The 115,343-nt window shown below is 70.8% G+C and carries 92 protein-coding genes, 3 tRNA genes, 1 other RNA gene, 2 pseudogenes and 3 riboswitches (2 of these 101 cut by a window edge); of the genes and pseudogenes, 57 read left to right on the top strand and 41 right to left on the bottom strand.

Annotation, left to right across the window (positions count from 1 at the left end):
* Positions 1–55, bottom strand: the 5' portion of a protein-coding gene (locus QSJ40_RS01310) for a phosphoenolpyruvate carboxykinase (GTP) (RefSeq protein WP_024289741.1). 1,805 nt of this gene lie to the left of the window's left edge; the window shows 55 of its 1,860 coding nt (coding positions 1–55); the start codon lies at positions 53–55; its stop codon lies beyond the left edge, outside the window.
* 320 nt (positions 56–375) lie between these two features.
* On the opposite strand from QSJ40_RS01310, the gene QSJ40_RS01305 reads away from it, so the two are divergent.
* The 6 genes from QSJ40_RS01305 (at position 376) to QSJ40_RS01280 (ending at position 5,599) form a co-directional block, all read left to right on the top strand.
* Positions 376–1,482, top strand: coding sequence for an iron-siderophore ABC transporter substrate-binding protein (locus tag QSJ40_RS01305; protein ID WP_061712125.1), 1,107 nt, complete (start codon positions 376–378; stop codon positions 1,480–1,482).
* A complete protein-coding gene (locus QSJ40_RS01300; protein WP_006213927.1) occupies positions 1,479–2,534 on the top strand; it encodes a FecCD family ABC transporter permease in 1,056 nt (351 codons plus the stop codon). Before QSJ40_RS01305 ends, QSJ40_RS01300 begins: the two co-directional genes overlap by 4 nt.
* Positions 2,531–3,580 carry a FecCD family ABC transporter permease gene (locus QSJ40_RS01295; protein ID WP_024289738.1) on the top strand — a complete coding sequence of 350 codons (1,050 nt, stop codon included), beginning with the start codon at positions 2,531–2,533 and terminating at the stop codon, positions 3,578–3,580. Before QSJ40_RS01300 ends, QSJ40_RS01295 begins: the two co-directional genes overlap by 4 nt.
* A complete protein-coding gene (locus QSJ40_RS01290) occupies positions 3,577–4,377 on the top strand; it encodes an ABC transporter ATP-binding protein (RefSeq protein ID WP_006213929.1) in 801 nt (266 codons plus the stop codon). The genes QSJ40_RS01295 and QSJ40_RS01290 overlap by 4 nt, the downstream gene beginning before the upstream one ends.
* 49 nt (positions 4,378–4,426) lie before the next feature.
* Complete coding sequence (locus QSJ40_RS01285) at positions 4,427–5,425, top strand: siderophore-interacting protein (RefSeq protein ID WP_006213930.1); 999 nt, start codon at positions 4,427–4,429, stop codon at positions 5,423–5,425.
* Positions 5,426–5,526: 101 nt separating this feature from the next.
* Positions 5,527–5,599: transfer RNA gene (locus tag QSJ40_RS01280), tRNA-Arg, on the top strand.
* Positions 5,600–5,752: 153 nt separating this feature from the next.
* On the opposite strand, the gene QSJ40_RS01275 is transcribed toward QSJ40_RS01280, so the two are convergent.
* Positions 5,753–6,751 carry an aldo/keto reductase gene (locus QSJ40_RS01275; RefSeq protein ID WP_006213931.1) on the bottom strand — a complete coding sequence of 333 codons (999 nt, stop codon included), beginning with the start codon at positions 6,749–6,751 and terminating at the stop codon, positions 5,753–5,755.
* A 127-nt stretch (positions 6,752–6,878) separates the two neighbouring features.
* On the opposite strand from QSJ40_RS01275, the gene QSJ40_RS01270 reads away from it, so the two are divergent.
* Complete coding sequence (locus QSJ40_RS01270; RefSeq protein WP_040560502.1) at positions 6,879–7,439, top strand: DUF488 domain-containing protein; 561 nt, start codon at positions 6,879–6,881, stop codon at positions 7,437–7,439.
* Between the two features lie 6 nt (positions 7,440–7,445).
* Here QSJ40_RS01270 and QSJ40_RS01265 read toward each other — a convergent pair whose 3' ends face one another.
* The 3 genes from QSJ40_RS01265 to upp all read right to left on the bottom strand — a co-directional run bounded on the left by QSJ40_RS01265 (position 7,446) and on the right by upp (position 10,034).
* On the bottom strand, positions 7,446–7,988 hold the full coding sequence (locus QSJ40_RS01265; protein ID WP_006213933.1) for a SixA phosphatase family protein: 543 nt from the start codon (positions 7,986–7,988) through the stop codon (positions 7,446–7,448).
* Positions 7,989–8,104: 116 nt separating this feature from the next.
* Entirely contained in the window at positions 8,105–8,908 is an 804-nt protein-coding gene (locus tag QSJ40_RS01260) for a winged helix-turn-helix domain-containing protein (RefSeq protein WP_006213934.1), read from the bottom strand.
* Between the two features lie 490 nt (positions 8,909–9,398).
* A complete protein-coding gene (gene upp, locus QSJ40_RS01255; protein WP_006213935.1) occupies positions 9,399–10,034 on the bottom strand; it encodes a uracil phosphoribosyltransferase in 636 nt (211 codons plus the stop codon).
* 94 nt (positions 10,035–10,128) lie between these two features.
* On the opposite strand from upp, the gene tadA reads away from it, so the two are divergent.
* The 7 genes from tadA (at position 10,129) to QSJ40_RS01220 (ending at position 21,139) form a co-directional block, all read left to right on the top strand.
* Complete coding sequence (tadA, locus tag QSJ40_RS01250; protein WP_040560504.1) at positions 10,129–10,593, top strand: tRNA adenosine(34) deaminase TadA; 465 nt, start codon at positions 10,129–10,131, stop codon at positions 10,591–10,593.
* A gap of 63 nt (positions 10,594–10,656) precedes the next feature.
* A tRNA-Ser gene (locus QSJ40_RS01245) sits at positions 10,657–10,743 on the top strand.
* A gap of 188 nt (positions 10,744–10,931) precedes the next feature.
* On the top strand, positions 10,932–11,264 hold the full coding sequence (locus tag QSJ40_RS01240; RefSeq protein WP_006213939.1) for a 2Fe-2S iron-sulfur cluster-binding protein: 333 nt from the start codon (positions 10,932–10,934) through the stop codon (positions 11,262–11,264).
* Positions 11,265–11,280: 16 nt separating this feature from the next.
* Positions 11,281–14,169 (top strand): FAD-binding and (Fe-S)-binding domain-containing protein, encoded by a 2,889-nt coding sequence (locus QSJ40_RS01235; RefSeq protein WP_006213940.1) that lies wholly within the window; start codon positions 11,281–11,283, stop codon positions 14,167–14,169.
* 155 nt (positions 14,170–14,324) lie between these two features.
* Entirely contained in the window at positions 14,325–15,203 is an 879-nt protein-coding gene (locus tag QSJ40_RS01230; RefSeq protein ID WP_006213941.1) for a DUF4232 domain-containing protein, read from the top strand.
* Positions 15,196–20,235 carry an Lhr family helicase gene (locus QSJ40_RS01225; protein WP_058872035.1) on the top strand — a complete coding sequence of 1,680 codons (5,040 nt, stop codon included), beginning with the start codon at positions 15,196–15,198 and terminating at the stop codon, positions 20,233–20,235. The genes QSJ40_RS01230 and QSJ40_RS01225 overlap by 8 nt, the downstream gene beginning before the upstream one ends.
* Positions 20,228–21,139 carry a DNA-formamidopyrimidine glycosylase family protein gene (locus QSJ40_RS01220; RefSeq protein ID WP_058872034.1) on the top strand — a complete coding sequence of 304 codons (912 nt, stop codon included), beginning with the start codon at positions 20,228–20,230 and terminating at the stop codon, positions 21,137–21,139. Before QSJ40_RS01225 ends, QSJ40_RS01220 begins: the two co-directional genes overlap by 8 nt.
* A gap of 37 nt (positions 21,140–21,176) precedes the next feature.
* Here the strand turns inward: QSJ40_RS01220 and idi are convergent, their stop codons facing one another.
* Positions 21,177–21,722, bottom strand: coding sequence for an isopentenyl-diphosphate Delta-isomerase (gene idi / locus QSJ40_RS01215; RefSeq protein WP_058872033.1), 546 nt, complete (start codon positions 21,720–21,722; stop codon positions 21,177–21,179).
* A gap of 53 nt (positions 21,723–21,775) precedes the next feature.
* On the opposite strand from idi, the gene QSJ40_RS01210 reads away from it, so the two are divergent.
* From QSJ40_RS01210 to QSJ40_RS01200, 3 genes are all read left to right on the top strand, one after another.
* A complete protein-coding gene (locus QSJ40_RS01210) occupies positions 21,776–22,705 on the top strand; it encodes a pseudouridine synthase (protein WP_058872032.1) in 930 nt (309 codons plus the stop codon).
* Positions 22,706–22,825: 120 nt separating this feature from the next.
* Positions 22,826–24,052, top strand: coding sequence for a glycoside hydrolase family 76 protein (locus QSJ40_RS01205; protein WP_285728386.1), 1,227 nt, complete (start codon positions 22,826–22,828; stop codon positions 24,050–24,052).
* Positions 24,053–24,111: 59 nt separating this feature from the next.
* Positions 24,112–24,654 carry an NUDIX hydrolase family protein gene (locus QSJ40_RS01200; RefSeq protein ID WP_006213947.1) on the top strand — a complete coding sequence of 181 codons (543 nt, stop codon included), beginning with the start codon at positions 24,112–24,114 and terminating at the stop codon, positions 24,652–24,654.
* A 7-nt stretch (positions 24,655–24,661) separates the two neighbouring features.
* Here the strand turns inward: QSJ40_RS01200 and QSJ40_RS01195 are convergent, their stop codons facing one another.
* On the bottom strand, positions 24,662–25,837 hold the full coding sequence (locus QSJ40_RS01195; protein ID WP_285728385.1) for an FUSC family protein: 1,176 nt from the start codon (positions 25,835–25,837) through the stop codon (positions 24,662–24,664).
* 179 nt (positions 25,838–26,016) lie between these two features.
* Here QSJ40_RS01195 and tgt point away from each other — a divergent pair, with 179 nt between their 5' ends.
* Genes tgt through QSJ40_RS01180 form a run of 3 tightly spaced genes read left to right on the top strand, consistent with a single transcriptional unit; the run spans position 26,017 to position 28,692 of the window.
* Positions 26,017–27,339: a tRNA guanosine(34) transglycosylase Tgt gene (gene tgt / locus QSJ40_RS01190; protein ID WP_285728384.1), complete on the top strand. Its 1,323-nt coding sequence runs from the start codon at positions 26,017–26,019 to the stop codon at positions 27,337–27,339.
* A gap of 49 nt (positions 27,340–27,388) precedes the next feature.
* A complete protein-coding gene (locus QSJ40_RS01185) occupies positions 27,389–27,895 on the top strand; it encodes an SRPBCC family protein (RefSeq protein ID WP_006213951.1) in 507 nt (168 codons plus the stop codon).
* A complete protein-coding gene (locus QSJ40_RS01180) occupies positions 27,895–28,692 on the top strand; it encodes an MBL fold metallo-hydrolase (protein WP_285728383.1) in 798 nt (265 codons plus the stop codon). Before QSJ40_RS01185 ends, QSJ40_RS01180 begins: the two co-directional genes overlap by 1 nt.
* Before the next feature lie 145 nt (positions 28,693–28,837).
* Here QSJ40_RS01180 and QSJ40_RS01175 read toward each other — a convergent pair whose 3' ends face one another.
* The gene (locus QSJ40_RS01175; protein WP_053447953.1) at positions 28,838–29,539 is read right to left on the bottom strand and encodes a queuosine precursor transporter; all 702 of its coding nucleotides are present in this window, start codon (positions 29,537–29,539) and stop codon (positions 28,838–28,840) included.
* A 240-nt stretch (positions 29,540–29,779) separates the two neighbouring features.
* On the opposite strand from QSJ40_RS01175, the gene thiD reads away from it, so the two are divergent.
* The 4 genes from thiD to QSJ40_RS01155 all read left to right on the top strand — a co-directional run bounded on the left by thiD (position 29,780) and on the right by QSJ40_RS01155 (position 32,929).
* The gene (gene thiD / locus QSJ40_RS01170; protein WP_006213954.1) at positions 29,780–30,613 is read left to right on the top strand and encodes a bifunctional hydroxymethylpyrimidine kinase/phosphomethylpyrimidine kinase; all 834 of its coding nucleotides are present in this window, start codon (positions 29,780–29,782) and stop codon (positions 30,611–30,613) included.
* A 293-nt stretch (positions 30,614–30,906) separates the two neighbouring features.
* On the top strand, positions 30,907–31,314 hold the full coding sequence (locus QSJ40_RS01165; protein ID WP_285728382.1) for a hypothetical protein: 408 nt from the start codon (positions 30,907–30,909) through the stop codon (positions 31,312–31,314).
* 272 nt (positions 31,315–31,586) lie between these two features.
* On the top strand, positions 31,587–32,120 hold the full coding sequence (locus QSJ40_RS01160) for a type 1 glutamine amidotransferase domain-containing protein (RefSeq protein ID WP_006213957.1): 534 nt from the start codon (positions 31,587–31,589) through the stop codon (positions 32,118–32,120).
* A 140-nt stretch (positions 32,121–32,260) separates the two neighbouring features.
* The gene (locus QSJ40_RS01155; RefSeq protein WP_006213958.1) at positions 32,261–32,929 is read left to right on the top strand and encodes a TetR/AcrR family transcriptional regulator; all 669 of its coding nucleotides are present in this window, start codon (positions 32,261–32,263) and stop codon (positions 32,927–32,929) included.
* Between the two features lie 28 nt (positions 32,930–32,957).
* On the opposite strand, the gene QSJ40_RS01150 is transcribed toward QSJ40_RS01155, so the two are convergent.
* From QSJ40_RS01150 to QSJ40_RS01135, 4 genes are all read right to left on the bottom strand, one after another.
* A complete protein-coding gene (locus tag QSJ40_RS01150) occupies positions 32,958–33,407 on the bottom strand; it encodes a hypothetical protein (RefSeq protein WP_053447956.1) in 450 nt (149 codons plus the stop codon).
* A gap of 323 nt (positions 33,408–33,730) precedes the next feature.
* A complete protein-coding gene (locus QSJ40_RS01145; protein ID WP_285728381.1) occupies positions 33,731–34,963 on the bottom strand; it encodes a hypothetical protein in 1,233 nt (410 codons plus the stop codon).
* Between the two features lie 313 nt (positions 34,964–35,276).
* Positions 35,277–37,175 carry an LTA synthase family protein gene (locus QSJ40_RS01140; protein WP_285728380.1) on the bottom strand — a complete coding sequence of 633 codons (1,899 nt, stop codon included), beginning with the start codon at positions 37,173–37,175 and terminating at the stop codon, positions 35,277–35,279.
* A gap of 195 nt (positions 37,176–37,370) precedes the next feature.
* A tRNA-Ser gene (locus QSJ40_RS01135) sits at positions 37,371–37,455 on the bottom strand.
* Positions 37,456–37,585: 130 nt separating this feature from the next.
* Between QSJ40_RS01135 and ffs the strand changes: the two genes are divergently transcribed.
* The 6 genes from ffs to QSJ40_RS01105 all read left to right on the top strand — a co-directional run bounded on the left by ffs (position 37,586) and on the right by QSJ40_RS01105 (position 44,840).
* Positions 37,586–37,682: signal recognition particle sRNA small type (gene ffs, locus QSJ40_RS01130), an RNA gene on the top strand.
* An 84-nt stretch (positions 37,683–37,766) separates the two neighbouring features.
* A complete protein-coding gene (locus QSJ40_RS01125) occupies positions 37,767–41,372 on the top strand; it encodes a DNA polymerase III subunit gamma and tau (RefSeq protein ID WP_285728379.1) in 3,606 nt (1,201 codons plus the stop codon).
* A gap of 60 nt (positions 41,373–41,432) precedes the next feature.
* Positions 41,433–42,029, top strand: a complete 597-nt coding sequence (recR, locus tag QSJ40_RS01120) for a recombination mediator RecR (protein ID WP_006213963.1) — start codon at positions 41,433–41,435, stop codon at positions 42,027–42,029.
* An 81-nt stretch (positions 42,030–42,110) separates the two neighbouring features.
* The gene (locus QSJ40_RS01115) at positions 42,111–43,403 is read left to right on the top strand and encodes an aspartate kinase (RefSeq protein ID WP_006213964.1); all 1,293 of its coding nucleotides are present in this window, start codon (positions 42,111–42,113) and stop codon (positions 43,401–43,403) included.
* 52 nt (positions 43,404–43,455) lie between these two features.
* Positions 43,456–44,487: a 3-methyladenine DNA glycosylase gene (locus QSJ40_RS01110; RefSeq protein ID WP_285728378.1), complete on the top strand. Its 1,032-nt coding sequence runs from the start codon at positions 43,456–43,458 to the stop codon at positions 44,485–44,487.
* Entirely contained in the window at positions 44,484–44,840 is a 357-nt protein-coding gene (locus QSJ40_RS01105; protein ID WP_285728377.1) for a Rieske 2Fe-2S domain-containing protein, read from the top strand. Before QSJ40_RS01110 ends, QSJ40_RS01105 begins: the two co-directional genes overlap by 4 nt.
* A gap of 4 nt (positions 44,841–44,844) precedes the next feature.
* On the opposite strand, the gene QSJ40_RS01100 is transcribed toward QSJ40_RS01105, so the two are convergent.
* Both QSJ40_RS01100 and QSJ40_RS01095 read right to left on the bottom strand, forming a co-directional pair.
* Positions 44,845–45,312, bottom strand: a complete 468-nt coding sequence (locus tag QSJ40_RS01100) for a universal stress protein (RefSeq protein WP_053447962.1) — start codon at positions 45,310–45,312, stop codon at positions 44,845–44,847.
* A 124-nt stretch (positions 45,313–45,436) separates the two neighbouring features.
* Positions 45,437–46,846: a CitMHS family transporter gene (locus QSJ40_RS01095; protein ID WP_206390723.1), complete on the bottom strand. Its 1,410-nt coding sequence runs from the start codon at positions 46,844–46,846 to the stop codon at positions 45,437–45,439.
* Positions 46,847–47,040: 194 nt separating this feature from the next.
* On the opposite strand from QSJ40_RS01095, the gene QSJ40_RS01090 reads away from it, so the two are divergent.
* The 10 genes from QSJ40_RS01090 to QSJ40_RS01045 all read left to right on the top strand — a co-directional run bounded on the left by QSJ40_RS01090 (position 47,041) and on the right by QSJ40_RS01045 (position 57,281).
* Entirely contained in the window at positions 47,041–48,816 is a 1,776-nt protein-coding gene (locus tag QSJ40_RS01090; protein WP_285728376.1) for a sensor histidine kinase, read from the top strand.
* A complete protein-coding gene (locus QSJ40_RS01085; protein WP_285728375.1) occupies positions 48,813–49,469 on the top strand; it encodes a response regulator transcription factor in 657 nt (218 codons plus the stop codon). The genes QSJ40_RS01090 and QSJ40_RS01085 overlap by 4 nt, the downstream gene beginning before the upstream one ends.
* 167 nt (positions 49,470–49,636) lie before the next feature.
* Positions 49,637–49,894 (top strand): phosphoribosylformylglycinamidine synthase subunit PurS, encoded by a 258-nt coding sequence (locus QSJ40_RS01080; RefSeq protein ID WP_006213974.1) that lies wholly within the window; start codon positions 49,637–49,639, stop codon positions 49,892–49,894.
* Positions 49,895–49,949: 55 nt separating this feature from the next.
* A complete protein-coding gene (purQ, locus tag QSJ40_RS01075) occupies positions 49,950–50,693 on the top strand; it encodes a phosphoribosylformylglycinamidine synthase subunit PurQ (protein WP_285728868.1) in 744 nt (247 codons plus the stop codon).
* The gene (purL, locus tag QSJ40_RS01070; protein WP_285728374.1) at positions 50,690–52,993 is read left to right on the top strand and encodes a phosphoribosylformylglycinamidine synthase subunit PurL; all 2,304 of its coding nucleotides are present in this window, start codon (positions 50,690–50,692) and stop codon (positions 52,991–52,993) included. Before purQ ends, purL begins: the two co-directional genes overlap by 4 nt.
* Before the next feature lie 176 nt (positions 52,994–53,169).
* Positions 53,170–53,691: a GNAT family N-acetyltransferase gene (locus QSJ40_RS01065; RefSeq protein ID WP_285728373.1), complete on the top strand. Its 522-nt coding sequence runs from the start codon at positions 53,170–53,172 to the stop codon at positions 53,689–53,691.
* 80 nt (positions 53,692–53,771) lie between these two features.
* The gene (locus QSJ40_RS01060; RefSeq protein ID WP_285728372.1) at positions 53,772–54,110 is read left to right on the top strand and encodes a helix-turn-helix domain-containing protein; all 339 of its coding nucleotides are present in this window, start codon (positions 53,772–53,774) and stop codon (positions 54,108–54,110) included.
* Positions 54,111–54,241: 131 nt separating this feature from the next.
* Positions 54,242–55,633, top strand: a complete 1,392-nt coding sequence (locus QSJ40_RS01055) for a glycosyltransferase family 39 protein (RefSeq protein WP_268144505.1) — start codon at positions 54,242–54,244, stop codon at positions 55,631–55,633.
* Between the two features lie 56 nt (positions 55,634–55,689).
* The gene (locus QSJ40_RS01050; RefSeq protein ID WP_251714447.1) at positions 55,690–56,502 is read left to right on the top strand and encodes a succinate dehydrogenase/fumarate reductase transmembrane subunit; all 813 of its coding nucleotides are present in this window, start codon (positions 55,690–55,692) and stop codon (positions 56,500–56,502) included.
* 71 nt (positions 56,503–56,573) lie between these two features.
* On the top strand, positions 56,574–57,281 hold the full coding sequence (locus tag QSJ40_RS01045) for a 2Fe-2S iron-sulfur cluster-binding protein (protein ID WP_206390729.1): 708 nt from the start codon (positions 56,574–56,576) through the stop codon (positions 57,279–57,281).
* Positions 57,282–57,587: 306 nt separating this feature from the next.
* Here the strand turns inward: QSJ40_RS01045 and QSJ40_RS12745 are convergent.
* Positions 57,588–58,190, bottom strand: a pseudogene (locus QSJ40_RS12745) (NAD(P)/FAD-dependent oxidoreductase); the annotation flags it as partial.
* A gap of 244 nt (positions 58,191–58,434) precedes the next feature.
* On the opposite strand from QSJ40_RS12745, the gene QSJ40_RS01035 reads away from it, so the two are divergent.
* The gene (locus tag QSJ40_RS01035) at positions 58,435–58,857 is read left to right on the top strand and encodes a hypothetical protein (RefSeq protein ID WP_285728370.1); all 423 of its coding nucleotides are present in this window, start codon (positions 58,435–58,437) and stop codon (positions 58,855–58,857) included.
* A 62-nt stretch (positions 58,858–58,919) separates the two neighbouring features.
* Positions 58,920–59,033: riboswitch (SAM riboswitch) on the top strand.
* Positions 59,034–59,067: 34 nt separating this feature from the next.
* Positions 59,068–59,550 (top strand): hypothetical protein, encoded by a 483-nt coding sequence (locus tag QSJ40_RS01030; RefSeq protein WP_285728369.1) that lies wholly within the window; start codon positions 59,068–59,070, stop codon positions 59,548–59,550.
* 134 nt (positions 59,551–59,684) lie between these two features.
* Here QSJ40_RS01030 and QSJ40_RS01025 read toward each other — a convergent pair whose 3' ends face one another.
* From QSJ40_RS01025 to ilvD, 3 genes are all read right to left on the bottom strand, one after another.
* Entirely contained in the window at positions 59,685–64,586 is a 4,902-nt protein-coding gene (locus QSJ40_RS01025) for a DEAD/DEAH box helicase (protein ID WP_285728368.1), read from the bottom strand.
* Between the two features lie 158 nt (positions 64,587–64,744).
* Positions 64,745–66,229 (bottom strand): alanine/glycine:cation symporter family protein, encoded by a 1,485-nt coding sequence (locus tag QSJ40_RS01020; RefSeq protein WP_285728367.1) that lies wholly within the window; start codon positions 66,227–66,229, stop codon positions 64,745–64,747.
* A 140-nt stretch (positions 66,230–66,369) separates the two neighbouring features.
* Complete coding sequence (ilvD, locus tag QSJ40_RS01015) at positions 66,370–68,208, bottom strand: dihydroxy-acid dehydratase (protein WP_006213985.1); 1,839 nt, start codon at positions 68,206–68,208, stop codon at positions 66,370–66,372.
* A gap of 215 nt (positions 68,209–68,423) precedes the next feature.
* Between ilvD and QSJ40_RS01010 the strand changes: the two genes are divergently transcribed.
* Together QSJ40_RS01010 and QSJ40_RS01005 are read left to right on the top strand one after the other, a co-directional pair.
* The gene (locus QSJ40_RS01010; protein WP_285728366.1) at positions 68,424–69,266 is read left to right on the top strand and encodes a hypothetical protein; all 843 of its coding nucleotides are present in this window, start codon (positions 68,424–68,426) and stop codon (positions 69,264–69,266) included.
* 287 nt (positions 69,267–69,553) lie between these two features.
* A complete protein-coding gene (locus QSJ40_RS01005) occupies positions 69,554–71,083 on the top strand; it encodes a gluconokinase (protein ID WP_285728365.1) in 1,530 nt (509 codons plus the stop codon).
* On the opposite strand, the gene QSJ40_RS01000 is transcribed toward QSJ40_RS01005, so the two are convergent.
* Positions 71,062–73,068, bottom strand: coding sequence for a glycoside hydrolase family 15 protein (locus QSJ40_RS01000; protein ID WP_285728364.1), 2,007 nt, complete (start codon positions 73,066–73,068; stop codon positions 71,062–71,064). The two genes, QSJ40_RS01005 and QSJ40_RS01000, sit on opposite strands and share 22 nt — an antisense overlap.
* A 55-nt stretch (positions 73,069–73,123) precedes the next feature.
* Here QSJ40_RS01000 and QSJ40_RS00995 point away from each other — a divergent pair, with 55 nt between their 5' ends.
* From QSJ40_RS00995 to QSJ40_RS00980, 4 genes are all read left to right on the top strand, one after another.
* A complete protein-coding gene (locus tag QSJ40_RS00995) occupies positions 73,124–74,476 on the top strand; it encodes a glucose-6-phosphate dehydrogenase (RefSeq protein WP_040560451.1) in 1,353 nt (450 codons plus the stop codon).
* Between the two features lie 230 nt (positions 74,477–74,706).
* Positions 74,707–76,191: an amino acid permease gene (locus QSJ40_RS00990; protein ID WP_352155815.1), complete on the top strand. Its 1,485-nt coding sequence runs from the start codon at positions 74,707–74,709 to the stop codon at positions 76,189–76,191.
* Between the two features lie 136 nt (positions 76,192–76,327).
* A riboswitch (SAM riboswitch) is annotated at positions 76,328–76,430 on the top strand.
* 16 nt (positions 76,431–76,446) lie between these two features.
* Positions 76,447–77,658, top strand: a complete 1,212-nt coding sequence (locus tag QSJ40_RS00985) for a cobalamin-independent methionine synthase II family protein (RefSeq protein WP_259872564.1) — start codon at positions 76,447–76,449, stop codon at positions 77,656–77,658.
* Positions 77,659–77,712: 54 nt separating this feature from the next.
* Complete coding sequence (locus QSJ40_RS00980) at positions 77,713–78,906, top strand: cobalamin-independent methionine synthase II family protein (RefSeq protein WP_053447980.1); 1,194 nt, start codon at positions 77,713–77,715, stop codon at positions 78,904–78,906.
* Positions 78,907–78,994: 88 nt separating this feature from the next.
* On the opposite strand, the gene QSJ40_RS00975 is transcribed toward QSJ40_RS00980, so the two are convergent.
* Positions 78,995–79,567: a PaaI family thioesterase gene (locus QSJ40_RS00975; protein ID WP_082677025.1), complete on the bottom strand. Its 573-nt coding sequence runs from the start codon at positions 79,565–79,567 to the stop codon at positions 78,995–78,997.
* A gap of 186 nt (positions 79,568–79,753) precedes the next feature.
* Between QSJ40_RS00975 and QSJ40_RS00970 the strand changes: the two genes are divergently transcribed.
* On the top strand, positions 79,754–80,290 hold the full coding sequence (locus QSJ40_RS00970; RefSeq protein WP_268144532.1) for an NADPH-dependent FMN reductase: 537 nt from the start codon (positions 79,754–79,756) through the stop codon (positions 80,288–80,290).
* A 105-nt stretch (positions 80,291–80,395) separates the two neighbouring features.
* Positions 80,396–82,474, top strand: a complete 2,079-nt coding sequence (locus QSJ40_RS00965) for a M13 family metallopeptidase (RefSeq protein WP_285728363.1) — start codon at positions 80,396–80,398, stop codon at positions 82,472–82,474.
* An 89-nt stretch (positions 82,475–82,563) separates the two neighbouring features.
* Here the strand turns inward: QSJ40_RS00965 and QSJ40_RS00960 are convergent, their stop codons facing one another.
* Complete coding sequence (locus QSJ40_RS00960; protein WP_058872003.1) at positions 82,564–83,385, bottom strand: carbon-nitrogen hydrolase family protein; 822 nt, start codon at positions 83,383–83,385, stop codon at positions 82,564–82,566.
* A 137-nt stretch (positions 83,386–83,522) separates the two neighbouring features.
* Between QSJ40_RS00960 and QSJ40_RS00955 the strand changes: the two genes are divergently transcribed.
* Together QSJ40_RS00955 and QSJ40_RS00950 are read left to right on the top strand one after the other, a co-directional pair.
* Positions 83,523–83,918, top strand: a complete 396-nt coding sequence (locus QSJ40_RS00955; RefSeq protein WP_285728362.1) for a YidH family protein — start codon at positions 83,523–83,525, stop codon at positions 83,916–83,918.
* A 7-nt stretch (positions 83,919–83,925) separates the two neighbouring features.
* Positions 83,926–84,321 (top strand): DUF202 domain-containing protein, encoded by a 396-nt coding sequence (locus QSJ40_RS00950; protein WP_285728361.1) that lies wholly within the window; start codon positions 83,926–83,928, stop codon positions 84,319–84,321.
* 64 nt (positions 84,322–84,385) lie between these two features.
* On the opposite strand, the gene QSJ40_RS00945 is transcribed toward QSJ40_RS00950, so the two are convergent.
* Positions 84,386–85,780 carry an amino acid permease gene (locus QSJ40_RS00945; protein WP_285728864.1) on the bottom strand — a complete coding sequence of 465 codons (1,395 nt, stop codon included), beginning with the start codon at positions 85,778–85,780 and terminating at the stop codon, positions 84,386–84,388.
* A gap of 332 nt (positions 85,781–86,112) precedes the next feature.
* Positions 86,113–87,399 (bottom strand): adenylosuccinate synthase, encoded by a 1,287-nt coding sequence (locus QSJ40_RS00940; RefSeq protein ID WP_285728360.1) that lies wholly within the window; start codon positions 87,397–87,399, stop codon positions 86,113–86,115.
* Positions 87,400–87,594: 195 nt separating this feature from the next.
* Positions 87,595–87,694: riboswitch (SAM riboswitch) on the top strand.
* 126 nt (positions 87,695–87,820) lie between these two features.
* Here QSJ40_RS00940 and metE point away from each other — a divergent pair.
* Positions 87,821–91,255, top strand: a complete 3,435-nt coding sequence (metE, locus tag QSJ40_RS00930; protein ID WP_352155810.1) for a 5-methyltetrahydropteroyltriglutamate--homocysteine S-methyltransferase — start codon at positions 87,821–87,823, stop codon at positions 91,253–91,255.
* Positions 91,256–91,364: 109 nt separating this feature from the next.
* Here metE and QSJ40_RS00925 read toward each other — a convergent pair whose 3' ends face one another.
* The 15 genes from QSJ40_RS00925 to QSJ40_RS00855 form a co-directional block, all read right to left on the bottom strand.
* Positions 91,365–91,784, bottom strand: coding sequence for a DUF3151 domain-containing protein (locus QSJ40_RS00925; protein ID WP_285728359.1), 420 nt, complete (start codon positions 91,782–91,784; stop codon positions 91,365–91,367).
* Between the two features lie 180 nt (positions 91,785–91,964).
* A complete protein-coding gene (gene glmS, locus QSJ40_RS00920) occupies positions 91,965–93,839 on the bottom strand; it encodes a glutamine--fructose-6-phosphate transaminase (isomerizing) (RefSeq protein ID WP_280614150.1) in 1,875 nt (624 codons plus the stop codon).
* A 199-nt stretch (positions 93,840–94,038) separates the two neighbouring features.
* Positions 94,039–95,184 (bottom strand): mannitol-1-phosphate 5-dehydrogenase, encoded by a 1,146-nt coding sequence (locus tag QSJ40_RS00915; RefSeq protein WP_280614149.1) that lies wholly within the window; start codon positions 95,182–95,184, stop codon positions 94,039–94,041.
* The gene (locus tag QSJ40_RS00910; protein ID WP_285728358.1) at positions 95,181–97,295 is read right to left on the bottom strand and encodes a PTS mannitol transporter subunit IICBA; all 2,115 of its coding nucleotides are present in this window, start codon (positions 97,293–97,295) and stop codon (positions 95,181–95,183) included. Before QSJ40_RS00910 ends, QSJ40_RS00915 begins: the two co-directional genes overlap by 4 nt.
* 433 nt (positions 97,296–97,728) lie before the next feature.
* The gene (gene fbaA, locus QSJ40_RS00905) at positions 97,729–98,751 is read right to left on the bottom strand and encodes a class II fructose-bisphosphate aldolase (RefSeq protein WP_285728357.1); all 1,023 of its coding nucleotides are present in this window, start codon (positions 98,749–98,751) and stop codon (positions 97,729–97,731) included.
* Positions 98,752–98,872: 121 nt separating this feature from the next.
* Positions 98,873–99,964: a putative glycoside hydrolase gene (locus QSJ40_RS00900; RefSeq protein WP_285728356.1), complete on the bottom strand. Its 1,092-nt coding sequence runs from the start codon at positions 99,962–99,964 to the stop codon at positions 98,873–98,875.
* Positions 99,961–101,775 carry a GT4 family glycosyltransferase PelF gene (pelF, locus tag QSJ40_RS00895; RefSeq protein ID WP_285728355.1) on the bottom strand — a complete coding sequence of 605 codons (1,815 nt, stop codon included), beginning with the start codon at positions 101,773–101,775 and terminating at the stop codon, positions 99,961–99,963. Before pelF ends, QSJ40_RS00900 begins: the two co-directional genes overlap by 4 nt.
* Before the next feature lie 118 nt (positions 101,776–101,893).
* Complete coding sequence (locus tag QSJ40_RS00890; RefSeq protein WP_251714394.1) at positions 101,894–103,336, bottom strand: hypothetical protein; 1,443 nt, start codon at positions 103,334–103,336, stop codon at positions 101,894–101,896.
* Positions 103,337–103,709: 373 nt separating this feature from the next.
* Positions 103,710–104,360 carry a TrmH family RNA methyltransferase gene (locus QSJ40_RS00885; RefSeq protein WP_006214141.1) on the bottom strand — a complete coding sequence of 217 codons (651 nt, stop codon included), beginning with the start codon at positions 104,358–104,360 and terminating at the stop codon, positions 103,710–103,712.
* Complete coding sequence (pyrE, locus tag QSJ40_RS00880; protein ID WP_006214140.1) at positions 104,353–104,937, bottom strand: orotate phosphoribosyltransferase; 585 nt, start codon at positions 104,935–104,937, stop codon at positions 104,353–104,355. Before pyrE ends, QSJ40_RS00885 begins: the two co-directional genes overlap by 8 nt.
* A 10-nt stretch (positions 104,938–104,947) precedes the next feature.
* Complete coding sequence (locus tag QSJ40_RS00875) at positions 104,948–105,979, bottom strand: Gfo/Idh/MocA family protein (protein ID WP_024289675.1); 1,032 nt, start codon at positions 105,977–105,979, stop codon at positions 104,948–104,950.
* 28 nt (positions 105,980–106,007) lie between these two features.
* Positions 106,008–106,646, bottom strand: a complete 639-nt coding sequence (locus QSJ40_RS00870) for an ATP-binding cassette domain-containing protein (protein WP_285728354.1) — start codon at positions 106,644–106,646, stop codon at positions 106,008–106,010.
* Entirely contained in the window at positions 106,643–107,527 is an 885-nt protein-coding gene (locus QSJ40_RS00865) for an ABC transporter permease (RefSeq protein WP_285728860.1), read from the bottom strand. The genes QSJ40_RS00870 and QSJ40_RS00865 overlap by 4 nt, the downstream gene beginning before the upstream one ends.
* A 137-nt stretch (positions 107,528–107,664) precedes the next feature.
* A complete protein-coding gene (gene modA / locus QSJ40_RS00860) occupies positions 107,665–108,432 on the bottom strand; it encodes a molybdate ABC transporter substrate-binding protein (protein WP_024289672.1) in 768 nt (255 codons plus the stop codon).
* Positions 108,429–108,833, bottom strand: a complete 405-nt coding sequence (locus QSJ40_RS00855) for a TOBE domain-containing protein (RefSeq protein WP_024289671.1) — start codon at positions 108,831–108,833, stop codon at positions 108,429–108,431. The genes modA and QSJ40_RS00855 overlap by 4 nt, the downstream gene beginning before the upstream one ends.
* 134 nt (positions 108,834–108,967) lie before the next feature.
* On the opposite strand from QSJ40_RS00855, the gene nadE reads away from it, so the two are divergent.
* Entirely contained in the window at positions 108,968–109,789 is an 822-nt protein-coding gene (gene nadE, locus QSJ40_RS00850; protein WP_006214134.1) for an NAD(+) synthase, read from the top strand.
* Positions 109,790–109,834: 45 nt separating this feature from the next.
* On the opposite strand, the gene QSJ40_RS00845 is transcribed toward nadE, so the two are convergent.
* Positions 109,835–111,001 carry a putative glycoside hydrolase gene (locus tag QSJ40_RS00845; RefSeq protein WP_285728353.1) on the bottom strand — a complete coding sequence of 389 codons (1,167 nt, stop codon included), beginning with the start codon at positions 110,999–111,001 and terminating at the stop codon, positions 109,835–109,837.
* A 486-nt stretch (positions 111,002–111,487) separates the two neighbouring features.
* On the opposite strand from QSJ40_RS00845, the gene QSJ40_RS00840 reads away from it, so the two are divergent.
* Positions 111,488–112,291 (top strand): exodeoxyribonuclease III, encoded by an 804-nt coding sequence (locus QSJ40_RS00840; RefSeq protein WP_006214132.1) that lies wholly within the window; start codon positions 111,488–111,490, stop codon positions 112,289–112,291.
* 34 nt (positions 112,292–112,325) lie between these two features.
* On the top strand, positions 112,326–113,189 hold the full coding sequence (locus QSJ40_RS00835) for a DUF8083 family protein (RefSeq protein WP_285728352.1): 864 nt from the start codon (positions 112,326–112,328) through the stop codon (positions 113,187–113,189).
* Positions 113,190–113,253: 64 nt separating this feature from the next.
* Here the strand turns inward: QSJ40_RS00835 and QSJ40_RS00830 are convergent.
* Positions 113,254–113,445: pseudogene (locus tag QSJ40_RS00830) on the bottom strand (helix-turn-helix domain-containing protein); the annotation flags it as partial.
* A 275-nt stretch (positions 113,446–113,720) separates the two neighbouring features.
* Here QSJ40_RS00830 and QSJ40_RS00825 point away from each other — a divergent pair.
* A complete protein-coding gene (locus tag QSJ40_RS00825; RefSeq protein WP_285728351.1) occupies positions 113,721–115,178 on the top strand; it encodes an amino acid permease in 1,458 nt (485 codons plus the stop codon).
* 161 nt (positions 115,179–115,339) lie between these two features.
* Here the strand turns inward: QSJ40_RS00825 and QSJ40_RS00820 are convergent, their stop codons facing one another.
* Positions 115,340–115,343: the 3' portion of a hypothetical protein gene (locus tag QSJ40_RS00820; protein ID WP_285728350.1), read on the bottom strand. 707 nt of this gene lie beyond the right edge of the window; 4 of the gene's 711 nt are visible here — the last part of the coding sequence; its start codon lies off the right edge, out of view — the gene reads right to left on this strand; its stop codon occupies positions 115,340–115,342.

Genomic DNA, 115,343 nt, shown 5'->3' with positions numbered 1-115,343 from the left:
CGGCCCGGGTCTCGGCCGTCAGTCCGGCGGTGTTGTCGGTGGGCTGCTGAGCCATGGACGTGTCTCCTCGTTGAGGCCGGTGCTGCGCGCACTGCCCCCGGGGATCTCATCGTCGAGATGCGCGAGCGCCGTCATTGGCGTCCGCGCGGAAGCAGCCGCTTGCGGGTGTGATCCCAGTCTACGCAACGCACTGCACGACGCGCCGTGTGATAGATCACCGCCGCCTTGCCGCCTCGACCGGCGCGGCATATGCTCGAGCGCCGGTAGCTAAGCCTTACCTTAACTGGACGAGGTCAGCGCCCTGCCGCCGTCGATGCGGCGCTGAACGGGCGGTCGGATTCGCCCTTTCCGCCTTCCACACCACAGGAGCTCCACGTGTCCGATTCGAATCTCTCCGCGCTCTCCCGCCTCAGCTTCAGCCGGCGCTCGGCACTCGCCGGCCTGACCGGCCTCGGCGCCGTCGCCCTCGCCGGCTGCCAGACCGGCGACGGTGGCTCCTCGGACGACTCCTCGTCCGGCGGCTCCGACGAGCGCGGCGAGTTCCCCCGCACCATCAAGCACGCCTTCGGCGAGACCGAGATCGAGTCGGCCCCCGAGCGCGTGGCCACCGTGTCCTGGGCCAACCAGGATGCCGCGCTGGCGCTGGGCGTGGTCCCGGTCGGCATGCCGACCATCGACTTCGGCGGCAACGAGAACGGCTCGACCGACTGGTTCGACGACAAGCTCGAGGAGGTCGGCGGCGAGGCTCCCGAGCAGTACTCCGAGACCGACGGCATCGACTTCGACGCCATCGCGGCGCTGAACCCGGATGTCATCCTCGGCGTCTACTCCGGGCTGACGCAGGAGGACTACGACAAGCTCTCGGAGATCGCCCCCACGGTGGCCTACCCGGAGGGCACCCAGCCCTTCGGCACCTCCTGGCAGGACACCACCCGCGGCGTGGGCGAGGCCCTGGGCCTGGACGATCAGGCCGACGACCTCGTCTCGGACCTCGAGGGGCAGCTGGCCGACGCCGTCGAGGCCAACTCGGTGCTCTCGGGCAAGACCTTCATCTACGGCACCGTCGATCCGGAGGCCGAGGACGAGATCTCGATCTACACCTCGATCGACAACCGCCCCCGCTTCCTGTCCTCGCTCGAGATGGAGCAGGCGCCCGTCGTCGCCGAGGAGGAGGGCGAGGACCCGGAGTCGTTCTTCATCACCTGGTCGCCGGAGCGCGCCGATGAGCTGGACTCCGACATCCTGATCTCGTGGGCCATGTCCGAGGACGTGCGTCAGGCCATCGAGTCCGATGACCTGCTCAACAAGATCCCGGCCGTCGCCGACGGCAAGCTCATGCTGCAGGTCGACGCGCAGGAGACGCTGTCCGTCTCGGCGATCTCCCCGCTGAGCCTCCCCTGGGCCCTGGAGACCGTCCTGCCCCAGATCGTCGCCACCCTCGAGGGCGGCAGCGCGGACGCAGAGGCATCCCCGAGCGCATGAGCCATGCCGGCACGAGCCCCCGGGTCGCCGGGGCGGCTCCCTGGACCGCGCTGGTCGCGGCCCTCGTCCTCGTGGCGGGGGCCGGGCTGGCCTCCCTGTTCCTGGGCAGCCGCTCCGTCGACCCGGCGGTCGTGTCGGAGGTCCTCCTGCGCATTCCGGGAATGGTCATGGACCAGGACTCCGGTGCGACCGCGGACATCGAGACCGCCGTCGTCCTGAGCCGGGTCCCGCGGACGCTGACCGCGATCCTCGTCGGAGCGGCGCTGGCCGTCGCCGGCGCCGGGCTGCAGGGCGTGAGCCGCAACCCGCTGGGCGACCCCGGCCTCCTGGGCCTGAACGCCGGCGCCTCGGCGGGCATCGTGATCGGCCTCGGCTGGTTCGGCGCCGCCACCAGCTGGGAGATGGGCGCCGCCTCCCTGGCGGGCACCCTCGTCGCCGCCGCGCTCGTCTTCGGACTGAGCCAGATCGGCGGCACGTCCCCCACACCGGTGGGCCTGACCCTGTCCGGGGCCGCCGTGAACGCCGGATTCATCGCGCTGACCTCAGCGATCGTCCTGACGCACTCGGACATCCTCGACCGCTTCCGCTACTGGAACATCGGCTCCGTCTCGCGCGCCGATGCCGCCGACCTCTCCGCTGCGCTGCCGCTGATCGCGGTGGGCCTGGCCCTGGTGATCTTCGGCTCCTCCGGGCTCAACGCCATGGCGCTGGGCGACGACCTCGCCCACGGGCTCGGCGTGGACCTGCGCCTGCAGCGCCTGATCGTCTTCCTCGGCGTCGTCCTCCTGGCTGGATCCGCCACCGCAGCCGCCGGCCCCATCTCCTTCGTGGGCCTGCTGATCCCGCATGCGATCCGCCGTCTGGTGGGCGGGGACTACCGCTGGATCGTGGTCCTGTCCCTGCTGCTGGGCCCTGCGCTGCTGCTGCTGGCCGATGTCGTCGGCCGCGTCATCGCACCGCCCCAGGAGGTCTACGTGGGCATCATGACCGTCGTCCTGGGCGTGCCCGTCCTGCTGGTGCTGCTGCGCCGCGGCAAGGGGGTGTCGCTGTGAACGCCTCGGAGATCACCGCTATGCGCCGCCGCGAGTCCCGCCGCACGGGCCGCCTGATCGCGATCATGTACCTCGCGGTGCTCATCATGCTGGCCGTGCGCGTGCTGCTCGGCGGCTACACCGTCACCATCCCGGACTTCTTCCGGATCCTGGGCGGTGAGCGCATCCCCGGCGCCACGTTCATCGTGATGCAGGACAAGCTGCCGCGGGCCCTGCTGGGCGCCGGCGTGGGCATCTGCTTCGGCTTCGCCGGAGCACTGTTCCGCCGCGTGCTGCGCAATCCCCTGGCCAGCCCGGACATCCTCGGCATCTCGCAGGGCGCTGCCGCCGGTGCCGTGATGGGCATGGCGTTCCTGGGCATGCGCGGAGCCAGCATGATCGTGACCGCGCTTCTCGGCGCGTTCGCCGCCGCCGCGCTGATCGCCCTCGTGTCGACCTCTCTGGGCGGTCGCGGAGGCGGCGGGGCCGTGGGCATCGTGGGCGAGCGATTCCTGCTCGCGGGCATCGGCATCGCCGCTCTGGGCGGGGCGGTCGTCTCGTTCGTGATGGCGCGGCTGTCGCTGCAGAGTGCGCAGGACGCCGCCACCTGGACCACGGGCTCGCTGAACCTCGCGACCTGGGACCGCATCCTCGTCGTGGCCATCGTGCTCGCGGTCGGCATCCCGGCCGCGCTGGCCCTCCACCGCGCCATGGAGCCCGCGGAGCTGGGCAGCGAGCTGGCCTCGGCCCTCGGCGCCCGCCCGGCCCTCACGAGCGCCGCCGCACTCGGACTGGGAGTCCTGCTCGCCGCCGTCGCCACCGCGACCAGCGGCCCGCTGGCCTTCGTGGCCCTGCTGTCCACCCCGATCGCCGCGGCCCTGCATCGCGGGCGGGTCTCGCTGCTCGTCAGCGGGGCCGTCGGCGCGCTGATCGTGGTCGCAGCGGACATGATCGGCGCCGAGGCCTTCGGCGACGCCCGGCTCCCCGCCGGTGTCATCACGGGCGCCGTGGGCGCCCCCGTCATGCTGTGGCTGCTGGTCCAGCAGAGGAGAGGAGCGCGCTCATGAGCGAACCGGTCTTCGACATCCGCGGGCTCAGCCTGGCCTACGGCCAGCGCGTGGCCGTGCAGGACGTGGATCTGCAGATCCGCCCGCACGAGACCACGGTGCTGATCGGCTCGAACGGCTGCGGCAAGTCCACCCTGCTCAAGGGGCTGTCCCGTCAGCTGGCCCCCAGCTCCGGGACGATCTCCTTCCAGGGCACCGAGCTCTCCCAGGTCCGCTCCAAGGGCTACGCCCGCGATGTGGCACTGCTGCCGCAGACGCCCGTGGTGCCCGAGGGCCTGACCGTGGCCGAGCTGGTGGCCCGCGGCCGCCATCCCCACCGGCAGTGGTGGGGCTCCCCGGCAGCCGGCGACGACGAGGCCGTGGCCCGGGCCCTGTCCATGCTCAGCCTGCAGGACTTCGCCGACCGCCGGGTGGACGAGCTGTCGGGAGGTCAGCGCCAGCGCGCCTGGATCGCACTGGTGCTGGCGCAGGACACTCCCGTGGTGCTGCTCGATGAGCCGACCGCCAACCTCGACCTGTCCCATCAGGTCGATCTGCTGGATCTGCTGCACGGCCTGCGCCGACCGGACGGCACCCGCACCACCGTGATCGCCGTGCTGCACGAGCTGAACCTGGCCGCGCGCGTGGCCGACCGCGTCATCGCCATGGCCGGCGGACGGATCGTGGCCGCGGGGACGCCGGAGGAGGTCTTCACCCAGCAGCGGCTGCACGACGTCTTCGGCCTGCATGCCGATGTCATGCCCGATCCTGTGGAGGGCCATCCCGTGATCCTGCCGCGGGCCCAGGTCGTCGTCTGATCGGCCCGCCCGGCACCCGTTCGCACCGCACACCGCCCCAGGAGGCCCCATGACCCGCACGTCCGCACGAGGCCCCCAGACCATCTCCGCGCTGGTGTCCGTGACCTCGGTGGAGGACCTCTCCCCGACCTTCCGCCGCGTCCGGATGGCCGGAGCGGACCTGCTCGGCGCCTCGCCTGCGCTGATCGGCGAGGGTCCCGAGATCACCTGCGCCGATGCCTACCTCAAGCTGCTGATCCCGCCGCCCGGGCGCGAGGCCGAGCACCCCGACCTGAGCCAGGGCCTCCCCGAGTGGTTCGCCCTTCCCGCCGAGCAGCGCGGCTGGCTGCGCACGTACACCGCGCGCAGCTGCCGCTGGATCGACCTGGACGGACAGCGGGTGCCCGAGATCGCGATCGACGTGGCCCTCCATGATCACGACGCCGGCCCCGGTGGCCTGTGGTTCTCGCGCGCCTCGATCGGCTCCACGGCGTGCCTGCTGGTCCCCGGTCCCGAGGAGCCGCTGTGGAGCTCCTGGGCCCCGGGGCAGGCCGAGCGGGTCATCGCGGTCGGTGACGAGACCGCCGCGCCGGCGTTGCTGTCGATCGCCGAGCAGCTCCACCGCGACCGTCCCGACCTGCGCGCCGACGTGATCATCGAGGTCCCGGACGACCACGACGCCTCCTCCTACCCCGACAGGTCCCTCCCCCGCACCCCGCCCGATGGACAGCACGGACTGAGCCTGCACATGCTGACGCGCGATCCCGAGACACGGCTCAGGGAGCCCGGCGCCCGCGCCCTGGGCGAGCTGCTGGGGCTCGAGACGAGCATCGTCGACGAGGCCCTGGCCGGGCAGCGCCCGAGCCGGTCGCAGCACGCCGAGACGCCCGAGCCGGCCGAGCGCGAGTGGTCCCTGGCCGAGGCCTCCTCCGAGGGCACCTATGTGTTCCTGGCGGGGGAGGCTGCCAGCATCAAGGCCTGGCGCCGCATGTGCGTGGACGGCGCCGGGATCGACCGCTCCGCCCTGTCCTTCATGGGCTACTGGCGGCAGGGCCGCGCCGAGTCCTGAGAGCCGCTGCCGATTTGCGCGCGAGCGCAGCGGGCGAGTACAGTCTTACTTCGTTCGCAGGACGGGAGACCGTCCAGCAGGACACGGCTCGCAAGGGCCGGGCGCCACTAGCTCAACGGATAGAGCATCTGACTACGGATCAGAAGGTTGGGGGTTCGAATCCCTCGTGGCGCACTTCACGAGACAGAGGCCCCGCCAGGCAGCACGCCCGGCGGGGCCTTTTCGCATCCCGACCCGCCCGTCGCTGCGCCCTCCCCGCCGAGGGGAGGCGTCCGACGGCTTCTAGGCCTCGAAACGCGTCGGATGCCTCCCCTCGGTGCGCGACGCTCAGTAGCGGGGCTGCGCGGGAGCGGGTATGCCGTTGAGGGCTGCCACGTCCTCGTCGTCGAACTCGATCTCGGCGGCGCGCGCGTTCTCGGCCAGGTGCTCCAGGTTCGTGGTGCCCGGAATGGTGATGACCGAGCCTCCCTGCCGCTCGGGCAGCAGCGACCAGGCGATCGACACCGCGGCCTTCGAGACGCCGTGCTTGCGGGCGATCTCCTCGAGCACCGGCAGGATCAGCTGATCGTTGGCGGCGCGCGCCTCCGGCGTGAACCGGGAGTTGCGGGCGCGGAAGTCGTTGTCCGAGAACGTCCTGCCGGTCAGCGCACCGGAGAAGTAGCCGCGCCCCACCGGCGAGAACGGCACGAAGGCGGCGTCGTGGTCGCGGCACCAGGAGATGACATCCCCGGCGGGATCGCCGTCGGAGACGACTCCGGAGCCGTCCGGGTCGCGGGTCCACAGCGAGTACTCGGACTGCACGGCGGCCACCGGATGGATCGGCTGGGCTCGCTCGAGCTGCTCGACGGTCACCTCCGACATCCCGATCGAGCGCACCTTGCCGGCCTGGACCATCTCGGCCATCGCGCCCCACGTGTCCTCGAGAGGGACCTCCGGGTCCAGGCGGTGGACGTAGTACAGGTCGAGGACGTCGGTGCGCAGACGTCGCAGGCTGTCGTCGATCGCCTGGCGGAGGTAGTCCGGGCGCCCGCAGCGTCCGGTCCTGGGCGGCTCCAGCTGCTCGGCGAGCAGCACGGCCTTGGAGCACAGGAAGATCTCATCCCGCCGGTCGTGCAGCGCGGCCCCCACGATCTCCTCGTTGGCGCCGCCGCCGTAGAGCGTGGCCGTGTCGATGAAGTCCATGCCGCCGTCCACGGCAGCGCGCAGGGCGTCCCTCTTGGCCGCCTCGGACAGCTCCTGCCGGTCATAGGCCCAGCTCAGGCCCATGGCGCCGAAGCCCACGACCCCCACCTGATCGCCGGTCGCGGGGAAGCTCACCTGTCGCATGCTCATCCTCTTTCTCACCCGTGCAGGAAGCGGCGCCGTCGTCGTGCGCCGCTGCTCGAAGACCCACGCTACGTCCCCGACGACCGAGCCGCCGCTGCAGCGCAGCGGCGGCTCCTACAGTGGGCCCATGAGCGGCGACGAGATCTGGACCATCGGGCACTGGGTCTGCGAGCAGGGGGTCTTCCTGGAGGCACTGGACAGCGCAGGCATCGGCGCGATCGCAGATGTGAGGGCGCAGCCCGGCTCGCGGCGCAGCCCGCAGTTCAGCAGGGACGCGATGCCCGAGTGGCTGGGCGAGGCGGGCATCGAGTACCACCACCTCCAGGACCTGACCGGTCGGCGGCGCAAGCAGCCCGAGATCCCTCAGGAGCTCAATGCCGGCTGGCAGAACCGCAGCTTCAAGAACTACGCGGACTACACGCTCACCGACGACTACGAGGACGGCATCGCCCAGCTCGTGCAGGTCGCGCGCAGGCTCCCCACGGCGATCATGTGCGCAGAGCCGATGCCGTGGCGCTGCCATCGGACCCTGATCGCCAACACGCTCACCGCCCGGGGCTGGACCGTGCGCCATCTGTCCACCACGGCCGGGCCGCGGCTGCACGAGCTGGGGATGTGGGGCGCGCACGCGGAGGTCTCCGACGACGGCGTGGTCACCTACCCGCCGAGCGCCGAGGACTGCGACTGAGGCCGATCAGCCGCGGGGCGAGCGGAAGCCGACCAGGCGGGCATCGGCGCCGTCGAGCTCGGCCCACGGCTTCTGCAGCCGGAAGACGGCCAGCCCCGCGGTGGGGAAGCCCGCCGAGAGGTCCATGACCGAGTCCATGTCCGAATCCGGGGCGGCCAGGCGCATGGCGACCTCCTGCACCGCCGGCTGGTGGCAGATCACCAGGAGGCTGCGGACCCGCTCGGGAGTCGCGCAGATCTCTGCGAGAACCTGCCGATCGGAGGCCTCGTAGAGCCGGTCGGACAGGCTCGCGGTGGGCGCCCGATCGCCCAGCACGCTCGAGACCCAGGTGCAAGTCTGCCTGGTGCGCAGCGCGGACGAGCACAGGACCATCTCCGGCAGCTCGCCGCTGTCGAGCAGCCACTGCCCCGCCGCCGGCGCCTCGGCCTGACCCTGCTTGCCCAGCGGGCGGTCGAAGTCCGCCACGCCCCACCCGGCGTCCGCCTGAGCATGGCGCATGAGAATCAGAGTGCGCTCGTCCGGGCCCGTGGTCTCCGAGGTGCTCGTCATGGGCTCATGGTCTCACGCACCGCGGAAGGAGGCCTCGGGCAGAAGTCGAGCCCCGTCCTGATCCGGCAGGACGGGGCTCGAGGGGGCTCGAGGGGGCCGCGGGATGCGGCCGCGACTCAGATGGAGTACTCGGGCGCGGCCCAGACGATGACCTCGGGGTGGTCGTAGAACCGGTAGCCCTGGCCGCGGACCGTGCGCACCGTGTTGGCCAGGCGACCCAGCTTGGAGCGCAGGCGCCGGATGTGGACGTCGATGGTGCGCTCGTTGGGGGTCTCGTCGGCATCCGACCAGAGGCTCGAGATCAGCTCGGTGCGCCCCACGGTGCGGCTGCCGTTCTCCACGAGGTAGTTCAGCAGCTCGAACTCCTTGTAGGTCAGGTTCAGCACCGCCCCGTCCAGCATGACCTCGCGGCGCGAGAGGTCGATCAGCACGCCGACCGACTGGGTGGTGCGGGTGTCGCGAGCCGAGACCGGGGCCGTGGCAGCCTCCGCGGCGGGCTCGACCGCGGTCGGATCGCCGAGGGCGTTGCGCACGACCTGCAGGTCCCCGCCCGGGGCACCGGCCTGGGCCAGCGCCACGGCCGCGTAGCTCTCCGCCTCCGGGGCGATCTGGGCCACCGACCGACGCAGCTGCTGCACGATCTCCACCAGCGTGGTGCCGTTGGCGGCCGCCTTGGCCTCGCCCAGGCCGACGTACAGGACGAAGCCGCGGGCCTCCGAGCTCACGCCCGGATCCTGGGGGTTCAGTCGTCGATCGGCGCGCACCTGCTGGGGCGCACCGCCCGCCTCCACGGCGCCGGGGCGACGCACTCCGGGGCGACGGCGCCTGGGCGCCGCGCCCCCTGCTCCGGCGGCCATCTGGCTCGCGGCGGCGGTGCGTGCTCGCTGCGAGATGTGGACATACCCGGGTGCTCCGGCCATGACTGCTCCTCATGCTGTGAAACGACCCTGCCACGGGCCGCTGCCGGGCCGAGTCTCGACCGGGCCTGCACGCCCGACGCCGCACCGAGAGGCTCTCTCCCCTGACCCGGCTGACCTGCCGGAGAGACCGGCAGGCGGCGTCGCGCGCTCCTGCAATGGCTCCATACTCAGCCAGCTCCAAGCTTCTGCGCAAGACACATACCGACTTGTGTCTCACTATCCGAGATTAATAACTTGTAAACGCACCTATGTGCGCCCGCAACCCCCGTCTGGCGCATTTCCTGGAGCAACTTCAGCCTTCCGGCGCGACCGGGGGAGACATTCGCGCCAACTTACTCACCGGTATTCGTGTTTTCACCCACCCCTCTCTGTCAAGACCTATTGCCACATCGGCAACCGAGTCTCAGATAATGAGACGCCCCTCGATGCTCGGCATCGAGGGGCGTTCGGGGCATCACCCCAGGTGCCGCCGGGCGGCGGGCGCAGGGAATCAGTCGACGACGCCGTACAGGCGATCGCCGGCATCCCCCAGACCGGGGACGATGTAGGAGTTCTCATCCAGGCGCTCGTCGACGGTCGCGAGGACCACGTGGACGTCGTCGTCGCCCAGCTCCTGCTCCATGGCGGCAAGCCCCTCGGGCGCCGCGAGAAGGCACAGGCAGGTGATGTCCTGAGCCCCGCGCCGGCGCAGGAAGCGGATGGCCTCGATCAGAGTGCCTCCGGTGGCGAGCATGGGATCGAGGACGTAGACCTGTCGGCCGGTGAGATCATCCGGCAGCCGCTCGGCATACGTGACGATGTCCAGGGTCTGCTCATTGCGGGCCATGCCCAGGAAGCCGACCTCCGCCGTGGGCACCAGACGGGTCATGCCCTCGAGCATGCCCAGACCGGCGCGCAGGATCGGGACCACGAGCGGTCGCGGCGTACTCAGCGCCGTGCCGGTCGTGGTGCTCACGGGGGTGCGGACCTCGATGGGCTCCACCCGCACCTCGCGCGTGGCCTCGTAGGCGATCAGCGTGACGAGCTCCTCCACGAGCTGGCGGAACACGGGGGACGAGGTCTCCCGATCGCGCAGAACGGTGAGCTTGTGCGAGACCAGCGGATGGTCGAGAACTGTGAGGCGCATGACGCAAAATTAGCATTCAGCCGCGTCCGCGGCGCAGACGCAGAAGGCGCCGGAGCGCACCCGAGGAGGAGTCCCGCCCGTGGCACTGCCCCCGATGCACAGCACTCGAGTCCACGAGGCCTGGATGCGCCAGGCCCTCGAGCAGGCGCGCCTGGCGCTGTCCACGGGCGACGTCCCCATCGGAGCCGTCGTGCTGGATCCCGACGGCCGCGCCATCGGGCGCGGACGCAATGAGCGCGAGGCCCACCACGACCCCACGGCCCACGCCGAGGTCCTGGCCATGCGCGAGGCCGCCGAGGAGCTGGGGCGCTGGCGACTGGACGACTGCACCCTGGTGGTCACGCTCGAGCCGTGCACCATGTGCGCCGGGGCGGCGGTGCTCGCACGCATCCCGCGGATCGTGCTCGGGGCCTGGGACCCCAAGGCCGGCGCCTGCGGCTCGGTCCTGGATGTGGTGCGCCACCGGCAGCTCAACCACTGGAGCGAGGTCCACGGCGGCGTGCTCGCCCGCGAGTGCTCCGCACTGCTCACCGAGTTCTTCCGGGCGCATCGCGACTGAGCGGCCCCGACCCGGCCCTGCCGATTTTGCGCACCGCCCACCCGCCAGTATGATCTTGGCCCTGGTGGCGTGTCCGAGCGGCCGAAGGTGCATCACTCGAAATGATGTTTGGTGTAAAAGCCAACGAGGGTTCAAATCCCTCCGCCACCGCGCAGAGCTGAAGGGCCCTGCTTCCCCGAGGTCTCGGGGAAGCAGGGCCCTTCAGGCATTTCCGGGCCGCACCTGCGCCCACATCCTGTCCGCACCGGCCCGCGGCCTCCGAGGTGTCGGCCCCGGGCCTAGACTGGAGGGCAGTCCCAGAGATCGACGCGGCCCGTCGTGCCGCCAGGAGAAGAGCCTTGAGCAGCATCACCGTGAACGTGACCGACCGCGAGGGCGCCCGCACCGAGGGTGTCGAGTGGAAGTCCCACGAGTCCCTGATGGAGGCGCTCACGCGCCACAAGTTCCCCATCCTCGCCACCTGCGGCGGCAATGCCTCGTGCTCCACGTGCCACTGCTACCTGGACGGCGCGTTCGAGACCACGCAGGAGAACTCCCCCATCGGAGATGAGGAGGAGGACCTGCTGGACATGCTCGACGACACCCGCCACGACGACTCCCGCCTGACCTGCCAGGTCGAGTGGTCCGAGTCGCTCGAGGGTGCCGAGATCACCATCGCCCCGGAGTGGTGAGCGGGAGGGCCTCACTATGACCACTGCCCCGGAGGATCAGCTGGCTCGCGCGGAGAGCCTGCTGCGCGAGGACCTCACGACCCGCGCCGCCTACGTCTCGGACGCCTCGATCTACCGTCGCCTCCCCGCCGCCGTGGCGGAGCCGCGCACGGTCGAGCAGATCCGCGATCTGCTGGCGCTGGCCCATGAGCGCGGCTGGTCCGTGATCAGCCGCGGCGGCGGCACCTCCGTGGCCGGCAACTCGATCGGCGACGGCCTGGTCATCGACACCTCGCGGCATTTCAACCGGGTCCTGTCGATCGATCCGCAGGCCGAGACCGCGGACATCGAGCCCGGTGTGATCTGCGACGACCTCCGCGCCGCGGCTGCCGAGCACGGGCTGACCTACGGGCCGGACCCCTCCACGCACGCGCGCTGCACCGTGGGCGGGATGGTCGGTAACAACGCCTGCGGATCGCATTCGGTGGCATGGGGCACGGCGGCCGAGAACCTCGTGGCGGTGACCGTCATGCTGGCCGACGGCCGAGAGGTCGAGCTGCGCGCCGGCGGGACCTCAGGGCCCGCCCTGACCCGTACCCTGAGCGCGCTGCGCGATGAGCACCGCGCCATGCTGCGCACCGAGCTGGGCCAGTTCCCCCGCCAGGTCTCGGGCTACGGCCTGCACTACCTGCTCGAGGAGAACGGCTTCGACGTCGCCAAGGCCTTCGCCGGCACCGAGGGCACGTGCGGGATCATCACGCGGATGACCGTGAAGCTCGTGCGCAGGCCGGCGGCCACCGCCCTGGCGGTGCTCAGCTTCGCGGACGCGATCGCCGCGGCCCACGCAGCCCCGGCGCTGCGCGTGCGCGGGGTGACCACGATCGAGGGCATGGGCGGGGACCTGCTGGACGCCCTGCGCTCGCGCCCCGGCAACGAGACCGCCGGGTCCGAGCTGCCCCCGGGCGGGGGCTGGCTGTACTGCGAGGTCGGCGGCGAGACCGTGGAGGCGGCCCAGGCCCGAGCCCAGCAGCTCGAGGGGATCGTGGAGTCCTCGGGCCGCGCCGAGGTTCAGGGGGCCGTCGTCGTGGTGGATCCTGCGCGCACCCGCAGCCTGTGGCGGATCCGCGAGGCCTCGGCAGGGATCGTCACCCGCCTGCCGGACGGCGGCGAGGCCTGGCCCGGCTGGGAGGACTCCGCCGTGCCGCCCGAGAACCTCGGCGACTACCTGCGCGATCTCTATGCGCTGCTCGACGAGCTCGAGCTGCGCGGCATCCCGTTCGGGCACTTCGGCGAGGGCTGCGTGCACCTCCGCATCTCGTTCGACTTCGGCACCGAGGCCGGGGTGGCCCGCTACCGCGAGTTCATCGAGCGGGCCTCGCAGCTCGTGCGGCACTACGGCGGCTCGGTCTCCGGCGAGCACGGCGACGGCCGGGCCCGCTCCGAGCTGCTGGGCATCATCTACTCCCCCGAGGCCCTGCGGGCCTTCGCCGCCTTCAAGCGCGCGTTCGATCCCGCAGGATTCTTCAACCCCGGCGTGCTCGTGGACCCCGAGCCGATCGACCAGGGCATCCGCCCCGGCCCCGGGGCGCGCACCTTCGACCTGAAGCCCGTGCACGCCTTCAGCCACGACAACGGCTCGTTCGCAGGCGCGGTCAATCGATGCGTGGGCGTGGGCGCCTGCCGCTCGGATGTCGGCGCCATGTGCCCGTCGTTCCAGGCCACCCGGGACGAGGTCCACTCGACCCGCGGGCGCATGCGCTCCCTGGCGGAGATGCTGCGCGGGGAGCACCTCAAGGACGGCTGGAAGGCCGAGGAGACCCTCGAGGCCCTCGACGGCTGCCTGTCCTGCAAGGCCTGCGTGGCCGAGTGCCCGGTCAACGTGGACGTGGCCACCTACAAGTCCGAGTTCCTGCACCACCACTACGGCGAGGGCATCCGCAGCTTCGTGGGCCGCAGGCGACGCCCCATGGCCCATCTGACCATGGGCTGGCTGCCCGTGCTCGTGCGCCTGATGAACCTGGTGCCCGGCGCTCCGTCGCTGGTCAACACGGCCATGCGGGTGCGGCCGCTGCAGAAGACTGTCATGCGCCTGGGCGGCGTGGAGGCGCAGCGGGACATGATCCGCTTCGCCGACCAGCCGCTGACCAAGTGGTTCTCGACCCGGCCCGGCGACGCGCCGGACGGGCGGCCGTCGGTGGTGCTGTGGCCGGACTCCTGGACCAACTTCATGGACGACGGGCCCGGCAAGGCCGCCGTGGAGGTCCTCGAGGCCATGGGCTACCGCGTGCTCATGCCCGGCGGCAACGTCTGCTGCGGCATGACCTGGCACTCGACCGGCCAGCTCGAGGCCCTCAAGCGAGAGGTCACCCGCACCCTGGGTGTCATGGAGCCGCTGCTGGAGGCCGGATACCCCGTGATCGGGCTCGAGCCCTCCTGCACGGTGATGCTTCAGGACGAGATCACGGAGCTGCTGCCCGACGACCCCCGCGCCGCCCTGCTCGCCCAGCGCACGCTCACCCTGGGGCAGTTCACCGCGCGCCACCTCGCCGAGGGAGGGGACTGGCCGTTCGGGACCCTCGACGACGACGGCCCCCGCGACGCCGTGTGCCAGGTGCACTGCCACCAGAAGTCGATGATCGGCTACGACGCCGAGCTCGAGGTCCTGCAGCGCCTGGGCGTGGACGTGGACATGGTCGGCGGCGGCTGCTGCGGTCTGGCCGGGAACTACGGCTTCGAACCCGGCCACTTGGAGGTCTCCCGAACCCTGGGCGAGCGCGAGCTGTTCCCCAAGATCCGCGCGGCGGGGCCCGACCCCCTGGTGGTGGCCGACGGCTTCTCCTGCCGAACCCAGATCCGCGAGGGGACCGACGCCTCCGGCCGGACCCTGGCCGAGGTCATGCGCTCGGCGCTGCCCGAGGCGCGCTGACGCCCCTGCGGCGCACCTGCGCCTCGGGAGCCGCACCGGCATGGTCGCGGTTGCCGGGGCCGCCCGCTGTGCTGTCGGGGCCCGGCCTACGATTGCTCTATAGAGGCCCGGACCACGTCGGCTCGGACCCGTGACACCTCAGCAGGAGGCTCCTCATGTCGACTCGCACCCGCCCCCTCGCCCTCAGCGCGCTCTCCCTGGCCGCGCTGCTCGCCCTGAGCGCCTGCGGCGGCTCGGGCGAGGACCAGGACAGCACCGACAGCTCGTCCGGGTCGGCCTCGCAGAGCGCTTCGGCGCAGCCCTCTGCCTCCTCCTCCGCCTCGCAGTCCACGTCCTCCGAGTCCGCCGCGGACCCCTCGGCCTCCCCCTCGACGGAGCCCTCCGAGCCGTCAGCAGACGATTCGGCCGCAGCCAGCGACTCCGCCGAGCAGACCGCTGCCGGGGAGGAGACCGCGCAGGAGGCCCCGGCCGCGGAGGACTCGGCAGAGGCCGACGGATCCTCGGCGCAGCAGGGCTCCGCACAGACGGAGGGGCAGCAGGGCGCCGAGCAGGCGACCGGGCAGCAGGACACCGGACAGGGCGCCCAGGCCGAGCAGGGCAGCGCCGCCGCGCAGCCCGCTGCCGCCGGTGCGTGCGACGCCTCCTCCCTGTCGGGATCGCTGCAGCCGGTGGATGCCGGGATGGGCGCCGTGCATTACCAGCTTGTGCTCACCAACACCGGCTCGCAGCCGTGCGTCCTGTCCGGCTACCCGGGCGTCTCCTACGCGGACGCCGCGGGACAGCCCATCGGCATCCCGGCCTCGCGCGCACCGGAGGCGGGCGCTGCGGTGACCGTGGCACCGGGCCAGTCGGCCTCGGCGGGTCTGCAGGAGACCGGAGCCGGCTCCTACGGCCAGGTCTGCAACCCGCACGAGACCTCCGCGCTGATCGTCTACCCGCCGGGCAGCACGGAGGCGCTGAGCATCGCCCATTCGACCCAGGCCTGCGGCAACCCCAAGATCGGGCAGCTGCAGGTGAAGGGCTTCGGTGCCTGAGCCCGCCGAGCGCGCAGCACCTGCCCAGGTCCGAGGGCTCCCCGCAGACGAGGAGCCCTCGGACGGACGCCCCGCGCCGGGCTCGTCGCTCGAGGCGTTCTCGCCGGCTGCCCGCGACTGGTTCACGGGCGCCTTCTCCACGCCCACCGCCGCCCAGGAAGGCGCGTGGAAGGCGATCGCCGGAGGCGAGCACGCCCTCGTGGTCGCTCCCACCGGTTCCGGCAAGACCCTGGCCGCCTTCCTCTGGGCGATCGACCGGCTGATCACGCAAGCGGCCGTGCCGCAGCCCGCTGGGCCCCGCTCCGGCTCAGCCGCCCCAGGTGCGCCGGCTGCCTCAGCCGCCTCAGCCGAAGCGTCCTCCGAAGCTGCTGCTGCGAACGATCGTTCCGGATCCGACCTGCGCAGGAAGGCCTCGAGCGCCTCGTCCAAGCGAAGGGCCACCACGCGCGTCCTGTACATCTCCCCGCTCAAGGCGCTCGGCGTGGACGTGGAGCGCAACCTGCGCTCGCCCCTGATCGGGATCACGCAGACCGCCCGCCGGATGGGGCTGGAGCCGCCCGAGATCTCCACCGGCGTGCGCTCCGGGGACACCCCTCAGGCCGTGCGGCGCGCGCTGCTGGCCTCCCCGCCGGATATCCTGATCACCACGCCCGAATCGCTGTACCTGATGCTCACCTCCAAGGCCCGCGAGTCCCTGCGCGGTGTGGAGACCGTGATCCTGGATGAGGTCCACGCCGTGGCAGGCACCAAGCGCGGCGCGCATCTGTCGGTGTCGCTCGAGCGCCTGGACGACCTTCTCGAGCGCCCGGCCCAGCGCATCGGGCTCTCGGCCACCGTCGACCCGGTCGAGACGGTCACGCGCTTCCTGGGCGGGCGGGAGCCGGTGGCCGTCGTGCGCCCGGAGTCGACCAAGCGCTGGGACCTGGAGATCAGCGTGCCCATCCCGGACATGACGGTGCTGGGCGGTCCCGCCGCATCGAGCTCGCTGCTGGAGTCCGACTACGACGCCGACGAGCCGGCGAACGTCGCCTCCATCTGGCCGCACGTGGAGGAGCGGGTGGTCGATCTGGTCGAGGCGCATCGCTCCACGATCGTCTTCGCCAACTCCCGAGGCCTGGCCGAGAAGCTCACCGCCCGCCTCAACGAGATCCACGCGTTCCGGCTGGAGCACGCACCGGATGATGACGGCCAGGCGACCCAGCTCAGCGGGATCGAGCGGCAGCACAACCGCTACGAAGGCGCAGCGCCCCTGCTGGCCCGAGCCCACCACGGCTCGGTCTCCAAGGATCAGCGCGCCCTGATCGAGGAGGACCTCAAGTCCGGTGTCCTGCGCTGCGTGGTGGCCACCAGCTCGCTCGAGCTCGGCATCGACATGGGGCTCGTGGACCTGGTGGTGCAGATCGAGTCCCCGCCGTCCGCGGCCTCGGGGCTGCAGCGCGTGGGCCGCGCCGGCCACCAGGTCGGCGAGATCTCGATCGGGCGGATGTTCCCCAAGCACCGCGGCGATCTGCTGGACGCGGCCGTGACCGTGGAGCAGATGCTGGCCGGGCGGGTCGAGCCGCTGCACATCCCGTCGAATCCGCTGGACATTCTGGCTCAGCAGACGATCGCGGTGTGCGCCACCGAGACCGTGCCCGTCGAGGACTGGTGGGACACCGTGCGCCGGGCCGCGCCGTTCCTGGGACTGCCGCGCAGCGCGTTCGACTCGGTGCTGGACCTGGTCTCCGGGCGCTACCCGTCGGACGAGTTCGCGGAGCTGCGCCCGCGCGTGGTCTGGGACCGGGACGAGGGCACGCTCACCGGCCGCCCCGGGGCCCAGCGCCTGGCCGTGACCTCCGGTGGCACGATCCCCGACCGCGGGCTGTTCCCCGTGCACCTGGCCGGGCAGGACGATTCCTCGCCCAAGCGGGTGGGCGAGCTCGACGAGGAGATGGTCTACGAGTCCCGCACCGGCGATGTGATCGCCCTGGGCGCCTCGTCGTGGCGGATCGCGGAGATCACCCATGACCGAGTGCTCGTCACCCCGGCACCGGGGCAGGCGGGCAAGCTGCCGTTCTGGCACGGCGACGGCATCGGGCGGCCCGTCGAGCTCGGTCGAGCGCAGGGCCGCTTCCTGCGCGAGGCCTCGGGTGCTGCGGAGGCCGCGCTGCGCGAGCGGCTGGCCGCCGACGGCTTGGACACCTGGGCGCAGGACAACCTTCATCGCTACCTCACGGAGATGCGCGAGGCCGTCGGGCACGTGCCCTCAGACCGCACGCTGGTCATCGAGCGATTCCACGACGAGCTCGGGGACTGGCGCGTGGTCCTGCACTCCCCCTACGGGCTGCCCGTGCACGCGCCGTGGGCGCTGGCCGTCGGGGCGCGGCTCGAGGAGCGCTGGGGCCTGGACAGCTCCGCGCAGGCCTCCGACGACGGCATCGTCCTGCGACTGCCGGCCACCGACGACCAGCCGCCGGGCGCCGAGCTGTTCCTCTTCGACCCGGAGGAGCTCGAGCAGATCGTGACCGAGCGGGTGGGGTCCTCGGCGCTGTTCGCCTCCCGCTTCCGCGAGTGCGCGGCCCGCGCGCTGCTGCTGCCGCGCCGGGATCCCGGACGACGCACGCCCCTGTGGCAGCAGCGCCAGCGCTCGGCCCAGCTGCTCGACGTCGCCCGCAAGCACCCCCAGTTCCCGATCGTGCTGGAGACGGTGCGCGAGTGCCTCCAGGATGTCTACGACGTCCCCGCCCTGCAGGAGCTGCACCGCCAGATCGACCGCCGCGCGCTGCGCATGGTCGAGGTGACCACCGAGACGCCCTCGCCCTTCGCCCGCACCCTGCTCTTCGGCTACCTGGGGCAGTTCATCTACGAGGGCGACTCCCCGCTGGCCGAGCGCAAGGCCGCGATCCTCTCCCTGGACACCGCCCTGCTCTCCGAGCTGCTGGGCCGGGCCCAGCTGCGCGAGCTGCTCGACGCCGAGGTCATCGCCCAGACCGAGGCCCAGCTGCAGCACCTGGCCCCCTCCCGGCGCCTGCTGGGCATGGAGGGGCTGGCCGATCTGCTGCGGCTGCTCGGGCCGCTGGGCCTCGAGGAGGCAGCGGCTCGGCTGCGCCCGGAGTCGGGCGGGCCGGCCGCTGCGACCGGAGCGGACGCCTCCGTCGAGGGCTCGGACGACCCCTCCGAGCCCTCCGTCAGCCCCGAGCAGGCCTCTGCGTGGGCGGAGGAGCTGGTGCGCAGGCGGCGCGCCTTCTGGCTGCTGCGCGAGGGGCAGCAGGTGCTCGCCGCGGTCGAGGATGCCGCCCGGCTGCGCGACGCACTGGGCACGCCGATCCCGCACGGGGTGCCGGTCAGCTTCCTGGAGCCGGTCGAGAATCCGGTCGAGGACCTCGTGGCGCGCTTCGCCCGCACGCACGGGCCGTTCACCGTGGCCGAGGCCTCCCGGGGCACCGGATTGGGCCCGGCCGTCGTCGCCGGGACCCTCGAGCGCCTGGGCGCTGCGCGCCGCGTCCTGGAGGGCGAGTTCCGCCCCGACCGGCAGGAGGAACACCACCGCGGGCCGCGCTCAGAATGGTGCGACAAGGACGTGCTGCACCGGATCCGGCGACGCTCGCTGGCCGCGCTGCGCCAGCAGGTCGAGCCGGTGGCCCCGGAGGTCTACGCCCGCTTCCTGCCCTCGTGGCAGTCGGTCGGGCCGGGGCATCGCCTGCGCGGGGCGGACGGCCTGCTCAGCGTCGTGGATCAGCTCGCGGGGGTGGCGGTGCCGGCCTCGGCGCTGGAGCCGCTCGTGCTCCGTCAGCGCCTCGAGGACTACCGGCCTGAGCTGCTCGACGAGCTGCTGGCCTCCGGGGAGATCGTGTGGTCCGGGGCGGGCTCGCTGGCCGGCGACGACGGCTGGATCAGTCTCCACCTGGCCGAGTCGCAGCAGCTCAGCCTGCCTCCGCGAGCGGATCTGCGCGCCCGCGCCGCCGGGATCGACGACGCCGTCCAGGCCGCGCTGCTGGCCGTCATGGGCGATGGCGGCGCGCGGTTCGGCCACCAGCTGCGCAGCGCTGTGCTCGAGCAGAACGATCGTTCGCAGATCCCCGGGCTGGACATGCCTGCCCTCACCCGCGCCCTGTGGGAGCTCGTGTGGGCCGGGCTGGTCACCAATGACACGTTCGCCCCGGTGCGCTCCCTGGTCGCGGGCGGCTCCGCCGCTCACCGGCAGAAGCCGCGCACCCCACGAGGACGCACCGCAGGCAGACGCGGAGCAGCCCGACTGCGGGCCCGGGACGCGGCGCTGTCGCGGCCGTCATCCGAGCGCACCCCAGGGCCCGCGGAGGCGGGCGATCCCACCGGGCTGTCCGGGCGGTGGTCGCTGCTGGACCCCGAGCCGCTCGAGCCCACGCTGCGCGCGAGCGCCTCGGCCGAGCTGCTGCTGGACCGCTACGGCGTGGTGACCCGCGGGGCGGTGGAGGCCGAGGACATCGCAGGCGGGTTCTCCGCCGTGTACAAGGTCCTGGCTGCCGTCGAGGAGGCCGGTCACGCACGGCGCGGCTACTTCATCGAGGGTCTGGGGGCCGCGCAGTTCGCGCAGTCGGGCACCGTGGATCGGCTGCGCGGCTTCGCAGACGACGAGCAGGCGCGCACCGAGCCTCGTGAGCCCGTCGTGCTGGCGCTGGCCGCGACCGACCCTGCGAACCCGTACGGCGCCACGCTGCCCTGGCCGGAGACGATCGACTCGCACGACAGCACCGAGTCCACCACGGCGGCGCGGCACCGGCCGGGACGCAAGGCGGGGTCGATCCTCGCGCTCGTGGACGGCGATCCGGTGCTCTACCTGGAGCGCGGCGGGCGCACCGCCCTGGTCTTCGACGACGACCCCGAGCGGCTGCGGATGATCGGCCCGCCGGTCGCCGACGTGGTGCGCGCAGGGGCCGCAGAGAAGCTCACGGTCGAGCGCGTCAACGGCATGCCCGCCCTCGGGCACGGCGCGCTGGAGACCGCGGTGCGCGAGTCCCTGGTCGCCGCCGGGTTCTCGACCACACCCAAGGGCCTGCGGATCCGCCGTGCCTGAGGGGGATTCCGTCTGGCGCGCGGCCGCTGCCCTGCATTCCGGGCTGGCGGGGCGGCAGCTGCTGCGCAGCGACCTCCGGGTCCCCGCGCTGGCCACCGTCGATCTGTCCGGGCGCACCGTCCAGGAGGTGGTCTCGCGCGGCAAGCACCTGCTGATCCGCATCGGGCCCGATCCGAGCACCGGTGCCCGCGCGGTCACGCTGCACTCGCATCTGATGATGGAGGGCCGATGGGAGATCGAGGACCTCGACCCTCTCGCGGCGGGATCGGACTCCCCCGGCCGTCGTCGGCCCGGCGCCTCGAGCGCGCGATCGCAGCGCCGCGCCCGGCCGAAGCACACGATCCGTGCCGTGCTCGAGACCGCGGGGACCCGGGCCACCGCGTCCTCCGTCCAGCAGCTCGTGATCGTGGCCCGGGAGCAGGAGGACCGGCTCGTGGGGCACCTGGGCCCGGACCTCCTGGCACCGCAGTGGTCCGCGCAGCACCTGCAGGAGGCGGTGCGCCGTCTGCTGGAGCGCCCCGATCGCCCGATCGCCGCAGCGCTCATGGATCAGTCGAGGCTGGCAGGGATCGGCAGCATCTACCGCTGCGAGCTGCTGTTCCTGCACCGCCTGGCTCCGCAGACGCCCGTGGCCGATGTTCCGGATCTGCAGGCGATCGTCGAGGATGCGCACGAGCTGCTGCTGCGCAACCGCGACAGCGGCCCCCGAGTCACCACGGGCGATCCGCGGCCCGGCAGGCAGCTGTGGGTCTACGGCCGTGAGCGCCGGCCGTGCCGACGCTGCGGGACGCCGATCCTCAAGCGGACCTGGGACGATGCCGCCGGTCAGCGCGATCCCCGCACCGGCCTGCAGGCGCCGGCCCGCGAGCGCCCCTTCTACCTCTGCCCGCGCTGCCAGCGCTGAGACCCGGACAGCCGAGATCCAGCCCGGGCTGGGCTCCTCAGCAGTCGAGGGCGGCGAGCAGCCCGGGCTGGGAGAGCTCCTCGTTGAGCCAGGGGCTCAGCAGCTGCGGCACGGCCCGGCTGGCCCGCAGCAGCTCGGCGGGATCGACCCAGAGGGACTCCGCGACCTCCTCGGGATTCGGCACGGGCGAGGACTCGGCCCGGGCGGTCCACACCGGGCAGAACTCGTTCTCGACCACGCCCGAGGCATCGCGCGCCCAGTAGGCGAACTCCGGCACGACCTCCCGCAGCTCGGTCAGCTTGAGTCCCAGCTCCTGCTCGGCCCGGCGGCGCAGCGCCGCAGCCATGGATTCGCCCGGTCCCGGGTGGCCGCAGAAGCTGTTCGTCCACACGCCCGGCCAGGTCCGCTTGCTCAGGGCACGACGGGTGAGCAGCACCCGCCCGTCGTCGTCCAGGACCCAGCAGGAGAAGGCCAGGTGCAGAGGGGTGTCCGCGGTGTGGACCTCGGATTTCAGCGCCGTGCCGATCGGCAGGCGCGCGGTGTCCAGCAGCACGACCTGCTCGGGCCGCCTGGGGGTGGTCATGGTGATCGCACTTCCTCACGTCGTCGTTGCCCCGAGTCTGCCAGGATGCCCCCATGTCCCGCCGCCGCGCACGTCCCAGACCGCTCTCCCCGCGCGATGGCATCGATCCGGTCTCGGTCCGGCTCCCGGACGACCGCAGCTGCACGGCCGGCGAGCACCTGCTGCTGCGCTTCCCCGCCTCGCGCGCGCAGCTCGAGCGGCTGCTGTCGGGCGGCGAGATCGTCGACGACCGCGGCGCCCCGCTGCCCGCCGACGCCCCGTGCGCCGGTCAGCGGGTCTGGTACCACCGCGAGCTTCCGGTGGAGCCCGAGCTGCCCCATGACATGCCGGTCCTCTACGAGGACGAATGGCTGCTGGCGGTCGACAAGCCGCACGGGCTGCCGTCCACACCGCGGGGAGGGTTCATCGCGCAGACGGCGCTGAGCGTGCTGCGTCGCCGCCGCGGCGAGGACGACCTGGTTCCGGCGCATCGCCTGGACCGGGACACCGCCGGCGTGCTGCTGCTGATCCGCGATCCCCGGGCGCGCGGGGCCGTGCAGCGCCAGTTCCAGGACCGTCGCACCGAGAAGTCGTACGAAGCGGTAGCCCGCCTGGGCGGTCTGGTGCTCGAGGACCTGCCGGATCGGCGCAGCAGCCGGCTGCTCAAGCAGCGCGGGGTCCTGCAGGCCGCCGAGGTCCCCGGCGAGCCCAATGCCGTGACGCACCTCGATCCGCTGAGCGCCTTCGAGGACGACGACGGCCGCTGGGCCCACCTGCGCCTGCACCCCTTGACCGGGCAGACCCACCAGCTGCGGGTCCACCTGGCAGCGCTCGGGACGCCCATCCGCTGGGATCCGCTCTACCCGCAGGTGCTTCCCCGGGAGCCGGGCGACGTCTCGCGTCCGCTCCAGCTGCTCGCGCGCACCCTGCGACTCACCCACCCGGTGACCGGGCAGGCCCTGGAGCTGAGGAGCCGTCGCCGCCTGGAGACCCTCCCCCGCTGATGCCGCCTCGGAGATCGCGGGGGGGGGCGTCGGGGCGGATCGCTAGGCTGAGGGCCAGCCGTCCGCGACAGCCCGCAGCACTTTCGACGGCAGCGCACGACCCCCACGCACAGGAGAGCCATGAGCCACGACCCCGCCGCCTCGATCCTCGCCGATGCCGTCGACGACCGCGCCGTGCGCGCAGCTCTGGCCGCCCGCTCGGTGCAGGAGCTGTTCGGGCAGCGGGCCCTCGGCATCCCCGGGACCTGGCTGGCTGCGATCACCTTCCCGGGGCCGTCGCGGACCAACCTGACCTGGCACTACTGGTGGCAGGCGCACCTGCTCGACGCCCTCGTGGATGCCGCTCTGCGGGAGGCCTCCTCGGGCGGGGACCCGGAGCCGCTGCGCAAGCACGCGCATCAGCTGCTGCGCGGCATCGCCGTGCGCTCGGGCGGGTCTGTCGTGATCAACAGCTTCTTCGACGACATGTCCTGGCTCATGCTGGCGCTGGGCCGCCTGCGCCAGCTCGATCAGGTCTGCGGCGCCTCCTCCGGCGACGTCCTGCGGGCCGGGAGCCTCCTGCTGTCCCAGATCCGCTCGGCGCACACCGACGACCTCGGCGGCGGCATGTTCTGGAGCCGCGAGCGCACCTACAAGAATGCCGCGACCACGGGCCCGGCGGCCCTGATCGCTGCGCGCACCGCCTCCGACGACTCCGCCGAACGGCTGCTCAGCTGGCTGCGTGAGAACCTCTGGGACGCCCAGCGCGGCGTGTTCTGGGACGGGATCAAGCTGCTGGCCGCCGGCTCCGGCCAGGAGACCACGCAGCGCGACGACGCCGTCTACTCCTACAACTCCGGCCCCGTGCTGGCGGCATGCCTGGAGCACGCCGCCGTCGTGCCCCGGGATCGGGCTCGGTCCTGGCTGGAGTGGGCGGGACAGATCATCGCCGGCGCCGAATCGCACTTCGGGCGCGACTCCACCAGTGCTTCCGGTCGGCGGCGTCGGAGCCTGTCCACGCACGGCACCGGCGACGGCGGGCTGTTCACCGGCATCCTCGTGCGGAACCTGGCGGAGGCCGCCGAGGACCCCCAGCTGCCCGAGGCCTCACGCCTCACCGCACGGCGCCTGGTCCTCGACACCGCCGACGCCCTCTGGGACGGCCGTCGCGAGTTCGATCCCGGCATGGACCCCCACGACCCCAGCGCCCGCCCGGAGCCCCGGCGCGTGCGCGCGATCTTCTCCTCCGACCCCCTCAAGGACGCGGATCAGACCCAGCGCGTGGGCGCCCCGGTGGATCTGTCCACGCAGATCCAGTCCTGGATGATCCTGGAGGCCGCGGCCCGCCTGGAGCGCAGCCTCCGCTGATCGCGGAAACCCCGGCACCGACCCACCACGAGACCCGACGGCTGAGGTAGACAGATCCCATGAGCTCCATACGCACACCGGACCCGAATCCCGGCTGGCTGTCCGAGGAAGACCTCCGCGAGGCCCGTGCCCGCCTGCCGATCGTCTACGTCCAGGCGATCCCCGTGCAGCTGGATCCCGTGGGCTGCGTCTCGGAGGTGGGCCTGCTGCTGCAGCCCAATGACGTCGGCGAGCTGGAGCGCGCCGTGGTCTCGGGGCGCGTCCTGTACCGCGAGACGATCCGCGGGGCGCTGCTGCGGCACCTGGAGAAGGATCTCGGGCCGCTGGTCATGCCCATGGTCCCGCCCTCGACCGTCCCCTTCGCGGTCACCGAGTACTTCCCGCATCCGTCGGAGACGGGCTTCACGGACAACCGCCAGCACGCGGTCGCGCTGAACTACGTGGTACCCGTGCGCGGCGAGTGCCAGCCGCGCGAGGACGCGCTGCAGCTGTCCTGGGTCACCCCCGAGGAGGCGCTCAGCGCCGACATCCAGGCGGAGTTCGCCGGCGGCCGGGGCCGGCTGATCGAGCAGGCCCTGGCGCACGTCGGCTGGGGCCGCTGAGCGGCCTTCAGCGCGAGCGGTCCTGCGAGGGAGCGCTGTGCCCGTCGTCGTCCTCACCCGCAGCCGCGCCGTCGAGGTCCGCGTCCGCCGGGCCCCCGCGGCGGTCCGCCTGCGAGGCGGCGATGATCCGCGGCATGGCCTGCGTGTCTGCTCGGCGCTCCTCGCTGTTGCGCCAGAAGTAGATCACGACCATGCCGCACAGCGCGCCCAGCACGGTCTCCACCGCGCGGGCCTGCAGCAGCGGCGCGGCCGGGACCGCATGCGCCAGCTGCGTCATCAGCAGCGCCAGCGGCGTGATGAACAGCAGTGCCAGCGAGTAGTTGCGGCCCACGAACAGCTCGGCGAGCAGCTGGAAGAGGATCACCAGGACCAGCATCTGCCACGGGCCCAGATCGAAGGCCAGCACGAACGCGGTCACGCCCACGCCGCCCAGCGTGCCGACCATGCGGTGGACGCCGCGCTGCAGCCGCGCCAGGTGCGTGGGCGCCGCGATCGGAGCGGCGGCGGCCACCTGCGCCCAGTAGACGTGGCTGAGCCCGGCGGCCTGGGAGACGATCAGCGCCACCACGGCGGCCAGTCCCGTGGCCACCAGGAAGCGCCCGCCGTGCGCGGCCAGCTGGCCGCGGGTCAGGCGCACCATCGACGCCGGGGGCGGTGACTTCCCCTCGCGCCCCTCGCCCACCAGGGACCAGATCCACGCCAGCAGGACGGAGAAGGCGGCGGAGCCGGCTGCGATCGCGATCGCCAGCAGAGGGTGCGCCACGGCATCGGGCCCCAGGGAGCCGATCGCGCCGGTGGCGAAGATGAAGAACACCGACCCGGCGGGCTTGAGGTTCCAGGCCGCGGCCAGCACCGCGCCGATCGCGGCGACCACGGAGGTGATGCCCAGGACCAGGGGCTCCGGCGCGCCGAACCAGGACAGCAGCGCGCCGATGGCCACCGAGACCGTGACCAGCGCGCCCGCCTGCAGCTCATGGCCCAGGCGCTGGCGCAGCGGCTCGTGCCGGGCGTAGATCGAGGTAAAGGCGCCGAAGGCCGCGTAGATCGTCAGGTCCGGGCGCCCCAGGAGCATCAGCAGCACGAGAGGGATCCCCACGGCCAGGGCGATGCGGACCGCAGGCACGTGGTCCCGGCGGGAGGGGCCCACCTCGAACAGCTGGCGGACGGTGGACGATCCGGACACGCGGGCTCCTTCCTGCGGAAGAGTCGGGGCTGCCCTGGGCGGGAAGCGCTCCGATGAGGGACTGGGGCATCCGCGCTCGAGCGGCGGGAGGGGATGCGATGAGGCTCGAGGGCCGCAGTCGATGCTATCCCCGCCCCGGGCGGACCGGCTCGGGCCGCTGCATCGGGGACAATGGACGGATGGACTCCGAGCAGACCCCCGCGCCCAAGCCCCACCCGCTCTCCGGGCGGGACAGCTTCTCCTTCCGGGTGCGCACTCGGCTGACCGAGACCGTCGCCCAGCCCCCGCGGACCGATCCGCACGGCGACCCCGAGCCCCCGTGGCTGGGCCGCACCGGGGAGATCACCACACCGCACGGCACCATCCGCACGCCCGCCTTCATCCCCGTGGCCACCGCCGCGACCGTCAAGGCCGTGCTGCCGGAGGCCATGAAGGAGCTCGGCGCGCAGGCGCTGCTGGCCAATGCCTACCACCTGTACCTGCGCCCCGGTCACGATCTGCTCGACGAGGCCGGCGGGCTCGGCCGCTTCATGAACTGGGACGGCCCCACCTTCACCGACTCCGGCGGCTTCCAGGTCATGTCCCTGGGCTCCGGATTCAAGAAGGTGATCGACATGGATGGCCCCTCCCCCAAGGGCCCCGTGGGCGATGACGACGTGGCCGAGGGCAAGGAGCGCCTGGCGAACGTGGACGACGACGGCGTCACGTTCATCTCGCACCTCAACGGCGACAAGCACCGGTTCACCCCTGAGGTCTCCATGCAGGTCCAGCACGGGATCGGCGCGGACATCATGTTCGCCTTCGACGAGCTGACCACCCTGCACAATTCCCGCGGCTACCAGGAGCGCGCCCTCGAGCGGACCCGGCTGTGGGCGCTGCGCTGCCTCGAGGAGCACGAACGGCTCACGCGGGCTCGGCAGCACCGGCCCTATCAGGCGCTGTTCGGCGTGATCCAGGGCGCCCAGTACGAGGACCTGCGCCGGCAGGCCAGCCGCGACCTGGGTGCCATGGACTTCGACGGCTACGGCATCGGCGGGGCCCTGGAGAAGAAGAACCTCGGCACGATCGTGGGCTGGTGCGCCGAGGAGCTGCCCGAGGACCGACCGCGGCACCTGCTGGGCATCTCCGAGCCGGACGACATCTTCGTGGCGCTGGAGGCAGGGGCGGACACGTTCGACTGCGTCTCCCCCACCCGCGTGGCCCGCACCGGGGCCTGCTACCACCCCAAGGGCCGGTTCAACCTCCCGGCGGCGCGCTTCAAGCGGGACTTCCGCCCCATCGACGAGGACTGCGACTGCTACACCTGCGCGCACTACACCCGCGCCTACGTGCACCACCTGTTCAAGGCCAAGGAGCGGGTGGCGGCCACGCTGGCCTCGATCCACAATGAGCGCTTCACCGTCCGGCTGGTGGACCGCGCCCGCGAGGCGATGGAGGACGGGTCGTACCTGGCCTACCGGGACGCGACCCTGGCCGACTACTACAGCGGCGGCCACCCGTGAGCCGCGCCCACGCCTGCGACCCGAGCACGTGAGCCACAAGGAGGCACAGATGACCGAGAACCCCAGCGACCGCCCCAGCTCCGACCTGGATCGCGTCCCCGCCGAGCAGCGCTGGCGCCTGCATAGGGTCCTGCCGCACCCGTCGTCGCGGATCTACCAGGCCCTCATGGACCCCGAGCTGCTGCCGCACTGGTACGGGCCGCAGGGCTGGAGCGTCCACCCCGAGTCCCTCGAGCTGGATCCGCGGCCGGGCGGCATCCGCCGCTTCGCCATGGTCATGGACGACGACCCCCAGATGGGCGCCCCCTCCCACGGCCGGCACGCGGCGATCGTGCCGGAGGAGATGCTCGAGATCCAGGAGGCGCTGCCGGGGCCCGATGGCGAGCCCACCGAGCATCTGATCCTGCTGCGCATCGAGCTCGTGCCCGTCGACGGCGGGACCCGGATCGAGCTGCTGCAGGGGCCGCTGCCGAAGGAGGTCCACGCGACCGCCAAGGGCGCCTGGGACTCCTCGCTCGATCGACTGCGCGCGCTGCTGGATTCCCGGGAGTCCTGATGAGCCCTCAGATCCGTCGGCTGACCCGCCTGGTCTCCGTGCTGCGCGCCGAGAACCCCGGGCCCATGACGCTCGAGGGCACGAACAGCCTGCTGCTGCGCGCGCCGGGCTCCGACGGCGTCGTCGTGGTGGATCCCGGCCCCGACCTGCCGGAGCACGTGCAGGCTCTCGCCGCGGCGGGGCCCGTGGAGCTGGTGCTGATCACGCACCGCCACGATGATCACACCGAGGCGATCGATTCCCTGCGCAAGCTGACCGCAGCGCCCGTGCGGGCCGCGCTGCCGGAGCACTGCCGCCATGGGCAGCCGCTGCGCGACGGCGAGCGTCTCACCGCCGCCGGGGTCTCGATCGAGGTGCTGGCCACGCCGGGGCACACCTCCGACTCCCTGAGCTTCCGGATCCTCGACGACGCCGCGCTGACCGATGGTGCCGCGATCGCCCCCATCCTCACGGGCGACACCGTCCTGGGCCGCGGCACCACCATGCTCGATCATCCGGACGGGACGCTGGGCGACTACCTGGCCTCGCTCGATCGGCTCGAGGCCGCCGGTGGCATGGGTCTTCCCGCCCATGGTGAGCCGCTGCCGGATCTGGCCAAGACCTGCCGGGAGCTGCGCGACCATCGGCTGGAGCGCCTGGACGAGGTCCGCGCAGCCCTCGAGTCCATGAGCGCGACAACCCAGGGGGTCTCCGCCGACGAGCTCGCCGAGCGCATCTACCCGGAGGTCCCCGCCCAGGTCCGCCCCGCGGCCCGCCGCTCGATCGAGGCTCAGCTGGCGCATCTGCAGCGGGACTGAACCCCGCCGTCGTCGTCGAGCGGCCTCTGCGTGCGATGGCGAGCCGCCGTGGCCATCGAGTGGCGTCTGCGTGTGCGCTCAGCGCGCCGGACGCACCCGCAGAGGCCACTCGATTCCGGAAGGCACAGCGAGGAGCCAGCAGGCCTCAGGCGGTCACGGCGCCGTAGTCCTCGATCTTCTTGACGCGCGCCACCACGGCGTAGGTGACCGGGAGCATGACGACCTCGATCAGGCACTTCCAGACGTAGCCGACGAGCACGTAGTTCAGGAACTGCCCCGGTGTCTCGATGCCGATCACGGGGGCGGCGATCGCGCAGAAGATGATCGTGTCCATGAGCTCGCCGACCAGCGTGGAGGCCATCAGCCGCGCCCACAGGTGCCGCTCCCGGGTGCGCTGCTTGACCTTGACCAGCACGTACGCGTTGAGCAGCTGCCCCACCAGGAAGCCCAGCAGGGAGGCCAGGACGATCAGCGGCACCGGGCCCAGGGTCTGCGCGAAGGCCTCCTGGCCCTCGTAGAACGGTGCGGCCGGCAGCGCGATGATGATCCAGAAGCACAGGCTCGCGAAGGCGCCGGCGGCGAAGGCCATCAGCGTGGAGCGCCGCGCTGCGCGGAAGCCCCAGACCTCGGAGACCACATCGCCCACCACGTAGGCCAGCGGGAAGAGGAAGAAGCCGCCGTCGGTGATGATGGGGCCGATCTGCACGCCCTTGGTGGCGCCGATGTTGGACAGCACCAGGATCACGGCGGTCGCGGCCACGAACAGGTCGAACAGGCTGCGGGGGCGGCGGGCGTACTGGGCCGCGGTCATCGGGGACGACGACGGCGTGCGGGGGTCGCTGGTCATGCGGCAGGGCTCCTGGGGAGGGGTTGTCAGCGCCGAGCGGAGCGGGCTGATGCCGTCTCCGTCGCGCGTGGATCCGAGCGCGGCACGACCTGCAGGAGCCTGGGGCTGCGCAGGGCCGACGGACGCGCTGCCTGCCACCCAGCGCGTCGAACCGTCTCGACCGCGCCAGGATACAGGCCGCGATGACCGCCCACGACGGCCATGTTGGTGCCACCCGCCCAGCAGGAGCAGAATCGAGCCATGACTTCTGCACCCGCTGCTCAGACTCCCCCGTTCGCGCTCACGATCGCCGGCAACGAGGCCACCGGCGGCGCCGGCGCCCAGGCGGATCTCAAGACCTTCCAGGAGCTCGGCGTCTTCGGCTCGCTGGCGCTGACCTGCATCGTGTCCTTCGACCCCCGCAACGACTGGGGCCACCGCTTCTCCCCGGTGGATCCGCAGGTGATCGCCGATCAGCTCGACGCCGCCTCCTCGGCCTACGACCTCAGCGCCGTCAAGATCGGCATGCTCGGCTCGCCGCAGACCATCGACGTCGTCGCCCAGGCCCTCGAGTCCCTGAAGACCCCGCACCTGGTCCTGGACCCGGTGCTGATCTGCAAGGGCCAGGAGCCCGGTGCCGCACTCGACACGGACAAGGCGCTGACCGCCCAGATCCTGCCGAAGGCCACGTTCGTGACGCCCAACCACTTCGAGTCGATCTCGCTGTCCGGAATGGACGACATCACGACCGTCGAGCAGCTGGAGGAGGCCGCCAAGCGCATCCACGAGCGTTCCGGGGCCGCCGTGCTCGCCAAGGGCGGCGTGCGCCTGGAGGGTCCGGACGCCGTGGACGTGTTCTACGACGGCACCACGACCGAGGTCCTGTCCTCGCCGAAGGTCGGCGAGGTCGCCGTCGCCGGAGCCGGCTGCACCCTGGCCGCGGCGATCACCGCCGAGCTGGCCAAGGGCGTGTCCCCGCTGGAGGCGGCCCAGGCCGCCAAGGAGTTCGTCTCGGCCGGCATCCGCCAGCGCGTGAGCTCCCACGCTCCGTTCGACTCCCTGTGGCAGGGCGGGCTGGCCGCCGAGCGCGCCTGAGCAGCAGCGCCCCACACATTCCATTCAGGGCATATGACGATCGCGGCCCCGCACTGCAGTCGATGCAGTGCGGGGCCGGCTTTCGCCTCCGAGCAGCTCCCGGACACTTCCGCGGGGTCATGAGCTCCGGAATCCCGATGCGAACCCGACTGAGGATCAGAAGGTCCTGGACGGCGGACGCAGATCGAGGCGAGGAGGCGCAATGGATCCGACAACAGGCCCCGCGCCTCGCGAGTCGATCGACGACGTCGTCCGCCCGAGTCGCGCGCACGACCGCGTACGACGCCTTCCGCATGGGCCGCGCCCGGCTGGACGCGTCGCTGGTCGGAGAGATCGCCGCGGCCCTGGAAGAGGATGAGCACCAGGGTGCCGCGTGGGCTCGTCGGGCCCGGGGGGCACGACCCCGCCAGGAGCCCGAGCTGCCGCCGAGCAGCGAGACCCAGCAGCCGGCCCCGCCGCCAGAGGCCCCTGCCGCCGATTCAGGCCCAGAGCAGGCCACCTCCCCGCTGTCGTCCGACGAGAACTCGGAGCAGGCCTCCGCTGCGCAGACTCCGCCTGCTGCGGCACCCCGCGGCACGCAGGTGCGCCGCCGATGGGTCGTACCGATCATGCTCGTGGGCCCGGAGACGTCACTGGCCCTCATGCCGGTGAACATCGCGGGCGCACTGGTCTGGGGATACGGCGCCCGCCGCTGGGGATGACGCGCTCCCCGGCCCGAGGCCTGCCGACCCTCGGTGCAGCGCTGACGGGCAACCCCTTCACCTCCGTGGCGGACAAGCTGATCTCCGGGGTGATCGCACTGGCGGCCGTGAGCCTCCTGCCCGCAGCCCGGCCCGAACAGCCGCCCACTGCCGAGACGATGCAGCCCGGCACTTCTCACAAGGAATACGCTCCGCAGACTGCGGGTTATGGGAGATGACGCGGCACGGAAGAATCCGTCGCCGCACACGAACCTGAATGAGAGGAGCACGACATGGCAGTCTCCGATAAGAAGGTGGCCTTCCTGCTGACTCGCGGCGTGGAGCAGGTCGAGCTGACCAGCCCCCGCCAGGCCCTCGACGAGGCCGGTGCGACCACCACGCTCATCTCGCCCTCGGAGGGCACCCTCCAGGCCATGCAGGGCGACTGGGACCACGCCGACACCTTCGACGTCGACCTCCCGGTCGGCCAGGCGCGGGTCGAGGACTTCGACATGCTGGTGCTGCCCGGCGGCACCCTCAACGCCGACGCCCTCCGTCTGGACGAGGACTCGGTGGAGCTGGTCAAGGCGTTCTTCGCCGCGGACAAGCCCGTGGCCGCGATCTGCCACGCCCCGTGGATCCTGGCCCAGGCGGGCCTGGCCAAGGGCCGCCGCTTGACCTCGTTCGCATCCACCGAGGTGGACCTCAAGAACGCCGGGGCCGACTGGGTCGACGAGGAGGTCGTCGTCGACGGCAACCTGATCACCTCGCGCGATCCCGGCGACCTGGAGGCCTTCAACCGCGAGATCGCCCAGGCCCTGTCCTGAGCCTTCGCGCAGTACTGCGCCCCGCCCGCTCCGGTCGGAGCAGGCGGGGCGCCTCCCTGTCAGCTCATGCCCAGGAGATTCCAAGTAAGTCTCGCCTCACTCAGGGATCTTTTGGCGACATCTGATAGTAAGGTGTCAGCATGCCCAAGATCCAAGCGGCCACCAACGCCGAGCAGCGCGAGCACACCAAGCACGCCATCCTCGAGTCCTTCGGCCAGCTGCTGTACCAACAGGGCCTGACCGGGCTCACCATGACCCATGTGGCCCGCAACGCCGGCATCGGCCGCACCGCCGTCTACAACTACTTCGCGGACATGGGCGAGCTGCTCATCGCCTTCACCATGGACGAGACCGATCGCTTCATGCGCGAGCTGCACGCCGAGCTCGCCCTGGTCGAGAATCCCGTGGACAAGCTCGGCGTGTACGTCCGCGCCCAGCTCGACGACCTCTCGCGCCGTCACATCCCCCCGGGGCCGGCCATGCGCACGGTGCTCTCCCCGGAGGACTTCCAGAAGCTCGGCGCCCACGTGGGCTCGCTGCGACTCGTGCTCATCGACATCCTCCGCGAGGCCGTCGCCGACGGCTGGCTGCCGGACGGCGACCTCCCGGAGATGGGCCGCCTGGTCCACGGCTCCCTGGCCTCCACGGCCGACCGGGAGGCCAACTCGGAGGAGGACCGCGCCGCCCACGAGCGCCACGTCCGCGCCACGGTCACCTTCATCCTGCGCGGGCTGGGTGCCCGCTTTGACGACGAGGGCTCCCCCGTCCGCCTGAGCGAGCCGGCCCCCGCTCTGAGCCTGGCCGGCTGATCAGCTCACCTGGACGGTCTCGACCCGGTTACCACTCGCTCAGGATCCTGACGAAGGGCGCCGCCAGGTCCTCGGCGCGGTCCAGTTCGCGCTTCTGCGAGCGGATGCCCAGGCCCCAGCCATCCGTATAGCCCTTGGCCAGCCACTGCTGGTCATCTGGCAGGAACTTCTCAGCCAGCGGCAGCTTCCGCGCGCCGAGCTCGGTCCTTCCGGGCTGCGGGTGGCTTGTGCTCACCAGCAGGCGCTCCTCATGGCCCTTCAGCACCCCGTGGTAGAGCCGCTTCAGATGCACGACCCACTCCGGGGCGACCTGCGCCTCCGACGGCTCCGGGGAGTTCGCCTCGTCGGCCGCAGCGCAGACCCCCAGGAAGTGCCCGAGCTCCGGAGGATTGACGTCTCCGCGGGCCTCTGCCTGGATGTGCCCCACGAGCTGGCACCCGTCTGCCAGCGCGGGCGAGGCGACCACGACGGAGGGCATGCCAGAAGCGCCCCTCCTCACCACGACATCCCCGTCGTGAGGCAGCCGCAGCTGCAGATCCGGGCTGTCCAGCTTTCCGCTGACCAGTGACTTCCACTCCAAAGCGCTCGCCGTTCCCTCTGCTCGTCTCCCGTCGCCTCGGCTCTTCACGAGGCCCCGACTCACGGGAGGCTGCGAGCGCAGCACCGCCGCTTGGAGGCCTGCGGCGAAGCCCGATCAGTTCCCGAACAGCAGCAGATCCCGGTCCTGGGCACCGAGTTCGATGCCCAGGACCGGGATCTGCCGCCAGAAGGCCGGCTCAGGCCGTGGACGGACGACGCGGCTCAGCGCGTCAGCACACCGGTGCGCGGCGGGATGTAGTGCCCATTGACCGTGACGCCGTAGTTCAGGAAGTTGATCCGCACCCAGCGGCCGTCGTTGAGCTTGCGGGAGTGCACGTGCCGGTCGTAGACAAATTGTGTGTCGCCCACGGCATACAGGCCCTTCCAGTTCACGGCATAGCGCAGATCGGCGGTCTCCGAGCGGTCTTCGTCGAGGGAGTACCAGAAGATGCTCTCCCGGAACTGCTTGCCGGTATCCCGGGTCTCTCGGCAGGTCGTCTGCGCCTCGGCGACGGCCGTCTGCAGCTGGCCGGGGCCCGTGCGCGACATCAGCGTGGTCGCTAGGACCATCGACATGTCGCGAGCCCATCGGGTGTCCACCGCGGCCTGCAGCGCGCCGGCGTTCGGTGTGGAGTCGAGCAGGCAGCTTCCCCCGACGCCCCCGCTGTCTGCAGGAGTCGTCGTGGCGTTGACCGCGAAGTTGTGCATCACCACGGGCGTGCCCAGGGCCGCGACCTGCCCCATCAGGGCGCCGTTCTGCTGGGTCACGTGCCAGGCGCCCATGGACGAGCCGTTCGCGCCGCCGATGGTGGACTCCCGGAAGATCCAGTCCAGATCCCGCGATGAGCCGAGCTGCTTGGCCAGCGCCTGCTGGTTCGGGTAGTCCGCGTAGACCCCGAGGTTGCCTGCGATCTTGGCGCCGCCGTCGCGACGGGCGACCTCGTCGTCGATCGCCGCCACGGTGCGCAGCATCGCCTGGCCGTAGCCGTCGTCGGAGCCCCACGGGCCCCACGTTCCGATGTCGCGCATGTTCTGGCCCTGGGCCGGAGACATCGCCATGTCATCCAGGAAGACCCCGTCGAACTGCGTGGGAGCGGCGCCGGTGGTGCCGCGCACGGAGTCTGTGGTCACGATGTCCGCGGCCCGGTCGGCGCACGAGGCGTTGTAGGAGCTCGAGAGGCTCGCGATGCGCAGGTGGGAGAACCCGGGATAGACCGCGCGGCCATTGGAGTCCACGGCGACCCGCGAGTTGTTGGGCCGCACCGTGTAGTTCGCGCCGTCGCGGTTCAGGGACAGGCAGGTGCTGTGGAACGGATCCCGAGTCCACGACGAGGCGTCTGAGATGCCGCCGATGTCCAGGTAGGCGTAGAACTTCACCCCGGGATTGGCCGCGCGCATGTCGGCCAGGTTGCAGGAGCCGGCAGGGAGGTTGCCGGAGGCGGTGATCGGGTCCACCACGACGGAATCGACCGCGCCTACGAGGGCGCCGCCGCGGCGAGCGCTGCGAGTCTGCGCGCCCCCGGGAGCAGCGGACGGTTTCGAGGTGCGGCCCGATGGCGGGCGCGAGATCGGTTCGCGGGCATGGGAGAGGTCCCCTTCCGCGTCCGGGCAGGGACGCTGGCCAGTGGCTGGGAATGGGCTGGACAGAGCCCCGACGGACCCTACAAGCCTCTGACCAGGGGAAACAGGCCCCTCACTCCACCCGGCTGCGATGTGACCCGAAGTGGCCCCACCCCGATGCCGAATCATCCGCCGCCGGGACGGCCCCTCACTGCCGCTGGACTGCCCCCGGCCACATCTCATCCACCACGTACCTCTCGCCGATCGAGAAGTCGTACTGCACGAGCTTCAGGTCCTGGAGCAGGTCCGCTCGCGTCTCGTCCAGGTTCTCGGGATCCAGCTGCTCGCCCTGCGGGTCCAGCATGCGCTCGCGCTGGATCACCGGCATGGAGCCGTTCACGTCGTCGAGCAGTGCCAGGTAGGGCGTGACGGGAGCGTCGGCGACCTCGTAGATCTTGGGCAGGAACATGGCCGGGGTGGTCACGGTGCCCTCGGAGGTCTGATCCGTCTCGCTGTTCCACACGTAGTACGGGGTCTGCAGGCTGGTCTCCGGGTCGTTCTGCGCGCGCAGCTCATCCGAGTAGACGCCGGGCAGGTGATCGCCGTAGAAGACCACGATCGTCTCCTCGTCACCCTCGCGCAGCTGCTGCAGGAACTCGGCCATTGCGTCGTCGGTGTTGTGCAGGCCGCGGGCGTACTGGCTGAGCTGACCGGTGTCCGAGCCGTCGGCGACCTCGACTCCGATCGGGTCGTCGTAGAAGTCGAAGTACGGACCGTGGTTCTGCATGGTCACCAGGTTCGTGAACACGGGCTCGTCGGTGGTGTCCATCTGGTGGAGCACCTCGTCGAAGGCCGAGGCGTCGCTGATGTACGGGCTGCGCCCCAGGTGGTCGTCTTCCTGGATATTGTCCTCGTTGATCACCCGGTCGAAGCCGAAGTTCTCGTAGACCGCCGGGCGCTTGTACATGTGCAGGTTGTAGGGGTGGATCGCCACGGAGACGTGGCCCATCTCCTCGAAGGCGCCCGCAGCCGACGGGTATCCGTCCAGGTCGCTGACGAAGTTCTGGTACGGCGAGTTCGCCTGCTGGCGGAACAGCCCCACGGGCTCACCGGTCATCGACTCGAACTCCATGGTGGAGGTGCCTCCGCCGTAGGAGTTGGAGTACATGGTCCCGGACAGGGTCTCCTCCATGGTCTCGCGGGTCTGCGGGATCGGGTCCTCGTCGAGCTCGACGCCGTCCATGCGCGTGGGATCGGAGAACGACTCGGAGAGGATGACCACCACGTTGGTGTCCTCGAGCGAGCCGTCGCGGTCGGCGTTGATCTGCTCCGCACGGCCCTCGTAGCGCTCGGCGAGATCGGACATGGCGGCCTCGTCGTAGCCCTCGGGCTCATCCATGGGATCGGTCGGCATGTTGTAGAGGAACCCGCCCACGAAGCCGTGGACGCGGTAGTTGTACAGCTGGCTCGAGTTGCCCCAGTCCTCTCCATTCGTGTCGTAGAGCGCACGCCACATGTTGGATTCGGAATTGAAGCTCACCGTGTGGATCAGCAGGGCACCGGTCACGATCACTCCCAGGATGCGCAGCCCCAAGTAGCGCTTGTGGACTCCGCCTTCCGCGCGGCGCAGGCGCGGGCGCGGGAACCACCGGGACATCAGCTTCCCGATCACGACGATCACCAGGACCAGCACGACGAGCCCGATCACCACCGCCGCGATCATCTGGCCCGTGACCATCGACAGCAGGAAGCCCGCTTGTCCCACGAACTCCATGTCGCTGGGGAACACGGGCTCCTGCCGGATCATCAGCTTCTGCTTGCTGGCCACCGCCAGGATCGCCAGGGCCGCGGTGACGATGCCGACCGACCACCAGAACCGTCCGATCAGCAGCCAGACGAAGGACATCAGCACGAAGATCACCAGGACGTCGAACGGCGACGTCAGCTCCACGAGGTGCCCGAAGGTGTCGTCCTCCACACGCGCCGAGCTCTGCAGCATGAACGCGCAGATCGCCGACAGCACGAGCATCACGACCGCTCCGCCGACGATCCCGGTCCAGCGAGGGCGGGGGGCGGGGGCGTCTTCGGGGGGTGTCGTGCTGTTCATGCAGGACACGGTATCTGTAAAGACTCCGTTCATCTTCACCGGATTCGTCACACCCGATGACGGCGTGGATCACATCTGAGCGTTCGCACATGCTTTCTCGGCAGCTCAGGGCCTGCCGGTCAGCCCAGCTGGAATCGAGCATGAAGAAAGCCCCTTCGATCAGCGCTTGTGCTGATCGAAGGGGCTTCCCGACGGCGGAGGATGGGGGATTTGAACCCCCGAGGGCGTTAACCCAACACGCGTTCCAGGCGTGCGCCATAGGCCGCTAGGCGAATCCTCCTCGGCTGCACGGTCGCACCGCAGGGCGCGAACATGCAGGGACTATCCTAGACCATGCGCACCCGACGGTGGAAATCCTCGGGATGGGAAGCAGGGTTTCACAGCGCCCGCACCGGTCCGATACACTCTTCGACAGCCCCTCGTGCGGCGTCATCTTGAGGAACTCCCCCAGGGCCGGAAGGCAGCAAGGGCACTTGAGCTCTGACGGGTGCACGAGGGGTCTTCTCATGCCCGGATCGCACCCGGAACCCAGTCATCCACCGCACCGACTCCGCCGCTCAGGACGTCGGAGCCCGTCGCTACAGTGTCCGTGTGACGACCGCCCTGTACCGCCGCTACCGCCCTGAGACGTTCGAGGACGTCATCGGTCAGTCCCATGTGACCGAGCCGCTGATGACCGCGCTGCGCAAGAACAAGGTGAACCACGCCTACCTGTTCTCCGGTCCGAGAGGCTGCGGCAAGACCACCTCGGCGCGCATCCTGGCGCGCTGCCTCAACTGCGCTCAGGGCCCCACGCCCACGCCCTGCGGGCAGTGCGAGTCCTGCCGCGATCTGGCCCGCGACGGCGCCGGCTCCCTGGACGTCATCGAGATGGACGCCGCCTCCCACGGCGGCGTGGACGACGCCCGCCAGCTGCGCGAGCGCGCCACGTTCGCCCCGGTCCGGGACCGGTACAAGATCTTCATCATCGACGAGGCCCACATGGTCACGCGCGACGGCTTCAACGCGCTGCTGAAGATCGTCGAGGAGCCGCCGGAGCACATCAAGTTCATCTTCGCCACCACGGAGCCGAACAAGGTCCTGCCGACCATCCGCTCCCGCACGCACCACTACCCGTTCCGCCTGGTCCCGCCCGAGCCGCTCATGGAGTACCTCAGCGCCCTGTGCGAACAGGAGGGCGTGGGCGTGGAGCCCGGCGTGCAGGCCATGGTGGTCCGCGCCGGCGGCGGCTCCGTGCGCGACTCCCTCTCCGTGCTGGATCAGCTCATGGCCGGCACCGACCAGGATCAGATCAGCTACGACCTGGCCAGCTCGCTGCTCGGCTACACCCATGGGGCCCTTCTCGACGACGTCGTCGACGCCTTCGCCTCCGGCGACGCCGCCACGGTGTTCCGCGCCGTCGACCGCGTGATCCAGACAGGACAGGATCCGCGGCGGTTCGTGGAGGATCTGCTCGAGCGCTTCCGCGACCTCGTGATCGTGGACGCCGTGCCGGAGAACGCGGGCAACATCCTCCACGGGACCCCGGAGGACCAGATCGCCCGCCTGCGCAATCAGGCGCATCAGATGGGCGCCTCGGAGCTCTCGCGCTGCGCGGACATCACCAACGAGGCGCTGACCGAGATGGTGGGGGCCACCTCCCCGCAGCTGCACCTGGAGCTGCTGTGCGCCCGGCTGCTGCTGCCCTCGGCGGAGAACACCACCCGCGGAGTCGGCGTGCGCGTGGATCGCCTTGAGCGACGCCTGAACATCGGGCGCACCGGCGCTCCCACCGGGCCCCTGGTGGATGTGCCGCAGGAGCAGGCCTCCTCCGGCGCCCCGCAGCAGGCACCGGCTCCTCAGCCCGAGCCGCCCCGGCCCGTCCAGCCCGCTGCCGAGGACACCGACGCGCACAGCGGCTCCACCCCCGCAGGGGAGTATGACACTGCCTCCGAGGCTCCTGCCCCGGCCCAGCCCGAGGTGCAGGAATCGGATCCGCTCGCTGCGGCCGAAGGCGGCTTCGGGAAGTTCCGCGGTCGCCAGCCGGAGACTCGCGGCGAGTCGTCCGGATCCTCGGGGAACTCTGCGCCCGCGCAGGATGGCCCCCAGTCGGTGTCCCAGCTGTCAGGGTCTCAGCAGTCGGGGCCACGGCGCGCCGAGGCGCAGCCACAGGCTCCCCAGCAGCCTGCCGGCGCCCCGGATCAGACGCCTCAGCGTCCGCCGCACGCGGATGAGTCCGCCTCCCGCGGCCCCGCCAGCGGCGGCGAGATCGACATGATCCGCAGCTCCTGGACCGAGATCATCTCGGCCCTGGCGGAGATCCATCGCGTCTCGTGGATGACCACCATGCGCGGAACCCCCATCGCCTTCGACGGCTCCGTCCTGCAGCTGATGTTCGATGCCGAGGGCGACCGCAAGAACTTCCCGCGCTTCGAGCCGAACCTGGTCCAGGCGATCCAGCAGGTCATCGGCGTGACCTGCCGCGTGGAGGCCGTCGGTCCCGGAGGGGGGACCCGGCATGACTCCGGCGGACCTCGAGGCGCAGCTCCGCAGGGGTCCGGCTCGAGCAGGCCGGGCGGCGTCGGCCCCAGCACTGCCGGTCCGGGCGGATCCGCCCCCGGCGCTCCGGGCTCCGCCGGGCCCCGCGGCGCAGGACCCGGCGGACCGAGCTCGAACGGGCCCGGTGGTCCGGGCCGCCCGAGCGCGAACGCGCAGACCGAGTCCGGGCAGCAGGGCCCCGAGCAGCGCGGCTCGGGACGAAGCACTCCAGCACAGCACGGCGGCGAGCCGCGGGGCAGACCCAGCGATGACCGGGAGGAAGCGCAGCATGACGGGGGCCGGGCGACCGGCCCTCGGCCGTTCCCCGCCCAGGGTCAGCGACCGCCCCAGCGCGAGCAGCCGTCTCAGCGCGCTGAACCCCGACGGCAGCCCGGCAGCCTGACCCCGCAGGACGAGGCCCCTCAGGAGGAGGCCGAGCAGTCGGCCCCTCAGCAGGACGACTCCGCCGAGGTGACGACCTGGGCTGTGGCGTCGATCCCCACCTCGGATCCGGTGGAGGCCGCCCCTGCCGGACCCGATGGTCCCGCCCAGGGCACCGAGCCCGAGGTTCCCGAGGCCCCGGCAGATCCGGCTCCCACGGGAGCTGCCCCGACACCGGCCGGACCGGAGGAGAGCACCCGCCAGGACTCGGCCTCTGAGGCGTCGCAGGAGGCGGCCTCAGCCCCGCCGTCGGCGCAGTCCCCGGAGCAGACTCGGCCGGAGCCCGAGAGCGCACCGCTGTCCACGCAGGACGCCCGCGCCGCGTGGGCGGAATCCGTCGAGCCGTTCTCGCCCTCGCAGGACCCCCAGGAGCCGTCAGCCTCCCAGCCGCCGCCAGCGGCCCGGGAGCAGGCAGCACCGCGCGAACAGGCCCCTCCCCACCAGCCGGCCGAGAACCGGGACCAGGCTGCACCCCGGCGGCAGCCACAGAGGTCGGCTCAGCGTCGGCGCGGCGAGGACCCGTCGCCGGATCCGATCGTGCCCGCCAGCCCGTACGACGACATCCCCTGGCCGGATGAGGCTCCCCCCGAGGAGGAGCCGCCCTTCGAGGACCCCGGCTACCGCGGGGCACCGTCGCGCGCGGCGGCCGGCTCCGGCGCGGGGCACGGCGCGGACACGGATCCGCAGCACACCTCCGGCGGACCGGCAGCGCAGACGCTCGCGCCGTCCGTCGAGCCGGGCGAGCCGACCTCCCAGCAGGACTCCGCCCGCCCCGGGTCCTTCCGCACGCCGGCACAGACCCCGGGCCACTCCGCAGAGCCCGTCTCGGAGCCGCCGCCGCAGGACCTTCCATCGGAGGAGCAGTCCCCGCAGCAGCCGCCCCAGGAGGATGCCCCGCCGGAGCAGTGGCGCCCCTCTGCAGGAGCACGCTCGGCGTCCGCTCCCTCGGGCACCCCAGCAGGCGGAGCCGCAGCGCCTTCATCGGGATCGGCAGCGCCCGCTGCGCCGCGCAAGCAGAGCTTCCGGGAGCGCCACGCGGCACATTTCGCCGCCGCTGAGCGCAGAGCCGAGCCGAGCCGGGCTGCGTCGTCGGCCCCGGACCTAGACTCGGAGGCGACGTTCTCGCCCAGCGAGGACGACGAGGCCGTGGAGAACACGGACCAGAGCACGCGGGCGCTGATCGAGCGCATCCTCGGCGGGCGGCTGCTGGAGGAGATCCCGCATCAGAGCGGCATCTGAGCTTCCGTCGTCCCTCCTGGAGCGCACCCGCCCCATCGAAACCGTCGAAATGAGTGATCCGTGTACGAAGGCGCAGTCCAGGACCTGATCGATGAGCTCGGTCGCCTGCCCGGTGTGGGCCCCAAGTCCGCCCAGCGCATCGCCTTCTTCCTGCTCGATGCCGAGCGCTCGGACGTCCAGTCGCTGGCCGATGCCCTGATCGCGGTCAAGGAGCGGGTCCAGCACTGCGAGACCTGCGGCAACGTCTCCGAGCAGGAGCAGTGCAGCATCTGCCGCGATCCGCGTCGCGACCGCACCGTCATCTGCGTGGTCGAGGAGTCCAAGGACGTCATGGCCATCGAGCGCACCCGAGCGTTCCGCGGGCTGTACCACGTGCTCGGCGGCTCCATCAATCCGATCGGCGGCGTCGGCCCTGATCAGCTGCGGATCCGCGAGCTCATGACCCGGCTCTCGGACGAGACCGTCCAGGAGATCGTCCTGGCCACCGACCCGAACCTCGAGGGCGAGGCGACCGCCACCTACCTGGCGCGCATGCTGCGGACCCTGGGCATCACGGTGACCCGCCTGGCCTCGGGGCTGCCCGTGGGCGGAGACCTGGAGTACGCGGACGAGGTCACGCTGGGCCGGGCGTTCGAGGGCCGTACCGCGGTCAGCTGAGCTGGCCGATAGACTGGGACGAATGCCGCCGAGGAGCCTCGGCAGACAAGCAGCCAGAACCAGCCGGGGGTGCCAGAACATATGAGCCTGATCGTGCAGAAGTTCGGCGGATCGTCGGTCGCAGACGCGGCCAGCATCCGTCGAGTGGCACGTCGCGTGGTGGAGACCCGAGATGCCGGCAACGACGTCGTCGTGGTGGTCTCCGCCATGGGCGACACCACCGACGAGCTGATCGACCTGGCCAACGAGGTGGCGCCCAAGCCGCCCGCCCGTGAGATGGACATGCTCCTGACCTCCGGCGAGCGGATCTCCATGTCCCTGCTGGCCATGGCGGTGAGCGCCTACGGCGCACCGGCCCAGTCCTTCACGGGCTCGCAGGCCGGCATGATCACGGACGGCGACCACGGGGCGGCCTCGCTCGTGGAGGTCAATCCCGAGCGCATCCGCGAGTCCCTGGACCAGGGCAACATCGCGATCGTCGCCGGCTTCCAGGGCGTGCACCGGGCCACCAAGGACATCACCACGCTGGGCCGCGGCGGCTCGGACACCACGGCCGTGGCCCTGGCGGCCGCGCTCGACGCCGACGTCTGCGAGATCTACTCGGACGTGGACGGCGTCTTCACCGCGGATCCGCGCATCGCACCCAAGGCGCACAAGCTCGAGGAGATCTCCTCCGAGGAGATGCTGGAGATGGCGGCCAACGGCGCCAAGATCCTGCACCTGCGCTGCGTCGAGTACGCCCGCCGCTTCGGCGTGAAGCTGCACGTCCGCTCATCCTTCACCCACCACGAGGGCACCTGGGTCATCCCCAGCCCCGATGACACGACCGTCTCTGTGCACACCCAGGAGATCCCCTTGGAACAGCCGCTGATCGCAGGAATCGCCCACGACCGCACCCAGGCCAAGATCACCGTCGTCGGCGTCCCCGACCGCCCCGGGATCGCCTCCGGCATCTTCCGGCTGCTGGCCGATGCCAAGGTCAACGTGGACATGATCGTGCAGAACGTCTCAGTCTCGGACGAGAAGACCACGGACCTGTCCGTGACGATCCCGGAGACCCAGGGCGATCTGGCCATGTCCATGCTGCGCGCGGCCGAGGAGAAGATCGGCTACGCGAGCCTCGAGTACAACGACCAGGTCGGCAAGCTCTCCCTGGTCGGGGCGGGCATGAAGTCCAACCCGGGCGTGTCCTTCACGTTCTTCGACGCCCTGGCCGAGCACGACATCAACATCGACATGATCTCCACCTCTGAGGTGCGGATCTCCGTGGTGACCGCCGCCGACCGCCTGGACGAGGCCGTGCGCGCCGTCCACTCGGCCTTCGGCCTGGACTCCCAGCAGGACGCCGCCGTCTACGGCGGTACCGGGCGCTGAGCCCAGCATCTGCGCAGTGACCGCGACGGGCCCTCGCACCCCGGGGACCAGAATGCCCGCTGATGCCCGTGGCCGGATGCTGGGCGCTGTGGAGGTGCTCGAGCCCCAGCAGTGGCACGCCCGACAGGCCGCTCACCTGCAGCGGGTCAGCCCCTGGACGGAGCCTTTCCGCGAGCGCCGCAGCCAGCAGCTCAAGCACCCGGTGGACGACTTCCTGTTCACCTACTACTCGCACTCCCCCGGCCGCCTGGAGCGCTGGCATCCTGGCCCGGGCGTCGTGCTGCTGGACGCCGCGGAGATGGCCGAGCAGCGCTACTGGCGCACCGTGACCGCGACGGAGGCCGAGGCCCTCGGCCTGAGCGCCGACGACGGTGCTGCGACCGTCGACGTCGCCGCATTCCTGGAATCGCGCGGACGCGCGGTCGAGTTCGTGGACATGCTCGTGCGGCGCACGGCCTCGAGAGCCGGGCAGTTCGGGTGCTTCGGGATGCATGAATGGGCCATGGCCTACAACGCCCGCGTGCACGGAGTGCGCCACGAGCAGCTGCCGCTGCGACTGGGCGCGGAGGGCACCGACGCCGTGGTGCAGGCCGAACGGCTGCGGTGCACCCACATCGACGCCTTCCGCTTCTTCGCCCCGGAGGCCGCCCCGCTCAACGAGTTGCAGCCCACCCGCGAGACCCAGCGGGACCTGGAGCAGCCCGGCTGCCTGCACGCGACCATGGACCTCTACAAGTGGGCGTACAAGCTGGCCCCAGCGGTGGCCTCCGAGCTGATCGCCGACTGCTTCGAGCTCGCGCTGGAGGTCCGGGCCACGGACATGGAGGCCTCCCCGTACGACCTCTCGGAATGGGGCTACGGCGTGGTCGCCGTGGAGACCCCGGAGGGCAAGGCGGAGTACGTGCGCCGTCAGCGCTCCTTCGCCCAGCGCGCGGCCCCGCTGCGGGAGCGCCTCCTGGAGACCACCTCGTGGCTGCTGGCGGCACGCGAGCAGCTGCCGGCTCCGCAGGCGCAGGGCCCCAGCACGCACCGCGCCGACGCACCCGGCGGTCCCGGGCCCGCCGCCCCGGGAGAGCTCGCATGACCACGATCCGCCTGCTCGAGGCCTCCGCCGTGGCGCGGCCCGGGGACTTCGTGACCCTGCGCGCCGGCGGCGCAGCGCTGCTCGTGGCGCGCGACGATCAGGGGCTGCACGTCCTGCACAACGTCTGCCCGCACCAGGGCGCGACCGTCTGCCGCGCCGCCTCGGGCCGGGCCGAGAGCTTCGAGTGCCCCAATCACTACTGGGTCTTCTCCCCCGACGGCACGTTCGAGGGATCCCGCCTGGCCCTGGCTCTCGGGCGGCAGGCCCCTCCGGATCCGACCAAGGACCTGCGGCGGGTGCCGCACCAGCTGGTCGAGGGCTGGATCGAGATCGAGGACCCCTCCGGAGGCTGAGCGCTCAGCGCAGCGTCAGCACCGGGCAGGAGGCCTCGAGCAGGATGCGCTGGGCGCTCGAGCCCAGGAAGAGCTTCATCAGCGGCGAGCGGCGCCGCACCGCCAGCACGATCAGCGCGGCGGCGTGGTCCTCAGCGAGCTCGAGCACCTGATCGGCCACGCCGTCGCCGGCGCGCTGGATCTCGAACTCGATCCCAGCCTCCAGGATCGGGCGGGAGAGCTCCTTGATGCGCTGGATCATCTCCGGCTCGGCAGTCGGCCCCGCCGTCATGTCGTGGGCGTAGTGCACCACTCGCAGCGCGGCCCCCAGATGCTGCGCGGCATCGATGCCCGCCTGCAGGACCGCCGGGGAGGAGTCCGACCGGTGAGCCAGCACGACCGTGCGCTCGGCCCGGTCGATGCCCTCGGAGGAGGACACTCTCAGCGAGGGCTGCGGCGCATCCGGTGCGCTGCGCGAGTAGAGATCTGCCATGGTCCTGCTCCTGTTCGTGCGATGTGTCTGAAGGGCCTGCGAGGACGCTGCGTCCGAGACCCGCACGGGCTCGGGCGCAGCTTGGGACTCGGGCCGGGCGGCGGCCCCGGAGCCATGCTGCGGCTCAGCCGAAGGCGATGACGCCCACGAGGATGCCCACTGCGAGCATCGCCAGCGAGACGCACAGAGCCCGCCACAGCACCTTCTTGTGGTGATCGCCCAGCTCCACGCCTGCCAGGGAGACGAGCAGCAGGATGGCCGGGACGAGCGGGGACTGCAGGTGCACGGGCTGGCCCGTGATGGAGGCCCGCGCCATGTCGGCCGAGGAGATGCCGTAGTGCGAGGCGGTCTCGGTGAGCACCGGGAGGATGCCGTAGTAGAAGGCGTCGTTGCTCATGAAGAACGTCATGGGGATCGACAGCACTCCCGTGATGCCCGCCAGGTACGGCCCCCAGGAGGCGGGGATGACGTCCACGAGCCACTGCGCCATGTCATCGACCATGCCGGTGCCGCTCATGACGCCGGTCAGCACGCCGGCGGCCATGACCATGGCGACCACGGTGATGACCGACGACGCATGCGAGGCCAGCTCCTCGTGCTGCTCGCGCACCGTGCGGAAGTTGACCATCAGGGCCACGACGGTGCCGAGCATGAACAGGTAGGCCAGGGGCAGGATGTCGATCACCAGCAGGACCATGATCACGACGGTCAGCGCCAGGTTGAACCACAGCAGGTGCGGACGCAGCGTGGGGCGGTTCGGGTCCAGGGCGGTCTCCGCCAGCGACGTGCCGGTCGAGCTTGCCTGGGGCTCCTCGCTCGTCTGGTTGATGACGAGGGCGCGGGTGGCCGGACCGCCCGTCGACCCGGCGGAGGCGGCGGCGACCGAGCCGCCGGCCCCGCGGGCCCACTGCACGCCGGCGGCGGTGAGGCGGCGCCGCTCGGAGAGCCCCATGAACCAGGCGAAGCCCAGCGCCAGCAGCAGGCCGACGATCAGCGACGGGACCATGGGCGCGAAGATCTCGTTGGGGTCCAGCTGCAGCGCCGAGGCCGCACGGGCGGTCGGCCCGCCCCACGGCACGATGTTCAGCGTGCCGTTGATCAGGCCGGCCACGCAGGTCAGCACCACCGGCGACATCTCGAGCCGGCGGTAGATCGGCAGCATGGCAGCGGTCACCACGATGAACGTCGTGGAGCCGTCGCCGTCCAGGGAGACCGCGCCGGTGAGCAGGGCCGTGCCCATGACCACGCGCAGCGGGTCATGGCCGGCCAGCCGCAGGATGACGTCCACGAGCCTGTCGAACAGGCCCACGTCGATCATGATGCCGAAGTAGATGATGGCGAACAGCAGCAGCGCCGCCGTGGAGGACATCGAGGCGATGGCCTCCATGACCATGTCGCCGATGCCCAGGCCCGCTCCGGCGAAGAGGCCGAAGATCGTGGGGACCAGGATCAGCGCCAGGATGGGCGAGAGCTTCTTGGTCATGATCAGCGTCATGAAGACGACGATCATGGCGAAGCCGAGGATGACGGTCACCGGGGCTCCTCCTTCTGCTGGCGTGCTGCGCAGCGCTCGGTGCGGCCCGACCCAGTGGGGTCGGATGTGATGCTCGTTGCACCGTAGGGATCGCCGCGGCGACCTGGCGCGGTTGTGCGCACAGACCGCGTTCTTCTCATTGCCCGCCTTCTGCGCATTGTGCTCGCAGGTGTGCCGCGCACTACGCTGGGCCCATGCCGCGACAGCCCCGATCCTTCGCGCGACGGGTGCTCGTCTCGCAGCTGGGCGTGATCGTGCTGGTCCTGGCACTGTCCGCGACCACCTCGGCCTGGCTGGGATCGCGCGCTGTTGCCGAGACCAATGCCACGCATGCGCTGTCCACAGCACGCACCCTGGCCGAGGACCCCCAGCTGCGCCAGGAGGTCACGGAGGCCTCCGCCCAGGACCGTCTGGACGTCGAGGTGCTGCGAGAGGGCCCCGTGCAGGCCCAGGCCGAGCAGGTGCGCCGCCGCGCCCAGGTCGAGTTCGTGGTGGTCGCCGACATCCACGGAACCCGCCTCTCCCATCCGGACCCCGCCGAGATCGGCCAGCACCTGTCCACCTCCCCCGATCGCGCGCTGGCCGGCGAGGAGGACGTGTACCAGCAGACGGGCACGCTCGGCTCCACGGTGCGTGCCAAGGTGCCGGTCTACTCGAGCGAGGACGACGGCAGCGTGGTCGGCCTGGTCTCCGTGGGGATCAGCTCCTCGGTGCAGGGCGCCGACATCCGCCGCGAGATCCTCGCGGCGGGACTCGTGGCCGCTGCGGCCCTGGGCATCGGCGCTGCGGTCTCCCTGGCGCTGGTGCGGCGGCTCGAGCGGGCGACCCTGGGCGTGGGCCCCGAGGAGCTCGCGGACATGGCCCGCCACCAGGAGGCCGTGCTCCAGGGGCTGGACGACGGCGTGCTCGGCTTCTCGCCCTCCGGGGCCGTGACGCTGTCCAATGCGCGCGCTCGCAGCATGCTCGGGTGGGCGGAGCAGGACGGGCCGGTCCCCGAGCCGATCGCCCGGGGCGCGCATCGGGCCATCGACGCCGCCCATGCCGGGGATCTGAGCCCCGTGCGCGGGCGGCACCGCGTGGGCGATCGCATCCTGCTGATCACCACGGTGCCCGTGCGCCGCGGAGCGGTGGAGATGGGGGCCGTGGTGACGCTGCAGGACGAGACGCAGATCCTCACCATGGGCCGGCAGCTGGAGTCGGTCACGGCCATGGCCCAGGCGCTGCGGACCCAGCGCCACGAGTTCGCCAATCGCCTGCACACCGTGCTGGGGCTGGTGGGCACGGGGGCCGGCGAGGAGGCCGGCGACTACCTGCGCCGCATCCTGCGCTCCGGGCCGATCGCCGCCCCGGTCGAGGGCATCGAGGCCCTCGAGGACCCCTATCTGCGAGCGCTGCTGGAGGCCAAGGGGACGCTCAGCGCGGAGGCCGGCGTCCTGCTGCGGGTCTCGCCGGAGTCGCTCGTGCTCAGCCCGCTGGCCGAGCCGGAGGATGTCACGATGATCCTGGGCAACCTCATCGACAACGCCGTGCGGGCCGTGGTGGATGCTCCGCGCTCCACGACCGCCGCCGAGGACCTCCCCGAGCAGCTGCAGGGCATCGTCGAGGTCCACCTGCTCAGCGCGGGGCAGGACCTCCACGCGACCGTCGCCGACTCGGGCCCGGGCCTGGACGCGGCGGCGGACACCGGCATCCTGTTCGCCGAAGGGGTCACCGGCCGCCCGGGGGCACAGGAACCCGCCCCCGCAGCCCCCGGGGCCGGAGCACAGGAGCCGGACGAGGCCCACGGCCACGGCATCGGCCTGGCCCTGTGCCGCCGGGCCGCCCGGCGCCGCGGCGGGGAGCTGTGGGTCGCCGCCGCCCGCGACGCGGAGCTCGGCGGAGCCGCCTTCGGGCTGCTGCTGCCGGGCGTGCTGCGTCCGTCGGCGGGCGAGTCCGAGAGCCGATCGACCAGCACAGGAGAGCAGCCATGATCGATGTCCTGGTCCTCGATGACGACGTCTACGTCGGGCGGCTGCACTGCCGGTACGTCGAGCAGACCCCCGGGTTCCGCGCGCTCGAGCCGGTGCGCGATCTGCGCAGCGCCCGGAAGGTGCTCGCCGCCGGCGGCGTGGACCTGCTGCTGGCGGACGAGGTCCTGCCCGACGGCACCGGGACCCAGCTGATCCGGGAGACCTCGGTGGATGCCGCCCTGCTCACCGCGGTGACGGATGCCCAGGTGGTCCGCGCGGCGCTTTCGGCGGGCGCCCTGACCTGCCTGTTCAAGCCGTTCGATCCCGAGCAGCTCACGAGCCTGCTGCGCCGCTACGCCCGTCTGCGCCGGGTGTGGGAGCAGGAGCGCCTCTCGCAGGCCGGGCTGGACCGGGCCCTGCGCGGGTTCTACGACGCCGGGGGCGCGGGCGCCTCCCCGGAGAGCCGGGCCGGGGGCACGTCCGCCCGCATCCTGGAGGCGCTGCAGCGCGCCCAGGGGCCCCTGTCCGCCGTGCAGGTGGGCGAGGCGATCGGGGTCTCTCGGGCCACGGCTCAGCGCCACCTGGTCAGGCTGGCCGAGCAGGACATGGTCACGGTGTCGCTGCGCTACGGCAGCGCGGGGCGCCCCGAGCACCTCTACGCCGCCCCCGCCTGAGCCGAGAGGCGCCGGTCGCCGCCGTGCGCCCCGTCCGCGCAGCGCGGATAGACTCGGAGGCGTTCCAGCAGCCGTCGCCGCCTCGCCCCATCCGGGTGATCCGGCGCCCTCGCTGCCGCCGCTGCCTGGCAGCACCGCACATCAGCCCCGCATCACGAGGAGTGCCCGTGGCCCGCATCGTTGTCGACGTCATGCCCAAGCCGGAGATCCTGGACCCCCAGGGCAAGGCGATCATCCGGGCGTTCGCCCACCAGGAGATCCAGGGCTTCACCGGGGTCCGCCAGGGCAAGCGCTTCGAGCTCGAGGTCGACGGCGAGGTCACCGAGGACCAGCTCGAGGCAGCCCGCCACGCCGCCGCGACCATGCTCTCCAACCCGGTGATCGAGGACGTCGTGAACGTGGCCGTCATCGACGAGGAGGTCTGAGCCGGTGACCCAGAACTCCTTCGAGACCCCCTTGGTGGCCGATCTCGGCCAGGCCATGCCCGATCAGCGCCTGCGCGATGTCCGCGTGGGCGTCATCACCTTCCCCGGCACGCTCGATGACCGCGACGCCATGCGCGCCGTGGAGATCGCCGGCGGCACCCCGGTGCGCCTGTGGCACGCCGACGACGACCTCCAGGGCGTCGACGCCGTGATCCTGCCGGGCGGCTTCTCCTACGGCGACTACCTGCGCGCCGGAGCGATCTCGCGCTTCGCGCCGCTGATGACCCGTCTGATCGACGCGGCGAACGGCGGTCTGCCGATCCTCGGGATCTGCAACGGCTTCCAGGTCCTCACCGAGGCCCACCTGCTGCCGGGCTCCATGATCCGCAACGACCACCTGAAGTTCGTGTGCCGCGACCAGCGCCTGCGCGTGGAGTCCACCGACACCCCGTGGACCTCGCTGTACCAGCCCCGCGAGGAGATCGTCGTCCCGCTGAAGAACCAGGACGGCCAGTACGTCTGCGACGACGACACCCTGCGCATGCTCGAGGACGAGGACCGCGTGGTCTTCCGCTACCTCGACGGCAATCCCAACGGCTCGCGCCACGACATCGCCGGCGTCCGCAATGCGGCGGGCAATGTCGTGGGCCTCATGCCGCACCCGGAGCACGCGATCGAGCCCGGCTTCGGACCGGACTCCTCGGCCGCAGGCACCGTCCCCATGCGCGGAGGGGCCGATGGCCTGGCCATCTTCGTCTCCGCGCTGACCTCGATCGTGAACGGAGGCTCCCGCGCATGAGCGAGCAGCAGTTCCAGCTCGACACCGTCGAGCACGCAGCATCCACCCCCGACACCGAGCTGCCCTGGGCCGAGCTCGGGCTCAAGCAGGACGAGTTCGACCGCGTCGTCGAGATCCTGGGGCGCCGCCCGACCGCGGCGGAGCTGGCCATGTACTCGGTCATGTGGTCCGAGCACTGCTCCTACAAGTCCTCCAAGGTCCACCTGCGCCAGTTCGGCGAGAAGGTCTCCGAGGAGATGACCAAGGACCTGATGGTCGGCATGGGCGAGAACGCCGGCGTGACCGACATCGGCGACGGCTGGGCCGTGACCTTCAAGATCGAGTCGCACAACCACCCGTCGTACGTGGAGCCCTACCAGGGCGCGGCCACGGGCGTGGGCGGCATCGTGCGCGACATCATCTCCATGGGCGCCCGCCCGGTGGCCGTGATGGATCCGCTGCGCTTCGGCGAGATCGACCACCCGGACACCCAGCGCGTGGTGCACGGGATCGTGGCCGGCGTGGGCGGCTACGGCAACTCGCTGGGCCTGCCGAACATCGGCGGAGAGGTCGAGTTCGACGCCTGCTACCAGGCGAATCCGCTGGTCAACGCCCTGGCCGTGGGCGTCATGCGCCACGAGGACCTGCGTCTGGCCAACGCCTCGGGCGCGGGCAACCGCGTGGTGCTCTTCGGCGCGCGCACCGGCGGCGACGGCATCGGCGGCGCCTCGGTGCTGGCCTCCGAGTCCTTCGACGACACCAAGCCGTCCAAGCGCCCCGCCGTGCAGGTGGGCGACCCGTTCGCGGAGAAGGTGCTCATCGAGTGCTGCCTCGAGCTGTTCCGCGACAGCCTGGTCGAGGGCATCCAGGACCTGGGCGCTGCGGGCATCTCGTGCGCGACCTCCGAGCTGGCCTCCAACGGCGACGGCGGCATGCACGTGGACCTGTCCTCGGTGCTGCTGCGCGATCCGTCGCTGACCCCGGGCGAGATCCTGATGTCGGAGTCGCAGGAGCGCATGATGGCTGTCGTGACCCCGGAGAAGGCTGCGGCCTTCGAGGAGGTGCTCGAGCGCTGGGAGGTCGAGTACTCCTGGATCGGCGAGGTCACCGACACCGGCCGTCTGGTCATCGACTGGCAGGGCGAGGTCATCGTCGACGTCGACCCGCGCACCGTGGCCCACGAGGGCCCCGTGTACGAGCGGCCCATGCAGCGCCCCGCGCGCACGGACGCCGTGCAGGCGGACCGCTTCACGGGCTCCTCGGCCGACACCGGTCGCCCGGAGGGCGAGGCCCTCGGCGAGGCCGTCCTGGAGCTGATGAGCTCCCCGAATATGGCCTCCACGGCATGGATCACGGATCAGTACGACCGCTACGTGCAGGGCAACACCGCCATGGCCATGCCCGACGACGCCGGCGTGGTCCGCGTGGACGAGCAGACCGGGCTGGGCGTGGCCCTGTCCACCGACTGCAACGGCCGCTACGCCTACTTGGACCCGTACCGCGGCGCCCAGCTGGCCCTGGCCGAGGCCTACCGCAACGTCTCCACCTCAGGCGCCCGCCCGGTGGCCGTCTCCGACTGCCTGAACTTCGGCTCCCCCGAGGATCCCGAGGTCATGTGGCAGTTCGCCGAGGCCGTGCGCGGCCTGGCCGACGGCTGCCTGGAGATCGGCGTGCCGGTCACCGGCGGCAACGTCTCGCTGTACAACCAGACCGGCGACGAGGCCATCCACCCCACCCCCGTGGTCGCCATGATGGGCGTGCTCGACGACGTCCGCCGGCGCACCCCGTCGGGCTGGGATGACACCGCAGACGGCCAGGCGATCTACCTGCTCGGTACCACCGCCGATGAGCTCGACGGCTCCGAGTGGGCGCGCGTGCGCGGCCACCTGGGCGGGCAGGCCCCGCAGGTCGACCTCAAGCGCGAGCGCCTTTTGGGCGAGCTGCTGATCAACATGTCCCGCGACGGCATGGTCGACTCCGCCCACGACGTCTCCGAGGGCGGCCTGGCCGCGACCCTGTCCGAGATGTGCCTGCGCTTCGGCACCGGTGCGCGGATCGGGCTCGGCGAGGTCTGCGAGCGCGACGGCCTGGATGCCTTCACGATGCTGTTCTCCGAGTCGCAGGCCCGCGCCGTCGTGTCCGTGCCGCGCTCGGAGGAGGTGCGCTTCAAGGACATGTGCACCATGCGCGGCTACGAGTTCGCGCGCATCGGCGTGGTGGACGCGCAGTCGAAGTCCCTGGACCTCATGGGCCACGCCGAGGTCCCGCTGGAGCGCCTGCGCGAGGCCCACGAGGCCACGCTCCCGCGCCGCTTCGGCTGAGGTCGTGCCCTGCGGCGCCCGGCCGCCCCGGGAAGGGGCGGCCGGGCGCCGCTGCCGTAGACTCATGCCCAGGAAACAGTATTGAGACGGATTCGCTCCGAGTCCGGTCGCAGCGCGTCCGTCCCGGACGCCGGACGACAGATCTCGAGTCCGTCGAGGCAACGGAGGTAGCCGCCGTGACCGTCGAGAGCACCAGCCCCTTGGATGCGCACAGCATCACCACCGAGCGGCTCGAGCTGCGCCCGCTGACCCGCGAGGAGGTCGAGGCGGCCTGCCGATCCGAGCCCCTCCCGCAGTTCCATCCGGAGTTCCCCACTCCGGATGCCCGCGACGTCCTGCAGGCCGTGCAGGACTCCGGGGAGTTCTTCTTCACGGAGTCCCTGTACTCCCCCATGGCATGCGTGCAGCGCAGCACCGGACTGATCATCGGCATCGCCGGGTGGTCCGCACCGCCCATCGACGAGGCCCTGGAGATCGAGGGCTTCCTGGTGCCGTCGCGGACCGGACACGGCTATGCCACCGAGGCCCTGCCGCAGCTGGTGGAGCTGGGCCTGCAGGATCCGCGCGTCACCTCGATCCGCGCCTCCCTCCCGGACAACCGCGCCAGCCTGGGACCGTTCCTGGAGCGCAGCGGGTTCGCAGCAGTCGAATCCGCAGGCACCGAGGCCGAGTACCGCTATGCCCCGTCGCAGCCATGAGCCCGGCCGCTCGGCGCGTCCGCCCGGGATCGTCGTCATCGATATGGCATTCGGACCCCGCCGGGTCCATGATGTGAGGCATGACTCCCCTGTCGCGTGATCTGCATCCCTCCAACGGGAGAAGAGCGCCGAAGGACGAGGTCGTCGTCTCGATCACCTCGGCCCTGAATCACCGCGGCCGGAAGCAGGAGGAGCAGCTCCCGGCCGATCACGACGAGCTGGACGAGACCTTCCCCACCCCGCAGCAGCAGGAGCTGCTGCACCTGCTCGCCGAGGGCGCCGACGACGAGTTCGCGGCCCGTCGCCTGGGCCTGGAGCTGGCGGAGCTGCGGCGGATGCTCATGGAGCTGGGCTCGCAGCTCGGGGCCTGCAACAGGTTCCAGCTCGCGCTGCACGCCCGCGAGGAGGGCTGGATCTGAGCACGTCGGCCCCCAACGCGAAAAGTCGCAGGACCACCCCCCAGATCGCCGCCGAGACCTCCGCAGACCGCTCGCTGCTGCTGCCGCCCGTCCTGGCGACCGTGCTCACCGCCGCCGTCGCCTTCTGGGGCATGACCGTCCCTCAGTTCTGGTTCGACGAGGCCGCGACCATCTCGGCCACGAACAGGCCCTTCGGCTCCCTGCTGCGCCTGCTGCAGGACGTCGACGCCGTCCACGGCCTGTACTACGTCCTCATGCATCCCTGGGTGGCGCTGTTCGGGACCTCCGAGCTGGCCATGCGGACCCCGTCGGCGCTGGCCCTGACGCTCGCCGCCCCCCTGATCACCCAGGTGGCCATGATCTATGCCCACCGCTGGTCCCCGGACCGGGTGCTGCTGAGCGGGCTGATCGCCGGTCTGCTCTTCGCCGTCCTGCCCGGTCTGTCCTGGGCAGGCCAGGAAGCCCGCGGCTATGCCATGGCCGTCCTCGCCTCCGTTGCGGCGCTGTGGTGCTTCGAGCGCTTCCGCGACCGCGGAGGCACGGCGGCGCTGGTGGGCTTCGCGGTGCTGCAGGCCGCCGCCGTCGGATTCTCCATGTACGCCGCCTCCGCGGTGGTGCTCTACCTCGTGCGAGCCTTGACCTGGGGACGTCGTCCGTTCCTGAAGGTCCTGATCGCGACAGGAGGCACCACCGGTCTGGTGCTCCCGCTGGGGCTGAGCGCCCTGTCCCAGAGCAGCCAGATCAGCTGGATCGACCTGACAGTGAGCAGTGTGATCAAGAGGATTCTCCTGCGCACCGTTCCGATCAGTCCTGGGAATCGGGGTGAGCCGTGGAACGACGTCGCCCTCGAGCTGGCTCCGTGGTTCATGGGACTGATCGCGCTGATCCTGGCCGCGGGCCTCCTGCGCGGTCCCGGCCGCCGGCTCGTCCTGTGGTTGCTGAGCTTTCCCCTGTTCCCCATGGCCTGCATTCTGCTGGCCCAGATGATGGGCAAGCAGCTGTTCCAGGAGCGCTACTTCACCTATGCGACCCCGTTCCTGGTCCTGGCCCTGACGGCGTCCCTGGCCACGATCCGCTGGCGACCCGCGGCGGCGGTGCTGAGCGCGGGCCTGCTGGGGCTGTCCGTCCCGTCGCTGCTGGGGCAGAACACATGGGACGCCAAGAGCGGTGACAACTACGCGACGGCCTCTGCTCTGGTCGCCCGGAGCGACACCGTGATCTTCATGGACCGGTCGAACCGCGGCGTCCTGCTCGCCTATCCGCCGGAGCACGAGATCGCCGATCCCATGCTCCAGGAGGACCGGATCAGCGCGGACAACCTCTACGGGCTGAACCGCCCCGGCTACGAGTCCTGGAAGATCGACACCGTCGGCGCCACCTCCGTGGTCTCCAACAAGAAGAACCAGTTCCACGACACCGTGCTGTCCCACCTGCGGGACAACGGCTGCCAGCAGACGCAGGAGGACCGCAGCACCCGCTTCCGGATCACCCTGCTGGAGTGCCCGGCCCCCGCTGCCGGGTAACCCGGCGTCACACCGTCATCATGTTTTGGCCGCCCCTCGCCCTAGGCTGTTGCCCCATGACCGAGAACCTCCGTGCCGAGACCGAGCGAGTCCTCTCCGCGGTCTCACCTGCCACGCGGCGCACCCTCGAGGAGTCCGCCGGTCGTCTTTGGGCCTGGGCCCTGAAGACCTCCGAGCGCTTCCCGCCCACCCCGGACGTCAAGCTCGCCATGGCCTCCAGCGGCGCCGTGCTCTCCGGGTACACCGTGGTCCACATGCTGGGCAATCTGCAGGTGTATCTGGGACGCGGCCGCTTCGACTCCTACGCCCATCACCTGCGCACGCTGGGGGCGCCGGTCCTGCCGCGGCGCACCGTGCTGTGGGCCTTCCGGGTCGTGCTGCTGGCCGATGCGCTGACCCACCTGAGCTGCGCGGCGGTGCTGACCGTGCGCGCCCAGGCCTCCGCGCGCCGTGCTGCCGCTCAGCCCAGGCCGCTGCCGCAGGGTCGCCGGCGCACCCGCTGGCAGAGGCTCAAGCGCTCCATGCGCTCGACCGGCACCGTCCTGGGGCTGTTCACGGCCTTCCACCTGGCGGATCTCACGCTGGGCACCCGGCCGGCCGCCTCTCGCCGTCACGAGCCGGGGGCCGCCTACGACAACCTGGTGGCATCCCTGCGCCGCCCGCCCGTGGCCGGGCTGTACCTGGCCGCCATGCTGGCGCTGGCCGCCCACACCTCCCAGGGCCTGGTCCAGATCGGCAACGACACCGGCCTGTCCGCCCAGCGCGGCGCCCGCGAGCGCTTCGAGCTGGCCGGGCGGCTGGTCGGCACCGGCGTGGCCCTGGGCAACGCCTCCATCCCCGTGGCCGTGCTCCTGCGCCTGGTGCGCTGAGCCGTCCTCCCCCGCACTGCAACACCGCCTTCCGCGACCGGGTCCCGGCGCGAGGGCACCGAAGGAGTCCCATGCGCATCACCGGTACCCTGCAGGTCGAGGTCTGGCGCCAGGCCGACGGCGAGTCCGAGGGCGGCTTCGAGACCCACACCGTCACTGGCGTGAGCCCGGAGACGACCGTGCTGGAGCTGCTCGACCTGCTCAACGAGCAGATGCCTGAGGGCATGGAGCCGATCTCCTACGACGACGGCTGCCGCGAGGGCATCTGCGGCAAGTGCGGCGTCACGGTCGACGGCGTGGCCCACGGCCCCCAGCTCAACCGGGCCTCGTGCCAGCAGCAGGTCGCGGCCTTCACCGATGGCGAGCGCGTGCGGATCGAGCCGCTGCGCGCAGCCGCCTTCCCCGTGAAGAAGGACCTGTCCGTGGACAAGAAGGCCGCGCTGCGCACCGTGGTCAAGGCCGCCGGAGGCCCCGTGGGCATGAAGGCACTGACCGAGGCCGGGTGCATCAGCTGCGGGGCCTGCGTGGCCGCCTGCCCCAACGGCTCCGGGCAGCTGTTCGTGGGCTCGCTGCTCACCGAGCTCCCCCCGCTGGCCAAGGACGACGACGACCGCCGCACCCGCTCCGGCAAGGTGCTCGACGCCGCCGAGGAGAGCTTCGGGCCGTGCTCCACCCTGGGCGACTGCACCGAGGTCTGCCCCGCCGGGCTGCCCCTGGAGAACCTCTCCGCGGTGGCTCGGGAGCATCTGCGCCGCCGTCGAGGGTCCGCGGACGGCTGAGCCCAGCCGGGCAGGCGCGGCTCCGCAGCGCCGCTGCCCGCCGTCCGCGAGCCGTTGCGCCGGCGGTCGTCTCGAGAAGGTCTCAGTCGATCGGCCAGGTCTTCCGGTGATCCGCCAGCTCCAGGATGGCCTGGCGGTCATCGACCGACGGGTAGATCCAGTCCTCGTTGATCTGGCGCTTCTGCTGCTTGGCCTCCGCCCCGCGCAGCTGGACCTCGCGGTCCCAGCCTGCGGTGAGGACACCGGCCTCTGCAGCTGCTCATCGACGACGAGCCTCCCCAGATCGTCGCGCTCGCCCGGGATCTGCTCCGTGAGCACCTGGGCGCGCATGCCCGCCGTCCAGATCACGGTCGCGGCCTCGATGACCGTGCCGTCGGTGAGCCGCGCGGAGTCCTCCGTCAGCGACTCCATCCCGGTGTCCAGCCGGACCTCCACGCCCTCGGCCTCCAGTGCGGCCTCGATCTCTGGGCGCGGTCCGTCGCCCAGGGCGCGGCCCACGACGTCGGCGCGATCCAGCATGACCACCCGCACCGGGTGCTCGCCGGCCACTGCTCGCAGGCGGCTGGGCAGCTCGGTGACGACCTCCAGGCCGGTGAAGCCGCCGCCCACGACGACCGCAGTGAAGGCACCGGGGCGCTGCGGGTCCCGGCTCAGCTGCGCGATGTGCTGGTGCAGGGCATCCGCGGCTTCGATGGTGTCGACGTCGAACAGGTGCTCCGCGCCCGGCAGCTGCGGGCTCACCAGCGTGCTGCCCGTGGCCAGGACCAGCTTGTCGTAGGCGAGCTCCACCGGATTTCCGTCGTGGTCCCGACCCGTGACCCTGTGGGCGTCCACGTCCACACCGGTGATCTCGGCACGGACCCGGCGCACGCCGATCGGGCCCAGGACACGATCCAGCGCCACGCGCATGCGCGACGGGTCGTCCTCGTAGAGCCGGGGGCGGATCTCCATGTCCCGCACTCCTTCTCCGTCGGTCGTCGACGACGACGACTCGCGAGCCACGGAAACTAGCAGCGGACTCCGACTCGCGAAGGCGCTGTCTGGGACCACCCTCGGCTCGCAGCGGCAACGCGTTAACAGTTGCAAACTTTTCAAGGCCGATGTAGATTTGCATCAGCAACTCCTTCTCCCGACCGACCCACAGGAGCCCGCGATGTACCCGTACACCTCCCAGTACCCGCAGACCCATCCGCAGGCCGCCACCTACATCAACCCTCGCTCCGCTCCGGGCAGCGCCGTCTTCACCCTGGTGTGCTCGATCGTCGTGTTCGCCCTGGTGCTGCTGCTCTCCCCGCTGACGATCATCTTCTCGATCGCCGCCGCGTACACGGTCACGGAGCCCGACTTCGGCGGCACCGCCGATCTGGTGGCTGCCATGCTCCTGGCCTTCCTGCCGATCGGCGCTCCCTCGATCCTCGGCGCCGCACTGGCCATGCACCCGCGCATCAGGATGCCGCGCGAGTTCTACCCCTCCTCCGGGGTCCGAGGCGCGGCCACGGTCTTCCTGGTCCTGAACCTGCTCTTCCTCCTCGTGGCCGTCGTGCTCGGGGCGCTGCCGCAGATCCTGGTGCTGTGAGCACGGCACCGCCGCGTCATGCGGCTTGTGCTGTCGGACCAGTCTTGTAATTTCAAGAACACGTTCACGAGCGCGGCCTCATAGGCCTGGCTGGCCGCGCAGCAACCCGAACTCGATTCCCGGGTGCTTCCAGAGCAGAACGGGCCTCAGCGCCCTCGCTGGGGCAAGACTCGACGGGGTCGCGCTGCGCGGCCCGGAAGGCAGGACCTCATGTCCGACGCACTGCACCAAGCACTGGAGTCGAAGCGCTCCGATCTCGAGCATCTGCACCCCTACAACGTGCCGCTGCACCTCGCACCGGAGGCCCCCGTGGTGCCGCCGCGCACGAACCACCGGTGGATCGACTTCGGAGATCGGGAGGCCCGGGAGTGGAGCAGAGTCCTGTTCCTCCTCCCCCGCAAGGGCCACTCAGCGACCGTCATGGCTTGCGCGCACAGCGTGTGGCGCTTCGGCCACCTGCCCAACGTGAACAGTGCCCCGGAGGTGGCTCGGGCCGCCCGCGCTCTCGGACACACCCCGGAGAGCGCCTGGGAGATGCTGGTGACGTTGATCGTCATGCGCCAGGACCAGGAGCACGACCCGAACGTCGAGTACGACCTGCGGGTCTGGGCCCTGTGGATCGAGCGCATGAACCACCTGGCGGACCCGATCACAGCGGCAAGGCACTGCTTGAAGGCCGTCGGTCAGCGCTGATCGGGGTCCTCAGCGACTGGCTCGACACGACACCCTTCTCCCCACCGATTCAGGCGGGGAGAAGGGCTTCCTCATTGCTTAATTAGAAATCAGCCCGACTCCTACCGCGAAAGCTCACGCTCACATCGAAGGCATCAAGCAGCTGATAACGGAGACCCGCCCTCGACATCGAGTCCCGGCAGGGCTTCGATGATCTCGACGGTGCGAACCGACACCGTGATGACCTTCTGGAGCAGATCGAGGATGTAGCGCGGATTGCCGTGTTCGAGGCCCCACTGGTTGGGGTCGTTGACGATGCCGGAGGCCTTGTCCGTGGTCACCTGGTACTGGCGAATGATCCACTCGATCGCGCTGCGAGACCCCAGCTGATAGCGGTACGCAGTCTCGGGAATGCCTTGCACGGTGATCTGCGGGTTCAGGATCAGGGTGTCGGGGGCGTCAGCGGCCTTCTGGCCGGTGGGGAAGCGCATCTTCTGCACGCGGTAGTACTCGGCCGCAGCCTCGGAGCCGCCGAGCGGGGGCTGCTCCCCTCCGACGACATCCAGCGGGTACAGGTCTGCGTCCTCGTAGTCGGCGTGGAGGTGGAACAGCGCCCGGCCTGCCTTGATGAACTCCGCGAACGCGGACGCGGGCACTTTCGGGATGCGCGGGAGCATCTGCTTGAGCTCCCCGGCGTAGCGCTCCCGGTACTCGGGGGAGTGGAGCAGGCCGTAGAGGAAGTGGAAAACGTCGTCCTTCGTGACCCCGCTTCCGTAGCGCTCGCGCATGAGCCGATGGAACTCGTCTGTGATGTTGTCTATGCGGCGGTATCCATCGACCATGTTGCCGTCGAGGCCGAGGTCGAGCTCTCCGTCGGGGAGGGGTTCCCAGCGGTAGCGTGCAAAATACTGGCCGGAATCTAAGGTATGAAGATTTGGTACTAGCCTTGTAGCTAGCACCGAGAATTCGTGGTGAGAAGATATTCCGGTGACATGGAATCCGAAATTTTTATGGCTTTTCGACGGAAAGAGCCTAGTGAGTGGGGCTGGCCTCTCGATTAGTCCTTCGGTGGTGGCGAGGTGCTGCGTGAAAAATGGGCGGTACAGCGCGTTCTGTGTATCGATAGTCGAGCTATCGATCGGCGTGTTGCGGGCCGCGCGTTCCCGTAAACCGCTGGACCATTTAATTAGATGGTCGTCGGCATTCACGATTCCCACGGTGTCTGAGCCTCTCGGGTTCGATATGCCCGCGTTTAAGGCGTGGCGCGAAAACCGGGTTTGCTCTCGAGTAAATGAATCAATCAGTAACTCGATGCTCTCGGTTAGCGCCTTCTGTGACGAGTTGTAAACCCAAGGGTCTCTGGCAGTCGAAACCCCGGGGGATCCTGAGGTAAACACACTGGGAGTGCCGTCATTCACTCCAGATAGAGCAGGGTACTTCATGTAATTGATGTCTCTCGGATTTATCCAGTCACCCTGTTCGTTCGGTTTAATCTGATGCCAGGGCGCGGTGTCGAGCTTGGTGTTGTCGACTATGGCGAGCTTCTCCTTCGTGGTGAGATAGTCGCCGATGTCGCGATAGTGGATCGTCGCCGGGCCGTCGTGCTCCTTCGTGCGGACGAGTAGGAACACTGCAATCGTGGTGCGACCTCCAGAGCCGAAGACGTTCCCCTTCTCTTTCTGACGGAGCGCGCCGGCGGTGCGTGCATTGCCGCGGAGGTTGAAGACGTAGATGGAGCTGAATTCTTCGGCGAGGGTCTTGCGGAGGCCAGCGGTGGAGTTGCCGTCGATCCAGCCGCCGTTGGTGACGAAGCCGATGATGCCTTCGTTGCCGATGCGGTCGCTGGCCCAACGGATGGCGCGGACGTAGGAGTCGTATAGGTTCCGCTTCAGCGTGGCGGCTGTGCGCGCGGCGAAGGTGTCCCGGATTCGTGCATCGAGTGTTGGATAGCTGACGTTGGCATTGTCGTCGTTGCCCGAGGTCTGGCCCACGGAGTAGGGCGGGTTGCCGACGATCACGCGGATGCCGAGCTTCTTCTGCGCTTCGGCGCGAGTGTTGTTGGCGGGGAACACGATCTCGTCGGTGAGGTCGCCGTCCTCGGTGAGCTGGAACGTGTCCGTCAGGACGATGCCGTCGAACGGCTCGTAGTCCTCCACCGACGGTTCCACCCCGTGGGCCTGGGCTTGGAGGTCGTGGAAGGTGGTCTCGATGTTGATCGCCGCGATGTAGTAGGCGAGCAGCAGGATCTCGTTCGCGTGCAGCTCAGAGGCGTACTTGCGTGCCAGATCGGCGGGTTCGATGAGCCCGGACTGGAGCAGGCGCACGATGAAGGTGCCGGTGCCGGTGAAGGGGTCGAGCACGTGGACGCCTTCGTCGCTGATCGAGCGGCCGAACTCCCGCTTCAGGACATCGTCCACTGAGCGGAGGATGAAGTCGACGATCTCGATGGGGGTGTAGACGACGCCCATGGCGTCAGCGGCGCGGGGGAAGGCGTTCTTGAAGAAGCTCTCGTATAGCTCGGTGATGATCTTCTGCTTGCCCTCCGCATTGTCGATCCCCGCCGCCCGCAGACGCACGGACTCGTAGAACTTCTCCAGCGACTCGGCCTCCGCGTCCACATGCATCGCGGTGAGCGTGTTGACCATCCGGTCCATCACCTGGGAGACCGGGTTGTGGTCAGTGAACGCGTAGCCCTCGAAGAGGGCATCGAAGACGGGCTTCGTGATCATGTGCTGCGCGAGCATCTCGATTGCCCCATCACGGGTGATCGACTCGTTAAGGTTCCTCCGCAGTGCATCGAGGAACACCTCGAAATGATCCGACGCTGCGGACTGCGGGTCGTCGACCAGTGAGGTGATCCGGGTGATGTGGTTCTGCGCGATGACCGCGATGTCCTTCGCCCACTGATCCCAATAGGTGCGAGACCCGACCTTCTTCACCATGCGGGCGTAGATCGCGTCTCGCAGCTCATCCATCTGCGTCAGACGCAGAGCCAGCCGGCCCTGGACCTCCGAACCCGAGTCCGAACCAGCATCGGAGCCGGAACCGGTCCCGGTGCCGTCGTCCTCACCGCCGAAGCCGACGCCCACGATGTCGATCTTCTCATCGCGCTTCTTGTTCAGCTCGACCTTGTTCACCATCGCGTCGAAGCGCTCATCATGCGCGCGCAGCGCCTGCAGGACGTCCCACACCACCTGGAAGTTCTTGTTGTCGTCGAGCGCCTTCTCCGGGGCCACGCCGGCCGGCACGACGACGGGCAGGATGATGTAGCCGTATTTCTTGCCCTTGGACAGGCGCATCACTCGGCCGACGGACTGCACGACGTCAACCACGGAGCGCCGCGGGTTCAGGAACATGACGGCGTCCAGCGAGGGAACGTCCACCCCCTCTGAGAGGCAGCGCGCGTTGGAGAGCACCCGACAGGAGTCGCTGCCCGCATCCGCCTTGAGCCAGTCCAGCAGCTCCGTGCGCTCCATCGAGTTCATAGAGCCGTCGACGTGCTTGGCTTCGACTTTCAACAGGTCGTCCGAATCGCCGTCGGTCTGGTTCTCCGTGTATGCGGAGACGACATCCGTGAACTGCGCTGCGACCTTCTTGGAGGACTTGATGTCCCGGGCGAAAGCGACCGCGCGACGCATGGGCTGCGGGTCCACGGCGAAGGAATGCTCGGCATCCCCGCGCTTGGCCAGGCCGTTCCAGCATCCGATCAGGCGCGTGGCGTCATGTAGGGTGAGCTCGCCGTCCTGGGCGAAGGCCTCCTGCATGGCGTCGTTCACGGACTCCTGGTTCACCGTGAGGATGAGGACCTTGTAGTCCGTCAGCATGCCCATCTGCACGGCATCGCCGAATCCCAGCCGGTAGAACTCCGGCCCGTAGACGTCCTCATCGTCCATTGAGGCCAGTACGGCCTGCGATTTGCCGGCCTTGGCCTTCGAAGCGTCGTCGTAGATCCGCGGGGTCGCGGTCATGTAGAGGCGCTTGGAGGCCTTGAGGTAGTTCTCATCGTGGACGCGCACGAACGCCGATTCCTCGGATCCGGTCAGCGTGGCTCCCGTGGTCCGATGCGCCTCATCGCAGATGACGAGGTCGAAGGGCTCCAGGCCGGCGATCTCCTGCGCTTGAGCCACGACGTCGATGGACTGATAGGTGGCGAACACGACCCGCATGCCGTCACCTCCGGCGCGGCTCTGCTTCATGCGCTGCGCCAACCGATGCGGATCCGTGGTCGCAGGGAGAGCCAGGTCCACCACAGAGATCTCCGGGGTGTCCTGGTTCGCCTTGCGGCCCCGAGTGGATTTGGGGTCAGAGCACACCGCCATGGGGGCGACCCCCAGGTCCGTGTTGTTCGTCCACTCGCGCAACGCCTGCGACAGCAGCGCGATCGACGGGACGAGGAAGAGCACACTGCCGCGCGGGCCCACATACTGCTCCGCCAAGCGCAATGAGGTGAAGGTCTTTCCCGTGCCGCAAGCCATGATGAGACGGCCTCGGTCGTGGACGCTGAAGCCCTGGGTGACCTGCTCGATGGCAGTCCGCTGGTACTGACGCAGATCGGCCGATCCGGACAGAGCGAGCACCATGGGAGTCTGCGGGTCGAAGATCTCCCAGTTGATGCGCGAGTTCTCGAAGTCTTCCAATCCGAGCCTGCGCACCGGGATCGACTGCTCGCGGATCGCAGCTTCTGCGTTAGCCCCCCACTGACTCGTGGTCGAGACGATGAGGCGTTCCGTGAATCCATGCCGACCTGAGGCGGACAGGAACGTGTCGATGTCCGCCTTGGACACTCGGGCGCTCGGGTCGTAGAACTTGCACTGGATCGCCGTGCGACCGCCGTCACGACGCTCGCCCACCAGGTCGATTCCCGTGTCATGGCCCCAGCGCTCAGGCCATTGGTCCCACATCCAGACCTTCTCGAACTGCTCCGCCCACAGGGGGTCCGTCTGGAGGAACGACTGCGTGAGGCGCTCGAACTTGGTCCCCTTGTCCGTGGTGCTTGTGGAGGAGTAGTAGAGCTTGTCGAGCAGATCCAGCGCCGTGAGCCCAGTGGAAGAAGTCATGCTGATGATTGTCTCTCAACTGCCCTTTCGTCGGGCGCATCTCCCGTCCCGCGATGAGCAGCGGACCGCAAACCTGCAGACCACGCAACGAGGCAGCCCTCCTCCCCGCCGCTATGGCTGGGAGGAGGGCTTCGTCGTCGTTCAGAGGCGGGAGCGGATCAGACCTTGCCGGTCCGCTTCATCTGCTGGGTCCAGAACGCACCGGTGGTGATCACGTCGGTGCCGTCCCAGGCGTCCAGCCCGGTGAGGCCCGGGATGTCGGAGCCGTTGAAGGTGGGCTCCTCGCCGCGGCGGCGCTGTGCCTCGTAGTTCCTCAGCACCTTGACCGCAATGGGCGCCAGGAAGAGCAGCGCGATCAGGTTGATCGTGGCCATGATCGCCATCATCACGTCGGCCAGGGACCAGACCAGATCAAGTGCTACGACCGCGCCGATCATCACGAAGACCAGCACCAGCAGGCGGTAGACGTTCATGACGATGCGCGACCCGGTGAGGAACAGGATGTTCGACTCGCCGTAGAAGTAGTTGCCGATCACCGAGGTGAAGGCGAACAGGAAGATCGCGACCGTCAGGAAGTGGACCGCCCAGGTGCCCAGCTGCTCACCCAGCGCGGACTGCGTCAGGGACGCGCCCTGCGCCGAATCGCCGAAGGTCGGGTTGGACAGCAGGACGATGAACGCGGTCACCGAGCAGACCAGCCACGTGTCGAAGTAGACGCCCAGGGACTGCACGTAGCCCTGCTTGGCCGGGTGCGAGACAGAGGCGGAGGCACCGGCGTTGGGCGCGGAGCCCATGCCGGCCTCGTTGGAGAACAGGCCGCGCTTGAGGCCCTGGATGAACACGCCCATGAAGCCGCCCACCACGAACTCGCGGATGCCGAACGCGCCGAGCACGATGTCGGCGATCATCCCGGGGACCTGGCCGATGTTCAGGATGACGACCAGCAGGCCGAGCAGCACGTACAGGATGGCCATGAGGGGCACGACCGCCTGAGTCACGGCCGAGATGCGGCGGGCGCCGCCGAAGATGATCGCCGCGGTCAGCACCACGATCAGTGCGCCGACGATCAGCTTGAACGGCATGGCGCCGGCGGCCGTGGAATCGATCTCCAGCGAGCTCGACAGCGCATCCACGATCGCGTTGGACTGCACGGAGTTGAACACGAAGCCGTAGGTGATCGTGATGATCACGGCGAACAGCACACCCATCCAGCGGGCGTTCATGCCGTGGGTCATGTAGTACGCCGGGCCGCCGTAGTAGCCGGTGTGGCCCTTGCGCTTGTACAGCTGGCCCAGCACGGACTCCACGAAGGCGCTGGCGCCGCCGATGGCCGCGATCGACCACATCCAGAACACGGCGCCGGGGCCGCCCAGGCTGATGGCGATCGCCACGCCCGCGATGTTGCCCGTGCCCACGCGCGAAGCCGCGGAGACGGTGAACGCGCGGAACGACGAGATCGACTTCTTGCCGTCCGGATCCTCACCGGGAGGGTCTCCCAGCACCCGGAACATCTCCGGGAGGGACCGCCACTGGACGGCCTTGGTGCGGATCGTCAGGTAGAGGCCCGTGCCGACCAGCAGGACGAACACGACGTTCCAGATCCAGCCGCCGGCTGTTCCGATCGCCTCGGTGAGCTGCTCCATGTGTACTCCGGTTCTCAAGGGAATCTGCCGGAGCGATCACAGGCCGTTCCCAGCAGTTGGAGCAATGTACATCACCCCGGTTTCCGGCGAGTTGCGGCTGGTGCCCCGACTGCGCACGCGAAGCGCCGAGCTCGAGGACCTCAGTCCTCGACGACCCGCACCGCGCCCTTGTCCGCCGAGGTCACCATGGAGGCGTAGGCCTTCAGCGCCTTGGACACCTTGCGCTCGCGCGGCTTGGTCGGCTTCCAGGGGGCCTCGCCCTTCTCGGAGCGACGACGCGCCAGCTCGGCGTCGTCCACGTTCACGCGCAGGATGCGGTTCTCGACGTCGATCTCGATCTCATCGCCCTGCTCGATCAGGCCCACCGCACCGCCGGCGGCGGCCTCCGGGGAGATGTGCCCGATCGACAGCCCCGAGGTGCCGCCGGAGAAGCGGCCGTCGGTGATCAGCGCGCACTCCTTCCCCAGGCCCAGGCCCTTGAGGTAGGAGGTCGGGTAGAGCATCTCCTGCATGCCGGGCCCGCCCTTGGGGCCCTCGTACTGGATGACCACGATGTCGCCGGACTTCACGTTCTTGGACAGGATCTCGAACACGGCCTCGTCCTGGGATTCGACGACGAACGCGGAGCCCTTGAAGTGGAACAGCGACTCGTCGATGCCCGCGGTCTTGATGATCGCGCCGTCCTCGGCGATGTTGCCGAAGAGGACGCACAGCCCGCCCTCCTTGGTGTAGGCGTGGGCGATCGAGCGGATGCAGCCGTCCTGGGCGTCGAGGTCGTGATCCTCGTACTCGTTGGCCTGCGAGAACGCCTGCGTGGTGCGCACCCCACCCGGAGCGGCCAGGAAGTGGTGCTTCGCCTGCTCGGTCGCCTTGCCGGAGCGGATGTCCCACTCGTCGAGCCACTCGCCCATGGTGGCGGCGTGGACGGTGTGGACGTCCTCGTCCAGCAGCCCACCGCGGCGCAGCTCGCCCAGGATCGCGGGGATGCCGCCGGCCCGGTGGACGTGCTCGATGTGGTACTTCGTGGAGTTCGGGGCGACCTTGGCCAGGCAGGGCACGCGCCGGGAGATCTGGTCGATGTCCGACATGGTGAAGTCGACCTCTGCCTCCTGCGCGGCGGCCAGGATGTGCAGCACCGTGTTGGTGGACCCGCCCATGGCCACATCCAGGGTCATGGCGTTGGCGAAGGCCTCCGGGGTGGCGATCGAGCGCGGCAGGACGGAGTCGTCGTCGTCCTCGTAGTAGCGCTTGGCCGAGGCCACGATCCGGGCGCCGGCCTCCTCGAAGAGGCGCTTGCGATTGATGTGCGTGGCAAGAGTGGTGCCGTTGCCCGGAAGGGACAGGCCCAGGGCCTCGGTGAGGCAGTTCATGGAGTTGGCCGTGAACATGCCCGAGCACGAGCCGCACGTGGGGCAGGCGGACTCCTCGATCAGCGCGAGCTGGTCATCGGTCACGGACTCGTCCACGGCCAGGGACATGGCATCCACCAGGTCCACGCGGTGCTCCACCACGCCCTCGACGCCCTCGCCGGACTCCATGGGCCCGCCGGAGACGAAGATCGTGGGGATGTTCAGGCGCATGGCGGCCATGAGCATGCCCGGGGTGATCTTGTCGCAGTTGGAGATGCACACCAAGGCGTCGGCGCAGTGCGCGTTGACCATGTACTCGACCGAGTCCGCGATGATGTCGCGGCTGGGCAGCGAGTAGAGCATGCCGTCGTGGCCCATGGCGATGCCGTCGTCCACGGCGATCGTGTTGAACTCCTTGGCCACGCCGCCGGCCTCCTCGACCGCGCGCGCCACGAGCTGGCCCATGTCCTTGAGGTGGACGTGACCGGGCACGAACTGGGTGAAGGAGTTGGCGATCGCCACGATCGGCTTGCCGAAGTCCTCGCTGCCCATGCCGGTGGCGCGCCACAGCGCGCGGGCGCCCGACATGTTGCGGCCGGTGGTGGAGGTGGCGGAACGAAGCTGCGGCACGGATCTCTCCTCTGGTGCCGCCGCGGCAGGAGACCGCGGCGGACGACGGATGCGAGCGGGCAGGCGGACTGCGGCCTGCACTGCCCCGATTCTCTCTTGAACGCGCCTCGGAGCGGAAATCTTCCGACGCAGGGCTTGCCGTATCGCCCCATCCGGGTATTTTCTATAGTGAACACTCGAGCTCGACCGCCCTTCCTCGCGAAAGGACCCTCCCCATGAGCACTCCCACCAACGGATCCCCTCAGGACTCCGGCAGCAACGGCAGCTCCTCCGACTCCCAGCACTCCGCCCCGAACTTCGGCGGCGGCTGGCAGCAGAACCAGGGCGCGCCGCAGTCCCAGCCCTCGCAGGGAGACTCCGGCTCCTCGCAGCAGGTCCCGTCCTACGACGCACCGTCGTCCTCGCAGCAGGGCCAGAGCTCCGGCGCACCGCAGTACCGCCCCGCAGGCGGCGGCAGCGGAAGCGGCAGCTCGCCCCAGTTCACGCCGTCCGGCGGCTACCAGGGCGGGTCGTACGGCAGCTCGCAGGGCAGCCGCCCCACGGGCAAGGGCAAGCCCCCGCTGTGGATGGGCCTGGTCTCGCTGGGCCTGGGCGTGCTGCTCGGCATCATCGCGATCATCGTGTTCTTCACCAGCATCGTGGGCGGGGCCAACGACATCGCCGACACCCCGTCCGGCACCACCCGCACGCTCGAGGCGGACACCGAGTACTACGTGTTCGCCACCACCACCGACTCCGTGGACGAGTGCTCGATCTACACGCCGGAGTTCGACACCCTCGAGCTCGAGACCTCGGGCGCGGACCAGACCGCCACGACCGACGGGGAGGAGTTCTCCCTGCTCGGCACGTTCGAGACCAAGGAGGCCGGCGAGTACCGCCTCAGCTGCTCGCCCTACGTCTCCAACGACTCGGTCTACATCACCGACGTCGGCGTCGGCGGCATGGTCGGCGGCGCCTTCGCGGGCATCGGCCTGGGCCTGCTCGGCGGCCTGCTGTTCATCGTCGGCATCATCCTGATCATCGTGAACCGGGTCTCGGCCTCCAAGAACGGCCGCTGATTCCGAACGCTCGCCCGCGAGCCTCGGCCCGCCCCGCCCTGCACCGCGCAGGACGGGGCGGGCCTTCTTCTGCCCTGCGTTCGGCGTCGTCGATCTCCCGGGCTCGGAACGTCCGCGGCCCCGGCCGGACCGGCGCGCGGCGCCTTCAGCCGGGATACGATGAGGTGCCGACGTCGACCGCCGGGATCAGCCGCTGCACACAGGGCTCGGATCCCGTCGACTTCGCAGCGGGCACCGCGGCCGAGGGCCGGCCCGCCGCACCGAGACCCTCGTCAAAGGACCCGCACGTGGCCAAGTCCGCACCCCGTCCGCCCAAGACCGACGACGACGTGGATTTCGCCGTCCCGCTCAAGGACGCCGTCGACCCCCTCGTCCTCGCCCTCGACGTCGGCTCCACCGCCACCCGCGGCAGCCTCCACGACGCCACGGGCACGCCGGTGCGCGGCTACCGGGACAAGATCCCGCACCACTTCACCACCGCCGTCGACGGCACCAGCACGATCGATCCGGATCAGGTGGTCGAGGAGCTGTGCCGCCTGATCGATCAGATCATCGGCTCGCGCCAGGAACTCGTCGGCCGGGTGGGCGGCGTCGCGATCGACACCTTCGCCTCCTCCCTGGTGGGCACCGACTCCCGTCGCCGCGCCACCACCACCTGCTACACCTACGCCGACTCCCGCTCCAGCGGGCAACTGGCCGCGCTGCGGCAGGAGGTCGACGAGGCCGAGATCCAGCAGCTGACGGGCACCCGCCTGCACACGTCCTATCTGACGCCGCGCTTCCGCTGGCTGCGCGAGACCGAGCCGGAGGCCTTCGCCGCCACGACCCGGTGGATGTCGCTGGGCGAGTACTTCCACCTGCGCCTGCTCGGCAAGGCGCGCGTGGGGACCTCCACCGCCGCCTGGACCGGTCTGCTGGATCGGCGCACCGGAGACTGGTCGGATCGGATGCTCGAGCTGGCCCAGGTCGAGCGGGAGTCGCTGTCGCTGATCGCCCGCCCCAACCAGCCCATCCGCGAGGTGCCCCCGGCCGTGGCCGAGCGGTGGCCGGCGCTGCGCCAGGCCAAGTGGTTCGCCCCCGTGGCCGACGGCCTCAGCGCCAACGTGGGCTCCGGCGGCCGGGATGCGACCACCATGGTCACCTCCATGGCCACCTCCGGGGCCATGCGCGTGCTGCTGCACGAGCAGCCCGAGACCATCCCGTCGGGACTGTGGTGCTACCGCATCGACGACACCCGCTGCCTGCTCGGCGGGGCCATCAACGACGCCAGCCGCGCCGTCACCTGGGCCGAGGAGACCCTGCGCCTGCCCGAGGACCTCTCCCCCGAGGACGTGGCCCAGCGCCCGATCGATCCCACGACCCCGCTGGTCCTGCCCTTCCTCACCGGCGAGCGCTCCACCGGATGGGTGGGCGACGCCCGCGCCGCCGTGCTCGGGCTCTCGGCAGCCACGAGCCCCGAGGACATCCTGCGCGGAGTGATGGAGGGCGTGGCGGCCGCCTACGGCCGCGTGGCCCAGCAGCTCACCGAGGCCTCCGGCGAGGTCGAGCGCCTCGTGACCGCAGGCGGGATGACCCAGTCCGTCCCGGGCCTGCAGCAGCAGCTCTCTGACCTGCTGGGGCGCAGCGCCGTCCAGGCCACCTTCAAGCGCTCGACCCTGCGCGGCACGGCCGTGCTGGCCTCCGAGGTCCTCTCCCCGGACATCGAGCCCGTGGATCCGCCGTACGCGCACACCTTCGACCCGAACCCGGAGGTCCGTGAGCACTGGGATCGGGTCGCCGAGCGCTTCCAGGAGGCCTACGAGGGGCTGTTCGCCTGAGCCGCCTCCCGCGCTGAGCCCTCGGCCCGCTCGACAGCCTGCGCGGCGCGCAGGTGGCCCAGGTGGCTGAATGCCTGCGGGAAGTTGCCCGCCAGGCGCTGGTGCTCCGGCGAGAACTCCTCGGCCAGCAGCCCGAGGTCGTTGGCGCAGCCCTCCAGCCGATCCAGCGCCCCTCGCCCGTCCTCCACGCGTCCGGAGCGGGCGTACTGCTCGGCCAGCCAGGCCAGGCACAGCAGGAACGGGTACTCGCCGCCCGCCAGCCCGTCCGAGCCCGAGGCGGTGCGGTAGCGAGCCACGAACCCGTGCTCGTCGACCAGGTCCTGCTCGATCCGCGACACCGTGCCCAGCATCCTGGGATCATCGGCCGCGATGAACCCGGTGTGCGGCAGCTGCAGCAGCGAGGCGTCGACCTCCTGGCTGCCGTGGCCGGGTGCGTAGGTCTGGGTGAAGGAGCCCAGCTGCTCGTTCCAGCCTTCGGACATGATCTCCGAGTGGAGGCGGTCCCGCAGCTCCGTCCACCGTCGGATCTCCTCCGGGGTGGCAAGGATCACCGTCTCCGCCTCGGGCATCGCGTCCTCATGGCCCTCGGAAGGCTGCTGGTCCGCGATGTCCGGCCAGCCGTCGGCCTCGGCCACGCCGTCGCGGATCTGGCCGTGCTCGTGCACCGCGCGCAGGCCCTCGTTGAACGCCGCCCACATCATCACGCGGCCGTGGGTGAAGAACGCGGGCTCCCCGCGCATCTCCCACAGGCCGTGGTCGGGCTCGTCGATGCGCTGCTCGCAGTAGCGCAGCAGGGTCTTCTGCAGGCCCCAGGACCAGAGGTCCTCCGGCTCGCCGGCGTCGCGCAGCGCGGCCAGGGCGAGCATGACCTCGCCCATCACGTCGGCCTGGTACTGATCTACCGCGCCGTTGCCGATGCGCACCGGCCGCGACCCCTCATAGCCCGAGAGATGCTCCAGCTCGTGCTCGGGCAGCCTGCGGCGTCCGTCGATCCCGTACATGATCTGGATCCGCTCCGGGTCGCCTGCGACCGCGCGCAGCAGCCAGTCCCGCCAGTGGCGGGCGCCCTCGGTGTGGCCGTGATCCACCACCGCCTCGATGGTCAGCGAGGCGTCGCGCAGCCACGTGTAGCGGTAGTCCCAGTTGCGCACCCCGCCGAAGTCCTCGGGCAGCCCAGCGGTGGGGGCGGCCGCGATGCCGCCCGTCTCCCCGTGCGTGAGCGCGCGCAGCACGAGCAGCGACCGCTCCTGCCCCTCACTGACCGTCTGCTGGGAGCAGGTGGCGTCCCGCCAGTCCCGCCAGTAGCACTCGGTGCGCTCCAGCGCGACGGAAGCGTCCACGGCCTCCGGCAGAGGGCTCCAGGAGGAGCACCAGGTCAGGACCCACGCCTGGGTCTTCCCGGCCTGCAGCTCGAAGGAGCCGCCGAGCCAGCGCCCGACCTCGCCCTCGGCGCTGAGGTCGTGGCGGGAGTCGTCGTCCTCCTGCGCCGACAGCAGCGGGCCGCGCAGCACGAGCATGTCCGGCCCGGCGATGGCTGCGATCCCGCTGCCGCCCTCGGGCAGCTCGCGCAGGTGCACCCAGGGGGAGCTGCGGTTGTAGTCGGGGCGGATGCGCAGATCGTGCTCGACCGTGACGACCCCTTCCGTGCAGGTCACCTCCCGCACCAGGTTCGCCCGGTCGTCGCCGGTGGGCAGGGCGTCCACGACGGTCGCGCACCCGCTCGGCGAGCGCCACTGCGTCTCCAGGACGAAGGTCCCCGGTCGATAGCGCCGCGAGACGACCTCTCCGTCGGCGATCCTCAGCTGCCAGCGTCCGTCGTCCGGGTCCCCGAGCAGAGCGGAGAACACCGCGGCGGAGTCCACCGACGGGAAGCACAGCCAGTCCACGCTGCCCTCGCGGGAGACCAGCGGCGCGGTGCGCAGATCCGAGAGCAGGGCGTAGTCCTCGAGGGGGACGGAGGCGGGGCGCGTGCTGTCGTGGCTCATGGCCCCATCACAGCAGAGGGGGCGGACGTCGCAGGCCCTGCCTACAGTGGGAGCCATGACCGACACGACCCCCACCACCCTGATCGTCCTGGGCGCCTCCGGCGACCTCACCTCCCGTCTGCTGCTGCCAGGGCTCGGCGAGGTCCTGGCCCTGCAGCCCGAGCGGCAGGTGAGGGTGATCGGCAGCGCGCGGACGGACAAGCAGGACTGGAGGGACACGGTCGCCCAGGCCTTCGGCGACTCCGCCGGTCCGGCCGTCGAGCGGACCCTCGAGACCACGGAATGGGTCACCGCCGATGCCTCCTCCCCGCAGGAGCTGGCCCAGCTGCTCGAGCACGCTGACGACGGCCGCGTGGTGCTCTACTTCGCCCTCGCCCCGGCCGTGACCGGCAAGGTGCTCGACGCGCTGAGCGAGATCGAGCTGCCCCAGGACCTCTGGCTGGCGCTCGAGAAGCCGATCGGCACGGACGAGGACTCCGCCCGCGAGCTCAACCGCCTGGCCGATCGCCTGGTCCCGGCCGACCGGATCCTGCGGATCGATCACTTCCTGGGCGAGCCCGCCGTGCTGGATCTGGTGGGCCTGCGCTTCGCGAACCGGATCATCGAGCCGCTGCTGCACCGCGATCTGGTCGAGTCCATCTCCATCACGTTCGACGAGACGCTCGGCCTCGAGGGCCGAGCCGGCTTCTACGACGCCACCGGCGCCATCCGCGACATGCACCAGTCCCACCTGCTGCAGGTCATGGGCGTGCTGATGATGGACCCGCCGTCGTCGATCGCCGATGGCGAGATCCCGGAGCTGATCTCCCAGGTCCTGGCCCGCACCAGCGTGATCGGCCCTATCGAGCAGAACATGGCCGCGGGTCGGTACACGGCCGGCAGCATCGACGGCCGCGAGCTGCCGTCGTACGTCGACGAGGAGGGCGTGGATCCCGCCAACGGCACCGAGACCTGGGCCCGGCTCACGGTCGAGGTCGACAGCTGGCGGTGGCAGGGCGTGCCCGTGCACCTGCGCTCCGGCAAGGCCATCGGCTCGCCGCATCAGGAGGTGCTGGTGCGCTTCCGCCCCGTCCCCGCCGGGGCCCAGGAGTTCGGCGACCCCGCCGGTGACATCCTGCGAGTGGACCTGGCCACCGGCGAGATCAGCCTCGAGCTCAGCGCGGGCGGCCCCTTCGACCCCCGCGGGACCTCGCGGGTGACCCTGTCCTCGGCCACCCCCGAGTCGCCCTTCTCCGCCTACGGCTCCGTGGTGCGCCGCATGCTCGACGCCGACCGCTCCTTCAGCGTCAGCGCCGAGGCCTCGCAGCACTGCTGGCGGATCGTGCAGCCGGCGATCGACGCCGTGGCGGACGGCCTGGTGCCGGTGCAGGACTATCAGGCGGGCTCGGAGGGCCCCGAGACGATCTGATGTCACACACCTGCGCGCAGCGGACGCCCTCGCCCGCTGCGCGCAGGCACGCCGGACGATCCCAGCCGTGAGACGCGGATCACGGGGCGCATCGTCCGACGCTCGCGAAGGCTTCCGCGGAGGCCCGGAACTCGCCCTCGGGGTGGCCTAGTGTGTCGCCATCAGATTGTGACGTGCAGCACAGGCGCCCGAGGCCGATCCCCCGGCGCCCTCACCACCAGGAGGCCCCCATGGGTTCCGGATCCTCGCCCGCGACCAGTCGCGGACGCCATTCGCAGAGCACCACGGCTGCCGCAGCGCCCGGGGCAGACGGCCCCCAGGACTCGAATCTGAAGGCCCACATGAAGGGCCGCCACCTGGTCATGATGAGCCTCGGCTCGGCCATCGGCGCAGGCCTGTTCGTCGGCTCGGGGGCAGGCATCGCCGCCGCCGGGCCGTCGGTGCTCGTGTCCTACGTCGTCGCCGGGTTCCTGATCATCCTGATCATGCGCATGCTCGGCGAGATGGTCGCCGATCACCCCACCTCCGGCGCCTTCTCCGTCTATGCGGGCCGAGCCGTCAGCCCGGCCGCGGGCTTCGCCGTCGGCTGGCTGTGGTGGGTGCAGCTGATCATCGTGATCGCCGCCGAGGCCACCGCGGCCGCCCAGATCCTGGTCTCCGCCTGGCCCATCGCCCCGCAGTGGCTGCTCGCGCTGATCTTCATGATCATCTTCACCGCCATCAACCTCATCGGCGTGGGGCAGTTCGGCGAGTTCGAGTTCTGGTTCTCGCTGCTCAAGGTCGCCGCCGTCGTCGTCTTCCTGGTGATCGGCGGGCTGTTCGTGATCGGCCTGCTGCCCACGGCCGAGGCGCCCGGCCTGGCCAATCTCACCGCCCACGGCGGCTTCATGCCCAACGGCATCGGAGGCGTGGCCGCCGGCCTGCTGATCGTGGCCTTCGCCTTCGGCGGCATCGAGATCGTGGCCGTGGCGGCGGCCGAGACCGAGGACCCCGAGAAGAACGTGGGCCGGGCGATCCGCACCATCGTGTGGCGCATCCTGATCTTCTACATGGGCTCCGTGGCCATCATGGTCCTGGCCATGCCGTGGAACGACGAGAACCTGCTGGCCTCCCCGTTCGTGGCCGTGCTCAACACCGCGGGGCTTCCGGCCGTCGCCTCCATCATGGCGGTCGTGGTGACCGTCGCGCTGCTGTCGTCGCTGAACGCCAACCTGTACGGCGCCTCGCGGATGATCTTCTCGCTGTCCCACCGCAGCCTGGCACCGGTCGCGCTGAGCAGGACCAACCCCCGCGGCGTGCCGGTGGCCGCGGTGCTGGCCTCGGTGGCCTTCGGCTTCGTGACGGTCGGGCTGAACTACCTGTGGGCCGAGGAGATCCTGGGCATCCTGCTCAACATCGTGGGCTCCACCTTGATCGTCATCTGGACCATGACGATCGTCTCCCACCTGGTGCTGCGCCGCCGCGCCGAGCGCGAGGGCCGCGAGCTCGTGCTCAGGGCCTGGGGCTACCCGGTGCTGTCCTACGTGGCGCTGGCGGGCATGGTGGCCGTCGTGATCCTGGGCATGACGGTGCCCGGCGTGCGTCAGCAGATCCTGCTCACGGCGGGCCTGTTCGCTCTCCTGTGGATCATCGGCGCTGTGCTGGCCAAGCGGCGCGGCGTGACCCGCTTCCGCGCCCCGGAGGAGTTCGACGACCCGGCAGCGATGCCCCGCTGACCCTCCGTTCCCCCACCCCCCACCCCGCCGAGTGGATCCCCCGTTGCGCTGTTCGGGCGAACAGCGCAACTGGGGATCCACTCGGCGGCTTTCGTGGGTTGGGTGCGACGCCCGCGGCATGGCAGGATGATCGGCGTCACCATCACGAGCGACCGAGAGACCTTGGCTCGAAGACGTCGCAGCAACCATGCGGGGATCCGTCCCCAGCGCAGAGGTGCTCCCGCCAGGACCGATGGAAAGGACGTGCCTTCGCGCATGCTGAACACCGACCGCATCCAGACCACCCACGTGGGCTCCCTGCCCCGCACCCCCGAGCTGCTGGCCGCGAACGAGGCCTACCAGGCCGGCACGATCTCGTGGGAGGAGCTCGTGGCCACCATGCAGCAGGGCGTACGCGACATCGTCGCCCGGCAGTCCGAGATCGGCATCGACATCGTCAACGACGGCGAGTACGGCCACACCATGTCCAGCTCCGTGGACTACGGCGCCTGGTGGAACTACTCCTTCTCCCGCCTGGGCGGGCTGAGCCCCTCCGACGAGGACCGCTGGGACCCGAACGCCGGCGCCAGGCGCTCCTCGCCCGGCAATATCGTGCTGACGTCGTTCGCCGATCGCCGCGACCGCCAGCGCTTCGCCGAGGCCTACGCCGATCAGTCCTCCGGTATCCTCACCGCCCGCAAGCGGGTGGCCCAGCCCAAGATCACCGGGCCGCTGACCTACACCGGCCACGACGCCGTGCAGGCGGACATCGCGAACCTCCAGTCCGCGCTCGAGGGCTCCGGCGCCGAGAAGGGCTTCATCGCCGCGCTGTCCCCCGGCTCCTGCGCCCGAGTGAGCAACGAGTACTACGCCACCGATGAGGAGCTCGTCTACGCCTGCGCCGATGCCATGCGCGAGGAGTACCAGGCGATCGTCGACGCCGGGCTGATCGTGCAGATCGACGACCCCTCGATCGCCGAGTCGTGGGACCAGATCAACCCGGAGCCCTCGCTCGAGGACTACCGCTCCTTCATCCAGCTGCGGATCGAGGCGCTGAACCACGCGCTGCGCGGGCTGCCGCAGGAGCAGATCCGATTCCACCTGTGCTGGGGCTCCTGGCACGGCCCGCACACGACCGACCTGGAGCTCAAGCACCTGATCGAGCCCCTGCTGCAGATCGACGCCGGCGGCTACTCCTTCGAGGCGGCCTCCGCCCGTCACGGCCATGAGTGGCGCGAGTGGGCGGATGCCGGGCTGCCCGAGGACAAGGTCATCATCCCGGGCGTCGTCTCGCACTCCACCAACGTGGTCGAGCACCCGGAGCTGGTGGCCGAGCGCATCGAGCGCTTCGCCTCCGTCGTGGGCCGCGAGCGCGTCATCGCCTCGACCGACTGCGGGCTGGGCGGCCGTCTGCACCCGCAGATCGCCATGGCCAAGCTCGAGTCGCTGGCCGAGGGCGCGCAGATCGCCTCGAGCCGCCTCTTCTGACCCCTCTCCCCACCTCCGAGTGGATACCCATCTCACACAGAACGGAACCTCTTCATGCACCGCTCCGAGAACCGCATCCTCACCACCCACGCCGGCTCCCTGCCGCGCACCGATCAGCTCATCGAGGCCAACCGCGCCCGCACCGGCGGGCAGGACTACGACCAGCTGCTCACCGAGTCCGTCGTCGACGTCGTCCAGCGCCAGAAGAACCTGGGGATCGACGTCGTCAACGACGGCGAGTACGGCCATGCCATGTCCGAGGACACCGACTACGGCGCCTGGTGGCACTACATCTTCGACCGCCTCGACGGACTGGGCCCCGGCTCGGTCGATCTCTGGAACCAGCCGGCCGTGCGCTCCGAGCCGGGTCATGTGCGGCTCACGAGCTTCGGCGACCGTCGTGACCGGCAGCGCTTCCAGGACGCCTACACCGACCCCTCCAGCGGGATCTCGACAGGCAATCAGCCGCCGTTCCCCGAGTTCGTGGGCCCGATCCGCTATGTCGGCCAGGAGGCCGTCGCCCGGGACATCGCCAACCTCAAGCGCGCGCTGGAGACCACGGGCGCGTCCGAGGGCTACCTGGCTTCGCTCTCGCCGGGGTCGTGCGCGCGCCTGGAGGACAAGCACTACGGCGACGAGGACGAGGTCCTGCAGGCATGTGCCGAGGCCATGCGCGAGGAGTACCGGGCGATCACCGACGCCGGGCTGATCGTGCAGATCGACGACCCCTCGATCGCGGAGAACTGGGATCAGATCAACCCCGAGCCGTCGGTCGAGGACTACCTGGCGTTCACGGCCAAGCGCGTGGAGGCGATCAACTACGCGCTCGAGGGCATCCCCGCCGAGCAGGTCCGCTTCCACCTGTGCTGGGGCTCCTGGCACGGCCCGCACACCACGGATCTGGAGTTCAAGCACCTGGTGCGCACCATGCTGCAGATCGACGCCGGCGCGTTCTCCTTCGAGGCCGCCAACGCCCGCCACGAGCACGAGTGGCGCGTGTGGGAGGACGTCTCCCTGCCCGAGGACAAGCTGATCATCCCGGGCATCGTCTCGCATGCGACCAACGTGGTCGAGCACCCGGAGCTGGTGGCCGAGCGCATCGAGCGCTTCGCCTCGGTCGTGGGTCGCGAGCGCGTGATCGCCTCGACCGACTGCGGTCTGGGCGGGCGCATCCACCCGCAGATCGCCGCCGCCAAGCTGGAGGCACTGGCTCAGGGCGCCGAGATCGCCTCGTCCCGCCTCTTCTGAGCCTCCCCGCACACGCCGAGTGGATGCTCAGTTGCGCTGAGAGGCAGAACAGCGCAACTGGGGATCCACTCGGCGGAAGGAGAGGGGGTCAGAGCTCCTTGAGGAAGCAGGTGATGCGCACGGTCGAGATGCGGCGATTGTCCGCCTCGGCGCGCACCACCACCTCGTAGGTCGCGATCGAGCGCCCGAGCTGCAGCGCCTCCGCCGTGGCGATGACCCAGCCGCTGCGGGCGGAGGCATGGTGGGTGGTGCTGACCTCGAGCCCCACGGCCACGCGCCCGAGCCCCGCACCGTGGATGAAGGCCCCCATGGAGCCCAGCGACTCGGCCAGCGAGATCGTGGCCCCGCCGTGCAGCAGGCCCACGGGCTGGCGGTTGCCCTCGACCGGCATGCGCGCGACCACCCGCTGGGCCGAGGCCTCCAGGTACTCGATGCCGAGCTTCTCGCAGAGCTCGCCGCCGTGCGCGTTGAGCGCGGCCGCCTTGTCCGAGGCCTGCGCCAGATCAGCCAGGGCCTGCGGGATGCCGGACTCCGAGAGCTTCTGCGCCCCCTCCGCGATCCGCTGCGAGGACGGGGTCACGCGGCGCGCATCGGGCGGGGTGGGATCCTCGTGGGCTGCCGGGGACCGATCCTCGGCGGGCTGCTGATGGGGAGCGGTCATGACATCTCCTGGGGCTGTGCGATCGGCGCAGCGGCGCCGCGTGTGATCCGCTCCACACGGTAGCCGAGTTCGCCCTGTGAGCCGACTCACGGCATCGCCCCTGGACAGCGCAGACGCACAAAGCGAATGATGTGTCACGCACTTGCGGTCGCCCCCCGGCCGCGCGAAGACCTCAAGGAGACAGCTGTGAAGATCGGCATCATCGTGGGAAGCGTCCGTGACGGGCAGGTCGGCGCCTCCGTGGGCGAGTGGGTCCTGCGCCACGCCCAGGCCAAGGGCGGCGCCGAGTTCGAGCTCGTGAGCCTCAAGGACTTCGACCTCCCGGTCTTCTCCTCGGCCACCCTGCCCGCCATGGCGGACAAGTCCTACGACTCCGAGCAGGTCCAGGCCTGGTCCCGCGTGGTCGACGACCTCGACGGCTACATCTTCGTCACCCCGGAGTACAACCACGGCGTCCCCGGCGGCTTCAAGAACGCGGTCGACTCGCTGGGCTCCGAGTGGAACGGCAAGGTCCTCGGCCTGGTCGGCTACGGCGCCGTGGGCGGCGTGCGCGCGGTCGAGCAGTGGCGCCTGATCATGGCCAACTTCTCCCAGACCGTCGTGCGCGCCGCCGTGGATCTGAGCATCTTCACCGACTTCGCCGACGGCGCCGTGATCGACTCCGACCCCAAGGTCACGGCCCTGAACGGCGTGCTCGACGAGGTCATCGCCGCCGGCGCCTGATCGCACCCCGGCGGCCCCGAGCACCTGCGCTCGGGGCCGCCGTCGTCGTCACGCGCTCGGCGAAGCGGGCCCACCGGCACCCTCCCGGGCCACTAGCCTGGCGGTATGACCGACAGCACCGCCGCACCCGGACCCGCTCCCGCCGACACGCCGGAGGAGGCCATGACCTCCCTGGACGCCACGACCTTCGATCGCACGGTCCGCCCGCAGGACGACCTCTTCCGCTACGTGAACGGCCCGTGGCTGCGCGAGGCGCAGATCCCGGAGGACAAGGCGCTGATCGGCGCTTTCGTCGTGCTGCGCGACCGCGCGGAGGAGGCGGTGCGCGAGATCGTGACCGAGGAGCCGGGCGAGGACCCGGATCCGATCCGTGCGAAGATCGCGGACCTCTACGCCTCCTACATGGACGAGCAGCGCCTCGAGCAGCTGGGCGCGCAGCCTCTGGCCGAGGACCTCGCGGAGGTCGACGCCGTCCAGGACGTGCAGGGCCTGTCCCGCCTGTTCGGCCGCCTGCTGGCCCGCGGCGTGTCCTCGGTGCTGGGCGTGGACACCGACGCCGATCCGGGCGATCCCGGACGCAGCCTGGTCTTCATCGGCCAGTCGGGGATCGGGCTTCCCGACGAGGAGTACTACCGGGAGGCCCAGCACACCGAGATCCGCCAGAAGTACCGCGAGCACATCGCCCGGATGCTCGAACTCGCCGGGATCGAGCGCGCCCACGATGAGGCCGAGCGGATCTTCGGGCTCGAGACCGAGATCGCCCAGCGGCACTGGGACAAGGTCGAGGTCCGCGACCTCACCAAGATGTACAACCCCAAGTCGCTGGAGGAGCTGCAGCAGCTCAGCCGCAACCTCGATTGGAGCGCCCTGCTGCTCGAGGGCCTCGGGTTGCCGGCCTCGGCTGTGGAGACCGTGGTGGATCAGCAGCCGTCGTTCTTCGCCGAGCTCGATCCCCTGTTCGACGCCTCCCGCCTGGAGGACTGGAAGGCCTGGGCCCGCTGGCAGATCGTGAACTCGCGGGCGGCCTACCTCTCGGCGGCGTTCGTGGAGGCGGACTTCGCCTTCTACGGCACGGTCCTCTCCGGCACCCCGGAGCTCAAGGAGCGCTGGAAGCGCGGAGTCGGGCTGGTCAACGGCGTGCTGGGCGAGGCCGTGGGCCGCGTCTACGTCGAGCGCCACTTCTCCCCCACGGCCAAATCGCGGATGGACGAGCTCGTCCAGAACCTGCTGGCCGCCTACCGGCGCTCGATCGAGACGCTGGACTGGATGACCGATTCCACCCGCGCTGAGGCGCTGCGCAAGCTGGCGTCGTTCACCCCCAAGATCGGCTACCCGGAGAAGTGGCGGGACTACTCGCAGCTGGAGATCCGCGCCGATGATCTGGTGGGCAACATCGTGCGCACCTCGGAGTTCGAGCGCGCCGAGCTGATCCGCAAGGCCGGGAAGCCGGTGGAGAAGCACGAGTGGCTGATGACCCCGCAGACGGTCAACGCCTACTACCACCCGCTGCGCAACGAGATCGTCTTCCCGGCGGCCATCCTGCAGCCCCCGTTCTTCGACGAGGACGCCGAGGACGCCATGAACTACGGCGGCATCGGCTCCGTGATCGGCCACGAGATCGGGCACGGCTTCGACGACAAGGGCTCCACCGCCGACGGCGACGGCCGCCTGCGCAACTGGTGGTCCGACGAGGACCGCGCGGCCTTCGAGGAGCGCACCGAGCGCCTGGTCAGCCAGTACGACGGCCTGGTGCCGGACCAGCTCGCCGATCGCCCGGAGCCGCCGACGGTCAACGGGCGCATGACCCTGGGCGAGAACATCGGCGACCTCGGAGGGCTGTCGATCGCCTACAAGGCGTGGGAGCTCTCCCGCGGCGTGGTCGAGACCGCTGACGACCCGGACGAGGCCCGCGAGCGCGCCGGTGCGGATCCCGCGGCCTTCGGGGAGCAGGACGACGACGGCTTCACCCCGGCGCAGAAGCTGTTCCTGTCCTGGTCCTTCATCTGGCAGCAGAAGGCACGCGACGAGACCACGGCCCAGCGCCTGGCGGTCGACGTCCACTCCCCCAACGAGTTCCGCGCCAATCAGACGGCGCGCAACGTCGATGCCTTCCACGAGGCCTTCGGCACCACGGAGTCCGATCTGATGTGGCTGGACCCCCAGGAGCGCGTGCGCATCTGGTGATCAGCCCGGCTCCTGTCGGATGACTGCGGCCGGTCGCTCCCTGCGCAGGGGGGCGGCCGGCCGTCGTCGTACTCGTGCGGTGCTGGGACTCAGTCCTGCTGCTGCCCCAGAGGCTGCTCGGCCAGGGAGCCGGGGCGGAAGCGCCGGTTCGCCAGCGACGGCACGGTGGAGCGCACCTCGTCCACGCGTCGGGTGTCGATCTGGGTGATCAGCAGCCGCTCGCCCTCCTCGACCCGGGCGGTGAGCCCGCCCAGCGGATCGCGGACCTGGGAGTGCCCGACCGTGTGGTCGTTGAAGGTGTCCGCCGCCGCGATCCACAGGGTGTTCTCGATCGCGCGCGCGGCCAGCAGCGTCTCCCAGTGGCGGACCTTGTCCGGGCCGGAGAACCAGGCCGCGGGCACCAGGACGAGCTGGGCGCCGTCGTCGGCCAGGGCGCGGTAGAGCTCGGGGAAGCGGATGTCGTAGCAGGTGCTCAGCCCGATCCGCACACCGGCGACCTCGATGCTCGCCGTCCCCGCATCCCCGGGGCGGATGCGCTCGGACTCCTGGTAGGAGAAGGCGTCGTAGAGGTGCAGCTTGCGATAGGTGGCCAGCAGCGACCCGTCCGCGCCCACGGCCACCAGGGTGTTGTACGGGCGGTGATCGTCCGAGGGCTCGTAGGCTCCGGCGACGATCGCGATCCGCTCCTGATGCGCCAGCTCCTGCAGCGAGGTCACGAACGTGTCCCACTCGCGCGCCACGATCTCGGCGAAGCGGTCCTTGACCCCGGACTCCACCCCGAGCATCGCCTCCTCTGGGAAGACCACCAGGTCCGCGCCGCGAGCGGCGGCATCGGTGACGTGGCGGCGGATGGTCGCCAGATTGGCCGCGACGTCCGGGGCCGGGTCGATCTGGGCGAGCGCGAGTCGCACGGGGGATCCTCCTTGGTCTCGCCACCGCGGGCGGTGGCTGTGTCGGGCGTCCAGCGGAAAGCCTATGGCCCCCGGCGGACAGCCCGGAAGGCCCGGAAAGCCCGTGACACCGTGTGGCGCCCGGTAGCGTGGCTCCCATGAACCGCACTGCGCAGCCGCCCGGGGATCCCGAACGGTCCCCGTTCGCAGCGCGCCTGCTCGGCGGCGGCCTCGAGCCGGACCCGCGCTTCACCCTGGCCAACGAGCGGACCTTCCTGGCCTGGATCCGCACGGCCCTGGGGCTGCTCGCCGGCGGCATCGCGCTGGAGGCCTTCGCCGGGGACCTGATCCCCCAGGCCGTGCGCGTGGTGCTGGCGGCCGGGCTGATCGCCCTGTCCATGGTCGTGGCGATCTCCGCGAGCGTGCGGTGGCTGCGGGTCGAGCGCGCCATGCGCCGACGCTCCCCGCTGCCGCTGGCGATCATGGCCCCGGTGCTGTCCCTGGGTGCCGCATTGGCCGCCGGTGTGCTGCTCGGCGTCCTGATCGGGCGCTGAGCCACTCATGCCCCTCCCCCGCCGCCGCGACGGCACCGAGCCCCGCAGGCCCGACGGCCTCCGGGGCCCTCGAGGCGCCCGCGAGCACCCCTCCCACGACGACCCCGGTCTGCAGCCCGAGCGCACCTCGCTGGCCTGGGCCCGGACGCTGATGGCGCTCGTGGTCGCGGCCGCGCTGCTGCTGCGCTGGCTGCCCCATCACGGTCTGGCCGCCGTGCTCCCCCTGGCCGCCGCGGCGCTGCTGGCACTGGGCCTGTGGCTGCGGCAGGGCCTGCGCTACAGGCGCGGGGTGCACAGCGTGGCCCGGGAGGCCTCGGCCCCCGATCCGGTCGAGATCGTGGCGATCAGCGCGGCCGTCGTGGTGCTGGGGGCGCTGAGCCTGCTCACGATCCTGTGGGCCTGAGCGCCGAGGGCACGGAAGGAGGGCCCCGGTCTCCCGAGGCCCTCCTGCGTGCTGTGACGGCGGCTCAGCCGCGCGAGAGATCCGCCTGCGCGGGATCGACGGCCGGCTCCTTGGAGCTCAGCTTGTGCCCGATCCAGAAGGCCAGGAACAGCGGCAGGCCGATGTACGAGGACAGCAGCGACATGGGCGTCACCGTCCCGCTCACGAAGGCGTCGTAGCCCTGGCCCAGGATGACCAGCAGGCACATGATCAGCGCGACGATCGGGCCGGCGGGGAAGAACCGCGAGCGGAACGGCAGCTCGGACAGCGGCCGCCCCTGCGCCTTGAAGGCCCGGCGGAAGCAGTAATGCGTCCAGGCGATGCCCGCCCACACGATGAAGCCCGCCAGAGCCGAGGCGTTGAGCAGCCAGGTGTAGGCCGCGCCCTCGCCGATGAACGTGGTGAGGAAGGCCAGCAGGCCGAAGGACGAGGTCACCAGCAGCGCCCGCATGGGCACGCCGCGGCGGTTGACCTTGGCCAGCCAGGCCGGGGCCTTGCCGTCGGTGGCCATGGACCAGAGCATGCGCGTGGAGGCATACAGCCCGGAGTTGCCGGCCGAGAGGATGGCCGTGAGGATCACGGCGTTCATGACGGAGCCGGCGAAGGCCACGCCCGCGTTCTGCAGCACCAGGGTGAACGGCGAGATCGCGACGTCCTCGATGTCCGAGGCCAGCAGGTTCGGGTGCGTGTACGGCAGCAGGAAGCCGATCACGATGATCGCCAGCACGTAGAACAGCAGGATGCGCACGAACACGGTGCGGATCGCCTTGGGCACGGTGCGCTCCGGGTCCTCGGCCTCACCGGCCGCCACGCCCACGAGCTCGGTGCCCTGGAACGCGAAGCCGGCGACCATGAAGATCGCCAGGATCGACATGGGCCCGCCCACGAACGGCGCCTCCCCGTCGGTCCAGTTGCCGAAGCCGGGGGCGTCGCCGCCCATGATGCCCAGCACCATCAGCACGCCCAGCACCAGGAAGACGACGACGGCGGCCACCTTGATCGCCGAGAGCCAGAACTCACCCTCGCCGTAGGCCCGCGTGGACAGGGCGTTGAGCCCGAAGACGATCAGCAGGAACAGCGCCGACCAGACCCAGGCGGGGACGTCGGGGAGCCAGTAGCGCATGACCAGGGCGGCCGCCACGAGCTCCGCGGCCAGGGTGATGGCCCAGTTGAACCAGTAGTTCCAGCCGATCGCGAAGCCGAAGGACGGCGAGACGTAGCGCGCCGCGTGATCGCCGAAGGATCCGGAGGTGGGACGCCAGGCGGACATCTCGCCCAGGGACTGCATGAGCAGGAAGACCATGAGCCCGATCGCTATGTAGGCCACGAGCGCACCACCGGGCCCGGCCGTGGCGATCGAGTTGCCGGAGGCCACGAACAGCCCGGTGCCGATCGCACCGCCCATGGCGATCATGGTCATGTGCCGGGTCTTGAGGCTGCGGCGCAGGCCCTCGCCCTCGGACCGCGCCGAGGCGGGGTCCAGTCTGGTGCTCTGTGTGGACACGGTCAGTCACTTCCGACGTCGGGGATCGAACGGCGCCGCGACGGGCATCGATCAGTGGCGCCTGCATGCACGACGAGGCGCAGCACGCCCAAGGGGTCTGCCAGATGCTATCCGACACGGCGGGCGAGCCCGGTCCGCGCGCGGGACGGTGACGCAGCGGATGGTGACAGATCGGCACCCCATCAGGGCTGATGGGGTGCCGATCTGTCACCATCCCGAGCGCCTGTCCTCGCACGGGCGAGGCGGCGTCAGTCGATCAGGTCGCGCAGCTCGATCGTGTTCTCGCGGCCCGGGCCCACGCCGATCGCGGAGAACCGGGTGCCGGACATGGACTCGAGGGTCAGGACGTAGTCGCGCGCATTGGCCGGCAGGTCCTCGAGGGTCTGGGCCTGCGAGATGTCCTCCGACCAGCCGGGGAACATCTCGTAGATCGGCTTGGCGTGGTGGAACTCGGTCTGCGTCATGGGCATCTCGTCGTGGCGCACGCCGTCGACGTCGTAGGCCACGCACACCGGGATCTCCTCGAGCCCGGTGAGGACGTCGAGCTTGGTCACGAAGTAGTCCGTGAAGCCGTTGATCCGCGAGGCGTGACGCGCCATCACGGCGTCGTACCAGCCGGTGCGGCGCGGGCGCCCGGTGTTCACGCCGAACTCGCCGCCCACGGTGCGCAGCCGCTCCCCGGACTCGTCGAACAGCTCGGTGGGGAACGGACCGGCACCCACGCGGGTCGTGTACGCCTTGATGATGCCGATCGAGCGGGTCAGGCGCGTGGGCCCGATGCCCGCGCCCACGCAAGCGCCGCCGGTGGTGGGGTTCGACGAGGTCACGAACGGGTACGTGCCGTGATCGACGTCCAGGAAGGTGGCCTGCCCGCCCTCGAGCAGGACGGTCTCGTCGCGGTCCAGGGCGTCGTTGAGCAGGCGCGTGGAGTCCACGATCATGGGCGCCATGCGCTCGGCGTAGCCCATGAAGTAGTCCACGATCTCGTCGTTCTCGAACGCGCGGCGGTTGTAGACCTTGAGCAGCAGCTCGTTCTTCTGCCGCAGGGCGCCCTCGATCTTCTGGCGCAGGATCGACTCGTCCAGGATGTCCTGCGCGCGCAGGCCCAGGCGCCCGATCTTGTCCATGTAGGCGGGCCCGATCCCGCGACCGGTGGTGCCGATCGCGCGCTTGCCCAGGAACCGCTCGGTGACCTGGTCGAGGGTCTGGTGGTACGGGGCCACCAGGTGCGCATTGGCCGAGACGCGCAGCTTGGAGGTGTCCGCGCCGCGGGCCTCGAGGCCGTCGATCTCCTCGAACAGCGCCTGCGGGTTGACCACCACGCCGTTGCCGATCACGGGGGTGGCCCGCGGGGAGAGGATGCCTGCGGGGAGCAGCTTGAGCTCGAACTTGTCGCCGCCCACCACCACGGTGTGCCCGGCGTTGTTGCCGCCGTTCGGCTTCACGACGTAGTCCGCGCGGCCGCCGAGGATGTCCGTGGCCTTGCCCTTGCCCTCATCGCCCCACTGGGCTCCGACGATCGAGATGGCTGGCATGCGACTGCTCTCCTGACTGGGCCCGCACGAGGTCTGGATGCTGCGCCACGCGCCTTGTGGAGGCCATGGTGGATCGCGCGCCACGGGCCGGGGGCGCGACGGTCCGGGGCGATCCTATCGCGCGCCCCTCCCTGGCGGCCGTGGCAGATCTCGGGGGTTGACAAGCAGGGCCGCCTGGGGTGGTATCTATCTCGCTATCTATCCAGAGCGACCGAGAGACCTGGCTCGTCGACGTCGCAGCAACCATCCCCGCGGATCTTGCGGGGACCGGTGCTCCCGCCAGGACCGATGGAGCGTCTTCTCAGACTTCCGTGGTCCACCGGACCCGTGCCTTTCCGCGCATCGTCAGCGCCGGCACGGGCCTCCGTGCGCACCCCGTGGTCTGCCCTCCATCGGGCATCCACGGAAAGGCGAACACGGAATGCCCGATCACCACCCCGCAGCACCGCGCTCGGATCGTCCCCCGGAGACGGGGGCGCCGTCGCACCGCAAGCCGGTGCCCGCGCTGTCCTACGAGCTCTACCCGCCGCGCAGCGCAGCCAGCACCGAGTCCCTCCTGCAGACCATCGAGGCCCTGGCGCCCACGGTGCCGGACTACGTCTCGGTCACCGCGGCGGTCGATCCGCAGCGCCGCGTCCAGTCCATGGCGCTGCTGTCCCACCTGATCTTCGAGACCCCGCTGCGCCCCCTAGCCCACGTGCTGTGCACGGGAGTCACGGAGACGCAGCTGCGCGAGCTGATCCACGAGCTGCTGGACCTGGGCGTGCGCGGCGTCCTGGCCCTGCGCGGGGACCGGGATCCGGCCGTCGAGCCCGGCCCTGAGGAGCTGCCCTTCGCCCGGCATCTGGTGGACCTGATCCGCTCGGTCGAGCGCGGCCGAGCCGCCCAGCTGTGCGCCGGCAACGTCTCGATCGGCGTGGCCGCCTATCCGATCAAGCACCCCGAGTCGACCTCCGTGCACCAGGACCTCGAGGTGCTACTGGCCAAGCAGCGCGCCGGCGCCGACTTCGCGATCACTCAGCTCTACCCCGAGGCCGACGACTACGCGGCCTTCGTGTCCCGGGCTCGTCGCGCCGGAGTGGAGCTGCCGATCATCCCCGGGATCATGCCGGTCACGAGCCTGCGCCGGTACCTGCGCATCTGCGACCTGGCCGGCCTGGAGCCGGACCCGCTGCTGGCCCACGAGCTCGAGACGGCCGACTCGGACGCCGAGCGCCACCGGATCGGCGTCCGCTCTGCCGTGCACAGCGCACGCGCTGCCTTGGATTCCGGGGCTCCCGGGCTGCACCTCTACACGTTCAACCAGCACGAGGCCGCCCTGGACGTCCTGGAGCAGCTCGATTTGCCCCGCCCCACCCCTTCAGCCGGACTCGCCGGCCTCATCCCCGCATCCCAGCCCGCCGACGGGCGCCCCATCCGCACCTATGAGGAGACCGCAGTGACCATCTCGAACGACGCCCAGCCCGCCGCCTTCCCGACCGCCACGATCCTGGGCTACCCCCGCATCGGCCCGAACCGCGAGCTCAAGCGCGCGCTCGAGTCGCACTGGGCCGGACGCAGCGACCTGGAGCAGCTCGAGTCCTCCGCCGCCGAGCTGCGTGCCTCCACCGCCGAGCGCCTCGAGGGGCTGGGCCTGGAGCAGGCCTCGGCCGTGCCCGGCTCCTACGCGCTCTACGACCACGTGCTCGACACCCTGATCGCCGTCGGCGCGGTGCCGACGCGCTTCGGCGACCTGCGCACCGAGGCCGGAACCGTGGACCGCTCCGGGGAGTTCGTGCTGGCCCGCGGCGACGACGCCCGGCAGCCGCTCGAGATGACCAAGTGGTTCGACACCAACTACCACTACCTGGTGCCCGAGATCGGCGCGCAGACGCAGTTCGCCGCAGCGCCCGGCCGCCTGCTGGAGCAGCTGGCCGAGGCCTCCGAGCAGGGCCGGAGCCTGCGCCCCGTGCTCGTGGGCCCGGTGACCTTCCTGGCCCTGGCCAAGGACGACGGCACCGCAGCCGAGCCCATCGAGCCCCTGGATCGTCTCGAGGAGCTGCTGCCGGTCTACGGCGAGATCCTCGCAGCACTCAAGGATGCCGGCGCCGAGTGGGTGCAGATCGACGAGCCCGCCCTGGTCGCGGACCACTCCCGCCTCTCGCAGCAGGACCTGCGCGCGGCGATCGAGCGCGCGGCCGGATACCTGGGCGGGCTCGACGAGCGCCCCCAGCTGCTGCTCACCTCCCCCTACGGCGATGCGGGCGAGCTGCTCGGCGCGCTGACCGGCTCGGGTGCCGAGGCCGTGCACGTGGACCTCGTCCGCGGCGGTCTCACCGACGACCAGCTCGGCCTGTTCACTTCGGCAGACGCCCCGGTGCTCGTGGCCGGAGTCGTCAACGGGCGCAACGTCTGGCGCACCGACCTCTCCGCCGCACTCAAGCGGCTCGAGGGCTTCCGCGACGCAGGCGCCCGGGTCTCCGTGGCCACGTCGAACTCGCTGATCCACGTCCCGCACACCCTCGAGGCCGAGCCCGAGCTCGACTCCGAGATCCGGTCCTGGCTGGCCTTCGCCGACGAGAAGGTCCGCGAGGTCGCCGTCCTGGCACGCGGGCTCGCCGAGGGCCGCGGGGCCGTGGCCGCCGAGCTGCAGGAGGCCGACGAGGCCCGCCGCACCCGCGCTGCGGCCCCGGGTGTGCGCATCGACGAGGTCCGCGGCCGCACTGCCTCCCTCACCGAGGCCGACTCGCAGCGCGGCACCGCCGAGCAGCGTCGCGCAGCCCAGGCGGAGCGCTCGTTCGGCAGCGGCCGCCTTCCAGTGCTGCCCACCACCACGATCGGGTCCTTCCCCCAGACCGGGGAGGTCCGCCGCGCCCGCGCCGATCACCGCGCCGGACGGATCGACGACGCCGCCTACGACGGCTTCCTGCGCGAGGAGATCTCCCGGGTCATCGCCCTGCAGGACGAGCTCGGCCTGGACGTGCTGGTGCACGGCGAGCCGGAGCGCAACGACATGGTCCAGTACTTCGCCGAGCACTTCGACGGCTTCGCGACGACGGCCAACGGCTGGGTGCAGTCCTACGGCTCCCGAGCCACGCGTCCGTCGATCCTGTGGGGCGATGTCTCGCGCGAGGGCGAGGGGCTGCGCGGCGAGGCCTTCACGGTCCCGTGGATCACCTGGGCGCAGCAGCAGACCGACAAGCCGGTCAAGGGCATGCTCACCGGACCCGTCACCATCCTGGCCTGGTCGTTCGTGCGCGACGACCAGCCACTGGCCGAGACCGCCGATCAGGTGGCCCTGGCCCTGCGCGATGAGATCGCCGACCTCGAGGATGCCGGCATCGGCATCATCCAGGTCGACGAGCCGGCCCTGCGCGAGCTGCTGCCCCTGCGCCGAGCCGATCGCAGCGCCTACCTGGACTGGTCGGTCGAGTCCTTCCGCCGGGCGACCTCCTCGGTCGACGACGCCACGCAGATCCACACGCACCTGTGCTACTCGGAGTTCGGCGAGGTCATCGCCGGCGTAGACGCGCTGAACGCCGATGTCACGAGCATCGAGGCGGCCCGTTCGCGCATGGAGGTGCTGGCCGACGTCCGCGCGGTCGGCTTCGAGCGCGGGCTCGGCCCCGGCGTGTGGGACATCCACTCCCCGCGCGTGCCCAGCACCGACGAGATCGAGTCGCTGCTCATCCAGGCACTCGAGCACGTCAGCTCCGAGCTGCTGTGGGTCAACCCCGACTGCGGCTTGAAGACCCGCGGCTACGACGAGACCCGCACCTCGCTCGAGCACCTGGTCGAGGCCACTGCCCGCGTGCGCGAGAGCCTGGCGGCCAGTCAGGCCGCCTCCGTCGAGACGGCTGAGGCCTCCGAGGTCTGATCAGCCGTCCGGGCCTTCGCTGCTCGGCGACGACGGACGGCGCGGCCGCACCCCTGTTGCAGGGAGTGCGGCCGCGCCGTTCGCCATCAGGCCGTCGCCGGGGTCGACGTCAGCTCTGGAGCTGCTCGGCCGCCGTCGGGTCGGAGTCGTTGAGGAGCTTCTGGATGCGCTGGGCCTCGTCGAGCTCGCCGATGGCCGCTGCCGCCTGGCCCAGAGCTGACAGAGCGCGCAGGAAGCCGCGGTTGGGCGCGTGGCTGTACGGCACCGGGCCGTGGCCCTTCCAGCCGCTGGCGCGCAGGGCGTCGAGACCGCGGTGGTAGCCCACTCGGGCGTAGGCGTAGCCCTCGAGCGTCCGGCCGTCGGCCAGCGCCTCCTCGGCCAGGATCGCCCAGGGCAATTGCTCCTTGGGGAAGGCCGGCGCCAGGTCCTCGGCCTCGTCGCCGGCGTCGAAGCGCGCGACCATCTCCGCGTTCTCCTGCAGCAGGGTGGGATCGGGCTCGCCCAGCAGGTTCTTGCCGATGCTCGACATCGGTGCTCCTCTCGTCGTGCGTGCCCCGGGCTCCCCGGGACGCTCTGCTCCCAGCCTAGGCGTGGTGGCACCACGCCCGCTCGGCCGCTGAGATCATGCTTCCGTGCGGCCCGGCATCCCCTGAAGAGCAGGGGATGCCGGGCCGCAGCGCGGGTTGCGCGGATCAGGCCGCGCGAGAGGTCACTCGACCGTGACGGACTTGGCCAGGTTGCGCGGCTGGTCGACGTCGTAGCCCTTGGCCTCGGCCATGGCGGAGGCGAAGATCTGCAGCGGCACGGTGGCCAGCAGCGGCTGGAGCAGCGTGGGCGACTGCGGGATGCGGATCACGTGGTTGGCGTAGTCCTCGACCGAGGTGTCGCCCTCCTCCGCGATCACGATGGTCTCGGCACCGCGGGCGCGGATCTCCTGGATATTGGAGACGACCTTGGAGTGCAGCGAGTCGCGGCCGCGCGGGGACGGCACGATCACGAAGACCTTCTGGCCCGGCTCGATCAGGGCGATCGGACCGTGCTTCAGCTCGCCGGCGGCGAAGCCCTCGGCGTGGATGTAGGCGATCTCCTTGAGCTTGAGCGCGCCCTCCATGGCCACCGGGAAGCCGACGTGGCGGCCCAGGAACAGCACCGAGGTGGTCTCCGCGAAGTCCTTGCCGAGCTGGCGGATCTGGGACTCGTCGTCGATGACGGCCTGGACCTTCTCCGGCATGGCCTGGAGCTCCTCCAGGACGTCCTGGATCTCGTCGGCGAACATGTTGCCGCGCAGCTGCGCCAGGTACAGGCCCAGCAGGTAGGCGGCGGTGATCTGCGCCAGGAACGCCTTGGTGGAGGCGACCGCGATCTCCGGGCCGGCGTGCGTGTACAGCGAGGCGTCCGCCGCACGCGGGATGGAGGATCCGTTGGTGTTGCAGATCGCCAGGACCTTGGCGCCCTGCTCCGAGGCGTGGCGCATGGCCATGAGGGTGTCCATGGTCTCGCCGGACTGCGACAGCGCGACGACCAGGGTCTTCTCGTTGACGATGGGGTCGCGGTAGCGGAACTCGTGCGCGAGCTCGACCTCGGTGGGGATGCGGCACCAGTGCTCGATCGCGTAGCGGGCGACCTGGCCGGCGTAGGCGGCGGTGCCGCAGGCGATCACGACGATCTTGTCGACGGAGCGCAGGACGGACTCGTCGATGCGCAGCTCGTCCAGGGTCAGCTTGCCGTTCTCGTCCAGGCGGCCCAGAAGGGTGTCGCGCACGGCGGCGGGCTGGTCGTGGATCTCCTTGTCCATGAAGGACGGGAAGCCGCCCTTCTCCGCGGCCTCGGCGGACCACTGGACCTCGAAGGGCTTGCCCTCGGAGGGGGCGCCGTCGAAGTCGGTGATCTCGAAGCCCTCGGGGGTGACCGTGACGATCTGGCGGTCCTCCATCTCGACGGCGGACTTGGTGTGATCGATGAAGCCCGAGACGTCGGAGCCCAGGAAGTTCTGGCCCTCGCCCACGCCGATGACCAGCGGGGAGTTCAGGCGGGCCGCCACGATGCGGTCCGGGTGGTCGACGTGGATGGCCAGCAGTGTGAAGGCGCCCTCGAGTCGGGCGCAGGCCAACTGCATGGCGCGGGTCAGGTCCTGGTCGGCCTGGTTCTCGTAGATGTCGGCGAGCAGGGAGGCGGCGACCTCGGTGTCGGTCTCCGACACGAAGGTGTACCCCTTCTCGGTCAGCTCGCGCTTGAGCTCCACGAAGTTCTCGATGATGCCGTTGTGCACGACGGCCAGGCGGCCACCGGCGACGATGTGCGGATGCGCGTTCTCATCGGTGGGGCCGCCGTGGGTGGCCCAGCGGGTGTGCCCGATGCCCAGCGGGGACATCGGCAGCGGGTTCGCCGCGAGCTCGGCATCGAGTGCGGCGACCTTGCCGGCCTTCTTGCGCACCTCCATGACGCCGTCGGCGAGCACCGCTACGCCGGCGGAGTCATAGCCGCGGTACTCCAGACGACGCAGTCCCTCCAGGACCACGTTCAGAGCGTTCCGGTTCTCATCGATCTCGGGGGCTCGCCCGACATATCCCACGATTCCACACATGCCGGGAATGCTACCGCAAACCTTCGGCCGCACACCGGTGTCGGTGCAGGCAGCGGGCACCGACCTGCGACGACAGGGCCCCGCCTCCGTCACACGTCGTCGTCGCTGCTGCGCTCCCGTTGCGCTGCGGTGACGACGACGGCCCCCGCCCCCGCCCCCCCCGACGGGGCAGGAGCGGGGGCCGACGAGGCCGCGCTGATCAGGCCGCAGCGAAGACCTCGGACAGCGCCGGGAACAGCGGGTGCTCGTCGGCGATGCCCGTCAGCTCGGTAACCAGCGCATCGGTGGCCTGACGATCCCCGCGCGCGGCGGCCAGGCGGGCCTGCAGCTCGGCGGACTCCGGGTCCTCCGGGACGTCGAAGGCCAGGGCCGCGGCGACGGCGGCCACCAGGGCGTCGGCGCTCAGACCGCGCTCGGCAAGCTCGGCGGCCGGGCCGACGAAGCGCTCCGTGCGCGAGATCTTGCGCAGCGGGGCACGGCCCACGCGCTCGACGGTGTCCGGCAGGTGCGGGTTCGTGAAGCGCGTGATGATCTTCTCCACGTAGGCCTGCTGGACCTCCGGCGCGAAGCCGAACTTGGCCACGAGCAGCTCCTTGGTCTCGGCCAGCACGGCCTCGACCTGGGAGCGGACCTGGGCATCGGCCAGGACGTCGGAGATCTTGGTGATCCCCGCCTGGCGACCGAAGTACGCGGTGGCCGCGTGCCCGGTGTTGACCGTGAACAGCTTGCGCGTGATGTACGGCTCGAGGTCCTCGACCCAGGTGATGCCCGGGACGTCCGGGGTCTGGCCCTGGAAGGGACCGGACTCGACGGCCCACTCGTGGTAGGTCTCCACGGTGACGTCCAGGCCCTGGCCCGGCGCCTGATCCGGCACGATCCGGTCCACCGCGGTGTTCGCGAAGATCGCGACCTGATCGGCCTCCGGGTACGCGGCGCGGATGGCCTCCGCCAGCCCGTCGGTCGCGTTGATCGCGTTCTCGCAGGCCATGACCGCCACGCGGCCCTCGACCCCGGCCTCGGCGCGGGCGCGCAGGCCCTCGGCGATGGTGGGCCCGATGATCTGCAGGACGCGCGGTCCCACGGCGGTGGTGATCATGTCCGCCGAGACGATCTGCTCGCGCAGCCCGTCCAGGTCGGAGGCCGAGTTCACCCCGGAGAAGCCGGTGACCTCGTGATCGCGGGCGCCCTCGCCGACCTCGTGGACCACGTACGAGTCCTGGTCGTTGATCTGCCCGATCAGAGCGTCGGCGACGTCCGCGAAGACCAGCTCGTATCCGGCCTCGTGGAGCAGGACCCCGACGAAGCCGCGTCCGATGTTGCCTGCGCCGAAGTGCAGTGCCTTCATGAGTTCACCTTTCCGAAGATGTCGAGGATCTCCTCCGGAGTCTGCGCCGCCTCGAGCTGGGCGACGGTCTCCTTCTTGGAGAAGATCTTGGCGATCTTGGACAGCAGGGCCATGTGGCCGCCGTCCGCACCGGCGATGCCGATCACGAACCGGGTCTCCTTGCCGTTCCAGTCCACCGGCTCGTCGTAGCGGATGAAGGACATGGCCGACGTGCGGATGGCCTCCTTCGCCTCGTTCGTGCCGTGCGGGATCGCCAGGCCGTTGCCCATGAACGTGGACACGGACTGCTCGCGCTCGTGCATGGCCGTCACGTAGGACTGCTCGACGGCGCCGACCTCGACCAGGAGGGTTCCGGCCTGGTCGATGGCCTCATCGCGCGAGGCGGCCCGGCCGTCCAGACGGATGGTCTGGGGCGTGAGCACCTTCTGGTCGTCCTGGTGCTCGGCGGCCTCGGAGGCCGGCGTGGGATCGGTCTGCGATCCGGCCGGAGCGGCGACGGCGGTCGCGGTGCCGGCTGCGGCGCCTGCTCCCGCACCAGCTGCGGCGGCGCTGCCCGAGGTGCCCTGCTCGGCCGGGATCTCAGCGGAGCCGGTCGAGCCGCCCTGACGCTGCTCGCGGATGAGCTCGACGATCTCGTCGTAGCGCGGGGACTGCATGAAGTTGTCCACCGTGACGTGATGCGCCGAGGGCGTGGGGGTCGCCGCGCGATCGGCCAGGTCCTCGTGCGAGACGAGCAGGTCGTACTCGTCCGTGAGCGAGTTGATGGCCTTGTTGACCACGGTGACGTCGCCGCCGAAGCCGGCGTCCTTGATCTTGCTGCGCAGGACCGAGGCGCCCATGGCGGAGGAGCCCATGCCGGCGTCGCAGGCGAAGACGATGGCCTTGATCTCGGGGATCGAGCCGGCGGAAGCACCTGCAGCGCCGGCGGCGCCGCCGGCTGCGAACATGCCGCCCACGGAGGACTTCTTGCCCTTCATGGCCTCCATGTCGGCGGCCGCCTTGGCCAGGTCGCCCTCGTCGCTCTTGGACATGCGCAGGATGGTGCAGGAGATCGCGGCGGAGACCACGGTGGCGGCCAGGAAGCCCAGGATCACGCCGAGCATTTGGGCGGGCGGGGCGTTGCTGATGAGGAAGATGATCGAGCCCGGGGCAGCCGGTGAGCGCAGACCCGCGTCGAAGAGCAGCTCCACGAGCACACCGGACATGCCGCCCAGGATGGTCGCGATGAGCAGCTGCGGCTTCATGAGCACGTACGGGAAGTAGATCTCGTGGATGCCGCCGAAGGTGTGGATGATGGCCGCGGCCGGTGCGGAGCCCCGCGCCATGCCCTTGCCGAAGATCATGTAACCGATCAGCACGCCCAGGCCGGGGCCGGGGTTGGCCTCCAGCAGGTAGAGGATCGAGTAGCCCTGCTCGAGGGACTGCTGCGTGCCCAGCGGGGTCAGGATGCCGTGGTTGATCGCGTTGTTCAGGAACAGGATCTTGGCCGGCTCGATCAGCAGCGAGGCCAGGGGCAGCAGCGAGCTGTCGATCAGGAACTCGACGGCCGCACCGGCGCCCGCCATGAGGAGCAGCATGATCGGGGCCAGCAGGAACATGGAGGCGATCGCCATGATCGCGCCGATGATGCCCGCGGAGAAGTTGTTGACCAGCATCTCGAAGCCGGCGGGGATGCGGGGCACGGCCCACTGATCCCACTTCTTGATGACCCAGGCCGACAGCGGGCCCATGATCATGGCGCCCAGGAACATGGGCGAGGCGGGGGCGTCGCCGATGAACACCGGCGAGGAGGTCGCCAGGATGACACCCATGGTGCCCACTGCGCCCACGACGCCGCCGCGGACATCCGCCACGAGCTTGCCGCCCGTGTAGGCGATCAGCAGGGGCAGCAGGTACGTGACCATGGGCCCGACCATGGAGCCGATCTTCTCGTTCGGCGTGAAGCCGGCCGGGATGAACAGAGCGGTGATGATGCCCCAGGCGATGAAGGCGCCGATGTTCGGCATGATCATGGAGGAGAGGAAGGTGCCGAACTTCTGCACGCGGACGCGCGCTCCGCCCTTTTTCTTCTCGGTCTGCGCGGGGGCAGACGCGGTGGCGGTGGTGGACAAGGGACTCCCCTGGTGTTTCAAGTCGCCTCGCCTCGAGGGGCAGGGCCTGCAAGCGGGGCTCACGGACCGGTCTCGAAGGCGGAGTCGAGCGGTGGTGCGGTCTCCGGTCGGAGGGCGCGGAAGGCGTCGGTCTCGACGCGCGTTCGGTCAGCTGGTGGTGCGCTCGAGATGAGCCCCACAAGGGGCAGTGCCCGGATGCTGCCCACAGACTAATGCCCCGCGTCACACCTGGGAACACGCTGAAGCACATCTGACGCACTGGCCGTCTCAGATGTGTCCACAGGCTGCAACGCAGGCACGAGGGTCCGAGGGCGAGCCCGCAGCGGTCCGGGCACGACGACGGGCCACCCTCCCCTGCGGCGGGGAGAGCGGCCCGTGGAGCCGACGACGATTGCGCGGTCAGCGCAGCGCGTCGGCGATGATCAGCAGAAGATCACTTGACGCTGGTGCCGGCGGAGCCCAGGTTCTCGCAGGCCTGGACCACGCGGGCGGCCATGCCATCCTCGGCCTTGGCGCCCCAGACGCGGGGATCGTAGAGCTTCTTGTTGCCGACCTCGCCGTCGACCTTCAGCACGCCGTCGTAGTTGGCGAGCATGTGACCGGCGACCGGGCGGGTGAAGGCGTACTGGGTGTCGGTGTCGACGTTCATCTTGATGACGCCGTAGGACACGGCATTCGCGATCTCCTGCTCGGAGGAGCCGGAGCCGCCGTGGAACACCAGGTCGAACGGGCGGTCCTTGCCGTACTTCTGGCCGACCTCGTCCTGGATCTGCTTGAGCAGCTCGGGACGCAGCTTCACGTTGCCCGGCTTGTAGACGCCGTGCACGTTGCCGAAGGTAAGCGCCGTGATGTAGCGGCCCTTCTCGCCCAGGCCCAGGGCCTCGACGGTCTTCACGGCGTCGTCGGTGGTGGTGTAGAGGGTGTCGTTGATCTCGCCGACGACACCGTCCTCCTCGCCGCCGACGGCGCCGATCTCGACCTCCAGGACGATGTGCGCCTTGCCGGTGCGCTCGATCAGGTCCGCGCCGATGCGCAGGTTCTCGTCCAGGTCGATCGCGGAGCCGTCCCACATGTGCGACTGGAAGATGGGGTCCTCGCCGCGGGCGACGGCCTTCTCCGACTCCTCCAGCAGCGGCAGCACGAAGCCCTCGAGCTTGTCCTGCGGGCAGTGGTCGGTGTGCAGGGCGATGTTGACGTCGTACTGCTTGGCGACCTCGCGGGCGAAGGCGGCGAAGGCCAGCGAGCCCACGACCATGTCCTTCTTGGAGGAGCCGGACCAGTAGGCGGCGCCGCCGGTGGAGACCTGGACGATGCCGTCCGAGCCGGCCTCCGCGAAGCCGCGGATGGCGGCGTTCAGGGTCTGGGAGGAGGTGACGTTGATCGCGGGGTACGCGAAGCCCTTCTCCTTGGCGGTGTCGAGCATCTGGCCGTAGACGTCAGGTGTGGCGATGGGCATGCCTGGCTCCTTCTTCCTCTGGAGGATCTCCGGACGGACGCTGAGCTGCGCGGCCCGGTACGTGCTCCCTCCAGTCTAGGCCGTGCGCTCTCGCGGCGGCAGGCTCCTGCACCCGGTGGCCTCAGTTGCCGGTCGCGGCCGGGTCCACACGCAGCACGACGCCGCGGTGGGGCTCCAGCACGATCGAGTCCCCGGGGGCCCGCCCCTGCCCGTCGACGAGTCCCGGGGGCAGATCGATCCGCCGCCGGCGTCGTCCGTCCTGGTTCAGGTTCACGGCGGCGAAGCCGTGCGCGAACCGCCGCTGCCAGACGTGCCGATCCCCCTGCGGCTCCTCGAGGGGGGCACCCAGGTCCATGTCGAGCTCGGGGACGTGCTGGAGCTTGGAGTAGTCGTCGTGGCCGGTGGCCGAGTAGGCACCGCGGCCCTCGCCGAAGATCCAGAAGGCCGCCAGGCCGTACAGGAAGTTCGGGTGGGTGTCGCTGCCGTCCGTGGGGACCCGCAGGATCGACAGCCCAGGCCCGGCAGCCTGGGGCAGCTGTGCCTCGGCGGTGACGGGGTCGAACAGGTCGGTGGGGCTGTAGCCCAGCCAGACCTCCTCGAACCCGCCGCCCCAGCGCGCGTGCTCCTGCCAGCGCCCCGGTGTGCGCCGGGACTCGGCGATGTTGGGGATCAGCACCTTGCCGTGGTCCTGCAGCCCCGCCCCGGCCGCGGCCACGAGCTCGCCCAGGGCCTCGCGGATCTGCGCCATGGACTCGATGCCGCGCAGCGGCAGGTCCAGGCCGTAGTAGTCGTCGTAGACGTCGTTGTCGGCCATGACGCCGTCGAACGGGGAGCCCTCGAGCTCGGCCACGACATTTCGGACCCATCGCTGCCGATACCGCGGATCCCACACGGCCATCTGCCAGTGCCCCGGATAGCGCTGCCACTCGATCCGTGATCCGTCCGGGCGCCGCGCGAACCAGTCGCCGCCGGCGTCCTCGGCCTCCGCGTGGGAGACGCCCGAGGAGTGGACGGGCCCGGGCTCGTAGGAGCGCGTGGAGGACAGGCACTTGTAGCAGATGACCGTCATCTCCGGGCGGCGGCGCTTGAGCTGCGCCGCCGCCTCGAGCTCCCAGGGCTGCAGGATCGCTGCCCGGTAGTGCTCGGCCGCGAAGTCGAGCTCCTCCGGGCGCAGAGGCTCGCCGTAGCGGATCCAGGCCCCGGCACCGCTCACCGGCGCCGCCCGGACTCGCGGATCTCCGCGAGGTCGAACACGGTGTCCAGCTCCGAGACCGCGGACTCGTCGGCCTGCTGGGCCGCGGCGGCCAGCGGGCCGTCCACCGGATCGAGCAGCTCGTAGTCCTCGAGGTACAGCGAGGCCGGCACGCGGCCTGGGATCCCGCCGAGCATCCGGTAGAGCTGGTTGTAGGAGGCCATGACCTCGTGCAGCTGGAAGAAGTTCTGCACGCGGTCGCGAGCGGTCTGGCTGTAGGCGCGATAGCGCTCGGGATCGCTGATCACCGCGCGGATGCCGTCGGCCATCATGCGGGTGTCGCCAGCCTCCACGAGCTGGCCGCAGGGGCCGTAGACCTGATCGTCGGCGCCCTTGAGGTCGTCCCAGATCAGCTGCTGCATGCCGCCCACGTTGGTGCCCACGGTGGGGATGCCGGCAGCCATGGCCTCCAGGACCACGATCGGCTGGCCCTCGTTGTAGGACGGCAGGACCAGCAGGTCGAACTCGTGCAGCATCTCGCGCACGTTGACCGTGCCGTAGATCGTGACCATGTCCTCGAGGTCCAGGGCCTTGATCTTCTGCAGGCACATGTCGCGATAGCCCGGATCGTGCTCGGTGGGGCCCAGCACGTGCAGGTGCACGTTGCCGTGCCCGGACTCGCGCAGCATGGACATGGAGTCCAGCAGGTCGAGCAGGCCCTTGATGGGCACCAGGCGGGCGATGTAGACGAGGTTCCAGGTGTGGCTGGACGGATCCGCGAGCATGGACTGCATGGCCTCGGCCCGGGCCATGTACGGGCGCTCGAACTCGTCGATGACCATGCCGTTGGGCAGCACGACCGCCTTGTCGATGTCCGAGCCCAGCGAGGCTGCCTCGGCGATCGCCGACGGGTAGAGGTAGGTGACCACCTTGGCCGACGGGTAGCAGAAGTGGCCCATCTCGATCCACCAGGCCATCCAGGCCCGCTCCTCGGCGGAGACGTCGAAGGTGCGGTAGTCCCCGGAGGCGATCGGCAGGGCCATGTTGCGCCCCAGCAGGGTGTTCACGGTGTCGCGGACGTACAGGTTGTGCTCGGTGAGCAGGAAGGACGTGCCGTGCTCGCGCGCCGCGCCGGCGGCCATGAGCGAGGCATAGCCGGTCGTGTGCGCGTGGTAGACGCGGGCCCGCGGCATGGTCTCGCCCAGCACCGCATGCGCCAGCGAGAAGTAGTTGCGCAGCAGCCAGAACGCGTCCGACAGGGACATCCCGAGCCCCGGCAGGCGGCGGGAGACGCCCTCCATGAACTCGCGGGTGCCCAGCAGCGCCCACAGCGGGTACGTGCGGGTGGACTCGAGCATTCCTTCCTCGAGCAGCTCCCAGAGGGGGCCGTCCTCGCGGCGCTCGGACAGGGCCTCCAGGGCGTCGAAGAGCCGCTCCACGAGACGGCGGCGCTCGCTCGGGCTCATGCCCAGGGCCTCGGGGCGCACCGAGGAGAAGTCGTGGCGGTGCTCGTCGAGGGCCAGGAAGACCGGACGGACCCACTTCACGTTCGAGGGGACGTCGTAGAGATCCGTCAGCGGGGAGTTCGAGTCCCAGGCGATGTGGATGATGCCGAACTCGATGTCCGGGTTGCCCACCACGATGTCGTGCACGACGGCCGAGACGCCGCCCTTGAGGTAGGGGTAGGTCGACTCCATGACGATCGCGACGTCGACCTCTGGGTAGTCCCCGCTGCGGGCGGCGACGGCCGGGATGGACATATCGGTCGAGGGCGTGCCGAAGTCGGGGCGACGGCGGCCGAGGGCGCTGGTGAGGTGGTCGAGGATGCTCATGCGGAAGTCTCCTGTGCGGCGATGCTGCGCGGGTCTGGGGGTACGGCGGACGACGGGGCGTCGGCAGGCGGGGCCTGCAGGGGGTCGGCGCGCGAGAGCCCGGCGCCGACCCGAGGGGTCACCAGGCGACGGCGTGGCGCCAGAAGAGCGTGTACTCCGGCTGCGACCAGTGCCGCTTGTAGAGGACCCAGGCGATCGTCACCAGGACCAGGTCGGCCAGCAGGACCACTCCGTAGGCGCTGAGCACCGGCAGCGCCGCGAAGGACAGCGCGAGCACGGCGATGTGGACGGCGCCCAGGGACTGCGGGGCGAACCGCTCGCCGATGTAGTCCAGCTCGTAGCTGAGCATGGTCAGCATCAGGAAGCACCAGGACGACAGGGCGACGACGACGGCGAGCATGAGCTGCTCGGGGAAGATCGAGCCCAGCACCAGGGAGCAGGCCAGGGTGAGGACCATTCCCAGGGCGCCGGTGCGCAGCACCGAGCGGTCGATCACGCGGGCCAGGCGCCCGGAGGTCGAGACCAGCTCGTTCATGGACTCGCCCTGGATCGCGGCGTGCAGGCCCTGGATGGACTTGTCGACGGCCGGGGCGAGGTTCACGAAGTAGAAGTTGTAGGCCAGCACGGCGGGCAGCATGGCCATGAAGACCACGATCACGTGGAAGCCGCCGTCGGTGCTCAGGAAGAGCACGAACTTGTCCGCCCACAGCACGGCGCCGAGCAGCAGGCCGCGCACGAGGTCCTTGGCCACGTCCTGGTGCGCCAGGCGCTGCATGGCCGCGAGGTGGCGCAGGTTCCCGCGGATGAACCAGAGCTGGGTCGCGGCTGCGGCCAGCGGCGGCAGCCACACCCAGGTGGGGGCCACGGCCAGCGCCAGGGCGTAGGCGGCCCAGGCGGCAGCCCAGTGGCCGCGGTTCTGGCCCACGTTGGCGATCACGAGCGACTGGACGAACAGCAGGTGCAGGAGGCACAGCACTCCGTAGAGCCCCACGGCCTGCAGGTTCCACCCGGTGGCCAGCCACAGGGGCACGGCGAAGAGGACGACCAGCGGCATGGACTGCACGAACATGGGCAGCCAGCCCTGGCAGAACCGCCGTGCGATCCGGTCCATGTCCTTCTCGGCCATCATCTCGGCGATGCCGCGGTAGGCCGGCATGCAGGCCGCCTGGGCGAGCCAGGGGGTGGTGATCGAGCTGGCCAGGATGATGTGCGTCAGCGAGACGCCCGCGAACTCCTGCTGGGAGATCGTCGGCGAGACCAGCGGGAACACGATGTTCAGCAGGATCAGCGGCGACAGGTAGAGCGCCAGGGCCACGCCCTGGCGCATGGTGCCCGCGCTCTCGTGCTCTCCCACGATCGCGGAGTTGAGCCTGGTGCTGGGCATGGACATCACGGTCACCAGGCCGATGACCACGCCGGCGGCCAGGACGATGCCGCGCTGCCCCTGGGGGACGCTCGGCAGCAGCAGCGGAACGGCCAGCGTGGCCAGTGCCGCGACGGCGATGGTGATGATGCGTCGACGGCTGTAGGCGTCGTGAAGGACTTCGGACACGGTGGCCATGGCTCTCCCCGGAAATCGTGCGCCGACGAGATGACATGCCTGCGGACCCCCCGGTCCTCACGGACTCCCCGGTCCGCTGAGCTGTCAGACATTCCTGCGGGAATGGTCGTCGCGCCCCTCAAGAATGGGCCGAGACGACGGGAGCATTCCCGTCTTTTCGCGGTGACCTGCCTCACGGTTCCGCCCCAACCAGGGACGATGAATTGTCATAGAGAAAGGTCATGCCCGCGATCATGCGGATCGTTCATTTTCAGGACACGACCGCGATCACACCTGTTCGCGTTGGTCGCAGCGGACTATGACGTGTTGCTACGCGCCGGTACGATGAATTCGCACTTATATAGAGGCCATAGCAGTTCTAGAGAGGCAGGTCTCAGCTCCCACCAGCGGGGATCTGCCCGTGGACATGCCGTCGGATCCACGCATGCATCGTCACGGCTGCCGCGGCACCGGCATTGATCGAGCGGGTCGAGCCGAACTGCTCGATCGCCACGGTGGCCGCTGCCGCCTCCAGGACCTCGGGCGAGACGCCGGGGCCCTCCTGCCCGAACAGCAGGACGCAGCGCTGCGGCAGGTCGAAGAGCTCGAGCGGCTCGGAGCCTGCCACGTTGTCCACCGCGATCACCGGCAGCCCCTCCTGCCGGGCCCAGGCCAGGAACTGCTCCGTGCTGGGGTGGTGGCGCAGATGCTGGTAGCGATCCGTCACCATGGCCCCGCGCCGGTTCCAGCGGCGGCGCCCGATGATGTGCACCTCCCTGGCCAGGAAGGCATTCGCGGTGCGCACCACCGAGCCGATGTTGAAGTCGTGGCCCCAGTTCTCGATCGCCACGTGGAAGCCGTGGCGCCGCTCGTCGAGGGCGGCCACGATGGCCTCCAGCCGCCAGTAGCGGAACTCGTCGACCACGTTGCGGCGGTCGCCGTGGCGCAGCAGCTCGGGGTCCCAGTGCTCACCGTCCGGCCATGGGCCCTCCCACGGGCCGACGCCGACCTGGTGCGGCCCGTCTTCCGCCGGAGGCTCAGTCAAGCCCGAGCTCGTCCTTGCCGAAGGCGTACAGGCAGGGCACCCCGGCGGATTCCTCGATGCGCTCCTTGGCGCCGGTGGCGCGGTCCACGATGATCGCGACGGCGACCACCTCCGCCCCGGCGCGCTGCAGCGCCTCGACCGCGGTCAGCGCGGAGCCGCCCGTGGTGGAGGTGTCCTCCACCACGACGACGCGGCGGCCCTCGACCGAGGGGCCCTCGACCTGACGCCCCATGCCGTAGGACTTCTGCGCCTTGCGCACCACGAAGGTGTCGATGGGACGCCCGGCGTCTCCGGCGGCACGCATGATCGCCGAGCCGACGGGGTCGGCGCCCATGGTCAGCCCGCCGGCGGCGTCGAACTCGATGCCGGCGTCATCCAGCAGCTCCAGCATGACCTGCCCCACCAGACGGGAGGCCTCGTGCTGCAGGGTCACGCGGCGCAGATCGATGTAGTAGTCGGCCTCCATGCCGGAGGCCAGGGTGACCCGTCCGCGCACGACGGCGAGCTCGACGATGAGCTCGCGCAGCCTCTCGCGAGCTGCGGCGGAATCCGGGGCGGTCTGCGTCTGAGTGGTCATGGTGGAGATTCTAGGCGGCGGGGCAGTCGTGGCCCGGGTAGCGCAGCCCGATCTGGGCGCGCATCTCATCCAGCAGCTCCATCTGCCGCAGGGTGTCGGCCCACGGCATCACGGGCGATTCCTGCAGGCCCTCCTGGACGCAGCGGGTGGCCTCGCGCATCTCGTAGCAGTACCCCGCGCCCTGGACCTCGAAGCTCTCCTCCCGGCGGCCGCCCTGGAGATCGACCACGGTGAACGAGGCCGGGCGGTGCATGGGCGAGGCGATCTCGATCGTGCCGTCCTCCCCGGAGATCACGGCCCGGCGCGGGCCCTGGGACAGCAGGGACACGGTCATCTGCGCGCCGCCGTGCTCGGTCTGCAGGCAGATCTGCGTGAGCCCGTCGACGTCGCCGCGGAAGACCGCCGAGGCGCTCAGCCGGGTCGGCTCCCCGAGGGCCAGCCACGGCCAGTGCAGGGCGTAGCAGCCCATGTCGAGCAGGGCTCCGCCGCCGGCGTCGACCCGCCACAGGCGATGCTGGTCGTCATCGGGGCCGCGGAAGCCCAGGTCCGCCTGCACCCAGCGGGGACGCCCGATCTCCCCGGAGTCCAGGATCTCGGCGATCCGCCGTCGCACCGGCAGGAAGCGCGTCCACAGCCCCTCCATGAGGAACAGCCCGCGCTCCCGAGCCAGCTCGATCGCCTCCCTCGCCTGTGCGGCAGTCATGGTGAAAGCCTTCTCGCAGACCACATGCTTGCCCGCCTCCAGCGAGGCCAGCAGGTGCTCGTGATGCTGCCCGTGGGGCGTGGCGATGTAGACGACGTCGACCTCCGGGTCGGCGAGCAGCCGCTGCATGCCGTCCGCACCGCCACAGGCCCGTTCGATCCCGTGCTCGGCGGCGAAGGCCTCTGCGGAAGCGGCGGTGCGCGAGGAGACGGCGACCATGCGGGCATCGGCCAGGGCGGCGATGTCCGGCACGACCTTGCGGGCGATGGCTCCGGTGGAGATCACGCCCCAGCCCAGGGTGCGGCCGGTGGCGGTCAGGACGGGATCGGAGGCGCTCATGGAGGCCATGGTGGCACGCGGCACCGACTCAGCGGATCCGCCCGGCCTCCAGATGCAGGATGCGATCGGCCAGCGCGCGGGCGTCGTCCGGGTCGTGGGTGACCACCACGGCGGTGCGGACCTCGAGCAGGCGCGCGAGCAGCTCGCGCAGGTCCTGCGAGCCCTCGGCATCCACGGCCGCCAGCGGCTCGTCGAGCAGCAGCACCTCCGGCTCGGCTGCCAGGGCGCGGGCCAGGGCGACGCGCTGGGACTGCCCGCCGGAGAGCTCGTGGGCGCGGCGCCGGGCGAACTGCTCGGTGCCGGTCGCCTCGAGCCAGCGGCGGGCCCGTCGGCGGGACTCGGCACGGCTGGCCCCAGCGCTGCGCGGGCCGAAGGCGACATTGTCGAGCACGTCCAGGTGCGGCAGCAGCAGCGGGTGCTGGGCCATGAGGGTGATCCGGCGTCGATGCGGCGGGACCCAGAGGCCGCGGCCCCGCAGATCCATCAGCCGGCGCCCGCCGAGCTCGAGGCTGCCCCGATCGGGCACCAGCAGCCCGGCCACCACCTCCAGGATCGTGGACTTCCCGGAGCCGTTGGGGCCCCTCAGAGCGACGGTCTCCCCGTCGGCGACCTCGAAGGCGATGTCGAGCCCGCGCTGGGCGAGCGCGAACTGCACGCGCAGGCTCACGGGCGCTCACCGCCGGAGCCCAGCGGGGCGGCGGCAGCGACGGGGTCGCGGGGAGCGTCGCTGCGGGGCTCGCCGTCCAGGGCATGGGCATCGCGAGCGCGGGCGGGCCGCGCCCGTTCGAGCTGCCGCGGCGCGGACAGCCCCACGATCAGCACCGCGACCAGCACCAGCACGAGCGCCAGCGCCACGGCCGCCTGCGGATCGGACTCCCGCTGCAGATAGATCTCCAGGGGCAGGGCCCGGGTGACGCCCTGCAGCGACCCCGCGAAGGTCAGGGTCGCGCCGAACTCCCCCAGGCACCGGGCGAAGGCCAGGACCGCGCCCGAGCCCATCCCCGGCAGCACGAGCGGCAGCGTGACCCGGCGCAGCACGGTCGACGGCGAGGCCCCCAGGGTGGCGGCGATCGCCTCGTGCCGATCACCGGCGCTGCGCAGGGCGCCCTCGACCCCCACCACCAGGAAGGGCAGCGCCACGAAGGTCTGCGCCAGCACCACCGCAGCCGTGGAGAAGGCGATCTCGATCCCGAGCGCCTCCAGGTGGCGCCCGAGCAGCCCGACCCGACCGAAGACGTAGAGCAGCGCCAGCCCGCCCACCACGGGCGGCAGGACCAGGGGCAGCAGCACGACCGAGCGCACGAAGCGGTGGCCCGGGAAGCTGGTGCGCGCCAGAATCAGCGCCATCGGCGTGCCCAGCACCAGGCACAGCGCGGTGCTCACGGCGGCGGTGCGCAGGCTGAGCCACAGGGCATCCAGCGAGGCCTCGGACGTGATGAGCGGCCAGAGCCGCCCGGGCTCGATCCGCAGGATCATCCCGAGCACGGGCAGCACGATCAGCAGCGCACCGACGACGGCGGGGATCAGCAGCCAGCCGGGGAGGGCCAGGCGGGGGCGTCGGGCCCGCGGGGGCCTTCCTGCTCCAGCCGCCCGCCGCGCTCTTCCCCGGCTCGCGGCTCGGTCCCCGCGTCCGGCACCGTCCGCGGGGCACTGCTCATCAGCGCTGGGCTGTCCGGACTGCTCGCTCACGGAGCGCCGAAGCCCTCCTGCTCGAGCCGCTCCCGCCCGGTGTCGCTGCGCACGAAGTCGGAGAACTCCTGGGCCAGGTCCTGGTCCTCGGAATCGGTCAGGACCGAGATCGGGTAGCGGTTGACGGCCCGGTCGGCGTCGGGGATCTCGATCTCCTCGACCTGATCACCCGCGGAGGTGACGTCGGTGCGGTAGACCACGCCTGCGTCCGCCTGGCCCGAGGCCACCTTGCCCAGCACGTCCGTCACGGAGCCCTCCTCGCTCACGGCGGCCACCTCCACTCCGGTGACGTCCTCGAGCTCGACGGTCGCGGCGCCGCAGGGCACGCGCTGCTCGCAGATCACGGTGTCGAGCTCGGCGGAGGAGAGATCCTCCCAGGACTCGACTCCACCGGGATTGCCGGCCGGCACCGCGATGGTCAGAGTGTTGGTGGCCAGGGTCTGCGGCTCGCTCTCGAGCAGCCCGCCCTCGGAGGCCTGGTCCATGGTGCGCTCATCGGCGGTGGCCAGGACGTCGGCGTCGGCGCCCTCCTCCAGCTGGGAGACCAGCGCGGAGGAGCCGGCGAAGCTGAGCTGCACGTCCACGTCGGGGTGGCCCTCCTCGAACTGCTCGGCCAGATCGGTGAAGCTGTCCGTCAGCGAGGCGGCCGCGAAGACCGTCAGCGTCTGCTGCTCCTCGCCGTCCTCTTCCAAGCCTCCGCAGCCGCTCAGGGCCAGCGCGGCGGCGGCCGCCAGGGCCAGCGGGCGCAGGGTGCGCGCGCTCATCGCCCCTCCCCCGGGACGTCGACGACCACGTGGGTGGCCTTGACCGAGGCGGTGGCGATCGAGCCGGGCTCCAGGCCCAGCTCCTGCACGGCCTCCGTGGACATCAGCGAGACCACGCGGTGCGGACCGCACTGCATCTCGACCTGGGACATCACCGTGTCCGAGCAGACCTCGGTGACGAGCCCGACCCAGCGGTTGCGCGCCGAGCTGACCACGGCCGTGGGGTCCTCCGGCTGATGGGCCTGGCTCTTGGCCAGCTGCGCCAGCTCGAGGGCATCGACCACGCCGCGCCCGGCGTCGTCGCGGTGCTCCGTGAGCCTGCCCGCCGAGATCCACCGCCGGACGGTGTCGTCGCTGACATCGAGGAAGGAGGCCGCCTGGGCCACCGAGAGCGCCTTCATGCGCCTCACCGTATTCCGGATCCGCAGATGCGGCAGGATGTTGCCTGATATTCCGCAGATCGGGCTTCATGCGGGGTTTCCGCCCGCACTCAGAGCCCACATCCCCGGACGTGCAGGCTGGCTACAATGAGTCCATGCGCAAACTGCAGAAGGCGATCATCGAGGAGATGGGCGTCCAGCCCCGGATCGATCCGGCGCAGGAGGTCCAGCGCCGCGTGCAGCTGCTGTGCGATTACGCGGCGGCCTCCCACTGCCCTGGATTCGTCCTGGGGATCTCCGGCGGCGTGGACTCGACCCTGGCCGGGCGGCTGGCCCAGCTGGCCGTCGAGCAGATGCGGCAGGAGGGGCGGGAGGCCTCGTTCGTGGCCGTCCGCCTGCCCTACCGCGTGCAGGCCGACGAGGACGACGCCCAGGAGGCCCTCCGCTTCATCCGCGCCGACGAGGCGCTCACGGTCGATGTGGCCCCTGGAGCCGACGGGATCGCCGAGCAGGTCGAGGCCGCCCTGGGTGCTGCGACAAGCGACTTCAACAAGGGCAATATCAAGGCCCGCGTGCGCGCCGTGGCCCAGTACGCGATCGCAGGCCAGCGGGGCCTGCTCGTGCTCGGCACGGACCACGGCGCCGAGTCCGTGACCGGCTTCTTCACCAAGTTCGGCGACGGCGCCGCCGACGTCCTGCCGCTGTTCGGCCTGGACAAGCGCCAGATCCGCAGCATCGTCCGCCACCTCGGCGGGCCCGAGTCGCTGTGGTCCAAGGCCCCCACCGCCGATCTGCTCGACACCTCCCCCGGTCGCACCGACGAGGACGAGCTCGGGCTGGGCTACGACAGCATCGACGACTATCTCGAGGGCCGCGAGGTCCCCGACGAGATCGCCGAGCGGATCGAGGCTCGCTGGCGGATGACCCGGCACAAGCGCACCACCCCGGCCACGCTGCTCGACGACTGGTGGCGCTGAGCACTCGCTGAGGGGCCCGGGCGCCAGCAGCCCAGGCCGCGGCCCTCAGGCGCGGCGCAGCAGGATGCCCTGGTGCGCGCGCAGGACTTGGGTGCCGCGCATCGGGGCCCCGTCCGGGCCCAGCATGCCCTCAGGGATCGTCACATGACGGCGACGTCGCCCGTCGGAGGCCAGGTTGACCACGGCCCAGCCGCCCTCGAACTCGCGCGACCACATGCTCACCACGCCCTCGGGAGGTCCCAGCGGGGCTCCGAGGTCCCACTGCATCTCCGGGATCCAGTGCGCCCGGGTGCCGTCGCGGGAGCCCGCTGCGAAGCGGCCGCGCCCGGCGCCGAAGACCCAGAACGCCGCCAGCCCGCAGCGCACGAGCTGCTGCTCCTGGGCCTGGTCCAGCTCGGTGCGACGCAGCAGCGACGCCGCGATCGGCATCCGCACGAGCACGAGCTGCTCGGCCGGCACCCGACCCGGGCCCTCGCTCGTGATGAGCGAGGCCTGCTGCCGGGCGGCCCCGGGATCGAGCATCCGGCCGTGGGCGGTGCTCAGCCACGTCGGCTCGCACACCCCGCCCCAGGCCGAGAGCTCGACCCAGCGCGCAGGCATCCGCCGCGCGTCCTCGACGACGGCGATGAGCAGCTTCCCGATCCCGTTCAGCGCCTCGCCGGCCTGGCGGATCAGGGCATCGTGCGCCTCGCGCAGCTGCGTGTCGGAGCCCAGGTCCGGCAGCGGGAGGTCCAACGGGTGGTCGTCGAGGTCCAGGTCATCGGCCAGCACGCCGTCGAAGGGCGAGTCCGACAGCTCGCGCACGATCGCCTCGGTCCAGGCGGTGCGGCAGGCCGGGTCCCAGATCCGCAGCTGCCGCTGGCCCGGGTGCGCCTCCCATGTGATGGCCTCCTCGGCCCGGCTGCGCGCCACCCAGCCGTTCGCCTCGGCCTGGTCGTAGGACAGCCCGTTCGAGTGCACGGGGCCGGTCTCGGACTCGTCCACGATCAGCGTGCGCCGGCGGCACAGCACCACGACCGCCGGGTCCTCGGACTTCAGCCGCTGCGCCGCGGCCGTCTCCCACGGCTCCAGCACGACCGTGCCGACCTCGCCCACGGCGTGCCCGATCTCCAGTGCGCGCCTGCCCTCGCTGGCGGCGCCTCCCAGCCGCACCCACGCGCCCGGACGGCCGCCCCCGATGCGCTCTCGAGCGCTGTCCGTCGAATCGGCCATGTGCTCCGCTCCCCCTTCTCGTCGGCCGGCGCGCACTGCGCACGACCCGTGCCCGGTCGCGGACGATGCCGTCGCCGGGACTCCCCTGTACCGGGCGACGGCCCCCACCGTCGCCCCTGCGCCGCTGCCCGCGGCGCCGCGCGATTCCGCGCTGGGCAGACACATTGGAACCGACCGCGCATCGCAGCGGCAACGCGGGGCATGTCCCCTCAAGGGCGAACGGCACGGCCAGCACACCCCCCTGCGAGCCCCGACGAGCACAGGATCGATGCCGTCCGGTTCCAACGACAATCATCATCTCTGCACGTCAGCAACGTGTTCCGGAGCACCCGGCTCGCACGTGGGCGGACACCGCCGATCGGGGGTCGGGCTGAATCGCGGCGGATGTCTGTGACCCGTTGTGTCGACGGGCTCCCGGCCTCCGGCCCGCGTGCTGCGTCGACTCCCCCGGCTGCGGCGTCAGCCGGCACCGATACCCTGGGGCCCATGAAGATCGCCACCTGGAACGTGAACTCGATCCGTGCCCGCGCCGATCGCGTGGAGGCCTGGCTCGAGCGCACGGACGCCGACGTCCTGGCCATCCAGGAGACCAAGGCCAAGGACGAGTCCTTCCCGTGGGAGGCCTTCGAGTTCTCCGGCTACGAGGTCGCGCACTTCGGGCTGAGCCAGTGGAACGGGGTGGCCATCGCCTCGCGCGTGGGCCTCGAGGACGTCGAGCGCACGTTCCCGGGGCAGCCGTCGTTCGGCAAGGAGGGCCAGGAGCCCGTCCAGGAGGCGCGCGCGATCGCCGCCACCTGCGCAGGGGTGCGCGTCTGGTCTCTCTACATCCCCAACGGCCGCGGCCTGGACGACCCGCACATGGTCTACAAGCTCGAGTGGCTCTCGGTGCTGCGCGACCGCGCCCGCGAGTGGCTGCAGGAGGATCCCCGGGCGCAGATCGCCCTGGTGGGCGACTGGAACGTGGCACCGCAGGACCACGATGTCTGGGACATGCAGTTCTTCCTGGACAACGGCATGACCCACGTCTCCGCCCCGGAGCGCCGGGCCTTCCAGGCGTTCCTGGACGAGGGCTATCGCGACGTCGTGCGCGAGCGCCTGCCCGGCCCGGAGGTCTACACATACTGGGACTACACGCAGCTTCGCTTCCCCCGCAACGAGGGCATGCGCATCGACTTCCAGCTGTGCTCCCCGGCGCTGGCCGAGCGCGTCTCGGATGTCTCGATCGACCGCGACGAGCGCAAGGGCAAGGGCGCCTCGGATCACGTGCCGGTCGTCATCGAGGTCGAGTGATGCCCGCCGTCGTCGCGGTGCCGGGGTCGCTGCCGTGGCGCCGCTGAGCGGGCTCGGAAGCGCCTGGCGCGCATCGGCCGCACCGGCGCAGCGCTTCGCCCTGCGCGTCTACGTGCCGCAGGATGACCTCGACGGCATCTACCAGCCCCTGGTCCCCGCAGCGGTGCCGCCGGAGGAAGGCTCGGCAGCGCAGCTCGAGGAGCAGCTGGCCCGGCTGGCCGTCGCCGAGGACGGCTCCCTGCCCCCGCGCTTCGACGCCCTGTGGAGACTGCCGAGCTCAGCCGCTCCGGCGCACCCGGGCGAAGGCCCGCCCAGGCCGCTGTTCCACCCGTCGCAGCGCCTGCGCCGCAGCCTGCAGCTGTTCGCCGCGGCCGAGGAGGGCGATCAGGACGCCGCGCTGCTGTCCCTGCTGCTGCCGCATGACGAGGTCGCCGGCCGTGCCCGGAGTGCTGCCCCCGAGCATTTCCTGCCGCAGTACGCCCGCCAGTCGGACTGGACGGTGCCGCTGTCCTGGTTCGCCCTGTTCCTCGAAGAGGACCTGGTGCGCACCCCGTTCCGCGGGCGGATCGTCCACCGGCTGATCGCCCCTGCCTCCGTGGCCGCCCAGCGCGCCGGGGAGGCCTCCGGGGCCATCGCGTCGCTGCAGCGCAAGGACGTGGCCGAGCTCGCCGAGGATCTGCAGCGGCTGTCGCGATGGGTCGGCTCCTTCGGGCACGGGGCGCTCATCACCCTGGACTACGGCGCGGTCGCCGATCGCCTGCAGCCGGACGAGAGCCCCCGCGACATGGCCGATGCCATGGCCTTCGCCCGCGACGGAGACCTGGAGTCCACGGCGCTCGCCCTGCGGCGGCTGGTGCGCCGCTGGCTGCCGATCGCGCAGCTGGAGCACGCGAGCTGAACCGCACGGGTTCGGCTCCGCCCTGATCAGGCCCCTTCCGCTCCCGGATGCCGTAGAGACGTGCGGAGACCTCGGCGGACAGCTCGAAGGCCCCGACCTCCAGGCCGTAGAGGTGCTCCTCCGGCAGCCAGACGACGAAGCCCTCCTCCTCCTCCATGACCCGCAGGAGGTGATAGACCGAAGAACGGGGCAGCTCGAGCGCCGAGGCGATCGACGCCGCAGCCACCGGACTGCCCCGGCCTGCCAGGTTGCGCAGGGTGCTGCTCGCCGCCGGGACCTTGGATCAGGCCATGGACTTCATCCTCCACGTCGTCGTGAATGCCCTGAGGGCCTCGTGCGCACAGGGCGATACGGTCGTCGTCGACCCCGGCTCAGTGAATGTGCATCTATCACTGTGCCACTCGAATCGGCAGAGGCGAACCGCACCTGCCAAGATGTGTGCTGCGGCTCGGGAGGATATGCCATCGCGGACAGATCCTCAGCCCACTGCCTGCCCGAGCGCACCCCAGAGCTGGATCTTCAGGAGAGCCCATGACCCACCACGACCCTGCCCGGCAGCCTGCCGCCGACCTCGCTCCCGGCAGGGAGGGCACCGAGCTCAAGCGCGGGCTGAGCAATCGGCACATCCAGTTCATCGCGCTGGGCTCGGCGATCGGCACCGGCCTGTTCTACGGCTCCGCCTCGGCCATCTCCATGGCCGGGCCCTCGGTGCTGCTGGTCTACCTGATCGCCGGGCTCGCGGTGTTCATGGTCATGCGCGCCCTCGGCGAGCTCGCTGTGCGCCACCCGCTGCCAGGCTCCTTCGGCCAGTACGCGGCGCGCTACCTCGGGCCGTTCGCCGGCTACGTCACGGGCTGGACCTTCGTGTTCGAGATGGCCGTCGTGGCCATCGCCGATGTCACCGCGTTCGCCGTCTACATGAGCTTCTGGTTCCCCGGCACGCCGGCGTGGATCTGGATCACCGCCGTCATCCTGTTCATCGGGGCCATCAACACCCGCAACGTGAAGACCTTCGGCGAGCTCGAGTTCTGGCTCTCGAGCATCAAGGTCCTGGCGATCATCGCCATGATCGTCGGCGGCATCGCCCTGATGGTCATGGGCGTCTCCTACGCCCCGGATGCCTCCCCCGGCCCGCACAACCTCCTCGACCACGGCGGCTTCATGCCCGAGGGCACATGGGGGCTGCTCGCGTCGCTGTCGGTCGTGGTCTTCGCCTTCGGCGGCATCGAGACCATCGGCATCACCGCCGGCGAGTCCGACGACCCCGGCCATGCCATCCCGCGGGCCATCAACGCGGTGCCGTTCCGCATCCTGCTCTTCTACATCATGGCCCTCGGCGTGATCATGTCGCTGGTGCCCTGGGACAGCATCGACGGCGAGACCAGCCCGTTCGTGCAGATCTTCGACGCCCTCGGCGTCCCGTGGGCCCCCTCGATCCTGAACCTCGTGGTGATCACCGCCGCGATCTCCGCGATCAACGCCGACACCTACGGCGCGGGCCGCGTCCTCTACGGCCTGGCCCAGCAGGGGCACGCGCCCAAGGTCTTCGCCCGCGTCTCCCGCACCGGTGTCCCGTGGCTGACCGTTCTCGGCATGCTGCTCGTGCTCGCACTGGGCGCGGTGCTCAACACCGTGATGACCGACGTCTTCGTCTTCATCGCCTCGATCGCGACCTTCGCGACCGTGTGGGTGTGGCTGATGATCCTGCTCTCCCACCTGGCCATGCGCCGAGAGCTCGGCCTCCGCGGCGGCCCCGAGTCCGAGTTCAAGGTGCCGCTGTGGCCGGTGGCCTCCTGGGCCGCGGTGGCCTTCGTGCTGCTCGTGATCGTGGTGCTGGGCATCATCCCGGACACCCGGATGGCCCTGGTGATCGGAGTCGGCTGGCTGCTCCTGCTCGGCATCGGCTACCTGTTCATCCGCGGACGCGGCCACGCCCGCCCCGAGCTCGACGACCGCACCGCGACGAACCCCCGCGTCCGTCGGGACTGAGCCGCCGTCGGGGCCCCGCAGCGCGGGACCCCGACGGCCGGGCGGTCCTCGCGCGTGCCTTGCGGCCCGTGCGCGGACCGAGCGGCGCCTGCGGGTGCCGCAGGGGACGCCACAAGCCCGTGCGGTCGCCGAGCGTCCCCGCACAGCTCACGCGGGGCGGGTCAG

Origin of the sequence: Kocuria sp. NBRC 114282, from assembly GCF_030268385.1 — a bacterium.
GTDB lineage: Bacteria > Actinomycetota > Actinomycetes > Actinomycetales > Micrococcaceae > Kocuria > Kocuria palustris.
Note: the sequence above shows the minus strand (reverse complement) of the source record. Positions and strands in the feature narration are given on the sequence as shown.

Excerpts from the sequence above, each read along its gene's own strand:
- nadE (WP_006214134.1), top strand. The coding sequence starts at position 108,968 with ATGCGCAAACTGCAGAAGGCGATCATCGAGGAGATGGGCGTCCAGCCC.
- QSJ40_RS00975 (WP_082677025.1), bottom strand. The coding sequence starts at position 79,567 with ATGACCGCTCCCCATCAGCAGCCCGCCGAGGATCGGTCCCCGGCAGCC.
- QSJ40_RS01090 (WP_285728376.1), top strand. The coding sequence starts at position 47,041 with ATGCCGCGACAGCCCCGATCCTTCGCGCGACGGGTGCTCGTCTCGCAG.
- QSJ40_RS01150 (WP_053447956.1), bottom strand. The coding sequence starts at position 33,407 with ATGCCCTCCGTCGTGGTCGCCTCGCCCGCGCTGGCAGACGGGTGCCAG.
- glmS (WP_280614150.1), bottom strand. The coding sequence starts at position 93,839 with ATGTGTGGAATCGTGGGATATGTCGGGCGAGCCCCCGAGATCGATGAG.
- QSJ40_RS01175 (WP_053447953.1), bottom strand. The coding sequence starts at position 29,539 with ATGACCAGCGACCCCCGCACGCCGTCGTCGTCCCCGATGACCGCGGCC.
- upp (WP_006213935.1), bottom strand. The coding sequence starts at position 10,034 with ATGCGCCTCACAGTTCTCGACCATCCGCTGGTCTCGCACAAGCTCACC.
- QSJ40_RS01055 (WP_268144505.1), top strand. The coding sequence starts at position 54,242 with ATGACCGTCCCTCAGTTCTGGTTCGACGAGGCCGCGACCATCTCGGCC.
- fbaA (WP_285728357.1), bottom strand. The coding sequence starts at position 98,751 with ATGCCCATCGCCACACCTGACGTCTACGGCCAGATGCTCGACACCGCC.
- QSJ40_RS01025 (WP_285728368.1), bottom strand. The coding sequence starts at position 64,586 with ATGACTTCTTCCACTGGGCTCACGGCGCTGGATCTGCTCGACAAGCTC.
- QSJ40_RS00945 (WP_285728864.1), bottom strand. The coding sequence starts at position 85,780 with ATGACCATGATCGCCATGGGCGGTGCGATCGGCACCGGGCTGTTCGTG.
- purL (WP_285728374.1), top strand. The coding sequence starts at position 50,690 with ATGAGCGAGCAGCAGTTCCAGCTCGACACCGTCGAGCACGCAGCATCC.
- QSJ40_RS01165 (WP_285728382.1), top strand. The coding sequence starts at position 30,907 with ATGGGCCGCGCCCGGCTGGACGCGTCGCTGGTCGGAGAGATCGCCGCG.
- QSJ40_RS00840 (WP_006214132.1), top strand. The coding sequence starts at position 111,488 with ATGAAGATCGCCACCTGGAACGTGAACTCGATCCGTGCCCGCGCCGAT.
- QSJ40_RS01160 (WP_006213957.1), top strand. The coding sequence starts at position 31,587 with ATGGCAGTCTCCGATAAGAAGGTGGCCTTCCTGCTGACTCGCGGCGTG.
- modA (WP_024289672.1), bottom strand. The coding sequence starts at position 108,432 with ATGAGCGCGCGCACCCTGCGCCCGCTGGCCCTGGCGGCCGCCGCCGCG.
- QSJ40_RS00855 (WP_024289671.1), bottom strand. The coding sequence starts at position 108,833 with ATGAAGGCGCTCTCGGTGGCCCAGGCGGCCTCCTTCCTCGATGTCAGC.
- QSJ40_RS00915 (WP_280614149.1), bottom strand. The coding sequence starts at position 95,184 with ATGAAGGCACTGCACTTCGGCGCAGGCAACATCGGACGCGGCTTCGTC.
- metE (WP_352155810.1), top strand. The coding sequence starts at position 87,821 with ATGCCCGATCACCACCCCGCAGCACCGCGCTCGGATCGTCCCCCGGAG.
- QSJ40_RS01235 (WP_006213940.1), top strand. The coding sequence starts at position 11,281 with ATGACCACTGCCCCGGAGGATCAGCTGGCTCGCGCGGAGAGCCTGCTG.
- QSJ40_RS01210 (WP_058872032.1), top strand. The coding sequence starts at position 21,776 with ATGTCCCGCCGCCGCGCACGTCCCAGACCGCTCTCCCCGCGCGATGGC.
- QSJ40_RS01110 (WP_285728378.1), top strand. The coding sequence starts at position 43,456 with ATGCCCGCTGATGCCCGTGGCCGGATGCTGGGCGCTGTGGAGGTGCTC.
- QSJ40_RS00965 (WP_285728363.1), top strand. The coding sequence starts at position 80,396 with ATGACCGACAGCACCGCCGCACCCGGACCCGCTCCCGCCGACACGCCG.
- QSJ40_RS00985 (WP_259872564.1), top strand. The coding sequence starts at position 76,447 with ATGCTGAACACCGACCGCATCCAGACCACCCACGTGGGCTCCCTGCCC.
- QSJ40_RS00955 (WP_285728362.1), top strand. The coding sequence starts at position 83,523 with ATGAACCGCACTGCGCAGCCGCCCGGGGATCCCGAACGGTCCCCGTTC.
- QSJ40_RS00940 (WP_285728360.1), bottom strand. The coding sequence starts at position 87,399 with ATGCCAGCCATCTCGATCGTCGGAGCCCAGTGGGGCGATGAGGGCAAG.
- QSJ40_RS01275 (WP_006213931.1), bottom strand. The coding sequence starts at position 6,751 with ATGCGACAGGTGAGCTTCCCCGCGACCGGCGATCAGGTGGGGGTCGTG.
- QSJ40_RS00925 (WP_285728359.1), bottom strand. The coding sequence starts at position 91,784 with ATGTCGAGCATCGGCAAGAACCTGCTGGGCGAGCCCGATCCCACCCTG.
- QSJ40_RS01140 (WP_285728380.1), bottom strand. The coding sequence starts at position 37,175 with ATGAACAGCACGACACCCCCCGAAGACGCCCCCGCCCCCCGCCCTCGC.
- QSJ40_RS01050 (WP_251714447.1), top strand. The coding sequence starts at position 55,690 with ATGACCGAGAACCTCCGTGCCGAGACCGAGCGAGTCCTCTCCGCGGTC.
- pyrE (WP_006214140.1), bottom strand. The coding sequence starts at position 104,937 with ATGACCACTCAGACGCAGACCGCCCCGGATTCCGCCGCAGCTCGCGAG.
- QSJ40_RS00845 (WP_285728353.1), bottom strand. The coding sequence starts at position 111,001 with ATGGCCGATTCGACGGACAGCGCTCGAGAGCGCATCGGGGGCGGCCGT.
- QSJ40_RS01115 (WP_006213964.1), top strand. The coding sequence starts at position 42,111 with ATGAGCCTGATCGTGCAGAAGTTCGGCGGATCGTCGGTCGCAGACGCG.
- thiD (WP_006213954.1), top strand. The coding sequence starts at position 29,780 with ATGACTTCTGCACCCGCTGCTCAGACTCCCCCGTTCGCGCTCACGATC.
- QSJ40_RS01185 (WP_006213951.1), top strand. The coding sequence starts at position 27,389 with ATGACCGAGAACCCCAGCGACCGCCCCAGCTCCGACCTGGATCGCGTC.
- QSJ40_RS01010 (WP_285728366.1), top strand. The coding sequence starts at position 68,424 with ATGAGCACTCCCACCAACGGATCCCCTCAGGACTCCGGCAGCAACGGC.
- QSJ40_RS01230 (WP_006213941.1), top strand. The coding sequence starts at position 14,325 with ATGTCGACTCGCACCCGCCCCCTCGCCCTCAGCGCGCTCTCCCTGGCC.
- QSJ40_RS00875 (WP_024289675.1), bottom strand. The coding sequence starts at position 105,979 with ATGAGCGCCTCCGATCCCGTCCTGACCGCCACCGGCCGCACCCTGGGC.
- QSJ40_RS01060 (WP_285728372.1), top strand. The coding sequence starts at position 53,772 with ATGACTCCCCTGTCGCGTGATCTGCATCCCTCCAACGGGAGAAGAGCG.
- QSJ40_RS01100 (WP_053447962.1), bottom strand. The coding sequence starts at position 45,312 with ATGGCAGATCTCTACTCGCGCAGCGCACCGGATGCGCCGCAGCCCTCG.
- QSJ40_RS00890 (WP_251714394.1), bottom strand. The coding sequence starts at position 103,336 with ATGGCCACCGTGTCCGAAGTCCTTCACGACGCCTACAGCCGTCGACGC.
- QSJ40_RS01260 (WP_006213934.1), bottom strand. The coding sequence starts at position 8,908 with ATGGCCGGAGCACCCGGGTATGTCCACATCTCGCAGCGAGCACGCACC.
- QSJ40_RS01155 (WP_006213958.1), top strand. The coding sequence starts at position 32,261 with ATGCCCAAGATCCAAGCGGCCACCAACGCCGAGCAGCGCGAGCACACC.
- QSJ40_RS01265 (WP_006213933.1), bottom strand. The coding sequence starts at position 7,988 with ATGACGAGCACCTCGGAGACCACGGGCCCGGACGAGCGCACTCTGATT.
- tadA (WP_040560504.1), top strand. The coding sequence starts at position 10,129 with ATGCACAGCACTCGAGTCCACGAGGCCTGGATGCGCCAGGCCCTCGAG.
- QSJ40_RS01270 (WP_040560502.1), top strand. The coding sequence starts at position 6,879 with ATGAGCGGCGACGAGATCTGGACCATCGGGCACTGGGTCTGCGAGCAG.
- pelF (WP_285728355.1), bottom strand. The coding sequence starts at position 101,775 with ATGAGCATCCTCGACCACCTCACCAGCGCCCTCGGCCGCCGTCGCCCC.
- QSJ40_RS01045 (WP_206390729.1), top strand. The coding sequence starts at position 56,574 with ATGCGCATCACCGGTACCCTGCAGGTCGAGGTCTGGCGCCAGGCCGAC.
- QSJ40_RS00990 (WP_352155815.1), top strand. The coding sequence starts at position 74,707 with ATGGGTTCCGGATCCTCGCCCGCGACCAGTCGCGGACGCCATTCGCAG.
- idi (WP_058872033.1), bottom strand. The coding sequence starts at position 21,722 with ATGACCACCCCCAGGCGGCCCGAGCAGGTCGTGCTGCTGGACACCGCG.
- QSJ40_RS01105 (WP_285728377.1), top strand. The coding sequence starts at position 44,484 with ATGACCACGATCCGCCTGCTCGAGGCCTCCGCCGTGGCGCGGCCCGGG.
- tgt (WP_285728384.1), top strand. The coding sequence starts at position 26,017 with ATGGACTCCGAGCAGACCCCCGCGCCCAAGCCCCACCCGCTCTCCGGG.
- QSJ40_RS01020 (WP_285728367.1), bottom strand. The coding sequence starts at position 66,229 with ATGGAGCAGCTCACCGAGGCGATCGGAACAGCCGGCGGCTGGATCTGG.
- QSJ40_RS01180 (WP_285728383.1), top strand. The coding sequence starts at position 27,895 with ATGAGCCCTCAGATCCGTCGGCTGACCCGCCTGGTCTCCGTGCTGCGC.
- QSJ40_RS00825 (WP_285728351.1), top strand. The coding sequence starts at position 113,721 with ATGACCCACCACGACCCTGCCCGGCAGCCTGCCGCCGACCTCGCTCCC.
- QSJ40_RS01200 (WP_006213947.1), top strand. The coding sequence starts at position 24,112 with ATGAGCTCCATACGCACACCGGACCCGAATCCCGGCTGGCTGTCCGAG.
- QSJ40_RS01205 (WP_285728386.1), top strand. The coding sequence starts at position 22,826 with ATGAGCCACGACCCCGCCGCCTCGATCCTCGCCGATGCCGTCGACGAC.
- QSJ40_RS00950 (WP_285728361.1), top strand. The coding sequence starts at position 83,926 with ATGCCCCTCCCCCGCCGCCGCGACGGCACCGAGCCCCGCAGGCCCGAC.
- QSJ40_RS01300 (WP_006213927.1), top strand. The coding sequence starts at position 1,479 with ATGAGCCATGCCGGCACGAGCCCCCGGGTCGCCGGGGCGGCTCCCTGG.
- QSJ40_RS01035 (WP_285728370.1), top strand. The coding sequence starts at position 58,435 with ATGTACCCGTACACCTCCCAGTACCCGCAGACCCATCCGCAGGCCGCC.
- QSJ40_RS01030 (WP_285728369.1), top strand. The coding sequence starts at position 59,068 with ATGTCCGACGCACTGCACCAAGCACTGGAGTCGAAGCGCTCCGATCTC.
- QSJ40_RS00980 (WP_053447980.1), top strand. The coding sequence starts at position 77,713 with ATGCACCGCTCCGAGAACCGCATCCTCACCACCCACGCCGGCTCCCTG.
- QSJ40_RS01285 (WP_006213930.1), top strand. The coding sequence starts at position 4,427 with ATGACCCGCACGTCCGCACGAGGCCCCCAGACCATCTCCGCGCTGGTG.
- QSJ40_RS01000 (WP_285728364.1), bottom strand. The coding sequence starts at position 73,068 with ATGAGCCACGACAGCACGCGCCCCGCCTCCGTCCCCCTCGAGGACTAC.
- QSJ40_RS01290 (WP_006213929.1), top strand. The coding sequence starts at position 3,577 with ATGAGCGAACCGGTCTTCGACATCCGCGGGCTCAGCCTGGCCTACGGC.
- purQ (WP_285728868.1), top strand. The coding sequence starts at position 49,950 with ATGCCCGATCAGCGCCTGCGCGATGTCCGCGTGGGCGTCATCACCTTC.
- QSJ40_RS01085 (WP_285728375.1), top strand. The coding sequence starts at position 48,813 with ATGATCGATGTCCTGGTCCTCGATGACGACGTCTACGTCGGGCGGCTG.
- QSJ40_RS00995 (WP_040560451.1), top strand. The coding sequence starts at position 73,124 with ATGACCGACACGACCCCCACCACCCTGATCGTCCTGGGCGCCTCCGGC.